This window comes from Vibrio sp. Vf1514 (genome assembly GCF_052076135.1).
GTDB classification, from domain to species: Bacteria; Pseudomonadota; Gammaproteobacteria; order Enterobacterales; family Vibrionaceae; genus Vibrio; species Vibrio furnissii.
On sequence record NZ_CP197267.1, the window covers coordinates 1,151,634 to 1,266,976 of the forward strand.

A 115,343-nucleotide genomic window follows, 5' to 3' on the forward strand; every position below is an offset into this window, starting at 1 on the left:
GTGCTGGTGGTAGAAAAAGCCGATGTGATTGGTGGCACAACCGCATGGTCAGGGGGCTGGATCTGGGCACCACGCAACCATTTAGCCGCAGAGCATGGTATTCGCTATTCCTACGCGCAAGTTGAAACCTATTTACGCAACGTGATTCAAGGTCAGTTCAACCAAGAGCGAGTGAGTGCCTTTTTGCATGGGGCGCCACAAATGGTGGCATTTTTTCATCATAAAACGGCGTTGAAATTTGAGCCAGGGTTACATATCCCTGATACCTATAGCTCGGAGGAGGGCGCGGGAACAGGGGGGCGATCCGTGATCGCATTACCTTACGATGGTCGTCGGCTCGGACGCTGGATTCGTCGCCTGCGTCAGCCACTGGCTGAGACCACGTTTCACGGTTTGACCATTCAAGCTGGTACCGATCTGAAGCATTTTATGAATGTGACCCGCCAATTGACTAGCTTCATCTATGTCAGTCGACGAGTGAGCAAACATTTACTGGATCTCGTGTGTTACCGCCGAGGCATGCAACTGCGTAATGGACTCTCTCTGGCAGCCCGTTTACTACGTTCTGCGCTGGATCTTGGGGTGACGTTTTGCACAGATTGTCGTGACATGACGTTGACTCAACACAATGGCCGAGTCACTGGGGTTGAGTTTGTGACCGCACAGGGGACGCGGATGGTTTGTACTTCGCGCAAAGGTGTGGTGCTGGCAACCGGCGGCTTTGCTCATGATCCACAACGCATCGCACAGTTGTTTCCAAACGCCATTGAACATCAATCGTTAGCTGTGCCTTCCGCCTCGGGAGATGGGTTGAACTTGGGTGAACAAGCAGGGGGAGTGGTAGAAGCCAATTATCCGTCTGCGGGGGCATGGTGCCCCGTGTCTCAGGTGCCAAAGACTGAGTCGTTAGGTGTGTTCCCCCACATTATTGATCGCGGTAAACCTGGGCTGATCGGTGTCTTGCAAGATGGTCGCCGATTTTGTAACGAAGGGATGGGGTATTACGACTACGTTAAGCAGATGATGGATAACACGCCAGAAGGGCAGGCGGTACAGTCTTGGTTGATTTGTGACCATCACTTTCAGCGTCGATATGGCTTGGGTATTGCACGTCCGGCGCCGTTGCCTGTCGGAAAATACGTGAAAAATGGTTATTTGATTCAAGCTGACAGTATTGCTGAATTGGCACACAAAGCAGGTATTGATGCGATAGGATTGGAACGCACCATTGCCGAATGGAATCAACACGCCAAGCAGGGGGTTGACCCTCATTTTCATCGCGGAGAAACGCCGTATACACGATTGCAAGGGGATGCGAATCATCATCCTAATCCCTGTATTGCGCCCATTGAGCAAGGGCCATTCTATGCGGTGCGAGTGATCGCAGGCAGTTTCGGAACTTTTGCCGGGTTAAAAAGTAATGGCGACGGCTGTGTGATTGATGCTCACGGGCACATCATCCCTGGGCTTTATGCTGCGGGTAGTGACTTGGCAAGTGTCATGGGTGGGCAGTATCCGGCGGGTGGAATCAACCTTGGTCCGGCATTGACTTTTGGTTATTTGGCCGCGCGTCACGCGGCGGGTATCAAGGCATGGGAAGTGGATTTAAGGGAGAAAATCTGATGTTTTCATTGGCACACCTCACGGTGATTCATCTTACACCGGATCAAATGATTGAAATGGCTGCCGATATTGGCTACGACGCTGTGGGGCTACGGCTCATTAAAGTGACCGATAACTCGCCTGGCTATCCATTGATGGAGGACAAGCGAATGATGAGAGCGACGCAAGCGGCGCTGGCCAATACGGGCATTGGCGTCCATGACATTGAGTTTGTTCGCATGACGCCCAACTTTGACATCAAGGATTTGGAACCTTTTCTTGAAGCTGGTGCGCAATTGGGTGCAAAGCAGATCATCACTGCACCTTACGATCCAAATCTCTCGAGATTGGCGGACTCACTAGCGCATTTGGGGGAGAAAGCATCGAGCTATGATTTAAATGTTGTGCTTGAGTTTTTCCCGTGGACCAACGTGCCTGATTTAGCCACAGCGTACGCCGTGACAAAAGACGCTGGCGATTCGGTCGGGATTTTGGTGGACACGCTGCATTTTGATCGTTCTAACAGTTCGTTGCAACAACTTACCACGATTCCGGTGCACAAGCTGCCGTTTATGCATTTGTGTGACGCGTTAAGGCTCGAACATTACGAACACGAGGCATTACTGCATACCGCGCGCGAAGATCGATTGCCACCGGGACAAGGACAGATTCCGTTACAAGCGATTCTTGATGCGATGCCAAAAGGCGTTCCGATGGGGTTGGAAGTGCCGATGCAGATGGATAATCCCTATTCGCTAGCGGAAATGCGGGCGTGTGCTTTGCAGTGCCTGAACGGCGCTCAAGCATTGGTGAATCCAACCGCGGCGCACGTGTGACATGATGGATTGCCGCTGATTGAGTTCGTGTGATGACATGTGCTTAGCCGAGCCATCTGCGTTGCATGTAGTTAAACAAACGAAAGCCACCGCATGGGTGGCTTTTTACGTTTAATGGTTTGCTTCGCGTTGTGCTTGTCCGAGCGTTTTGTGGACTCGGCATGGATGACCGAACGCCAGGCTATTGGGTGGGACATCTTTGGTAACAACGCTGCCGGCACCAATGACCGCGCCGTTGCCGATGGTGACGCCAGGCATGATGGTACAGTTGCCGCCAATCCACACATGATTGCCAATCGTAACGGGTTCTGCCCAACCGATGTGTTCATCTCGGGTCGTAAAATCGAGCGGATGATGCGCGGTGTAGACCTGCACATTGGGGCCGATAAACACGTGGTTGCCAATGGTGACTGGCGCGCAGTCGAGTAGGGTGAAGTTGAAGTTGATGAACACGTGGCTGCCCAACGTGGTGTTGATGCCGTAGTCGATGTTGATCTGTTTTTCGATATGGACATCTTCACCAATCGCCGCAAACATTTGGGTCAAAATCGCACGTTGTTGGTCGCGGTCTCGTCGAGGCAGCTGATTGTATTCAGCTGCCAAATCTCGCGTTGTATCTCGAATTTCGATCAGTTCTGGGTCGTTGATCCAGTAGCGCTCGCCAGCGCGCATATCGGTAAGGGCACTCATGTTGTTCATCCAATGGTTTGCTTGATGGTTGGAAATGTGTTGAATCGAAAAGCAGAGGGCGCGTAAAACGCGGCCTCTGCCCGGTCGGTTAGATGGCGTCGCCAAATTGTGGGAAGCCATCTTTCCACGTCAGCACTTTGATGCGGGTGTGACGGTTTGGATCCCACAGTGGATCGCCTTCAATTTCGGTATAATCACGAGCGTGGTAAACCAACAAGTCGTGACCGTTTTCATCTTGTGTAAAGCTGTTGTGACCTGGGCCGTACACCTTTTTCTCCCAGTTGGTCGCAAAGACGGGATGATCAGATTTATGCCAGCTTGCTGGGTTGAGCAAGTCGCTGTTCTCATCGGCCCAGAGTAAGCCCATGCAGTAGTTTTCATCGGTTGCACTGGCGGAATATGTCATCCAGAACTTGCCATGACGATGCAATATCGATGGCCCTTCATTGACCCAGAACCCGCGTTGTTCCCAATCGAATTCGGGAATGGTTAACCGTTGCGGTTGGGTTTTCAGTTGTGTTGGCGTTTCCAACTCGGCAATGTAAAGGTTGGAGTTGCCTCGAATGCCGTTCTCTTTTTGCGCCCAAACGTAGTAGTTTCGCCCTTGATGGCTAAACGACGTGGCATCCAGACAGAATGTGTCCATGCCGGTGTCGATTTGCCCTTCAAATACCCAATTGTCGGTGATGGGGTTGGCGTTGTGGTTGGAGATGGCATACATGCGGTGCTGAAACAATCCGTCAACGATCGCTCGAGACGGCGCTGCGGCAAAGTACACATACCAAGCGCCATCAATGAAATGTAGTTCCGGCGCCCAAATGAGGTCGCTGTATGGGCCTGTGTCGGGTTTGTACCAAGCGTTAATGAGTTCACTGGTCGTGCGCAGCTCAGCAATGGATTTGGCACGGCGAATTTCAATGCGGTCGTACTCGGGGACAGACGCCGTGAAGTAATAGTAGCCATCACTGTGCTTGGTGATATGTGGATCAGCACGCTGTTCAATAATTGGATTGATGAGTTCTTGCATCTTACTTAACCTTAATTTGCCTGGCCTTTAACAGGTATATGAGTCTTCACTTCGCTGAGGTTTTCTTCTTGTTCAAGAATGTTGGTTGCGGTGATGGAGTGGTAGTAACGGTCCGTCACTTTGTACTTGAACATGAAAGCGCCCATCAGGAAGTGGAACAAGCCCGGGATCACCGTCAACATCAGCGCGATACCGGTCAGTGTGAAATCAGATTGATCTTGGTTGGGGACGTATTCGAAGGTGGTGAGTAGCCAGCCCACAATGGCCCCCGCGATCCCCATCCCAAATTTTTGGCAGAAAGAGATGCCGCCAAAGGCAAGGCCAGAAACGCGTTGGCCAGTTTTGTAGGTGCCGTAATCGACGGCTTCGGCAATGGCTGACCAAAACACAGGGGCATGCAAGTCCACCACAAATGACACCAAGAAATAGAGGATGAAGGCCAACGCAAAGTCGCCACGACCGACAGTCAGATAAAGTAGTGCGCTCAGAAATAGCACCGCAATTTGGCTGTAGCGGAACAGTTTAACTTTACAGTAGAACTTGGTGATCCACGTGGATGCAACCATTGCCAGAATCGCAGCCACCACACCGGTCGCCAAGAAGGCTGAGATGGTGCCAGCGTCACCGCCAAGATAGTATTTGGCATAATAAGCGGCCACTGAACCACGAATCACGTAGCCGACTGTACCGGTGACACACACCGCACACAGGATCAACCATTGGTCATTTTTGACTAACAGTTTCACTTGCTGAACAAAATTAGTTTGCTCGACTTTGTGTTCGATGCGCTCTTTGGTGGTCGCAAAGCAGAACAGGAATAACAGCGTGCCCATGAGGCCCATCAGTCCCATGGAGTATTGGTAACCTAACTGAATGTTGTCTTGGCCCCAATACGCAGACAGTTGCGGCACAATGATGGTGACCAGAAACGCTGCGATCTTGGCGAAGAACAAGCGGTAGCCATTGGCAGACAAGCGTTCTTTCGGGTCATCGGTCAACACGCTGATGAGCGAGATGTACGGAATAGTCACCGCGGTAAACATGATGGTGACCAGAATGTAAGTCGCGTAGGCGTAGATCAGTTTGCTGTTGTAGTCGGCGTCTGGCGTGCTGAACGCCAAGTAAACTGACAAGCCAAATGGCACAGCCAAAAACAGCATGTAAGGGCGGTAGCGTCCCCAACGCGTTTTGATTTTATCAGTCAGCATACCCATCAATGGATCGGTCACCGCATCGATTAGACGCACGACAATGAACAACATCGCGAGATCTTGCGGTTTGATGCCAAAGATATCGGTGTAAAAGAAGGTAATAATTAACATCATAGAGGAAATTACGACGTTAACGGCCATATCACCGGCCCCGAACCCCACTTTCTCTAATACAGGCAGCTTATATTTATACATTGTATTCTCTTCCGTCGATGAACAACTGTGAATTACCTTAAAGTGATTCATCTTCGGTCGCTGTTAGAGTTCTCATGAAAAGAATTATCCAGCAGATTTGTACATGTCTTTAGCGAAACTGGTTATGTTTGGTTGTTATTCCAGCGCTTCATGGGTTTGAGGCTGTCGCTAAGCTGGTAGCGATATTATCCATGGTCTATAGAGAGATTTTGTGTTTTTCTGGGCGGGAGTATCAATCGTTCGTACAATGTCACATATTTAAATTTTAATGAAAATCTGACGAATTCAATTTGAAATATAGGTTCAATTTATGGTTTTTAATTTAGGGTGCTGAATTAAGAAATGATAGTGATAAAAAAACCGCCAGTGTTGGCGGTTTTTTTCATCTCATGATGCGCGTTGGCTATGACGACCTTGCGCTTTCCCTTTGCCTCCGGGACGAGTGCGATTTTGTCCTTGTCCTGAGGTGTTGGGGCGGCCATTGCCATTCGGTTTCCCGTTTTGGCCTGGCTTGTTTGGGTTGCTTGCGGGTTTTCCATGCGCTCCCGGCTTGGCTTGTCCGCCAGATTGACCATTGGATTTGCCTTGGCCAGAGCGTTGGCCATTGGATTTACCACCACGCAGCGCATCAAAGCCCGGCTGTGACATCGTATGCTTGGTTGCAAAACGGTTCGAACCATGGCGACCCGATTTACGGCGTTGGGCCGGCGTCAGTTTTTCACCATCTTCTGATGGCACCAAACAGCCCGGTTTGTCGCCGATCAGGTGCTTTTTACCCATGTTGATCAGCGCTTCGCGGATCAACGGCCAGTTGGCAGGATCGTGGTAACGCAGCAGTGCTTTGTGCAGGCGGCGCTGACGGTCGCCTTTAGGCACCGCGACGTCTTCACGTTTTTTGTACTTCACGCGTTTCAGCGGGTTCACTTCGGAGTGATACATCGCGGTCGCGTTACACATCGGTGATGGGTAGAAGTTCTGAACTTGGTCACACTCGTAGTTGTTCTTCTTGAGCCACAGCGCCAGATTGAGCATGTCTTCATCTTCTGTGCCCGGGTGCGCGGAGATGAAGTACGGGATCAGGTACTGCTTCTTGCCCGCTTCGGCGCTGTATTTCTCAAACAGCTCTTTGAAGCGGTCGTAGGTTCCCATGCCCGGTTTCATCATCAGATCCAGCGGCGATTTTTCGGTATGTTCCGGTGCAATCTTCAGGTAACCACCCACGTGGTGCGTGACCAGTTCTTTGATGTACTCCGGAGACTCAATGGCCAGATCGTAACGCACGCCTGAGGCGATCATGATCTTCTTAATACCGTCGACTTTACGTGCATCACGATACAGGTCGATGGTGTGCTTGTGATCGGTATTGAGCTTGTGACAGATGCCCGGGAACACGCACGACGGACGGCGACAGTTCGCTTCTGCTTTCGGATCTGAACAGCCAAGGCGGTACATGTTGGCCGTTGGGCCACCCAAATCTGAAATGGTGCCGGTAAAGCCCGGAACCTTGTCACGAATCTCTTTCAGTTCGTTGATGATCGACTCTTTCGAACGGTTTTGAATGATGCGGCCTTCGTGTTCGGTGATCGAACAGAAAGAGCAGCCACCAAAACAGCCACGCATGATGTTGACTGAGGTCTTGATCATGTCGTAAGCCGGGATCTTCGCTTTGCCATACATCGGGTGTGGTACACGGGCGTAAGGCAAGTCGAACACGAAATCCATCTCTTCTGTCGAGAGTGGAATTGGTGCTTGGTTTACCCACAATTCACGGTTGCCGTGGCTTTGAATCAGCGCGCGGCCAGAATACGGGTTGGTTTCTAGGTGCAACACACGGCTGGCGTGTGCATACAGAATCCGGTCGTTTTGTAGCTTCTCGTAAGAGGGCAGACGCACCGCAGTCGTCTTGGCATCGTGGCGAGAAGGACGAATGGTGATCGGTTTGGCTTCTGCTTCGTCTTTTTTACCGGTTTCGCACTGGGTTTCCACTTCGTACGGGTTGGTAGGGACGAACGGTTTGCTTGGCTTATCAATGCGTGATGAGTCGATGATAGTGAAGCTTTCTGGCGCCGCAGGCAGGTTAACAGCCGTGCCGCGCACGTTGGTCATCTCGCTGATGCTTTCCCCGTTGGCGAGGCGATGCGCCACTTCCACCAGTGCGCGCTCGGCGTTACCAAACAGCAGGATGTCGGCTTTGGCATCAAACAGCACGGAACGGCGAACTTTGTCTGACCAGTAATCGTAGTGCGCGACGCGACGCAGGCTGGCTTCAATGCCACCTAGCACAATCGGCACGTCTTTGTATGCTTCGCGGCAGCGTTGTGAATACACCAGCGTGGCACGGTCTGGACGTTTACCGCCTTCGTTGTTGGGCGTGTACGCATCGTCGTGGCGCAGCTTTTTATCAGACGTGTAACGGTTGATCATGGAGTCCATGTTGCCAGCGGTGACGCCAAAGAACAGATTCGGTTTCCCTAACGTCGTAAACGCCTCTTTGCTGTTCCATTCCGGCTGCGCGATGATGCCGACGCGGAATCCTTGCGACTCCAGCAAGCGGCCAATGATCGCCATACCGAAGCTCGGGTGATCGACATACGCATCGCCTGTGACGATGATGATGTCGCAGCTGTCCCAGCCCAGCGCCTGCATCTCTTGACGCGATGTTGGCAGGAATGGGGCAGTGCCAAAACACTCGGCCCAGTATTTCTTGTATTCGTTAATCTTTGGTGTATTCATAAGTTTAAAAAGGTGCTCACTTTACTGAAGGGGCTGAGTGGCGTTCGAACCATTATTATTTCGCCTAGGCTGACGCCCGGCTTCTGTTGTGCGGTCTTTCACTCAACACCCGATATGCTTGCGCGCTAGAGTCTTCCTGATCTTCATCACTCAGGTTCGCCTCACGCTTGTCGCTTCCCGCTGGCGTTATTTACGCGTATGACGAGCGTCCAACTTCCGTTTTCCGCTCCGTTTTGTTGGCTTCGATGCCGTTCCATCACCGTTGACCGTCGTTGTGTGACCTTTCTGCCTGCAGTAATACTAGGTGAAAAAAGCAGCCAAACAAAATAGCGGTGGAGTGTATCACGTTCTCGGCGGTGTCGCTCAATTTCTGTGATGGATCACCAAAAACTTTACGGCGTGGTTGAGCGGGCGTCCGCGTTGAATATCGCGTTGGGGGGAGAAGGCTCTCACCGGTTGGTGCACATAAAAAAGCCATCGCAAAGGCGATGGCTTTTAAGCAAGCGTTTTGGCTTAAAACCGAGTGGCGAATTAGCCAATCAGGCCTTGTTTGGCCAGGTACTCATCGTAAGTGCCGTGGAAGTCGTTCACACCATCTTTGGTGATTTCGATGATGCGTGTCGCAATCGATGAGACGAACTGACGGTCGTGAGATACAAACAGCAGCGTGCCTTTGTAGTTTTCCAGCGCCAAGTTCAAGGCTTCGATCGATTCCATATCCATGTGGTTGGTCGGTTCGTCCATCAGTAGGATGTTTGGTTTTTGCATGATCAGTTTACCAAACAGCATACGACCTTGCTCACCACCCGAAATCACTTTGACCGATTTCTTGATGTCATTTTGTGAGAACAGCATACGACCCAGAATACCGCGCACGGTTTGTTCGTCTTCGCCTTCGTTTTTCCACTGGCTCATCCAATCTAGCAGCGACATGTCTTCTGCGAAATCATGCGCGTGATCCTGAGCGTAGAAACCGATGTTGTTGTTTTCAGACCATTTGATCATACCCGCCATCGGCTCCATTACACCTGCCAGCGTGTTGAGTGTAGTGGATTTACCGATACCGTTCTCGCCGATGATCGCGATACGTTCACCCACTTCAACCATCAGGTTGACGTTGTTGATCAGGATGTTTTCGCCGTAACCCTGTTTCAAACCTTCCACTTCCAGCGCGTTACGGAACAGCTCTTTCTTCTGATCGAAACGGATGAATGGTGACTGACGGCTTGACGGTTTCACTTCTTCGAGTTGGATTTTATCCAGCTGTTTCTGACGAGAAGTGGCCTGTTTGGCTTTAGATGCGTTTGCAGAGAAGCGGCTAACGAAGGTTTGCAGCTCAGCAATTTGAGCTTTCTTCTTCGCGTTGTCGGCTTGCAGACGATCACGCGCTTGTTCAGCTGCGATCATGTATTCGTCGTAGTTACCGTGGAACAGACGCAGTTCACCGTAATCCAAATCTGCCATGTGGGTACACACGGTGTTCAGGAAGTGACGGTCGTGCGAGATAATGATCATGGTGCAGTTACGTGCCAGCAACGTTTGCTCCAGCCATGCGATGGTGTGCATGTCCAGGTTGTTGGTTGGTTCGTCGAGCAGCATGATTTCTGGTTCTGCGAACAGCACCTGCGCCAGCAATACACGTAGTTTCAGACCCGGTGCGATCTCGCTCATCAGGCCGAAATGTTGCGCTTCAGGAATGCCCAAGCCCAGCAACAGTTCACCCGCGCGCGCTTCGGCGGAGTAGCCGTCCATTTCTGCGAATTCAGTTTCCAAGTCGCCAACACGCATGCCGTCTTCGTCGGTCATTTCTGGCAGCGCGTAAATGCGGTCACGTTCTTCTTTGACCTTCCACAACTCTTTGTGACCCATGATCACTGTGTCCACCACCGTGAACTCTTCAAACGCGAACTGATCCTGACCCAGTTTAGCCATGCGCTCGTTTGGATCGGTTGAAACCGAGCCTGCTGATGGCTCCAGTTCGCCGCTAAGAATTTTCATAAATGTGGATTTACCACAACCGTTGGCACCAATCAGGCCGTAACGGTTGCCATTACCAAATTTAATCGAGATGTTTTCAAACAATGGCTTATCGCCAAATTGCATGGTGATGTTTGCAGTCGTTAACACAAGGCATTCCAAGTTGTTGGTCTGCCCGTTCCGACGTGAAGTGATCCTGCGGCTGCGGGGCAGTCGGCATGGCTTCAAGGTCGAGTGGGCATCGTCAATAAGTAAAAAGTTGGCCGAGGCCAACTTTCAAAGCCGCGCATGATAACAGTTTTTGTGATTAACATCACCCACGATCGTTCAACTTAACGTGAATCGGCCTGCAAACTCGATGATGATTACGTTCACGCATTGGGAATGGGCGGTGATTTTGCTATCCCTTTTGGCGAGGTAACACCGTGAGCACGCGCACCACAAATTGATGCAGTTCGTTCATGTAGTTTTCCAAAAACGCTTTGGTTCGCTCGGTGGTGACATTGTCATCGTCGTCGATCATGCCATCGTGATATTGCAGATAGGCTTCAACGGTATTCATCAACGGAGAATTGCAAAAACAGAGCACGCTGCGCAACTGGCTTTGAGCCACGGCGGTGCCAATCGCGCCGGGCGAAGTGCCGATAACGCCGGAAGGTTTGCTGGCAAATGAGTTTTGCCCCCACGGGCGGCTTGCCCAGTCGATGGCATTTTTCAAGCATCCGGGAATTGAGCGGTTGAACTCGGGGGTCACAAACAATAAGCCGTCGCAATCGGCAATTGCCTGTTTGAAGGCTTGGGCCACGTCCGGATAATTGGCATCGTAATCTTGGCTATATAACGGCAAATCTTTGATGGGAATTTCCACCAAGTCGAGCTCGGGGGGCGCCAACTTGGCGAGTGCATGCGCCAGTTTGCGATTGATGGAGGTCGACGACAAACTCCCGACGAAATAGCCGATTTTGTATTGGGTCATAGGAACTCCTGATAGCCACAGTCACTGCACACCGGTGCGAAGTGACTGATGCGATGTGACTGCGGCGATGAGACGATGGAACAACAAGTCTGCACTCCGCATCATGGCGCCGGGTTGCCTGTAAGGTTAACCGCGACAAATACGGAGTATCGGGAGTAAGTCTAGTGTAGGACGAGCACTCTCTCCATTTACGCAGGGCGCAAATGGGTAAGTCGCGATACGCGCTTCAATCAGTGAGAACGTTTCGCCATCGGATGCGTGTCGTTCATTTGCAGCAGGTCCCATAGATTCCCGTACAAATCTTCAAACACCGCCACGGTGCCGTAGTCGGCTTCCATCGGAGGACGAACGAACTGAATGCCATCTTCGACCATGCGATGGTAATCGCGCCAGAAGTCATCGGTATTGAGGAACAGAAAAACGCGCCCGCCAGTTTGGTTGCCGATCGAAGGCAGCTGCTCTGGTTTCGACGCTTTGGCCAGCAGCAACGTGGCGCCTTGTGAACCCGGAGGCGACACCACGACCCAACGTTTGTCTTGTTCCGGTTGATAGGTATCTTCCACCAATTCGAACTTGAGCTTATTGAGGTAGAAATCCAGTGCTTCGTCGTAATCACGAACCACTAAGCTGATGTGAATAATCGATTGTTTCATGCGATTCCCTTATGGGGTTAAGCGGTGGGATTTTCGGTGCCACACCTTAACTGAAATCGCCCCAAAACACACTGAAAAGTCACGCGTTTGCTGTATTCCTCACCGCGTATCGACAGGGATGTTCGCTTGATGTAGCTGGTGATGTTCGCGCGCACGTGAAACAAATTAGCGGGATTCTTGCGGCCACACGACATCCAACGCGGTGTGGGCAATGCGCCATTCTCCGTGGATGCGCACATAGTGATCGACGTAATGGCCCAACAGCAAGAACGGATGTTGCGAGGCGGCTCTGTCGGTGACGAAGTCCAATAAGTAGCAACTGCCGTGGGCGTGGTTCTCATCCACCAAGGTGATACTGTGGTTGGTCACGGCATGCACAAACGGAAAATGTTCACGGTGTTGGGTGTCAAAGGTGTGATAGGCCTCGCTCAAGCCGCGTTTGATGGCGTCCAAACCTTTCATTGAGCCCACCGTGACCGTCACTTCAGCATCGTCAGTAAACACCTCGCCCATTTTCTCTGCTTCTCCACCGTCTAGCAGTTGGCTATAGCGCAATCTTAGTTGACGAATTTCTTCGCGATCAAGTAAGTCATTGATGCGTTTTTCGGGGGTTGTCATCATGATTCTCCACAACATTATTGATCATAGGAGGTCATTGTATTGACTTAATGAAAAATGATAATACAGTTTATATTCCAATTATTTCATCCTGTGGTTCCATAATGAAGCTCAATGAAACGCAATTTTCGGGCGTGATCGAATATGTTGAAACGCTGCGGACCGGTTCCTTTACCGCAGCAGGGGAGCGCCTTGGCTTAACTGGTTCAGCAGTGGGCAAAAGCGTCACCCGACTGGAGAAAAAACTCGGAACCAAGTTACTGCATCGCACCACGCGCAGCCTGACGCCGACCCCCGAAGGACAGCGTTATTTTGATGGCTGGATTGCGATTCTCGATGAAATTGACAGCCTGGAACATGGCGTGGTGGCCGGGAGCGTTCACGTTTCGGGCAACTTAAACATTCATTTACCCGCTGCATTTGGTCGCCGACATGTGATGCCTTTGCTGTTGGAGCTTACTAAAGCGCACCCCAATTTGGATCTGTCGGTGGCATTTAGTGAAAAGCGCATCAATTTGGTGGATGAAGGGGTGGATCTGGTGGTGCGTATCGGCGCACTGGCAGATGATGCCGATTTGATAGCCCGCCGTTTGGGGCGCCAGCGATTGGTTGTGTGCGCAAGCCCCGATTACTTGAAAAAGAAAGGTACGCCCAAACTGGTGACGGAGTTGACAGAGCACGATTGTATTGTCGGCGGACAGCGCAGCAATCAACCGGCGTGGTTGTTCCGACGCGCCAATGGCGACAGTTTTACGCAAGTGGTACATGGACGGTATTGCTTCAGTGATGGGGATGCCATGTTGTCGGCGGTGCTCGATGGTATGGGCGTCTCGCAGTTGCCGACGTGGCTCATCAATGAACACCTTGCTTCGGGCGCATTGGTGACGATTCTTGACGATTATGCTGGGGCGGAAATGCCGATTCATGCCGTATGGCCCCGGTCGCGTTACTTGAAACCGAGACAACGGGTGGTGATTGATGCGCTGGTGGCGGCGGCCGAACAGCCAACATCGGTCTATCAGCTTTAGAAAGTCGCTTTAGAAAGCACCTTTAGGAAGTCCCTTCTGAAACGATGGAATGCGTGTGTAATCCCCGTCGGCACAACTGCTAAATCCCTGATGCAGAACAAGATCGTTGTGTGGGCAGCATGCTATATCAAAGGGTGTGCGGATAAGCGATGACCACGTTGGATGGCGCGTCACCGCACTTGGACATCGAATCAGGAGAATCAAGGATGAGTGAATATTGTGGTCAATGCCGTCAGTTTACCCGCACGGCCAATAATCCGCAGGATATGTGTGGTGCTTGGGAACAACCCACGCAAGCTAAGCGTGTTGCGTGTGGCTTCTTTATGCCTCGTAAACCGAAACGAGAGGGTCAAGCGTCCGAGCCATCCTCAGAATCAGGTCGATAAAACCACGCGTTCACGCCGGTTGGACGCGCTATTCAAGCCCATGCCGCCGCCACAAGGCGAGGGTTGCGGCCGCTAAAATCTTCTCTAGCTCACGTTTGCTGCGCGTTTTTTTGCGTCGGGGCGACGTGACGCTCACTCAGGTCTATTCTTGAAAGGTTGGCAGGCCATCTGCTGGTCAGGTGTGTCGCTGCCTCGATTGTCAGTCATGCCCATGTTTTCATGGGGTGTTGGAACCGCTCTCTCAGTTTGAATCAATGTTATTTCGTTCACGGGATTGAACTCAAGCGTTGATTCAATCGGGTCGCCTAGACAATCCATAACAGCCATCTCCTGCATTTGAGGATGAGCAAAAAATCAGCCTGCACAAAAGGAACGCACTATGTTCATCAATAACCTGACCCTGAAAACCCGGCTCATCGTCGCGGTGGCCATTCCGTGCCTCGCGTTGGTGTTCACCGGATTGACCAGCCTCAATACGATGTCGAGCATGCAGTTTCAATCGCAGAAATTGTACCTCAATACCGCAGCCCCGCTGCGCGCGATGGCCGAAGCGGCTTCACGCATTCCGCGTATGCGGGTAGGCATCGACATGATGCTGCTGCAAGAGACGCCGCTGCGTGATGAAAAAGGGGTGAAAACCCGCGTGCAGGAAGCGCGCAACGAAGACATTCCTGAAATGCGTCAAACCATGAAAATGGCGGTGGAAGCACAGCTCAATCCCGAAATGAAACAGCAGGCGCAGCGGTTGCTCGATCAGTTCGAAACCATGGTGAAAACCGATCTCAACCCCATGTTGGACGCGTTTGATCGCGGCGATATGGCCAGCGCACAACGCATTTATCGCGATCAATACGCCAAGACTTACGGTGTGATGCGTAAAGGGGCCAATGATATTTTGGATGCGCTGTTGGCTCAGGCGGAACGCCGCAACGACAATAGTGTGAGCAGCTTTAAAGCCGGGCAGAACAGCAGCATCCTGATCATCATCGGGTCGATTGTGATTTCGATTTTGACCTCTTGGTTCATCGTGGCCAACCTGCGTAACCGCGTCACGTTTCTGCGCGAAACCATCGGCGAGGCGGCGAAAAATCTGTCGCTCAATACGCGCATCAACATGGACGGTAAGGATGAGCTGACTGACATTGGTGTGAGCTTTAACCAGTTTATTGAGAAAGTACACGCCTCGATTGACCAAGTGGCGAAGAGCGCACGTGACTTGGCCACCATGTCGGATAACGTGGCGGATCAGGCGCATCATACGCAAAATAACTGCGTTGCGCAGCGAGATCGCACCGTGCAAGTCGCCACCGCCATTCATGAGTTGGGCGCGACGGTAAACGAAATTGCATCAAACGCTGCACAAGCGGCAGAAGTGGCGCGTGAAGCGACCCATCGCTCGGCAGATGGTCGTGACGTGGTGAACCAAGCGCAGCTGCGTATTACGGAGCTATCGAATGAGCTGCAACAAGCCACTGGCGTGGTCGAAGCGCTGGCGAGTCAAATCAATGCGATCAGTTCAACGCTTGATACCATTCGCAGTATTTCTGACCAAACCAATTTGCTGGCGCTGAATGCGGCGATTGAAGCGGCGCGTGCCGGTGAGCAAGGGCGTGGTTTTGCGGTGGTTGCTGACGAAGTGCGCACGCTGGCGAGCCGCTCGGCGGCATCGACGGAAGAGATTCAAGAAGTGATCGACAAATTGCAGGCGGAATCGAAACGGGCTGTGACCGTGATGGAAAAAGGCCGAGAAAAAAGCGTGCAGGTGGTCGAGTACGCCAACAAAGCCAATGATTCACTCGAGCAAATCAATGGGCATATTGATCAAATCAGTGATCAGAATATTCAGGTGGCAACCGCCACAGAAGAGCAGGCCAGTGTGGTGGAAGACATTAACCGCAACGTGGAAGACATCAACCAACTGACGATGCAAACCACGGACATTGCGGGTCAGCTCAATCAATCCAGCGCGAGCCTGCAAAAACTGTCGTCGCAGTTGGACAAACTGGTCGGGCAATTTCGCTTAGTCTAATGGCGTATGAACTCAGCAAAAAGGCGCATGATGCGCCTTTTTTAAATCTCAAAATCAGGGAAACGTTTTGCCGAAGCGAAGGAGTCAGGCTGGCAGTAATCTTCAATAAAATCATCCAAGGTGATGGGCGTGCTAAACAGATACCCTTGGAAAAAATCAACGCCGTGTACGGTCAGATATTGCAACTGCTCTGGGCGTTCAACCCCTTCGGCGACCGTCGGAATGTTTAAGCGACGCGCTAGATCGAGCACGTTGTTTACGATGTGATTCGACAGTTCATTCTCGCCAATTAAATCGACAAAGCTCTTATCAATCTTCAGGTAGTCGGCTTTAAACATTTGAAAGTAGATCAGGCTCGAATGGCCGGTGCCAAAATCATCAATGGAAATCAGCACGTTTTCGGCTTTCAAGGCTTGATAGATATCCATCAACTCCACCGCTTCAATCGCCTGTTCGCGTTCAGTCAGCTCCAAAATGAGCTGCATGTGGTGCGTGTCCACCACCTGACGAAAACGGTGACAGCATTGGACAATTTTACTGTCGGTGAGCTGCTCGGCACTGATGTTAAACGAGAGGTGAAAGCCATCCGGCAGCGCTTTGGTGTACGGTGCCAGTTGCAAGGCGGTTTGCTCCATCAATGACTCGGTCAGTTTGTGGGATAAACCGCCGCGTTCAAGAATGGATATAAATTCATACGGGCCAATGACACCGCGGGTGGGGTGATGCCAGCGCACTAAAATTTCGCCACCAACTAAGCTGCCGCCGCAATCAAAAATCGGCTGAATATACGGTTTAAATTGCTGGTGGGCCAAGCCGCGCGCGAGCTCACTCGCCAAGCGGTCTGGTTGACAGAGAAAGCGATAAAACTGATAGCAAGCAAACAGATAGAGCGTGAACGGAATCACCAAGTAATACACCACGCGCTGCAACAGTTCCCAAAAATACATGGTTTGATCGTACTGAATGCGCATGGCGTAATTGTATTTGGGCGAGGGGAAGAGTTCGCCTTTGATCAGGCGCGATTGCGAGTAGCCGGTGGTGAGTTCTTTGTCGGCCAGCAGCAGGGTCGGTTTAATAAACTCGGGGTTGATTTTGAGCTGATACAGAAAGTAGTTCATTGACAGCTCATACACCAAGGATTGGCTTCGATAGTACACTGACACGGGTTCAATCACGCCGGTATCAAGGCTGACGGAGGGGCCGTTCACGGTTACCGGCAGTCGATCCATAAAACCGCGTAGTGAATTGCAGTAACCAAGATGGAGCGGTTTGGTTGCTGTGAGGCCGCCGGGGATCTTTAAGATTTCTTCCATCAACAACGGTTTGAGCGATTGGCACGAATCGTTGAGGTTGGGCACCAAATGTTGCGTTGCACTATCGAGTTGGCTAAACAGATGATCCAATTGCTCCAACACATTGGTCGCTTCGTCTCGTGCCTGCACTGCAATTTGGCGCGCCACCAACTGATAAGCCAGCAGCACTGAACTGAGCGCCAAAACGATAAACAGCAGGCCCGTGTACCAACGCGCTTTGTGTAATCGGGACTGGCGATAATTGGTCGAAGACGTGTTGAACAAAATTTTTCATTCCTTAACAGCGTGGACGCGAAAAACAACCCAAGTACTCATACTGTAACTGATTCCGTGCGTTCTCCGTGCTACAGAGCGCGCTCATCACAAAAAGTGTGATCGAAGTAAAGTATGTCGAGGTCATCTTCATGACGAATCTTCTCTCGGTTCAATCGATAACGTCATCAAAACGAATTAAAAACTGCGTAGCATCATCGCGCGTTATGGTTGCGTTGTAAATCGTAATCAATCGCGATGGCGATGACGCGGATGGGTGAGCGCGAAGCGATGGATTTTAAGCCATTTATCTCGTATGTTGAGTGAGTGGAAATTGACCAGAACATAAGGAAATCAAATGGAAATGTTAGTGGGTACGGGGTCTACATGGTCGCTGCGCGCGTGGATGTGCAGCCGTTTGGCAAAGGTTGAGCTGGATGTGAGCGTGATCGATTTGTCGGGCTCGGATTACAAAAAGCAGCTCTCGGTGCAGTCACCGTCTGGATTGGTTCCGGCGTTGACTGTGGATGGTACTGTGATTCACGACTCCTTGGCGATTGCCGAATACTTCAATGAACTGGCTGATGGCGCGCTCTATCCGCGTGATGCACTGCAACGGGCGGTAGCACGCAGTTTGTGTGCTGAAATGCACTCGGGGTTTATGGCGTTGCGTCGCTTGTGCCCGTTTAGCCTCGAACCGGTTGAGCCCCTCACCGAGCCGACGCCGGAGCTGGAAGCTGACATTGCCCGCGCGACTGCGGTATTTGCTCAGGCGCAACTGCCGTTTATGTTTGAAGAGGCGGGCGTGGTGGATACGTTTTATGCGGTGTTGGCGTTTCGCCTGCAAAGTTACGGCGTGGCGCTAGAAGGGAAGGCGGGTGAGTACCAACAAAGTTTGCTCGAATGGCCGCTGACTAAAGATGCGGTGGTTGAAGCATTGCGTTGGGAAGATGCCAAATAGGTGGCCGCAAAGAATAATTCACGTTGTGCTAGGAGAAACTGATGTCTGATATGGATAACAACAAACAAGAAGTGACGGTAGTCGACATTAAAATGCCGTTTATGTCGATGGTGATTTTTATGGTCAAATTTGCCATTGCGTCGATCCCTGCGATGATCATTCTCGGCGTTCTTTTTACGATCTTGGGGGCGATTTTTGGTGGCATGTTCCATGGTATGGGACGCTATTAACGGAGATGAAAACGAAAAAAGCGGTGTTTAACACCGCTTTTTTATGACGTCTCGTTCTGCGTTTAGTGCGTTTCTGGCACTGGCGTCATCAGGATCTTTTGTTTCATGGATGATTCGCCAAAGATCTGGCGCGCGCGCTGTGTTAGGTCGTCTGCGCTGATGCTGCGCAGGGTCGCTTCCATATTCAATGCCGCTTCCAGACCAAAGTGATGAATCACGTAGCGATTGATGTACCAAGCCATGCTCGACGCGTTCTTCTTCATGTTGTTGAGGTCGGTCAACAACTGTTTCGCCACCACCTGCGTTTCTTCAGTGCTGATTGAGGTCGCCATGCTGCTAACCACCTCATCAAACGCCGCTTCCACTTTTTGAGCATCTTCCGGTTCAACCACCGCGCCCAACATCCAATCCACGCTGCGTTCACTGTCCATGTTCAATGCCAACGCAAACGGTGAGTAATCAAGGCTCTGATGTTCACGCACCACGGCCGTCAAACGGTGGTTGGCAATGCGCGTTAACAAATCATCCATAAACACGGTTTTGGCATCCGGTGTGCTGATGGGCGCCACGATGCGGATGTAGTACTGCGTGTTTGGCTTGGTGTTGACCGGCAGTTCAATGCGAGGTTGGATCGGCTGGCGATAGGCAACCTGAAAATCAGGGGTGTTGCCCTTGTCGAAGGCCAAATTGGCCACGTATTGGCGCAGCAAGGCTTGTAGCCCCAGCGGCGATGTGTTGGCCACAATCACGAGCGTGTTATTGCGCTGCTTTTGAAACAGTTCGTGATGCACCTGATAAATCTGATCGCGCGTGACTTGTTGGTAGTCAGCTTTATCAAACAACCAATGGACCGAATCTTCGAGGTAAGTGGCGTGGTTGATCGCCTGACCCAATTGACCGTCCGATGACGCTTGGCCTTCATCAATCGCTTGCAGAGTCTCAGATTGAATCGAAGCCAGTTGGTTGTCATCGACACGAATGTCACGCGTCATTTGATTCAGCAGTGCAAAGAGCGCTTCCATATTCTTCTGATTGGCCCGCATCATCACCCCGTGTGAGGTGAGATTAATGTAGGGCGCGAAGTAGATGTTTTTCTCTTTGAGGTAGTTGTTGAGTTGCACATTAGACAATTGGCCTAAACCGCTGCGGCTGGCGACATTCACAGCCAATTGGCCCGCCGGATAAAGCGCACGCGGCAGAGCCACGGCGCCGCCGATGCTGCCGTAGTGAAGGTAAACGTCGTCACCGGCATGCTCACTGCGCAAGTAATAAACCTCAACGCCGTTGGAGAGTGTCCATTGGGTTAATTCCGGTTGGTCATCAAAGCTTTGGCTCCGGAGGATGTCCCCTGGCGCAGCGGGTGGCAGAAATGGTGTTTCCACTTGGCTGATGCGCTGGCTGATACCCGGCTGCTTGAGTGTGTGACGTAAATGGTCGGTTGAACGCTGCAACGCGTTGAGATCTTCGCTCTCGGCGGCGACGAGCTCAATCATCGGATCCACTTGTAGAAATGCGTTGAGATGCTGATTGACGCGTGTGAGCGTGGCGGCGGAAAGTAGGGCTTTCAGTGCCTTTTTGTACTCCAAATCCGATGGCAAGACTTCGTCGTAGCTGATGGCATACACGCGGTCATCGGCCAAGGTGTTTGACGTTAGTTGCGAACGATACCAATCGAAGTTGTCCAGATCGTCACGGTAGCTTTGCAATACCATCTCCAGCTCTTGCGGGGTGGTGCCGTGATCACGCAGCGAGGCCAGCGTGTTGAGAAACAGCGATTGCGATGCCGCGCGCTGCTCGACCGGAAACGCAATGGTCAATTCGGTGTAGCGCAGATCGTCGGTGTTGTAGCTGAACGCCGCCAAGTCTTGCGTCGGCAGTGCAGCGTTGTAAAACGCGTTCTGCAAGCGGTGTTCCATCAAACGGGTGGCGATCTCATTCAAACGGTAGTTGAGCAATGCTTCATGATCCGCAATGCGGATTTCACCCTGCGGGTAAAACAGGGAGAGGCGCGGCGAATCACCCGGTGATGCGGTGTAAATCAAATCGCTGGTGTTTTGTTGTGATAACGCAGGGCGCGCTGGGCGCGGCGTGGTGCCTTTCTGCCAGTCAGAGAAATACTGACGCACCCATTGCTCGCCTTGTTCCAAAGTGATGTTACCGGTGATGATCACTTCCGTCAGTTGTGGCTGATACCACGTTTGGTAGAACTCACGAAGCCCGTCTGCGGTCGCCATTTGCACATTGCTGCGATTGCCGAGTGGATCGTAGGTGAGGTAATCGGTGCCTTCAGTGAAATGCTCATACAGCATGTCCGGCTCTGAACGACGAAAACGAAACTCGCCCAGAATCACCCCTTTCTCTTTTTCCACTTCTTGTGGATCAAACGTCAAGCCATCGGCGATGTCGCGCATCCACAGCAGCGCATCGTCCATGTGCTGGTTATCTGGCAAATCCAATTGATACACCGTTTGCGAGTAATTGGTGTAAGCGTTGAGGTCAGCGCCAAACTGGCCACCACTTTTCGCCACCATATCAATCACGGCGTTGTGTTCGTAATGCACGCTGCCGTTGAAGGCCATGTGTTCCACATAATGTGCGTAACCGGCTTGGCGCAGCGTTTCCTGAAACGATCCCGCGTGCACGTACAAGCGGATCGACACCGCTTCGTTTTGGTCGGGATACAAGTGATAGGTGAGCCCGTTGTCGAGGGTTTGGGAGACCCAAGCCTGACTCGGTTTGAAGGGTGTAGATGTGGGCTGAGCAGCACAACCTACTAATAATAGAGCAAAAATTCCTGCCAAATAACGGTATATCATAACAACCTCTGTTCTTGTTTTGGCGTCACTATATACGTATCCAGCGAATTTATTAAACATCAAAAATCAATTTGATTGAAAAATGCGTGTGACCCAAGAATATGCACGGTGTTTGTTATCATTTTGTGTTTTTAAATGATGAATTGTGAACATTCAACCGCGCGCGTCAACCGACTCTAGGCATGCGCGGGCGGAGTTTGCTATCATCGCGCCAGTTTAATCGCCATTGATTGTTGGATTTATGCTGTATTCATTACTTTCCGTGTTTGCGCCGATGTTGCTGGGCGCACAAATCATCCTGACCCTCGTTTTGGTGAAAGGGGAGATCTGTCCGGGCCAACGTGGCCGGATTCACAAAGTGCTGCCTGCGATCGCAGTGCTGTGGCTGGCCGTCGCTTCGGTGAAAATCGAAGCCTTTATGATTGTGGCCGCCGTGTTCTATTTCTATTCGCAGGTGCAAACCAAGAAGACGCGTGATGAAGGGCCGCTGTGGGTGCTTTATCTGGCCAACGGTTTGTCGATCGCGTATGTCGCTATTTTGATGGGAGAAGCGCCAAGCTGGCCGGCAGCGCTCTCGATTTTAGCGATGGTGGCGATGTTGGGCGCAATGTTTGCGCATCTGCTGCTGACGATTGCGCGCACGCGCCTGCAAGCGTTTCACCGTATTTTGCCGGTGGTGGGCATTTTGTCGGCCATGCTGACCACGTTGTGCGTGGTGCCGTATGCGTATCGCGTGGACGCTGAGGTGCTGGCGACCCTGACACAACCGCTGTTGATCAGCTTTGCGCTGATGGTGACCGGGATTATTGTGTGGAGCTGGCACATCATGATGTCGAAACCGGTGAGTAAAGTGCAATTGACCGTTGCGCAGCTCTTGATGCTGGTGGCGGCCACGGGGTTTCACGGCTTGTATCTGATGTAAGCCATTTGGTGATTTCCTACCTGATAAAACGGCGCTTGCGCCGTTTTTCTTTGCCTAGAGCAAAATCACGGTTCTACGGCCAATTTCGAACTAAGCTTAGAGAAAGCGTTTCGAAACAGGAGTACCAAGATGGATCTGAGTAACGTCGGTAAATTAGACAGTGTCATTTTGCTGGGGATTGTGAACGAGAAATTGCGTTTGGAATGCGACAGCTTTGATGAGCTGGTGACCACTTACGAAATGGACATGAACAATGTGGTCGATAAGCTAAGCGGGCTGGGCTTCCGATATGACCCGCTGACCAACCAGTTCAAAGCGGTTGAACGCTAAACGAAAGCCTTCACCCCAGTCATTTGATTAACCCATTCTATTCATTCAACGCTTAAGCCATCTTGATGCCATCGAGGTGGCTTTTGCATTGTTGGCGCGCTGTGGCGAAGAAGGCTTGCAAGTAACGTTTGTCTTTTTCGCTGTTGCGGGTTGCCGCAAACAGACGGCGCCATAATCCTTTCCCCAACGGTTTGCTGGTGATGAGTCCCTGACGGGAGAATTCACTGATGGCCCAGTTTGGCAGTGCGGCCACTCCGAGCCCCGCCGACACCATCTGCACCAACATCAAGGTATTGTCCGCTTGTTTCCATTTTGCGGGTTCAACGCCTGCGGGTTGCAGGAAGTGTTTGACCACATCGAGGCGCTGTTTCTGCACCGGATAACTCAACATGGTTTGATCCGCCAAATCCTGCGGCGCAATCACGGCTTTTTCGGCCAAGGGGTGATTGGTCGCGGTGATCAGGCGCATCTCAAAATCGAACAGCGGCTCATAGTGTACTTCAGAGCGCGGTAAAATGTCGGAGGTGATCACCAAATCCAGCTCACCTGCCAGCAAGGCCGGTAGGGGCTCAAAGCCGAACCCGGAAGAAAAATCCAGCGCCACACTTGGCCAGGAAATTTGATATTCCCGCAGTGCAGGCATCAGCCATTGAAAACAGGAGTGGCACTCAATGGCCATGTGCAAGCGGCCATTCACATCTTCTTTGAGGCTGGCCAGTTCGTTCTCTGCTTTGGCAAGCTTTGGCAAAATGTCATCCGCCAGTTTCAGCAAGATCTCACCTTCCGAGGTAAAACGCACCGGACGGGTTTTACGCAAAAACAGTTGCCCGCCAATTCGCGCTTCTAAATCTTTGATCTGATGGGAGAGTGCTGACTGAGTCAAGTGCAATGCGGTGGCGGTGGCGGTCAGCGAACCGGTGTCGCGCAGTGAAACTAACGTGCGTAAGTGTTTGAGCTCGATCATGAGTTCTCCTCATCTTTCCCTAGATCAACATGAATTTTTATTTAAACTACGCCGATTTTTTGGAGCTGTAAACATCTAGACGTCTATTTGTTGAAAATGCAATAGTGTCGATCCGGTGTTCTGTCGATCGTTTCGCGTCGAGTCGGCGAGCGGTGTTGGATTTGCGAGGGCGAAGAGACGAAGCCGTTTTTCGCGGCGTACATTCGCTGTAGGGCAATTCCGGTCGTGATGTCAGTCCGTTACTGAGAGATAATTTATTCATTAATAACAATTGGTTATTTTGATAGTATTGTTTTTATTGTTGTGAGGGAAGTTAGGGGACTGACCCAGACTGAGATATGATCCGCGGCTCTATTTTAATCATCTTTCTTAGTAGGTTTAGATTTACATGACTCAAGCTTTAATGAAATTCGCCGTCGATGATGGTTCCACAAACGTCAAAGTGAGCTGGTTGGATGGCGGTAAGATTAGGAGCCTAGTCTCGCCCAACTCCTTTCGCAAAGATTGGAAAAGTGCGGCCTTAAGAAAGGACAAACAAGTCTACAACTACACCATCGATGGCTTTAAGTACACCTACGATGCCACGTCGGATAAAGCGTTGGAAACCACGCACGTCGACTATCAATACGACGATTTGAACCTGCTGGCTGTCCATCACGCGCTGCTGCAAACCGGCATTGAACCTTGCCCGGTGGCGTTGGTGGTGACCTTGCCGATCACCGAATATTACCGATTTGAAGATTGCCAGAAGAACGAAAAGAACATCGCACGTAAGCGCCACAATTTGATGCGCCAAATCACCCTCAACAAAGGCCAGACCTTTGACATTGTGGACGTGGAGGTGATGCCGGAAAGCTTGCCTGCGGTGCTGTCGACGCTGGTGAACTCCAACTGCAATGAATTCACGCGCTCGCTGGTGATTGACCTTGGCGGTACCACCTTGGACATGGGCATCGTGGTGGGTGAATTTGACGAAGTCTCGGCGGTTTACGGCAACAATGAAATCGGTGTGTCGATGGTGACCAACACTGTGCGCAAAGCATTGGCGTTCGCCGATAGCGATTCGAGCTACTTGGTGGCGAATGAATTGATCCGCCGTCGCAATGACGATGAATTTGTGTCGGAAGTGATCAATGACGAAGCGCAAATCGACATGGTGCGCGAAAAAATGGAAGCCAAGATCCACGAGCTGGGCAAGCAAGTCGTGACTGAAGCGAAGAAATTCGCCAAAAACCCGAATCGCATCTACTTGGTGGGGGGCGGTGCGTCACTGATTTATCCGGCGGTGTGTGCGGCGTATCCGTCACTGGGTGAGCGTGTGATTCTGATTGAAAATGCTCAGTCAGCGCTGGCGCAGGAGATCTGCTTGTATCATGCGGACCAACCGGAAACCGAGATGAGCGATCTGCCGCTGGCCGAGGAGATGAGCGATGAGTAACCGCTTTAAGCGCGTCTCTTTTGCTCTCTATCTGGATCCCAAACAATCCAGCGCGGATAACTTCGCCTTCAACACCATGTTGGGTTGGTCGAAGAAGCGTCAGGAACTGGCTGCCGATGCCACGGCAGCCATGGAGTTGCATCAACTGGTGCACATTCACAAGCACATCTATTTGAGCGGGTTGTACCTGCACAGCCTGAAACCGGAATTGGCGATGAGCTTGGCATCGGCGTTGTCGACAGAGTCGATCAACACGCAGTCCCTGCTCGATATGCTCAAGTTGCATCAAATCGAACCGCAGTCGGCTGCGGGGCTGGATGAGGCGATGTGTCAAACGTTGGCGGATAAAGTGGCCGCGTCGGTGCAAGCGCAGCTCAGCGAGGCAGCCCCATCGGATGCGTCTGCGATGTCCGACGGCGTGGCCAGCGTGCTGGCTCAGGTACAGCGATTGGAAGAGACGCTGACCTCGCATACCACCCCGACAAGCTCGGCAGAAGGTGAGCAGGTGCAGGAACTCAAGCGCCTGATCGTCAAACAAAGTCAGCTCATTCATCAGTTGATCGGCAGCTTAAAACAAGGCGCCGTGGTGGGGCAGGAAAGCTCCAATGATGCCAGTGCTGAACCGGTAGAAGCTCGATTAGAGCGGGTGCAAAAGATTCGCCAAAAAGGCGTGTTCTAAAGAAAAAACCAGCGATATCGCTGGTTTTTTTTATCGGTTATTTTGGTCGGCTTTTATCGCTGTCGCGGGGATTTTCTTCGCAATGCTCTTCGCCGCAGTTTTCTACACAGTTTTCTTCGCACTTTCTACGCAGCTTTCTACGCAGCTTTCTATGTAGCTTTCTATGTCATGTCCCTGGCATTTTGCTGGGCCGATGCCATTCGACCCTTTCACGTCAAACGCTCAGTAACGCAAGTTGTCTGGGATCACGAAGGCCGGCAGTTTGGCTGGTTTGCCTTGTTGACCGGTTTTCCACGATTTGAGTTGTTGCACGTATTTTAGAATCTGCGCCACTGCGAGAAACAACTGGTTGGGAATCATCTGGTTCAATTGTGTGGTGTGATAAATCGAACGGGTGATTTCTGGCACCACCAACACCTCCACCTGATGTTGTTCGGCGAGTGTGCGAATGTAAAAGGCGACCTCGTTTTTGCCTTTGGCGACCACAAACGGCGCTTCCGCTTTAGTTAAATCGTACTTGAGTGCCACGGCAAAATGCGTCGGGTTCATCAAAACCACGTCGGCAGTTGGCACCGTTTGGCTGGCTGAGCGACGCGCATTTTGCATCTGAATCTGACGAATGCGGCTTTTGATTTCCGGGCGGCCTTCTTGCTCTTTGTGCTCTTGTTTGACTTCCTGTTTGGTCATCTTCATCTGTGTGCCAAACGTCATTTTTTGGTACGGAATGTCGATGACGCCAAACAGAATCGCAATCAAAATCAGCATGCCCAGCAATTCCAATACATACTGCAATGAGAAGTGGATGGTGGTTTGAAACGACGCGCGCACCAAGCTGCCGATCATGTGAAAGTTGGTGCTGATCATGTAATACAGCAACGCGAAAATCAGGCTGATCTTGGCTACGTTTTTAAGAAACTCAACCAGTGTCTGCTTCGAGAAGATGCGTTTGATCCCGCTGAGTGGGTTAATTTTGGAAAACTTCGGCGCCAGCAAGCTGAGGTTGAAATGAAAACCGCCCAGCAAGCAGGTGGCAATCGCCGATGCGATGAACTGAAAGATGATCAGGGGCGCAAACACTTTGATCATCAAATACAAGCTTTGCGTGATCAAATGCAGAATGTGGTCGTGATCGCGTTGCGATTCGGCCGTAAAGCGAAACGACACTTCAAACAGCTGCATGAGGTGACCAGACAAACTATCGGCATTGGCATAAAAGTAGCCGATACACACCATCAACATGATTGCGCTGGAGAACTCTTTGGAGCGCGCAATCTGCCCCTGTTTGCGGGCTTTATCCAGCTTCTGACTACTGGCCTGTTCGGTTTTATCGCCGCTACTCATGACATCCTCAACATGATGTTTAAGTGCTCGTGCAGTTCGGTGAGCAGATTGAAAAAGATGTCGCCGATGCCATAAATCGAAATCAGCAACGCGAACAGCCCCAAAAACATGGTCATCGGGAAGCCGAGCACAAACACGTTGAGCGACGGCGCAATGCGGCTCATAAACCCAAAGGTGACGTTACTGAGCAGCATGGTAATGATGGCCGGAATCGAAATGATCAGCGCGGATGAAAACATCCAGCTGAATAGGGAAATCAGGTGCTTGATGCTCTCAAACGGGTAGGGCTGATTCATGGGCCACAGGGTAAAACTGTCGACAAACACATCCAGCACAATCAAATGCCCATCCATCGACAAAAACAGCAGCATCGCGGTGAGCGAGAAAATTTGCCCGGTGATGGCGACACTGGAGCCGCTGTTGGGGTCGTTCATCATCGCCATCGATAAGCCCATTTGCATCGACAGCGCTTGCCCGGCGAGCGTAAAAATGGTGATGAACATCTGCACCGCAAGCCCAAAAATCAGTCCGAAGCTGAATTGGTACAGGCCAAACAGCACCGCTTGCAGGGAGAACGGATTAAAGCTTGGCACGTTCGTCACCATGCCCGCGCACAGCAGCGAAAAGCACAGGGCCAGCAGCACTTTGGTCATCAGCGGCACTTTGCTGTCGCCAAACACTGGCGCGACCAAAAAGAAACCGCTGAATCGAACGAAAGGCCACCACAAAATGCCCAACCATTCGGTCAGTTGCGTGAACGTGACATCCATCATTGGGACAGGCTAGGAACGCTGTGAAAAATGGTCTCAAACAACGTGGTCAGCTTCATCAACAGCCAATGGCCCGTCACGATGATCGACACCATGGTCACCAGCAAACGAGGCAGAAAACTGAGCGTTTGTTCGTTGATTTGCGTCACGGCTTGGAACACCGCGACGATGAGGCCAACCAGCAGGCTGGGCACGATCAACACCGACACCATGGCGATGATCACCCACAACGCATGAGCAACCAGCGTGACGGACATTTCGGGCGTCATCTTAGCCTCCCATCCAAAAACTTTGCGATAGGCTACTCACCAGCATGCCCCAGCCATCGACCACCACAAACACCAGCAGTTTAAACGGCAGTGACACGATCAGCGGTGACAGCATCATCATCCCCATCGACATCAGCACTGATGCCACCACCAGGTCGATCACCAGAAACGGCAGAAACACCATAAAGCCAATTTGAAAGGCGATTTTCAGCTCACTCAACACGTACGCCGGCAACAGGATCAAAAACGGAATGTCATCGTCATTTTCCGCCAGTGATTCACCCGCGATTTTGGTCACTTGCTCCAGCGTCTGAACCTGCGTTTGCGCCAGCATGTAGTGATGCAGCGGCTTGGCCCCGGTACTGATGGCCTCGCTCAAGGTGATCTTCTCTTGCATGTATGGCTGGTACGCGTCGGCGTAAATTTCAGTCCACACCGGGCGCATGATCAGCAGCGTGAAGACCAAGGCCAAGCCGACCAACACTTGGTTGGGGGGCGATTGTTGCAAGCCGAGTGCTTGGCGCAAAATCGATAACACAATGATAATACGCGTAAAACAGGTACACATGATGATGAATGCTGGCACAAAACTCAGCATCGTCATCATGATTAAAATTTGCAGCTTGGCAGAGTATTCACTGGTTCCCGACGCATCGTGAATTGTGAACAGGCTGATGTCTTGCGCAGATGCCCAAGACGGTAGCCCGACCAAGAGGATGGCGACTAGCCATCCTGCCCAGCGTTTATTCATGGTGTTCATTGTTGACCAGCGCCAGCACCTGCACACCGTATTTGCCGTCTTGGATGATGATGTTCCCGGTGCCAAACAACACACCGTTGATTTTGATATCGACCGGTTCACCTTCTTGCTTGTCGAGCATGATGACCGAAGCCGGTTCGATACTCATGATCTCTTTGAGTGGTAAGCGGCGGCGAGACACCTCCACCGTGACTTCGACCGGAATATCACGAATCAGCCCCATGTTGGACTTATTGCCCGTAGGCAGCGCCGTGTCTTGGGGGAGTGAAGACAGTTCATCGGCCATGGCTGGGCCGTCAAAATCCAGATCATCACTAAGCAGATCCAAGTCATCCATCGGTTCATCAAAAGCGTCTAAATCATCACGCATACTTCACTCCTAATTGAGCATTCTCGCCAACAATCAGTTGGCCTTTGAACAGAGTTTGGTTTTCGACATTCACGTCCAGCAGATCGTATTTCTGCAATTCAATGAAGTCGCCGACCGCAATCGCATTGACATCGTTGATGGAAAGTTCGCTTTTCATCAGGACGACGTTAATGTTAAACGGTATGTCATTCAGCTGGTGTTGAACGTCGTGAACATTGAAATCTTTTTGTTTCTTTAATCCATCCGAGAAATAATCCAGCAGCTCGTTACTAAAGCTGATGTATAGTTCTTCTTGACATTCGTTCGCAACCAAAGACAAATTAATGTCAATGGAAGTTTGCTGAGTTGTTTCGCTTTTTAATAGGTCGACTTTTATTTTTGGAAATAAGATCTCTAAAAGACTTATGACCTGTCGATGAAAGAAATTAACGTGCGAAAACGTGAGTTTTTCATAATTTAAAATATCGTCTGACACCCATGTAGGAATATTCAGATGTCGGCAAAAAATATTATCGATGCCTCGGCATGATAAGGAGGCACTGAGGGTGCCAAGTTCGCCGATTGAAAAGTGACAGGTGTACAGCGATGCGGGCAATTTTTCAGCTTCTGTAACTTCTAACTCTATGTTTTTAATGGATAATGATTTCTCAAAAAGCGTTTTAATCTGGATTTGTTGCGCTTGTATGAAATCGATTACGCGTTTCGTTAAAAGGCTCTTATGATTGCCTATCTCCACAATAGAAATTAGTTTCATATGATGTTCCAAAACACATAAATATAATAAGGCGGCGCATTATACATAAGAGAATTTTGGGTTCAATTTTTAATTAGTCAGAATATTGTAAGATAAATTTTTTACCCCGCAATACGCCTCATCTTTCGTCCCGATCGGATTATTCTTACATTTGGTTTAATCGATATTAATTATAATGCTGACCCATTTTCAGTCCGACACTTTTTAATTATTGGTTCTGAAATTCAATTGTTACGGTTTAGAACATGATTAATTTAGATGAGGCCTTGGGTGTGCATCCGATGATGCTGCAGTTCAGAACAGAGCGAACCTCTGTGCTGGCTTCGAACATCGCCAACGCCGATACCCCCAATTACAAAGCCAAAGACGTGAGCTTTAACGTCGTGATGACCGGTTTGATGAAAGAGACCAGCGCCATCGGTATTCAAACCGAATCGTTGTATCGCATTCCGGTGCAACGTTCACGAGACGGGAACACCGTGGAACTGCAATCGGAACAAGCCCGATTTGCGCAGAACAACATGGAATACCAGCAGAGCTTGCAGTTTCTGAAGTCAAAAATTTCGGGCTTGAAACGGGCTATCGAAGGGCAATAAATCAATGAAGAGGCGCTATGTCGTTTAACGGTATTTATGAAACGTCGGGGTCGGCCATGATGGCTCAGACGATTCGGCTCAACACGATCTCCAGTAACTTGGCCAACGCAGATTCTGTTGCGTCGAACCCGAATGATGTCTACAAGCCGCTCAAGCCGGTGTTTACGTCGGTGTTTAATTCGCTGTCGGCGCAGTCTGCATCCGGCTCGGTGCCCGTGCGCATCGCCGATGTGATCGAAGTGTCGGGCATGTCAGAAAGTCGCTATGAACCGGGTCACCCTTTGGCGAACAACGAAGGTTACGTGTACCACTCGGGCATCAACGTTGTGAATGAAATGGCCGACATGATGTCTTCCACACGCAGCTTTGAAGCCAACGTGGAAGTGCTCAATAACGTGAAATCAATGCAACAGTCATTGATGCGAATCTGGGAGCTCTAAATGGCAACGACTTCAGTCGTCGCGGGAGTGGATACGCGTGTGACGGTGCAGTCTGCATCGACCAAAACCACCACCAATGCAAACAGTACGAGCTCTTTATACAACGAATTCATCACCTTAATGGTGGCGCAGGTGCAAAACCAAGATCCGTTGAACCCCACTGATGGCACGCAATACGTCACGCAACTGGCGCAGTTTGCGCAGGTGCAAAGCACGGACAACATGGTGTCGATCCTCAACAACAACGCGATCATGATGGACAACTTGCAAGTGCTGACTACGGCAGGCTTGGTGGGGCAGAGCGTGTCTGTCAGAACCGATACGCTGCACGCCGATGGCGAGGGCATTTACAACGGCTCTATTGAGCTGACGTCATCCTCCAACACGGTGACGCTGGAGCTGGTAGATGAAGCGGGCAATGTCACGCGTATTCCGCTGGGCGCGCAGCCAGAAGGCACCGTGGATTTCTCGATTGATGCCGACAAGTTGGGCTTGAAAGGCAAATACGAGATGACCGTGGTGGTTGATGAGGGTCAGAACTACACGCCAGCGATCACGTTGGAAGGCACAGTACAGAAAGTCACGGTGCCTTCAACCGGCGGCGCGAGTGTGCTCACCATTCATGGTGTCGGTGACATTCCATTTTATGAAATTTCCTCTTTTGGCAAGAAAAGCGAAGAGACTAATCAAGAGAATGATGTATGAGTTTTAACATCGCCCTGAGTGGCTTAAATGCATCGAATCAGGAACTGAATACGATTTCGAACAACATTGCGAACGTATCCACGACTGGATTCAAAGAATCACGCACGGAATTTGGTTCGGTATACAACGGCCAGCAAGCTGGCGGTGTGCAGGTGATGGGCATCAGCCAGAACTTCGAAGCGACCGGCTCCATGTCGGCCACTGGACGCTCATTGGACATGGCGCTGACGGGTTCAGGCTTTTTTGTCGTGCAAGATAAAAACGGCCAACTGAGTTACACCCGTTCGGGCGTGTTTGGCCTCGATTCACAAGGCAACGTGATTTCCAATACCGGCGGCAGTCTGCAAGGCTACACCGTGGATGGCAACAACAACTTGTTGGCAGGCTCCATGGGGCCGCTCAAGGTGGACATGTCGTCTCTAGAAGCGAAAGCGACCAATAAAGTCGACTTCGCCGCCAACCTCGACGACCGTGTGGATGCGATTGATACCAAGGAGAATCCGTTTGACCCGAAGAATGTGGATTCGTACAACAACTCGTACACCACACCGGTCTACGATTCCAAAGGGAACGAACACACCTTGACGCAGTACTTCGTCAAAACGGGTGACAACACGTGGGAGATTCACTCCATCGTTGATGGCGATACCAGCACATTGACGACCACGCCAGCGACATTCGACTCCAAGGGCAACTTGACCTCAGCAACGGCGTACACCATCAGCGCGTCAGCAGCGGGTGCCGATACCCTGAACATCACCGTTGACATGACGAACCTGAGCCAATACGGCAGTGATTTTGTCGTCTCAAAGAACAATCCAAACGGTTATACCTCCGGCAGTTTCACCGACATTCGTGTGGAAGCCAACGGCATGGTGTACGCCACTTACAGCAACGGTCAGTCGCTGTTGCAAGGGCAACTGGTGCTGGCGAACTTCAACGCGCCACAAGAATTGATGCAAACCAGCAACACCGCTTGGACGCAGACTTACGGCTCTGGTCAGCCGGTGTATGGCATTCCCGGCTCTGGCCAGTTTGGTGAATTGGCCTCGGGCGTGCTGGAAGGTTCAAACGTCGACCTCACGTCTGAACTGGTGCATTTGATGAGCGCGCAGCGCAACTATCAAGCGAACACCAAAACCATTACCACAGCGGATCAATTGATGATGTCGCTGTTTAACGCGGTTTAATCATGAATCCGATTCTATTCACGGCCGCGAAAGGTGCGGAACGAGTCATGTTGGCTCAGGAAGTGCGCGCCAATAACCTTGCACATGCCAACACCGTCGGTTTCAAGTCGTTGATGGAACACTCCGATGCGATGGCGGTGGCTGGCTCGGGATTTCAATCCTCGGTCACCACGCGAACCAATTCGGCGTCCACCAACTTTACCCCCGGCGCAGAAGTGCGCACTGGGCGCGATCTGGATGTACAGATCCCCGGGCGCGGTTTCTTTTCCGTGGCAGGCCAAGCGGGCGAGCCAGAAGAACTCTACAGCCGCGCGGGCAACTTTCGTTTAAGCAGTGACGGTTTGTTGCTGCTGGGCGATCGCCAAGTGCTGGGCGAAGACGGTCCGATTGAAGTGCCGGAATTTCAGGCCATCAACATCGCCAGCGATGGTGCCATCAGCATCACGCCGCCAGGGGGCGGCGCAGAAATGCAAATTGGCCTACTCAAGCTCGTCAACCCGGAATATGCCGACATGACGCTGCACACCTCCGGCCTGTTTGTGCCAAAGCAGGGTGAGACGTTGGCGTTTGATCCCGAGGTAGCGGTGCGTTCTGGCTACCTAGAAGGCAGTAACGTATCAAGCCTTGATGAGCTGGTGAGCATGATGGCGCTGACCCGCCAATATGAGATGCAGGTGAAAGCCATGGCGTCGGCCAGTGAAATAGAAAAAATGGGCAATCAACTGCTGAGAGCCTAAATCAGTGAGATGTGACGTATGCATAACGCATTAATGATTTCCAAAACCGGCATGGCGGCGCAGGACGCCAAAATGACGGCAATTTCCAACAACTTGGCCAACGTGAATACCGTTGGCTTTAAGCGCGATCGCGTGGTGTTTGAAGACTTGTTCTATTCGGTCGAAAAACAAGCCGGTACGGGTACCAACGATTTAAATATACACCCGACGGGCGTGCAGCTTGGCAATGGTGTGCGAGTGGCGGGCACGGAAAAAGTGTTCACGCAGGGCAACATCAACAACACCAGCCAGCAGTTTGATTTGGCGATCGTCGGCGACGGTTTCTTCCAAATCGAAGGCCCGGAAGGGGAAGTGTTGTATACCCGCAACGGTCAGTTTCATCTGAACGCGGATGGTGCCATCGTCAACACGCAAGGTTACCTACTGCAACCAGAAATCAACGTGCCGGATAACGCCACGTTGGTGACGATTACCGAAGACGGCCAAGTGTCGGCGGTGGTTTCAGGCCAAGTCGAGCCAGAGCAATTGGGTGAAATCACGCTGGTGAAGTTCATGAACCCATCGGGTTTGACGGCGAAAGGTGCCAACCTGCTGGCGGAAACCGAAGCGTCGGGTGAAGCGATGGAACTGGTGGCTGGCACCGATGGCGCGGGCGTGATCAAACAAGGCGCGCTGGAAACCTCGAACGTACAAGTGGTGGAAGAGATGGTCGATATGATCTCCACACAGCGCGCGTATGAGATGAGTGCCAAAATGGTCAGCGCCGCCGACCAGATGCTGCAATACATCGCCAATAACACATGATGCGTAGCGTGAACGTGATGGCGAGCGCTTGGTGGCGAATTAACCAGCGGTACGTGGTACTGGCGCTGGTGAGCATGACGTTGGTGGGGTGCGCGGGGCGCACCTCTGACTTCGTGCCGCCCAGTCCGGATGATGCGGATTTCGCGCCGCCGGAGATCAACTACGACGTGGCGCGCGTGAGCAAAGGCAGCCTCTACACGGGCAACGCTGCCATGACGCTGTTTCAGGATCGCCGTGCCTATCGCGTTGGCGATATTTTGACCGTATTGCTGAATGAAAAAACCGAGTCAGACAAAAGCGCCACCACCAAATATGGCAAGAACTCCAACGCGTCACTCAATGTGCCAACCTTGGGCACGCATGTGTTCGACAACCTGTCCGCCAGTGCCAGCGGCAACCGCGATTTTGCTGGCAGCGCTGCCTCGAAACAGGGCAATAGCCTGAGTGGTTCGATCACCGTGACCGTGTATCAAGTGTTGCCCAACGGCGTGCTGCGAGTGCGCGGCGAAAAATGGCTCAAGCTCAATCAGGGCGATGAATTCATTCGTTTGACGGGCAACGTCAGGGCCAGTGACATCAGCGCCGATAACACGCTGTCGTCCCAACGCATTGCCGACGCGCGCATTACTTACGCGGGCCGTGGCAGCTTTGCCGACACCAACACGGCGGGCTGGTTAACCCAGTTCTTCAATTCACCATGGATGCCATTCTGATGCGAAACCAACGTTTTTTTGCCTGGGTTTTGGGCGTGTTGTGCGTGGCGGTGAGCCCGCTGAGCTGGGCGGTGCCGATTTCGCACATCACCGATGTGTATGGCGATCGCCACAACCAGTTGATTGGCTACGGCGTCGTGGTCGGGCTGGATGGCACCGGTGATAAATCGCAGGTGAAATTCACCCAGCAATCGATCGTCAACATGGTGCAGCAGTTTGGTGTTCAGCTACAAGAAAGCGGCAAGCCGAAACTGAAAAACGTCGCGGCCGTGAGTGTGACGGCGACAGTGGATGCACACAAAGGTCCGGGGCAAACGCTGGATGTGACGGTGGCGTCAATCGGCGATGCCAAAAGTTTACGCGGCGGCACGCTGCTGATCACCGAGCTGCGCGGCATTGATGGCAACGTTTATGCGGTGGCGCAAGGGCATTTGGTGGTGGGCGGATTTCGCATCGACGCCAATGACGGCTCCAGCGTGACACACAATACGCCGACCGTGGCGCGCATTCCCAACGGCGCAACTGTCGAAGTGCCGTTCACCCAAGGCGTCGACGAAGAGCCGATGGTGATGCTGCAACTGAAGCGACCGAACTACCAAACCGCGCTCAATATTTCCAAAGCCATTAACCGCACGTTTGGGCGTGGCGTGGCCAAAGTGATCAACAAAGGCACGGTAGAAATTGCTGCGCCGCTCGACAGTGAAGATCGCTCGATGTTTTTGTCGATGGTTGAAACGCTGGATGTGGATATTGGCGCCGAGCCGCCACGCATCGTGTTTAACTCCAGAACCGGCACCGTGGTGATGAGCCAAGGCGTGACGGTGGGGCAGGCGATTGTGTCGCAAGGCGGTTTAACCGTTCGCATTCAAGAGAACAAACTGGTGTCACAACCCAACAGCAGCGGTTCGATCAATGCGCCAGGCCAGACAACCGTGATTGCCGACTCCAACATCAACATTGAGGAAGTGAACAACGGCGCCATGGTGTGGCCGGAAGGCACGCAACTGCAGGATATCGTGGATGCAATCAACCACATTGGCGCCTCGCCGATGACCTTGATGCAGATTCTGCAGGCGCTGGACGAAGTGGGGGCCATCAATGCTAATTTGGTGGTGATCTGATGTTTGCTGATTTTCTACGTATCTTTGGTATCGAGTCGGCGGTGAAACCAGAATTAACTGACGCGCCGGTGCGATCCAACCCGATACAGTGGGTGGCGGAGCAATGTTATGTTCCGCTTCATTCTGATTCATTGGCCTTAACGCCGTCTACGGCGGCGTCGAACGTGAGTGCGGCACATCGGCCAGCGCCGAGTGACACTTTCGCGATCAGCACTTCCGCGAGCCACACTCCCGCAGCGAACACTGTCTCACTAGAAACCGGCGCCACAGCCGATATGGCGTGGCAGCAACTGGCAGCGTTTGACGATGTGGCGGCGGTGGCATCACGCCTTGAGGGGCAATCGGTGGCAGGCCAAAACAACGCGTTCTATCTCGATCCGCAGGCATTGGCGTCCATCAAGTATGACGCGGACCAAGATGCCGCGCTGCGCGAAGTGTCGCGTCAGTTTGAAGCGCTGTTTGTTCAAGAGCTGTTCAAACGCATGCGCTCGGCAACTGAAGCGCTGGGCGATGAAGAGAACCCCCTGTCCAACAATTCAAACTCGATGTTTCAGAGCATGTTAGATAACCAACTGGCGATGTCGGTCACGCAGCAACGCTCGTTTGGCCTTGCAGAGATGCTCTACCAACAACTCTCAGGCCAGCACATGAGGAATGTATAACCCATGAGTATGTACAATATTGCTTTATCCGGCGCCATGGCCAACCAGGTGGCCATGAATGTGACGGCGCAAAACACCGCCAACATCAACTCGGCAGGCTATAGCCGCAAAGTGGTGGATCAAAGTGCGGTGATTTACGGCAATGCCGGCCCCAACAGTGCGGGCAGCGGCGTGTCGGTGACCAGCATTCGCCGCGTGTCAGACCAAGCGGCGGTCGAGCGTCTGCGCTCAGCCAACACCGAGCTGCAACACCATCTGGCGTTCATGTCGGGCATGAAAAACATCGAAAGCGTGCTGGGGATGGAAGGCCTCAACGTCAGCTTAGGGCTGAACGACTTTTTTGCCGCGCTGGAAGAATCCACGCTAAGCCCCGAATCTTTGGTGTATCGCACCCAAGTGCTGGCGAACGCCAAGAGCTTGAGTGCCCGTTTCAACGGCACCATGAATCAACTGTCCAACCATCTGAATACCGCGATTCAGCAGCAATCGACCACACTGACGCAGGTGAACAGCCAACTGCAAAACGTGGCGACACTCAATGAGCAGATCCGTTTGGCGAGCGCCAAAGGGCACGACATTTCAGCCTATCAAGACGCCCTCGATACCGAGCTGAGCTTGGTGTCTCAATCGATGGGGATCAACGTGCTCTACAACCAAGATGGCACCGTTGAGCTGGCAACGCAGTCAGGCCAACCGCTGGTGGTGGGTTCGCATGTGGCGCAATTGTCCGTTGATACGTCTTCAGGCGACAAATACAGCACCGAGATCACCGTCCGTTTTAATGGCGAGTCGTTTGCGTTTAAAGATCCCAAAGGCGGCGAACTGGGCGCGATCGACACACTCAAAAATGAGCAGTATCTGCCGATCATGGCGCAGCTTAATGATATGGCGGCTGGGTTTGCCGATGCCGTGAATGCGCTGCTGATGACGGGTACTGATCTCAATGGCAACCCGGGTCAGCCGCTCTTTACCTACGACCCAGCGAATCCGGCGTCGACCTTGTCGGTGTCCAACATCACGGCGGCTGAGCTGGCGTTTTCATCCAATGGCAGCGTGGGCAATGCCGACATTGCGACCGAGCTGGCAAAGCTTGCCAATCAACCGATCGATATCAACGGTGAACAAGTGAACATCTACGACGTGTACGCGCAAATGCTCGGCACGGTCGGCGTGGTGTCGCAAAAAGCGCAAGGCGATTACAAAGCGGCGATGATCGGCTTGACCGAAGCGCAATCGGCGCGCGACAGCATCAGCGCGGTCAGCTCCAATGAAGAAGCGGCCAACCTGATGATGTACATGAACGCCTATTCGGCCAACATGAAAGTGATTGCGACCGCCAATCAAATGTTCGACACCGTTCTGAATTCGTTTTAATCAGGAATATTTTTATGCGAGTCACTGATACTCAGTTCAATTCAATGATGAGCCGCGCGATGATGGACAACAATGTCAGCATCAACAAAGTGGCCGAACAGATCGCAACCGGAAATAAAATCAATCATTTATCTGATGATCCGATTGCGTCATACAAGTTACAAGGGCTGGAGAAAACCATCGCCAGCGCGTTGCAATCCCAGAAAAACATCGCCAGTGTGCAGTCGGGGTATGCGCAGTACGAAACCTACATGACCAGTTTCAACGACGTGGCCATGGACGTATCGGATCTGCTGCTGCAAGCGCAAAACAGCACCCTCGACCCAGAGGCGATGGCAGGCATCGTCACCGAACTGGAAGCGTTGAAAAACGAAGCGTTGTCGCTGCTGAATAAGCAAAGTGATGGCGTGTATCTGTTCTCCGGCACCGATGTGAACACCCCAGCGATTGAAACCACGCCGCCTTATGCGTTTTTAGGAAACGATGAGCAGCGTTTTACCAAAGTCGATGCCGACACCACCATCGCCAACAACGTGACCGCGCAGGACATGCTTGCGGGCAGCAGTGAATTTTTCAATGCCATTGATGCCGCGATTGCGGAAATCAAAAATCCGACCGGTGATTACACCCAAACATTAGCGTCTGCGATTGATGTGGCTCAGTCCACGCAGCGCGATGTGATGAACTCGGTGGCCGTGCTGGGCGCCAACGACAGCACGCTGGATCGTATGCTGCAAAATAGCATTGACACCGAACACTACGCGACCACGCTGCACAGCAGCATTCAAGAGCTGGATTACGTGGAAGCCTCGGTGCGACTGGAACAAAGCATGCTGACGCTTAAAGCGGCGCAGTCCACGTTCATGACGGTCATGAACAGCCCAACGCTGTTTGATTTAATGTAACGCCGATGACCTCCCGTTCTCTTGTGATAGCAGCACTGTCGAGTGCTGCCTTTTGTGTTGGTGCAGCCGATTACGTGGTGCCGTTTGACGAGATTCAGTGGCACGGCAAAAAAGCCGATGATGGCTGCGAACTCACGGTGGAAGACCGTTATTCCGGCGTCAACGTGCGGTTTGAAAGCGCAGGCGGGAAGCCGCTCGCGCTGTCGCTGTCTGGGCGCAGCGTTGCGTCATTTAATCAGGGGCTGATTGTGCAAAGTGAGATGCCTCGATGGGGCAGTCACGACTACGAAGAAACCTTGGTGAATGAGTTTACGCGCACGCCCAAGCTCATCACCGTGGCGCAAGGCGCAGACTTTATCTACCGCGACATTGTCGCTGGCGCGTGGCTGACGGTGCGTGACGATTTTCACAGCGTCACTTTTCCCACCGTGAACATGCGTCCGGCGTTGGATGCATTTCAGACCTGTACCAGTGCATTGCCCCCGATCAGTTATCGCCAAGCGAAGACCACCATCTTCAATTTCCAATCGGGCGTTCTGGCGCTGACCCAAAACCAGCGCAGCCAATTGGAAGCCATCAGCGAATTGGTGTTGTTTGATCCGAAAATCAAAACCGTGCGCATCACCGGCCACAGCGACAGTCATGGCGATACGGTGGTGAACCTGAGCGTGTCCCGTCGCCGCGCGGACGATGTCGCCTATTGGATGATGATGGCGGGTGTGCCCACCGAGATGATGGAAATTCGCGGGCAGGGCGGGCGCTACCCGGTGGCCAACAATGCAACCGAAGAGGGGCGATTGGCCAACCGACGCGTTGAAATTGAATTGGTCAGACGTTAATGACCGCTTTACTCAGCAGGAGATAAACCATGGAATTCCCCGCAATCAGCCCGCTTGAGCACGCGATGCTTGAGCGTTTGAACAGCAGCCGCGTGATCAGCAACCCGACGTTTGAGTCGGTGAACGCGGTTTCCGGTAACCACGTAGGAAAAGACTCAGATCTGCGTGTCGGCAGCACATTCAAGCAAATCTTTGATACTGTTGACGCCCACCAAAAACTGGCAGAAGCCAAAATTACGGCAGTCGAGCTGGGCCAAAGCGATGATTTGATTGGTGCCACGGTAGCCGCGCAGAAAGCGCAGCTATCGTTTTCGGCGTTGATGCAAGTTCGGAACAAGATGGTTTCGAACTTCAATGACATCATAAAGATGCAAATTTAGAACAAGATATAGGCATTAATATATGGCGAATGAAAAAGAGGTGACGATCGTGACCTCTGCCACTTCTGGCAAGTTGCAAGCTGCATTGGAGAACGCGAAATCGTTCTGGAGCAGTTCTCAACGCAACGTTGTCATTATCACCATTTTCTCAATGATCTCAGCCGCGATCATTGTGATTATGCTTTGGGCATCGTCAGAAGATTATCGTCCGCTTTACAGTAACTCTTCCAACTATGACTCCAGCCAAGTGCTGCAACTGCTCGATCAATCTGGCCTGAAATATGAGCTAAATAAAGACAGCGGGCAGATCATGGTGCCAGCCAAAGATGTGGCCACCACGCGCATGATGCTGGCAGCGAAAGGCTTGAAACAGCAATTGCCAAGCGGCTTTGATGCTTTGGAAAGTAAAGGCGCGCTGGGCGAAAGTCAGTTCATGGAATCGGCGCGCTATCGCCATGCCTTAGAAGGCGAGCTGGCTCGCAGTATCGTCACCATGGAGTCCATTGCGTTGGCCCGGGTGCATTTGGCGATTCCGAAAACCTCGCTGTTCAAACGCAAAGACCAAGAACAAGCGCAAGCTTCGGTGATGGTCCAACTGATTGACGGCATGGATCTTAAATCGGCGCAGGTCACATCGATTGTGAACTTGGTGTCTGGTGCGATCATCGGTTTGAAACCGGAAAACGTCCGTGTGATTGACCAATACGGAAGATTGCTGTCCAAAGATGGGTCGATGGGCGACATCAGCCATTCGGGCGATCGCCAAAACGATTTTCGCCGCACACTGGAAACTCGTTTGGTGAGCCAAGCGTCGGACATGCTGACGCCGATTCTAGGCGCGGCGAACTTCCGTGTTCAAGTGGCTGCCAAAGTTGATTTCTCGAAACGTCAGGAAACGGAAGAGAGTTACGGCGCGCCAGTGATGCGCTCAGAAACCATCTTCAATGACGAAAATTCAGGTTCAATGGCACTCGGTATTCCGGGCGCGTTGAGTAATACGCCACCGGTGACCGATGGCGACACCAATACGACGCCGGAATCGCGCAATGTGCGCAATGAAGCCAAACGCGAATACGCCGTGGGCGGGCGCGTGGTGCACGTACAGCATCAACAAGGTGTGCTGGAGAAACTGACCATTTCCGTCATCGTCAATGAACACAGTGCCACGTCAGAAGGTTGGTCGGATGAGAGCCTTGCGCGCATCACCAACGTGATTCAAAACGCAGTCGGGTACGACGCGGTGCGCGGCGATCAGATCTACGTCTCCAGCTTCCCGTTTGTGGTGTCGGCGATGAAAGAAGTCGAACCGCTGGCTTGGTATAAAGATCCAAGCGTGTTCCAAGCGGCGAAATATGGATTTGGTGTCTTGATGTCGGTGCTGCTGATTGTGTTGGTGCTGCGTCCGTTGGCGCAGTTCCTGACCAAGCCAGACAATGACGAGAGCAGCGATGCGAAAGCGCTGAACGAGCTGTCGGCTGAGAGTGCGATGGGCACTGCGGGCGATGAAGCGCTGTTGGCAAGCCAAGCGGGTCAAGCGCCGTCGTTGCCAAACCACAGCCCGCAAGAGCTGGATACGTTGTCGTTGGATGCGGCTGGCATTAAAGCGCTGCACGATACCTTGCCGGAATCGGACAGCCCGCTGGAAATCCAAATTCAGCACCTCAAAACCATTGCTCAGAATGATCCACAACGAGTGACCGAAATTCTAAGAACTTGGATGAACGCATGAACAGTACTCCCAATCCACCGTTGAACGTCTACCAAAATGTTGAAGGGGTCGCCTTGCTGATCCTTACATTGGGGGAAGACATCAGTGCGGAAGTTCTGAAAGGATTCTCTCACGATGAGATCAAAAAGCTCGCCCATGCGATGAGCAAGATGAAAGACATCAAAGCGGATGACGCCTTGAAGTCAATCATCGGCTTTTTTGATGATTTTCGTAAACACTCCGGGATCATCGGCGGCACGCGCCAATACCTGACCAACGTGTTGGAAAAAACCCTAAACGGGAACTTGGCAAAAGACTTGGTTTCTGAGATTTACGGCGATGAAATTCGCTCTTACGCGGAGCAACTGGTGTGGATTCCGGCCGATATTTTGGCTGACGATTTGCGCAAAGAGCACATCATGATGCAAGCGCTGCTCATCGCCCATTTGCCGGTCGATTACACGGCGAAGGTGCTGGAGCAATACAGCATTGATGAATGCAACGAGTTGATTTATCAAATCACCAAAACGCAGGTGCTCACCGCGGCCATCGCTGAAACTCTGAAAGATTTGATTCAACGCTGCAAAGATCATTACAACAATGGCGCGCCACAAACCCTCAAAGGGACCAAAGTGGTGGCCGACATTATCAACCGCTTCCAAGGCGATAAAACGTCGATCTTTGCGTACCTGACCGAGCGCGATGAAAAAACCGCGACGGAAATTCAAGAAGCGATGTTTGATTTCTACACCCTGTTTACACAAAGCTCGGAGACCATCGATGTCATCAACAATGAGGTGACGACCGAGCAATGGGCGATGGCGATGAAAGGCTTGCCGGATGAGAACCGTCAGGTCATTTTCAGCACCATGCCAACCCGATTGGCGACGCAACTGCGCGAAAACATTGAGCGCTCAGGCGCGGTGCCAGTCAGCCAAGTGGAAGGTGCCAGAAAAGAGATTCTGGAGATTGTTCGTCGCTTGCAAAAAGAGGGCACGATTCAACTCAGTTTGTCCAATGAACTGCGTTTGACGTAAGGGGGCGCGCGTGAAATCGGGGGCTATCGACCGTTCTGCCGGGCGCTTGCGCGGGGCGCACGCCGCTCATGTTGCCAGTGCGCGCACAGAGCAAACACAAAAAACCGCGTCGGTGCAGTCAGTTCAACTGACGCAGCAACTTTCGCGTCAGGCGCTCAATCGCTTGAAAGAGCGTCCACGGCTTATCGCTGAACTGGCGGACTCGCATCGCGCGGTCAGCAGTTTGATGTTGGCGGCCGAGCTGCTCAAGCGCATCGCGAAAGCGTCGATCAGCATTCGCAATCTGGTGCGTGCTGGCGACTACACGCCGGAGCGGTTTAACCAAATTGATGTGCACAAACGTGACATCGCCTCGGCGGTGAACACGCAGTTGTTTGGCCGCTATATTCTCGATTCGTCGTTTGCGCCGTGCACCGAAACGGGCGCTGACATTGAGTTTCAGGTGCCGGGGTTGGATTTGGTGCGTGAACGCCTGACGAATGAGATCGTCACGCTGTACATCAACAACAAAATGATTCCACTTGCCTTTGATCGCGTGGCTAGTGATCACGCGCTATTTCAACAATTTGCGTTGACGTTTGGCTTTGCCCGCATGCGGCTGCGCTTGGACGACCACAATAAGCTGGTGGTCGCGATGCCCGATGCGCAGTGGCGGTTGTGGGATTTGCAGGCGTATATCTCCGGCCAAGGTGGCCGCTATCCGCAGGATGTGCCAATTACCGTCGCGGTACAGTCTGAACAGGCAACCGTCGAGCGCATCACCATGGTGGATGTGCATGCAGCCGATGCGCTAAGTGCGATAGAGAGCGTGGTTGAGCGGGTCAATGCCATGCATCAGCATTGCAAAGCGGTGTTGGATGCGCAGCGTTTTCGCTCCGAGAAAATGCTTGAATTTTGCCACTCGGCGGCCGAAGACTTAGGACAGACGATCAAAACGCTGTTTGCACAGGATCAACGCGCCGCGATGAACAGCATTCATCGCCACACGTACGCCCAAACCGAGAAAATGTCGTTTCGTTGATAAAAAAGTGAAATGAATTTAAAAAAGTCGTCGTAATGTAACTGTGTCGCAGTGACCGATACATCAGGATAACGTAATGAAAATTGATGCCAGCAACGCCTACTTCTCTGTTCAGCAAACTCAAGCCAAAGCGGTGAATGACAGCCCATCGACCCTGTCGAAACAGGCGTCAAGCCCAGAAGTGGCGGTGAGCACGCATGAACAAACGCTGATTGCAGAAGGCAGTGCAAAACTCAAGGCATTGGAGACAAACCGCACGGTTGATGTCGCCAGCATTCGTCAACAGATGCTCAATGGCGAGATCAACTTCGACATGAGGGCGTTGGCTAACGTGTTAGTGAACTCAAACTGATGGATAATAAACAACGGTTTAAACTGTACTACCAGAAAACGGTAGAAAGTGCGCGTTTGGCGCGACAGTTGTCAGAACAGCTGGATTTGATTCGCCAATACAGCCTGAAATTTGACCACGACAATGTGACCGCATGCAACCAACAAGTGGCGATCGTCAGTGACGCGATTGCGCAGTTGCATCAAGAACGCAAAGCGCTGGCGGTTCAGCTCGGGTGTACCCAACGCCGGTATGCCGCCGAGCTGGTGCATCGCGTGGGTGGCCCGACCGGCGAGAAACTCAAAGCCGCATCGGATGCATTGCACGATGCCATTGCGGCCTGCCAAGACAAGGCAGAGCGCCACACCCAACTGATGGTGCAGCAGCAACACATCGTCCAGCAGGCAACCGAATCACTTAGGATTCAGGTGCATGCGTAATCGCGCGTTCTGTGCGTTGGCGGTGGGCGTGTTGAGCCTGCAGCCGTTCACCACAAGTCGCGCGCAAACGATAAGTGCGGCCACGCAAATCGAATCCTACCTGACGACTGTCATCGAAACTGCTCTTTATGGGCAGTTTTCTGCGTTTGAAAACCCGAAAATCAACATTCGCCTCGCACCTGCCGCGCAACACCTTGCGCCGTGCTCGACTTCGCTCCATGCTGATAAAAAATCCCCCGACGTACTGGGCACGGAATCTTGGTGGGTATCGTGTCCGACACAGTGGAAAATCAAAGCCACCAGTGTGAGCAGCATTGATATTGAAGCGCTGACGGCCACTCGCCCGTTGAAAAAAGGCCATCGCCTGCAAGGGGAGGATGTGGCGCCAAGCCGGGTGACGCTCAGCAGCAAAAGCGCGGTTTATCGTGAGCGTGAGCAGGTCATCGGCAGCAAATTGCGGCGTCCCATTCGCGCATCTCATCTCATCACCAGTGCCCATTTAGAGCAAAATTATGTGGTGTTGCAGGGGCATAGTGTGACCTTGCGTTACCGCACCGCAGGCTTCACCTTGGAGACGGTCGCGACGGCAGAAAGCAACGGGCTGATTGGCGACACCATTTGGGTTCGCAGCCGCGATTCTGGCCGATTGTTGTCGGTGAAAGTGATGGGTGATGGGGAAGTGGAACAGTTTTAACCTCGCGCTTTCGGCATGGTGAACTCTAGGCGTCAGTTAAATCTGATTGTCGCGCCAAGCGGTTGCTGCACCTGACACCAAGGCATATCATCTCCTCCGCTATTGGTATTCGATGTTACTGATAAGTGTATCCCCTAACATTCACAGTGAATGTGCTTGTTTTTTTGCCTAAGAGGTTTTCTCTTAGGCTTTTTTTTGCGTTGAATTTGAGGTGGTGGCAGGGCGGGAGGATGAGCGGTGCGAATCGCATAAAGGCAGGCCTCACGGTGTGACGTGAGGCCTGAAAATCAGGAATCGATTTGACCCAGAGGGGTGATTTGGTAGTCGTTCGGGATCTCATTGAACGACAACACAATCAATCCTTTGGCGAAGGTGTGCGCCAATTTGCTTAGGATGGGCCTTGCCAGCGGCGTGACCAATAACACCGGTGTCATGCCTTGTGTTTGCATGGTCTGCATGATCGACGGCATTTTATTCTGGAACGTTTGCAGGATCTCAGCAGCGAGCGGAATGCCATCCAGCGGCGCATTCGGATCGCTTTGCTGCGTTAACGTGATCGCCGCTTTGATCTCTTGCTCCATTTTACTGCCGATGGTGAAGGCATGAATGGCGCGTGAGTTGGGTGCGACCAAACCGGCAATGGTGCGTTTCAACGCAACACGAATATTGGAAGCCAGCAAAATCGGGTCTTTGATCTTGTCGGCGCTTTCAATCAAGGTGTTGGCGATGGTGCGCACGTTGATGATGGGCACCTGTTCTGCCAAGAGCTTGCGAATCACCATCATCTGTAAGTTGGGGGTGATGGTGGTCGACAACGTCTCCGCCAGCTCCGGATGGTGATACGCCAGTCGTTCATTCAGCGCTTTCACATCATCATAGTTAAAAATGCCTTCCAAATGCTCGGCGCACACTTTGCTCACGTGTGTGGCAATGACGTCGTGAATGTCAATCACCTGAAAGCCCATGTTGATGGCTTTGCTTTTGTGATCTTTGTGAACCCATAAGGCGGGCAAGCGATAGGCCGGATCCACCCCGATGGTGCCATCAATATTGGCTGCGGTGACGCCGGGGCCAACCACCATCAACATGTCGGGATAGACATCGCCACGTTCGATTTCGTCGCCATCAATATAAATGGCGTATTCCGATGGTTTCAGCGCCAAGTCGTCTCGGACCACCACTTCGGGGATCAAAAAACCAATTTGCTCGCTGAGGGTTTTACGACAGCCGCGAATGCTTTTCAGCAAGGCGTTTTGCTCTTGTTTGGTGACCAAAGGCACCAACTTAAATCCAAGGCGCAGTGCGATGGTGTCCACGCTTGGGATCAGCGACCAATCTAAGGGCTGATCTTTGTAGGAGATTTGCTCCATCGGCGCTTCAATTGGGGCGGCTTCATCGCTTGGCGTGGTGTCGCGTTTGCTCTGGCGCCACGCCACAAACCCCACCACACAGCTAAAGCTGTAGAAGGCGAGGTGTGGCATGTTGGGCACGCTACCAATGATGAACATCACGGCAGACGTCATGTACAAAATTGACGGCGTGGCCAGAATTTGTCGATGCACGGTTTGGGCGATGTCGTTGTCGTTGTCGCTAATGCGCGTCACGATGATCGCGGCCGAGGTCGCCAGCAGCAGCGACGGAATTTGCGCAACCAGACCGTCACCAATGGTCAGCAGCGCGTAGGTTTGAAATGCGTCTCCAAACGGCAATTGGTGCTCAAACATCCCGATCATCACACCGCCCGCTAAGTTGATGAACAAAACCAGCAAGCCGGCGACCGCATCGCCGCGCACGAACTTACTCGCACCGTCCATCGCACCGTAGAATTCGGCCTCGTCGCCCACTTCTTTGCGGCGGGTACGTGCTTGTTCTTGCGTGATGTTGCCTGAGTTGAGATCGGCATCGATCGCCATCTGTTTCCCTGGCAATGCATCCAGCGTAAAGCGCGCCGACACTTCCGAGATCCGTTCGCCACCTTTGGTGATCACGACAAAGTTGATGATCATCAGAATGACAAACACCACGATACCGACCACATAGCTGCCGCCGATCACCACTTCACCAAACGACTGAATTACTTTACCGGCGGCGTCGCCCCCGTTGTGACCTTCCAGCAGAACGATACGTGTTGATGCAACGTTGAGGGTCAAACGCAGCAAGGTGGCAATCAGCAACAGCGACGGGAAAACGGAGAAGTCCAGCACGCGCTTGACCGTGCTACTGACCAGCAGCACCACAATGGCGAGCATGATGTTAAAGGTGAAAAAGGCATCCAGCAGAATTGCGGGCAATGGCAGGATCACCATTGCTAATACCATCAGGAGAACAACTGGAATGGCCAGTTTGGAATTGAATATCTTCAAACCCTTTATCATTGCGTGCGGTCTTCATTGTTACGTGATACCGGGTGATGCTTATGATTCATCAGCCGGATTAAGAGGGCGCTATTTTAGAGCCAACTTGAATAATCACGCATAGGAATAGTCTGATAGCGATGTGGAAAAACACTACATATTTTTAGTGTGGATGTCCGGGTTATTTTGCATTTAAATACAATGAGTTATAAATAATTTTAAAATTATTGAAATGGAAGTTTTTGTGTTGTCGTAAAGCAGGGTTGAAGACGCGAGCGTATCGCATCACTAATTTTGACTCACAATGTGAGTGGACAACAAGGAACTTGATTATGGCCATTTCTCTACACACGAACTACGCCAACCTGGTGACACAAAACAACCTGAACTCAGTGAACAAAGCGCTGACCACCTCGATGGAGCGTTTGTCGACCGGTCTGCGGATTAACTCTGCAGCGGATGATGCGGCGGGCCTGCAAATTGCTAACCGTCTGGAAGCGCAATCACGCGGCATGTCAGTCGGTATGCGTAACTCACAAGACGCCATCTCGATGATGCAAACTGCCGAAGGCTCCATGGACGAAATGACCAACATGGCGTACCGCATGAAAGATTTGGCGACGCAAGCGGCGAACGGCACCAATAGCGATGAAGATATCGCCGCGATGCAGTCAGAATTCAGCGCACTAGCTGGACAACTAGAAAAAATGCAAACCAGCACCAACTTTGGTGGCAAGCAACTTCTGGGTTCTACTGGGGCTTTTGGGGCGGGTGATGTTACGTTTCAAATTGGTTCTTCATCAGCCGATACCTTGACAGTGAATGTTGCAACTGAACTTGCTGATCTTGAAACTGCTGTAGGTGATTTCCAGGCTGCTGATGTGCTGAGTACAAATGCAGCAACAACCATGGATGCACTGGATTCCTTTATCGGTGACTTGGGTGCCGCGCGTTCTGCATTCGGTGCGCAAATCAACAACCTAGAGCACAACATCAACAACCTCGCTAACATGGTGGAAAACGTAGATGCTTCAAAAGGTCGCATCATGGACACCGACTTTGCCAAAGAGTCTGGCGTGATGTCGAAAAACCAAATGTTGATGCAAGCAGGCGCGCAAATGCTGAGTGCAACCAAGATGATGCCACAGCTGGCGATGTCGATGCTGGGTTAATCTCAACACCACTTTTTCAAGGCGAGCATGGGCTCGCCTTTTTGCTATCTAATGCTGGTGCGGATGGCGTGAGCGCGTGTGGTGTCGATGGGGCGTGTATCCACGCCAACCTCATTTTCAGAAAAAAACGAAAAAAAATTCAATGTCCGTGAAATAAATTCTTCAGTGTTGCCGTAAAGCATGGTTGAAACCCATAGCCTCGCACCATGGTGTCGACGATAACGACGGGGTGCGAATAACAAGGAACTCTAAAATGGCAATTTCTTTACACACTAACTACGCCAACCTGGTGACACAAAACAACCTGAACTCAGTGAACAAAGCGCTGACCACCTCGATGGAGCGTTTGTCGACCGGTCTGCGCATTAACTCTGCAGCGGATGATGCGGCGGGCCTGCAAATTGCTAACCGTCTGGAAGCGCAATCACGCGGCATGTCAGTCGGTATGCGCAATTCACAAGACGCCATCTCGATGATGCAAACTGCTGAAGGCTCCATGGATGAGATGACCAACATGGCGTACCGTATGAAAGATTTGGCCACGCAAGCGGCAAACGGTACCAACAGTGCTGAAGATATCGCCGCGATGCAGTCAGAATTCGACGCACTGGCTGGCCAACTGGGCAAAATGCAAACCAGCACCAACTTTGGTGGTCAACAATTATTAGGTACTGGTGGTGCATTCGGTGCTGCAGGTGTTACGTTTCAGATTGGTGCTAATTCAAGTGATACGTTGACGATTGATGTGTCTAAAGCTATCGGAAAACTAGAAGAAAGTGTAATACAGTTTGCTGGTGACCCTGATGCGGTTGACGGAAATGATGACCCTGCACCTATTGCTGGCATGAACATTGCGGACAACGCGACGGGAGCAATGGATGCATTGGATTCTTTTATCGGTGAGTTGGGTGCCGCGCGTTCTGCATTCGGTGCGCAAATCAACAACCTAGAGCATAACATCAACAACCTTGCCAACATGGTGGAAAACGTAGATGCTTCAAAAGGTCGCATCATGGACACCGACTTTGCCAAAGAGTCTGGCGTGATGTCGAAGAACCAAATGCTGATGCAAGCGGGCGCGCAAATGCTGAGTGCAACCAAGATGATGCCACAGCTGGCGATGTCGATGCTGGGTTAATCTCAACACCACTTTTTCAAGGCGAGCATGGGCTCGCCTTTTTTATGTGCTCAACTTCGTGCGCATCTTCCTCGGGCGTACACGTTTTTTCCGGTGTCATGACGGGCGGGGCATTGGCGTTTTGGGGCCGAATGCGTGTCAGACGATTCTGCTATCGCGTGATGATTGGCTACATCGTTTGAGTGGCATGAATGAGATGATTCTGATTTTATTTACAATAAAAACAGTGACTTATAAATATTTTCGAAATAAGTGAAATAAAATGTGCCAAGTTGCCGTAAAGCATGATTAGACACGCGAGAACATCGCACACTAATTTTTAGCTCACGATAATGAGCGGCTAACAAGGAACTTGATTATGGCCATTTCTCTACACACGAACTACGCCAACCTGGTGACACAAAACAACCTGAACTCGGTGAACAAAGCGCTGACCACCTCGATGGAGCGCTTGTCGACCGGCCTGCGGATTAACTCTGCAGCAGATGATGCGGCGGGCCTGCAAATTGCTAACCGTCTGGAAGCGCAATCGCGCGGCATGTCAGTCGGTATGCGTAACTCACAAGACGCCATCTCGATGATGCAAACTGCTGAAGGCTCTATGGACGAAATGACCAACATGGCGTACCGCATGAAAGATTTGGCCACGCAAGCGGCGAACGGCACCAACAGTGCTGAAGATATCGCTGCGATGCAGTCAGAATTCGAAGCGCTGGCTGGCCAACTGGGCAAAATGCAAACCAGCACCAACTTTGGTGGTCAACAGTTGCTGGGAGATAGCGGGTCTTTTTCCGATAAGGTCACATTCCAAATTGGTTCGAGTTCAACTGATGTTCTAGTGGTTGATGTATCCGAATCCCTTGAAACGTTGTCTGACTCTATTACTGACTTTGCTACGGCAAAACTGGATACTGATATTGGCGATATTATGGACGGTCTAGATTCCTTTATCGGTGACCTCGGTGCAGCGCGTTCTGCATTCGGTGCACAAATCAATAACCTAGAGCACAACATCAACAACCTTGCCAACATGGTGGAAAACGTGGATGCCTCAAAAGGTCGCATCATGGACACCGACTTTGCCAAAGAGTCTGGCGTGATGTCGAAAAACCAAATGCTGATGCAAGCAGGCGCGCAAATGCTGAGTGCAACCAAGATGATGCCACAGCTGGCGATGTCAATGTTGGGCTAATTCCTACAAACGCTTCAGTCGGGGCGGGCGTTTGCCCGCCCTTTTTTCATCATATTATGTATTAGTGAAACCGTCTGATCTGGCGGCGATTTATGGGGTAAGGAATATAAATGTACATTGATGCAGCCAGTATGGCGTCTCAAATGGCGATGTACGATGTCTCGCCGGCGGAAACGCGCTACAACAGCCGATTGAAGATTTTTCAAAACCAATCGTCGATGCTGAGCAAAATTACCTCGTCCATGAGCAGTTTGGATTCGGTGATCTACAAGTTCACCAAACCCGGCGCATCGTTTGTGCAAAACACGACCTCGTTGTCGTCGGAAGACCATGTCAACGTGACCACGTCGGGCAATGCCAGCAGCGTCAACATGGATCTCTACGTGGAACAGTTGGCGTCATCCCATCAGGTGGTGGTGAACACGTCGGCAATGAACGTCAATGACGAATTCTCACCGGCCACGGGCAGTATCGAAGTGCAGCATGGCGGCGAGACCATCACGATTCAACTCGCGGATGCAGAAAGTAACGGTGATGGCACGGTGTCGTATCAAGAGTTCATCAGCCATTTTAACCGCGTGATGGACGGCCGAGTGACGGCGACCATGGTGCGCTCGGGGAACGAAATGAAGATGCTGTTTACCTCGAATGAGACCGGTCAAGACAACCAATTTCAGATTTCCGCCTCCGATGACTCTGGGCTAAGCGACGCATTTTCCACGGCGAATGATAACCCGATCAAAACCGGCACCGACGCGATTGTGTGGCTGGGGGATTACGGCAGCGGCGTTCAACTGACGAACAGTTCTAATACGTTTGAAAACATCGTGAATGGTGTCGATGTGGAACTGAAAAAGGCGCACGAAATGGGCGGTATCGCCACCAACATCACCGTGGGGCCAGACGCTGATGCCACCATGACGTTGCTCAAAGAGTTTGTCACCGCTTACAACGACATGATGTCAGTGATTGCCGAGGCGACCAAGTCGAGCGGTGAGAGCAGTGAACGCGGCGTGTTTTCCACCGACTCGTCGTTCAAGAGCCTCGAACAGCAACTGAAAAGCCTCATGCGGGACAGCTACAACGGCGTCAGCTTGAGTGACGTGGGGCTCTCTTTAGACAAATCGGGCAAATTGGAGCTCGATGAAGACAAGTTTCGTGAAGCGTCCAAGAGTGTGGACATGGAACAAGTGTTCCGTGCCGAGGGCGGCCTATTCACTACCTTGCAAAAGTCCGTCAATGACTATACCGACTTTGCCGACGGTTCGTTGACACGCAAGAAAGAAACCATTGAGTTGCAACAAAAACGCATCAATGAGGCGTTGGACAAGCTCGAAGATAAATACCAGGTCATCTATTCACGCTACCTGGCGCAATACACTCGTTTGAACTCCATCATGGCCTCGATGGATTCAATCAACACGTTATTTTAATTCGTAGGAATATTTGATGTTACTGGGTAATCAACAACAGATGGCGTACAGCAATGTACAAGTCCAGGCAAATGCCTCTGTCTCGAACAGCTTTGAATTAATTTTCATGCTGCATGAACGCTTGGATCAAGAAATCGATGTGATGATTTTTGCGATTGAAAACCATGATCTGGAAAAAAAGTCGCTGGCGGCTCAAAAAGCGATCGATATTCTTACCGCTCTGGATTCATCACTGGATCTCAATAATTCCAATGAGCTGATTAACAATATTCATAATTTATATGAATACAGCATTCGCGAAATATTTAAGGCTTCTAAAGATCTGGATGTCAGTTATTTATTGGAATTAAAACAACCATTGGCTGACCTCAAAGAAGGCTGGCAAGGTTTGATGAATCAGCAATAAGCATTCACTCAGCAATAAGAACTTACTCATGAATGAACACGAACTGGCTCGGTTGATTGCGATTTATCAGAAAGCCGTGACAACCCACAATATTGATGCGATCGAAAGAATTGTTCAGTTGCTGCCGGAAAAAATTCATGCCATCGACCGCAGTCATCCGAACCATCAAAAACTGCTGATGCAACTGAAATCCGTCCATCGCTTGGCGATGGCCACCATCAAAAAAGATATCGCCGTTTTACATTCACAACTTCATGACGCTGAACACAATAAAGTGAGGGATCTCGCTTACAAGAAGACGCAGTTAAATCAGACCTTATGAACGCCAGCATAACACTTTCCAAATTCAACCCGACGGACGCCAAAACGAGTGTGTCGGCCACGATCGCGCCGGGCTTTCAGCCCGCAGCCAGTGAACTGAGCGCAGATCGCTTTCAGCCATTGATCGACACGGTGTCGACATCAGACATCGCGGATCAGGCTACCCCTGAAACGGTGACGGAGCGTTTAGCCAGCCCCACGATGCCTGACTCGGTGCGCCAAGACAGCGTTCAGAACCTTGCTCTGTCAACTTCTGAAGCGCTAGGCCCAGAATCGATTCGCGTGTTGTCGCCGCTGGAAACGCAGGCTGCGTCTGTGAGCCATACACGCGCATCAGCCATGCCGATGGTGATGGTGGTGGGCGCGGAGGTTCGAGCTGCGGAGTCATCTACTCCGACGGTGGAGATGAGTACGTTGCTCCAAACTGCTGCACCCACAGAGATCAAAGATGCTGCACGCGGCTGGGTGTTTAAGGCTGCGGTGGATAAGCACCTCACTGCCGAACAAATGGGCCAGAAACTGAGCGCCTTGGTGGCCGATAAAGTGGCGGTTCAATACAACGCCAAAGCTTCCGCCGCGACCATTCGTTTGGATCCCCCCGATCTGGGCAAGATTGATCTGTTGGTTCGCGTGGATGGGGGAAAAGTGCAGATTCAGGTACAAGCGTCCTCGCACATGACGCGTGAGTCGTTGCAACTGACGTCCGATCGACTGCGTGACGAACTGCTAAACCAAAACTTTATTGATGTGGATGTGCATATTTTTGATGAACACACGCAACACGATCCGCATCAAGAACTGAACTACAACAACGACTTGATCGTGGCATCTAACCTGGTATCGGAAGAGCAGGAGAAGGCAGACGTGACACAGACTTTGAGCGAGCTTGCGAGAATTTAACATGAAGAAAACTGCAATTACTGTTTTTGCGTCGGTGACCGCGACGTTAGCCATTTTGTTTGGCCTGCGTTACGCGGGGGTGGATGTGGTCGGGTTGTTGAGCGTTGAAAAACCGCACTCGATTGAACAGGTGATGCTGACTCAGGCACAGCGCATTTCGACCTTATCGGAAACCAACGTTCAGGTGCCCATGCAGGGGCTGATCATTCCGGTCAATACCGGCAGACGACAAAGCCTGCTGATGCTGGATTTCTACCTGTACACGGCAGAAGAAAACGAAAAAATGCTGCGCAAAGAAACGCCGAAAATCAAGAACCTGATCCTCAAAACCTTCAGTGTTAAACCGATCGAGTATTATCGCGACGAAGCGTTTGTGTGGAACATTCAAGAAGATTTGCGTGATCTGTTTAAAGACGAGCGTCAGTGGCGAGTGAACGAAGTGTTGATCACCAAAGCGGTGTATCAATAATGTTTCTCTCCAGACAAGCGTATCAAAAAACGCCCATCAGCAGCGCCACGCAACGCAACGTGTTGGAGCAGCAGGCGTTAGAATCGCACCTGTATTTGATTCAGCGTTCGCTCAATAAATATCGCGGTGTGGTCGATCCGGATACGTTGGACGACTTGCGACAAATCGCCTTGATGGCATTTATTTTGGAGCTGAGAAAGTTTGATCACGTCATCAACGATGACTTCTTAAAATCAGTTACGGTGCGGTTGAAGGGCGCCATTATTGATGAACTTCGCGCGCGTGATTATTTAAGCCGTGAGCAACGCAGCCTCTCGAATAAAATTAAAGACACAGAACGAAAATTCATGGCGAAATATGGTCGTTCACCAACACAAGCCGATATTTGTTCACAGTTAAATATCTCTTCTGAAGAGTATATGAATGCGATCATCGATCTCACCATGTCGGATGATGTGGAATTATTTGAGTTGGTGAATCACGCAGAGGATTCTCAGAAGGAATTTATTTCCCTTATGCTCGAAAAAGAGCTGAAACAATTAGCACCAAGTATACAAAAAGTCCTCTATTTTATTTATGTGATGGGTCTGAGCACGCAAGAAACAGCGCAGGTTCTCGAGATCAGCGAAATGAAAGTTCACAGAATAAAACACAAAGGAATTGAAATAATACGTTCACGTTTAGGTGGTCATTAATATGAAACAGATTGTTTCGTTTGTCGTCATACTGATTATTATTGCCGTGTCATTTGTTTTGCATGGCGGCCGATTGGGCGCGCTGATCAGCGTGGCTGAAATTGCGATCATTTTTGGGTGTGCCATTTGCGGCATGATCATCGCTAGCAAGACCGCCACGCTCAAGTTGATGTTACAACAGGTGAAGATCAGCCTGAGTAAGAGCACATACGATCGTCAGTATTATCAGGACTTGTTGTCTTTGATGTTTGAGCTGATCAATGTGGCGAAAATGCAAAACCTCAAGGCGCTTGATGCGCACGTTGAGAATCCGGAAAGCAGTAATATCTTTGCAAAGTATCCAGCCATCACGCGCGATGAAAACACGCTGAAGTTTATTGTCGACTCGTTCCGTCAAATCATCAGCTCCAAAATGTCGGCGCATGATGTCGAAGCCGCGCTGGAAGAAGAGATCGAGAAGCTGCTGGAAGAGTACAAAAAACCGTCTGAAAAAATGCACGCCATGGCAGAAGCGATGCCGGGCATCGGTATCTTGGCTGCGGTGATGGGCATCATTTTGACCATGCAATATCTCGATGCGGAAGTGAGCGTGATTGGTCAAAGTATCGCTGGCGCGCTGGTGGGGACGTTTACCGGTATTTTTGGCTGCTACTGTCTATTTGGCCCGTTGTCGCAAGCGATTCAGGAAGTCGCTGAAGAACAAATTGCGCCACTGCAATGCGTGCGCTGCATCATTTCCGCTTACTGCCAGAACCTTTCACCTCACATGTGCGTGAATGCGGGACGACGTCAAATCGAGCTGCATCACAAGCCAACCTTCACTGAGCTTGAGCAAGTGATCGACAGTTTGCGGAGCTAATCATGAGTCAGGATGGCGTTACCATTATCAAAAAGAAAAAGCGTGGCGGACACGGTGGTGGGCATGGTGGCGGCTGGAAAGTTGCCATGGCCGACCTGATGATTTCGATGTTCGCGCTGTTTTTGATCCTGTGGCTATTGACGATGATGGACGATGAAGAAGGGAGCCAACTGATTCAATATTTCCAAACGGGGGAAGTGCAGGCGCACACGTTATCAGTGGATGCGCTGGGCAACAGTATCAGCCCGATTAAATTGCCTCAAATCGCCACTGCTCACATCGATGCGGAATTTGATCGCATGCGTGATGCGTCGTTGATTGAGGGCGAAGTGGATACACACCAAGAGTTGGAACTGTTCAGTCGCCTGATTGAAGATCAGGTGAATGAATTGGACGGCGCGGGCAGTGTCAATGTACAGATCACACCGCAAGGCCTGAAAATCATCATCAGTGATTCCGATAAAGGACCGATGTTTAATCGCGGCGGTTCGTCGATGACGCCGTATTATCAAGACCTGCTGTTGAATCTGGCGCCCGTGTTTAGCCGGGTGGAAAATGCGATCATTGTGACCGGCCACACCGATGCGTCGCGCTTTCGTGGTACGAGTATGACCAACTGGGAGCTGTCGTCCAACCGAGCCAACTCGGCTCGATATTTCCTCAATAGTGGCGGCGTGCCGAGAGCACAGATTTTCCAAGTGTCGGGCATGGCAGAGTCGGCGCCTTTGTTGCCAGAGAACCCGAAAAGCGGTCAGAACCGTCGCATTGAGATTTTTCTGTTGACCTCCGACGCACAGCGTCAACTGAGCGCCGTGTACCGAGGATTGGCGACACCGAGTGAGATGAGCAACGACCAAGCATCGATGTCTAAAGTGCAAGACAGCAAAGAGCAGGCACGACGTGCGGCCGCGGCGAATCAGCCACCCAACGACGTGTCGCTACGGCGTCGCCATGAAGGGATGAATCCAACGTTATGATTAAACACAAACGCCGCTGGGTGGCTTGGTTAACGCTGATCAACTTCGTGCTGACCTTTGGCTACCTGTTGATGCCAGTCCCGGATGAAATCATCAACTTTATCCTGGGCATGCTGCTGCTCTGCTACAACTACTTTATCGTGCGCGTGGTGGTGAATTTCCCCAAAGGAACGCTCAGCACGCGTCAAGACAGCCATTTGGTTGCGCCCTTATGGGGCAGTATTTTGCTGGCGATGTTCTCGGTTGCCGCGCAATATTAATCGTGATGTTCAAGCCGCCTTCACAGGCGGCTTTTTTATTTCTACTCATCCAACTCGCCACCAGCATGAATATTTTTAATAAACAAGTTGAATATTTGGACGTTGAGTTCAACCCCGTCGAGCGAGATAGTTTAGCCATCCAGACATCTTGATAAATCACAAGACACGGATGTCTGCCCTAATCCATGATCAGAAGGACTTCAGCGATGGCGACTACCACACACATCCTCGGCTACCCACGTATCGGCGAAAAACGCGAACTGAAATTTGCGTTGGAAAAATACTGGCGCGGCGAAATCAATCAGGCAGAACTTCAGACCGTTGGTCGTGACATTCGTCAGCGCAACTGGACGTTGCAAAAAGAGGCGGGGCTGAGCTTTGCCACCGCTGGCGACTTTGCATGGTACGACCATGTGTTGACCACAACGCTGTTGTTGGGACATGTGCCCAAGCGCCATCGTCACGGGTTTCCTGATCTGGACACGCTGTTTCGTGTGGGGCGCGGTCAGTCGCAAACCCATTGTGGTTGTAGCGGCAGCGCTGCATCGGACATGACCAAGTGGTTCAATACCAACTATCACTACATCGTGCCGGAATTTAGCCGTGACGACAGCTTTGACGTCAGTTGGCCGCAACTGTTTGAAGAGATCAATGAAGCGACCAAGGCAGGTTTTGATGTCAAACCTGTGCTGCTTGGCCCCGTGAGCTACCTGTATTTAGGCAAAGAAGTTGAAGCGGGGTTTGATCGCCTCACATTGCTGCCTCGCGTTCTCACGGCGTATCAGGCGATTCTGGCGAAACTCGCCAAGCAGGGCGTGACTTGGGTGCAAATCGACGAGCCGATTCTGTCGCTCGAACTGGAACAGCCGTGGCAGGATGCGTTCAAGCTGGCGTACCAAGTGATTCAGGGCGATGTCAAACTGCTGCTGACCACCTATTTTGATTCAGTGCACGACACGCTAAACAAGATCATCGACTTGCCAGTGAATGGTTTGCATATTGATTTGTCGGCGGCGCCAGCGCAACTAGATGAAGTGCTTGCCAAACTGCCAAGCAACTGGGTGTTATCGGCGGGGGTGGTTAACGGCCGAAACGTTTGGCGTGCGGACTTAAGTACGCTGCTGCACACATTGGAACCGGTCAAAGCGGCGCTGGGTGAGCGTTTGTGGGTGGCAAGTTCGTGTTCGTTGCTACACAGTCCGGTTGATCTCGAATTGGAGCAAAACCTGTCGGAAGAGGTGCGTAGCTGGTTTGCATTTGCTAAACAAAAAGTGACAGAAGTGGCACTGCTTGGCCGCGCGTTGGATGGCGATCCGGCGGCGATTCTGGCGTGTGATACTTACAGCCAGCCGATTGCAGCGCGTAAAACCGCGACGCACGTGAATAAGCCACAAGTACAAACGAGGCTCAATCAGGTCACGGCGGCGTGGGCACAGCGCAGCGCGCCATACGCTGAGCGTGCGCACCATCAAGCGGAAGTGCTGGGTTTGCCTTTCTTACCGACCACGACCATCGGCTCTTTTCCGCAAACGGGTGAAATTCGCACCCAGCGCAGCGCTTATCGTCAGGGACATTTGTCGCAAGCGGAATACACCGCCGCGCTGAAAGGTCATATTGCCGATGCGGTGAAACGTCAGGAAGCGTTGGATCTGGATGTGCTGGTGCACGGAGAAGCAGAACGCAACGACATGGTGGAGTACTTTGCGGAGCATCTGGCAGGGTTTCAAACCACGCAGTTTGGTTGGGTGCAGAGTTACGGTTCACGCTGCGTGAAGCCTGCGATTGTGGTGGCCGATATTGAACGCGAGCAGCCCATCACGGTGGCGTGGTCAACTTATGCGCAGTCGCTGACGTCAAAACAGATGAAAGGCATGCTGACGGGGCCGGTGACGATTCTGTGCTGGACCTTCCCACGCGAAGATATCTCCCGCAAACAGATCGCGCAGCAATTGGCGTTGGCGCTGCGGGATGAAGTGGCGGATCTGCAAGATGCGGGCATCAACATCATTCAGATCGATGAACCGGCGATTCGTGAAGGGTTGCCACTGAAAAAACGCGACCACCAAACTTATCTCAATTGGGCTGTGGAAGCGTTTAAGATTTCGGCTGCCAGTGCGCGCCCGGAAACGCAAATTCACACCCACATGTGTTACAGCGAGTTCAACGAAATCATTGATTCAGTCGCTGCGTTGGATGCGGATGTGATTACCATTGAAACGTCGCGCTCAAACATGGAATTGTTGAAAGCCTTCGAAGCGTTTAATTACCCGAACGCGATTGGCCCGGGCGTGTATGACATTCACTCGCCCAACATTCCGGCGCAAGCATGGATTGAGGATTTGCTGCGTAAAGCGGCGGAGAAAATTCCGGCACAGCGCCTGTGGGTGAATCCCGATTGCGGCTTGAAAACGCGTAACTGGCCCGAAGTTGAAGCGGCACTGACCCACATGGTGCTGGCGGCCAAAGCGCTGCGCAACGAATGGCAGCCGAGCGCAGAATAACGATTAAAATTATCAATAAGGTCTCATTAAGAGGCCTTATTTTCTTTTACCGTCACACACGAGTGCTATTCTCAATAGGTTCATTCATCGCCAAGGTGGCGTCGGCGGGGGAGCCGGGATGGACGCTCCAATTGGGAGCATCGGTCGTCTAGCCCGTTCATCAGACTGAGGGATAAGTACCCATATGAAGAAAACACTCGGACTCAAACAACTGTTACTGATCTCGGTGATGGTGCTGGTGGGCGCATCGGTTGCCATTTCCAGCTATGTGTCGTACGTCAAAGAATCGGAAGTCATCAGCGCGATGATCACCAAATCTGGGGCGCTCTACACCGCCGATAAAGCGGAATTGGTGCAGACGTTTTTGCAGGAAAAAATTGAAGGGGTGAAAGGCATTGGTACGCTGTACCAAAACCAGTCTTTCCCGGGCAGTTCAGCGCAAGACTACGTCGCATTTGCCGAGCTGCTGGCGACCTCATTAGCGACCGGCAGCTCATTCATCGGCTTTGAATCCAACGGGGATGCCTTCTGGAACCAGACCAGTGATGCGTGGCCGAATCACAAGTTCAACGGCGACATTCGAACCATGAGTTACTATCAAGATGGTCGTAAAGCGGTGACACCGGCGGTGACCGATCCGTATTCTGATGGTGCTACCGCGGATATCTACTGGATCAGCATTGTGCAGAAAACCCATGACGGTATGTTGGGGGTGGACATGCGCTTGGGCTTTTTGAACAAGCTGGTGGAAAAGGCGACAGCGTTGACCGGATCGTCGGCGATGATTCTCAATCACGACGGTACCGTGCTAGCGGCCTCAAAAAACAGCGTGCTCAAACCGGGCGAAAATAGCAAAGAGCCCGCGTGGTTTAAAGCCACTGCGAATACCATCACCTCGACCCCGATGGCGACCTTAAACTACAGCGTGAATGGTGAAGACAAAATCCTGTTTTCTCACGAAATTCCGGTTGCAGATAAAACTTGGTACTTTGTCATCGACCAAAACAAAGCCATGGCGTTCGCCGCGCTTACTGCATCCAAAACCTCGGCAATCTTGATTGGTGTGATTGCGGTGGTGCTCAGTGTGCTGGTGGCCTTCTTTGTGATTCAAGTGCTGTATCGCCCCATCTTGTCGTTGAAACAGACCATCATCAGCTTGTCCAACGGCGACGGCGATTTAACCCAGCGGCTGGAAGTCAAATCGCAAGATGACTTGGGGCAGATTGCGCAGGGGGTGAATCAGTTCATCGGCCATTTGCAAACCATGTTGCTGGACATCAAACAAGCTTCTGACACGTTGCAAGCCAATGTTGCGGAGGTGGAGCAGTTGTCTCAACTGAACGCGGAGAAACTGCGTCATCATGTGGTGGAAACCGAGCAAATTGTGACGGCGCTGGAGGAGATGAATGCGACCGCGAGTTCAACGGCCTCAGATGCTTCGAACACGTCAAATCTGACTCAGCAAGCCAATCACACCAGTGTGGAATCACGCAATATCATGGCGCGCTCGCTGGCGACGGTGGATGCGCTGATTCAAGATGTGGATACGACGGTCTCGAACGTGCAGAGCATGAGCGACGAGACGCAAAACATTCATTCAGTGCTGACGGTCATCAGTGAAATTGCGGAGCAAACGAACTTATTGGCGCTGAATGCGGCGATTGAGGCGGCGCGTGCGGGTGAGCAGGGGCGGGGCTTTGCGGTGGTCGCTGATGAAGTGCGCAACCTCGCGAACCGAACCAAAGACAGTACACAAGAAATTGAAAACGCGATTGGCAAACTGCTACAAGGTAATCAGGTGGTGGTCGATTCCATGGGCAAAACCAAACAGCGCTGTCATGACACCGCCAGCAGCTCGAAAAATGTTTCGGAAAGCTTGGAAAACATGGTCAATTTCATCAACGAGATCAACGATCTCAGCACGCAGATTGCGACTGCTGCCGAAGAGCAGAGCAGTGTCACCCATGGGGTCAGTCAGAGCATGAACGAGTTGAATCTCATTGTGTCAGAATTGGACGACATTGGTTCACGAACGTCACAAGGTATGGGCGATATTACGCAAGTCAACCAGCGGATTGTGTCGAGTATTAGTCGTTTTAAATTGTGAGTAAACGGGAAAGACAAAACAGGAGGCAATGCCTCCTGTTTCCTTTTCTACCTTAACCGCTGCGTAACGAGGCAAGGCGGTTAAAGCCGATCAAGGTTATTTTTTGCAGTTCTCTTTGGTCACCAGCTGGTCCACCATCAGTTGGCCACGGCTGTTGCGCATTTTAATTCGGTAGCCGATGCCCACATCGAGGTTGGCGCGAATGTCCGAGTTATTGCAGAACGAATGAATGCTGCTTTGCAACACTTGGTCAATCGGTTTTGCGCCGGGATGATCGGTGTTGTAAACCATCATCATCTCAATCGTGCTGCCTTTGGCATTCACGCGCATAATGTTGAGTGGGCCATATTCCAGCGGAAGTTCGGTCCCCAGAATGCTGGCACGGTTGGCAGCCAATAGCTCCAGATTCTTCTCACGCTCGCCATTGGAACTACAGCCCGCGAGTACTGCAAGAGAAAGCAGTGCCAGACCCAAAGATGATTTTTTCATATCAGAATACTTTCTTGAACGGTTTAACAATCACGTTGGCATAGACGCCTGCGCCCACATAAGGGTCCGCATCTGCCCATGCTTGGGCACTTTCCAGAGTGTCGAATTCTGCAATCACGGTTGAACCGGTGAAGCCCGCTTCGCCTGGGTTCTCTGCATCAATTGCGGGCATGGGGCCGGCGGTCAACAGGCGGCCTTCATCATGCAGCGCTTGCAGGCGCTCAAGGTGCGCTGGGCGAACACTCATGCGTTTTTCAAGTGAGTTTTCAACATCCTGAGAAAAGATGACGTACCACATATTGATATCCTTATAAATTTCGTAACGGTAAGTGTAGGCTTTAATGTACTGAAACAGAGCGACTTTTAAAGCACAAAGCGCATATTTCTGTGATCAGTTTCCTTGCTTGATCGGTCTTGGACGACCGTCGGCATCAATGGCGACATAGTTGAAGGTGGCTTCACACACTTGGAAACGGTCTAAAATGCCGTCTTCTTTGATCGGTTTGACCCACACTTCGAGATTGATTGACATCGACGTGCGGCCAATTTTTGTACATTCTCCATAGCAGCACACCACGTCACCCACTTTCACCGGTTTTTTAAACGTGATGCTGGACACGGAAACCGTCACAATTCGGCCGCAAGAAATCTCTTTCGCCAGAATCCCACCGGCTAAGTCGAGCTGAGACATAATCCAGCCACCAAAGATATCGCCATTGGCGTTGGTATCTGCCGGCATCGCCAGCGTGCGCAGCAAGAGTTGGCCGCGCGGTGAGTTTACGTCCTGATTCATGTTTTGACATCCACAACAAACAAAACAGCGACCAAAGTGGTCGCTGCAAAAAAGAGGTGGAATTATAACAATAATTCTGTCACCAGTTCATCCTTGAGTGCTCGGATGAGGGCTTATTCGCCGGAATTTTTTTGTTCTTTCGGCAAATGTTTGTAAATGTAGATCCCGGTGAGCAGGGTATAAGTGAAGGTTGCGGCAAGCAGGCCGAACACCTTGAAGTTCACCCAAACATCGAGCGGTAGCTGGTAAGCAATGTAGATATTGAGCACAGCGCAGACCGAGAAAAACGCCACCCATGCCCAGTTCACTTTGGCCCATACGGCTTCTGGCAGCGTGATTTCTTTCCCCAGCATGCCTTTAATCGCAGATTTACCCATCAAGTGGCTGATGGCCAAGCCCAGCGCGAAAATGACGTACACAATGGTCACTTTCCATTTAATGAAGTTGTCGTCGTGAAGGAAAATGGTCATGCCACCAAACACCGCCACCAATGCAAATGTGATGAGCTGCATTTTTTCGACTTTCTTGAACATGAAGTACGTGACCGCCACTTGAACCGCCGTTGCGGCAATCAAGGCGCCAGTCGCAACGTAAATATCGTAGAACTTGAATAACGCGAAGAAAATAATCAGGGGAATGAAGTCGAGCAGTTGTTTCATTGTATGGATACGTCCAATTAATAGCTTGTTGACAGTCTAACGAAATACGGCGGTCAGCTAAACAGTAAATGATATTTTGAAACAAATTTATCCAGTGCAGTGTTGCATTCTGAGCGCTGTGATGGCGTTTCATGACCCGTGATGAGCCTTGTTCACGCGGGGCAGATATTGGCGATAAAAAAACCGCCCCTTTGGGCGGTTTGAGCATGAGATTCAGCGTTAAGCTTGCTGATTGTTGTATTCAGTCTCAGCCGCTTCTTCTTTGATCAGCGCATCGACAATCACAGCACACGCCGCATCGCCGGTGATGTTTAGCGCAGTACGAATCATGTCAAAGATACGGTCCAGAGCGAACAGCAGTGGCAGACCTTCAATTGGAATCCCTGCCGCCAGCAGCACGGCAACGACTAGGAATGATGGTCCAGGCACACCGGCTTGACCCACGGCGCCCAGCGTTGCAGTCACGATGATCGCGGCGTAAGCGCCCATGCTGAGGTCGATGTTGAACAGTTGCGCGAAGAAAATCGCCACCAAACCGTAGTAAATCGCGTTGCCCGACATGTTGATAGTCGCGCCCAGCGGCAGAACAAACGATGCAGTCGAGTTACGAACGCCCAGCTCGTGTTCAACGGTGTCCATGGTGACCGGCAGCGTAGCCATGGATGACGCGGTCGACAGCGCCACGGCTTGCGGCTTTTTCATCGCCATAATAAATTTCTTCGCCGAGGTCTTGGTGAAGATTTGGATCATCAGTGGGTAAGCCACGAAACCGAAAATCAGAATCGCTGCCACGTACACCAAAAACAGTTTGAAGACCACCATCAGGGCGCCGAAACCGAATGTGCCTACGGCTTCTGCCATCAGACCAAAAACACCGATTGGCGCAATGATCATCACTTTGTTGATCATCCACACCATGGAATCCACGATGGTGTTGACGCCGTTGATGACAGGATCACGTTTGTCTTTAGGTTGCTTCGAAATGGCAACGCCAAGGAATAGGCAGAACACCAGAATTTGCAGGATGTTTGCATCGTTCAGGGACTGGAAAACGTTAGTTGGGATCATACCAATGATGGTCGCCCAGAAAGTTGGTAGTTCACCTTTTGATGCGTATTCCGATGAGAACATGCCTTCGACACCAGAAACATCGATACCCATGCCTGGTTGGAACACAGCGCCCATCACCAAGGCCAGCGCTACGGCGAGCGCGGATGTAACGGCGAAGTAGCCCAGCGTGACGAAACCCACTTTACCGGCAGAGTGGCTATCACCGAGGCCTGCAGCACCGGAAATCAGTGCCACGGCAACCAGTGGAATCACGAGCATTTTAATTAAATTGATGAAGATGGCGCCAAGTGGGGCGAACATCGCTGCATCATGGCCCATGCTGGCACCAACGGCAGTACCAACAATCATGGCAATCACGACTTGTACGCCGATGTTGCTTAGTAAATTCTTTTCTTTTAACACTTCCATAACCTCTGTGCTAATTAAATGTAAACTTCCAGTGATACTTACTGAACATGAGTTGTTCGGCGGGTAATTATATTGCCCTGACTTTTTACACGTAACTTTCACAATTGGCAATATGTGCATCGAGTGAATTGTCAGTAGAAAAGCGAATTCATTGACGTAAGATGGTTTTTTGTCCAAAAGAAAACGTTTGCTATTGATTTTGGCAATGTGAAGCGCGGATTTTTCGTGGAAGATAAATGAATGACGAAAGAAATGAATTGTTGCGAAAATGTTCGGTTTCTAAATGAGTTAAGAAACCGAACACATAAATTGCATGATTATTTGTGGGTGGCTGCTTTCATGTTTTGCGTGAATTGAGCGAGTTTATTTAACATTTCGTCAAAGTTATCGAGGTTGGATTCGATGATTTTGACGACGGCAGAGCCAGAAATTGCTCCCGCTGCACCCGATGCGATGGCTTCCTTCACTTGCGCTGGTTCAGAGATCCCAAAACCCAGCAGTGATGGCGGCGCATTGTATTGCGTCAGCTTGTCGAGCTGCGCGTGAACGGGCATGTTGGCTTTCGTTTCAGTGCCGGTTACGCCCGCACGTGAGAGCAGGTAGGTGTAACCCCCACCCAGTTCGGCCACGGCTTTCATTGTTTCATCGCTGGCGGTTGGCGGGGCGATGAAGATGGGCTTAATGCCAAATTTACGCGCCGCAGCCACGAATTCTTCACTTTCGTTGGTTGGGACATCGGCAACCAGCACGGAATCGACACCCGCCTGTTGGCAGCGTTGGTAGAAGTTTTCGACGCCGCGTGAGTAAACCAAGTTGGCGTACATCAGCAAACCGATCGGCAAATCAGGATATTGCGCGCGAATCTGGCCGATCAACTCGAAGCAGACGTCAGGCGTCGTTTTTGAGTTCAGCGCACGCAGGTTCGCCCCTTGAATGGTTGGTCCGTCAGCCAATGGATCCGAGAACGGAATGCCAAGTTCCAGTGCATCGGCGCCAGCTTCCACCAACGTCTGCATGATGCGCAGAGACTGCTCAGGGTTTGGATCGCCCATGGTGACGAATGGCACGAAGGCACCTTGGTTGTTGTCAGCCAGACGCTGAAAAAGCGATTGATAGCGGTCCATTACAGCACTCCTTTTTCTTCTAAAATCTTATGCACGGTAAAGATATCTTTGTCACCGCGACCGGATAGGTTCACGACCAGCAACTGCTCTTTTTCAGGCTCGGCGTACGCCATTTTCACCGCGTGGGCCAGTGCGTGGGCCGATTCCAAAGCCGGAATGATCCCTTCGGTGCGTGCCAGTTTTTGGAACGCGTCCAACGCCTCGTCATCGGTAATGCTTTCGTATTCTGCGCGGCCAATGGCATGCAAGTGTGCGTGCTGTGGACCCACGGATGGGAAATCAAGGCCGGCAGAAATGGAGTAAGACTCTTCAATCTGGCCGTGCTCATCTTGCATCATCGGTGATTTCATGCCGAAGTAGATGCCGGTTTTGCCGTGTTTGAGTGGCGCGCCGTGCATATCGGTATCAATGCCTTTGCCTGCCGGTTCGACACCAATCAAACGCACTGACTCTTCTTCAATAAAGTCTGCAAACATGCCAATGGCGTTCGAGCCACCGCCAACACACGCCACGACCGCGTCAGGCAGGCGACCTTCGCGAGCCAGAATTTGGTTTTTGGTTTCTTCCCCAATGATGCGTTGGAATTCGCGCACAATGGTTGGGAAGGGGTGAGGGCCTGCTGCTGTACCGAGCAGGTAGTGCGCCGTTTCGTAGCTGCCAGACCAGTCACGCAGCGCTTCGTTACATGCATCTTTCAGCGTTGCGGAGCCGGAATGAACCGGAATCACTTCCGCGCCCATCAAGCGCATTCGGAAAACGTTCGGGCTTTGACGTTCCACGTCTTTAGCGCCCATGTACACGCGGCATTTCAGGCCGAGCAGCGCACACGCCAGTGCGGTGGCCACGCCGTGTTGACCGGCACCTGTTTCGGCGATGATTTCGCTTTTGCCCATGCGCAACGCCAGTAGCGCTTGACCGAGTACTTGGTTGGTTTTGTGCGCGCCGCCGTGCAGCAGATCTTCACGTTTCAAGTACAGCTTGGTTTTGGTGCCTTTGACGATGTTGCGCGTTAGCGTTAGCGCTGTTGGGCGACCGGCGTACTCTTGCAGTAGCGTCATGAATTCCGCACGAAATTGCGGATCGTCTTGCGCATCAATAAACGCTTGTTCAAGTTGATCCAGCGCCGGAACCAGAATTTGTGGTACGAATTGACCACCGTATTCGCCAAAGTAGGCGTTAAGTTTTGCCATGATGTCCTATCCTTCCATAACCGATGTACGTCCCCTTTGGCGTGAAAACAGCTCGCGTGAGCGACTCAAAGGGGGGGAGTACGAGTGATTAATAATTACGAATTTCGTTGAATGCTTGACGGAGTTTGGTGATGTCTTTTTTGCCCGGTTCGCTTTCCACCCCAGAGTTGAGATCCAAGCCAAGACAGCCTAATTTGGCCGCTTGCTGAACGTTGTCTGGGTTGAGACCGCCAGCCAGCATGATGCGCTCGGGCGATTCAATCAGCGACCAGTCGAACACCGTCCCTGTGCCGCCGCTTTGATTGCCGACTTTGGCATCCAATAAGTGACGGTCGATTTGGTTGAGTAGGGCCGGCATGCGATCGGTGACGCCGTAAGCTTTCCAGATTTCAACCGATTCAGGTAAACGCGCTTTGAGCGCATCAATGTCTGCTTGGCTTTCATTACCGTGCAGTTGCACCGCAAACAATCCCAGCTCTTCGACCGCGTGAGCGATGGTGTCGATGCTGTCGTTTTGAAACACGCCAACGTATTGCAGGGGCGCGCCGCTCATCGTGAGGCGAGCGGTTTCAAGATCTACGCAGCGTTTGGAGTGCTGCGCAAAAATTAACCCGCCAAACACCGCGCCGGATTGATAGGCTTTCACGGCATCGTCGGGATGCGTCAAGCCACACACTTTGTTTTCACCCAGCACGACTTTGCGAACCGCCAGCTCCACGTTGTCTTGGCTCATCAGAGAGCTACCAATCAGGAAGCCCTTGGCAAAGCGGGCGAGGTCGCGCACTTGCTGGTGGGTGTAAATGCCCGATTCGGAAATGATCGTGGTGCCTTGCGGCAGTTTAGGAGCCAGTTGCTTGGTGCGATTCAGATCGGTGGTGAGATCGCGCAAGTTGCGGTTGTTGATCCCAACCACGCGTGCTTTTAGTGCCACGGCGCGTTCGAGTTCTTCCTCGTTGCTGACTTCGGTCAGAATCCCCATGCCCAGCTCATGCGCCACATTGGCCAACTCGCGGTATGTGTCATCATCTAATACCGACAGCATCAGCAGAATCGCATCCGCGCCGTAATGACGGGCGAGGTAAACCTGATACGTATCGATCATGAAATCTTTGCACAAGATGGGTTGAGTCACTTGAGCACGCACGCGCGGCAGAAAATCGAAACTGCCTTGAAAGTATTTCTCATCGGTCAGCACTGAGATCGCGCTGGCGTACTGGTTGTAGACCGATGCGATGTAATCCAGATCAAACTGCTGACGAATCAGACCTTTCGATGGTGACGCCTTTTTGCACTCAAGGATGAAAGCGGTTTTGCCACTGTCTAGCGCGGCGTAAAAGTCGCGATCTGATGGGGTCAGCAGCGGTTTAAAGGTGTCGACCGGTTGCGCTAACTTGCGCGCTGCAACCCAAGTGATTTTATCGTTGACGATTTTTGCCAAGACTTCGGCCATCTGCGCATTCTTCACGGAGATGTGTTCAGACAGCTGGTCGTTTTGTTCAGACACGTTCATTTCAGACATCAGGGGCTTAACCTCGCTCTGCTAGTTGTTTTACCAGATCAAACGCTTTGCCTGAGTTCATGACATCAATGGCGCGTTGTGCGTTGGCTTTTAAATCTTCAAAGCCAAATAGGCGCAACAACAGGGCAACGTTAACCGCAACTGCGGCGACTTGAGCAGGCGTTCCCTTGCCAGTCAGAATATTTTCGATGATGGCGCGATTTTCCTGAGGCTCGCCACCTTTAATCGCTTCCAGCGGGTAGGTTTCCAAACCAAAGTCCTGCGGCGTTAAGGTGTATTCGGTAATTTCGCCATCTTTGATTTCGGCAACATGGGTCACACCATGAATTGCCACTTCGTCCAATCCTGAACCATGAACCACAGCGGCTCGTTTCAAACCCATTTGTACCATGGTTTCTGCGATAGGACGAACCAAATCTTGGCTGTACACGCCCATCAGTTCGATATTGGGACGCGCTGGGTTAATCAGTGGACCTAAAATGTTGAAAATCGTACGAGTTTTCAAACTTTGACGCACCGGCATCGCATGGCGAAAGCCGCCGTGATATTGCGGAGCGAATAGGAAGGCGACGCCCAAGTCGTCCAGTGCTTGACGGGATTGTTCAGCGCTCATGGTCATGTTGATGCCAAACGCATCTAATACATCAGACGATCCGGATTTGCTCGATACGCCGCGGTTACCGTGCTTGGCCACTTTGACGCCGCATGCCGCAGCAACAAACGCCGACGTGGTTGAAATGTTGATGGTGTTGGCACCGTCGCCGCCTGTGCCAACGATGTCGGCAAAGTCGTAATCTGGACGTGGGAATGGACTGGCGTTGGCGAGTAAGGCGCGCACGGCACCCACGATTTCGTCGGGGGTTTCGCCTTTGATTTTCAGTGCCGTCAGCGCTGCGGCCATCAGTGGCTGTTCACATTCGCCGCGAATGATGTAGTCAAACAAGGCCTGACTTTCGGCTTGGGTCAGTGCGTCTTGCGCGTAAAGTTTGGTGATGATGTGTTGCATGATGCTTTCTCCGTATCCCGAATGACCCGCTCTAATCGTTGTGTTTGCGAATCCGGTGTGTTCGTCTATTTAGTTGTGCTGTGTGCTGTGTGCTGTGTGCTGTGTGCTGTGTGCTGTTATCGCGCCAACGCCCAGTTAATCGCGTTCGCCAGTAGCGTCGCCCCGTAGGTGGTCATGATGGATTCGGGGTGGAACTGGAACCCGCACAGTTTGTCTTCGTCATGGACAATCGACATCACCAAACCATCGACTTCGGCAGTCACCTTCAGGCTGTCGGGCACTGAGGTCGCAACCAGTGAGTGATAGCGCGCAATCGCCAGCGGAGAAGGCAGGCCCTCATAAATGGGGTGGTTGTCGTGTTCCATCATCGACACTTTGCCGTGCACAATTTCACCGGCGCCAGCCACGGTGCCGCCGTAGGCTTCCACCATGGCTTGATGGCCAAGGCAAATGCCAATCATCGGTACTTTGCCTTTCAGGCGTTGCAGGATTTCTGGCATCGAACCTGCTTCAGACGGCACGCCCGGGCCGGGTGACAAAATGACGACTGGGTTGTCTAGTTGTGACACGGCGTGTTCAATCACATCGGCGGCGATGTGGTTACGGTATACCGTGACGCGGTGACCTAACGAGCGGAATTGGTCTACCAAGTTGTAGGTGAAGGAATCGAAGTTATCGATGAAAACAATATTTGCTGAGTGTGTCATGATGAAATTCCTTACGCCTGATGAGCAAATTGAATTGCGGAAATAACCGCTTGTGCTTTGCCGCGAGTTTCATCGGCTTCGGCTTGTGGGTCGGAGTCGTACACCACACCCGCACCGGCTTGAACTTGGGCGATGCCGTTTTCAACATACGCAGAGCGAATCACAATACAGGTGTCTAAATCGCCTTCGCCAGTCAAGTAACCAACGGCGCCACCGTAGCTACCACGACGCTCTTTTTCCACATCACGAATCAGTTGCATCGCGCGGATTTTGGGTGCGCCGGTCAGGGTGCCCATATTCATACAGGCTTGATAAGCGTGCAGTGCATCCAAATCGTCACGCAGTTGACCCACCACGCGGGACACCAAATGCATCACATGGCTATAGCGGTCTACTTTCAGCAAGTCCGCCACATGGCGGCTGCCGGCTTGGGCAATGCGCGCTACGTCGTTGCGCGCCAGATCCACCAGCATCATGTGCTCGGCGTTCTCTTTTTTATCGCAGCGCAGTTCCAGCTCTAGGCGGCTGTCGAGGTCGAAGTTGATTGAACCATCAGCATTTTTGCCACGGCGACGGGTACCCGCAATTGGGTAAATTTCAATTTGGTTGGTATCGGTGGCGTATTTCAGTGCGCTTTCTGGCGACGCGCCAAACAGCGTAAAGCGTTCGTCTTGCATGTAGAACATGTAAGGGCTTGGGTTGCTCTCTTTTAGGCGTTGGTAAGCTGCTAATGGGGAAGGGCATGGCAGCATGAAGCGGCGTGATGGTACCACTTGGAAAATATCGCCTTTCACCACGTACTGTTTTAAATCGCTGACGATGTCGCAGAAATCTGCATCGCTGATGTTGGTTTCGACGGTGACTTCAGCCAGTTTTGTCGCTTGCGGCTGAGACAAGGTTTGTGAAGCTTGCGCGCGGATCGCTTCCTGACGCTGACGCAGTGTTGCTTTAACCGTGCTGTCGGCGGTAAAGGCAGTGGCTTGAAGTAGGCAGCTTTCACTCTGGTGATCGACAATCATCAGGTTCTCAGAGACGTAAAACACGTAATCTGGACATTGGTTGATCGCGGTGGCATCACCCAGCGGTTCGAAGTTGGCCACCATGTCGTAAGCAAATAGGCCGCCGAGGAAAATCGCGTGTTTGTCGTGGCCCGACAAATCAAAGCTGTGTTGCACCAAACGCAACGCATCAAACGATGAGGCTTCACGTAGGCGAGAATCTTCATCCAACGTATCGCATGGTGTGGTGAACGTCAGCGTGAGCGCGTCGTCGCTGCGCGTTGCGGGAATATTGGCCACCACATTGTGTGCAAGGACTTCAATCAGCGCGCGGCCGTTGTCGCTCAGCGCCTGAAACGTCACTTGGTGACCGAAACAGACAATGCGCACCGCGGCGTCGATCAGCAGTAGGCTTTTCAGATTCTGTTTCGAATCGATTTCTGCCGATTCCAGCAGTAAGCAATCGGTCTTTCCTTCACACAGTGCGTGAAACAGCGCCGTTGGGTCTTGCGTGTATGGCAGTGTTGCGTTGAGCACTTCAAGCTGTGCTAGATTTTTGATTTCAATGGCCTTGTTCACAAGACCTCCTTATCTGTTTTAAACGGTTTACGTCGCGGCTCTTGCTCAGTATCGATGTTGAATGCGTAATTTGTATGATGAACCGAGCCGGTGAATTTCGTATAAAAATGGCTGAAAAAAAAGCCCGCTGGTGAGCGGGCTTTTTCAGGCGTATCCTTTCTTAAGAGTACACGTGAGCCCACCAAGAACTTGCCCAAGTGCGCCACCAGCTCAGCTCAGCAGATGCTGCGCTTAAATTTGCATTATGGTTTGGGTTAAATTCTTGTAACATAGGAAGCCTTATTCATGTGCTCTCGTATTTGTGTACTAGTAAACTAGTGCGAGGTGCGAAAGTCAAGCCTTAAAAACAGGCAAATTCAAAAAAATGCTAAAAATTGACCTACACAGTCACACAACTGCATCCGATGGCCGTCTGAACGTCGACCAACTCATTGACCGAGCAGTTGAATTTAATCTAGATGCACTGGCGATTACCGATCACGATACCGTGGATGCCTTGGCGCCGGCGCGTGCATACATTGCCGAGCGCGGCTATTCGCTCACGCTGATCAACGGCATTGAAATCTCTACCGTGTGGCAGAACAAAGACATCCATATTGTTGGCTTGAATATCGACCCGAATCATCCTGAGCTGAGTGCGCTTATTGACCAGCAAAAGCAACACCGCATGGTTCGCGCTGAGATGATTGCTGAGCGTTTGCAAAAGGCGACGCGTGAGGGCGTGCTTGAGGAAGTGAAAGCGATTGCTGGCGATGCGCCGATCACGCGTGCGCATTTTGCCAAATGGCTGGTGGACGCTGGGTATGTGAAGAATATGCAGCAGGTCTTTAAGAAGTACCTGACGCGCAATCATCCCGGCTATGTGCCACCGAACTGGTGCACCATGCAAGAAGCGATTGCCGCGATTCATGCTGCGGGCGGTCAGGCGGTATTGGCTCATCCCGGCCGATATGACTTGACGACTAAATGGCTAAAGCGCCTCATTGCAGCGTTTGTAGACGCGGGCGGTGACGCCATGGAAGTTGCACAGCCGCAGCAAGCGCCACAAGAAAAACGCAACTTGGCCGATTATGCGATACAATACAACCTATTAGCTTCTCAAGGCAGCGACTTTCATTACCCGTCTCCGTGGATGGAATTGGGGCGTAATCTTTGGCTGCCTTCTGGCGTAGAACCTGTTTGGAAAGACTGGGATCTGCAGAAACAAGCTGAATAATGTTTGGGATGGATTGACGGTTTTTAGATATTAATCCCCTAAAGGCTGTCTTTCTAAACCACCACGATAGGAATCGAGCGCAACTTTGAGTCGACGTAGTTTATCTCTCGAACGCCGTTTGTGATTGACTGCCAATGCCATCGACAGCACATCTACTAAAGCCAGCATTGCGTAACGGGAAGCTGATGGTTTGTAAATGAAATCAGTCTCTTGATGCTCGATAGGCAAAACGAGGTCAGCATGTTCAGTCAGTGGTGTGTTTTTGGGAGTAATGACGATAATTTTCACACCGTATTGCTTTGCCAACTGTGCTGTTTCGATGATGGCCGGGGTATAACCTGTCGCTGACATCATCACCAAAACATCATTGATATCCGCGGTTGCAGCAATCATTCGCGACAGTAATCCATCGTTGTAGGCAACAACTGGGTAGCCCAAGCGGAACAACCGATGCTGCATTTCTTGGGCAGCAATTGTTGAACCGCCTCCCATGCCGACACAAATGACTTGTCTCGCCTCATGCAGCCAACTCACGGCGCTCTCGATATCCTCTTCAACAATCAAACTTCGATTGATATCGAGGGTTTGTTTGATCGACTCATAAATTCCTTGGTAGCCACTTTGATCCGGTGGCTCAAGGATGAATCGTTGTCCTACCGTTAAGGTTTGCGCCAGTTTGATCTTCATTTCACGCACATTTTTGCAGCCAATTGCTTTCGCAAAACGTGTGATGGTGGCTTCACTCACTTCTGCGTTTTCTGCCAGTTCTGTAATGCTGGCATTGGCGGCGGCTTGAATGTCGTCCATGATCAACTTTGCGACTTTCTTTTCGGCATCGCGTAAAGCACTAAAACGTTCCGTGATTTGAGAAATAATATCGACTTCTAAGCTCAAGCTGTCTTCCTATGTTTTGCATGGAGGCGATGACTGCGCCTCCAAAGGTTTGGCATGAAGTATAACGAAAAGCTTTCCTAAGCTCATCATCAGAAACGAGTTTTGACCCAATGAGTGACTTGATATTCATCATCACAAACGGCCACTGCGCGCCACTTATCAAAGGTTAAGCACGGATGAGAGGTGGAGAAGGCAATCATATCACCGACTTGCAGATCACTATTTTCGTTGACTTCGATGAATGCGTGCTGATCCATCACTGCGGTCGTCACGGCTCTTTCAATCGTGATTGCTTCGCCATCGCGGTACGCGCGCTCAGGCGTTGGCAAGCCCGCATCAAAGGCAACGTCGCGCTTGCCAAAGCCAACCACCAGCTTGGTGGGTTCAGGGCGAGAAATAACATAGGCCCACAGTTCTAGTGCTGATTCCAAATCCCCTCCTAATTCACATGCTGCACCGCGGTTCCTTTCTGCTCGCTGCATCACTTTGTTTTGTGCATCTAGGTAGATGCCGGTGTCATGAATTGCGTAGCAGCCAGGGCGAATGATGGCATCAAACTCTTTCAGGTCGGCAAAGCATTCAGAAACGACGTCATACCAAGCAGAACCAGCTCCGGTAACTATAGGTTTTGCCTCAATTAACTGGTTCTTTTGTAACAGCGCCGCGAGTTCTAATGTGCTGTTGAGGAAGTTGCGAATGTCTTGTTCTGCATTGTCACCATGGATCACGCCTTCATAGACTTCAATCCCTTTTAAAGTGAGGTGAGTTTGTTGGTGGATGAGCGTTGCGAGCTCCACAATGTCCTTCTGACTTCGGCAGCCACAGCGGCCACCTTCGACGCCAAACTCAATGAATACATTGAGAGATAACTGACGTTCGGCGAACACGCGTTCTAGGGCGTTGATGTTGCGGCTTGAATCGACACAGCAATAGAAGTTGATGCCGTGTGCTTCAATTAAGTTGGCGATGATGTTCATGTTCGCTCGCCCCACTAATTGATTGGCCATGATGATATTTTCAGCCCCTGCGAGTACAGCAACTTCTGCCTGTGCTGGTGTGGCGACGGTGATTCCCCAAGCCCCATGTTTTAATTGCTGTTTGAAAAAATCGGGTGTCATGGTGGTTTTACCATGAGGAGACAGTTTCACATGATGCTGGTTAGCAAAACGTTGCATCCAATCAAGGTTGTTTTTTAATGCAGAAGCTTTGATCACTGCTGCGGGCAACGTGATCTCTTCATGGATCAAGCTGTATCGTCCGTTCGAATGACGTGCAACAGGTTGAGATTTTTCTCCGTAACCTGGCGTTGTGACGTACTCATTATGATAGTTTCTATCAAAATTTTGTCGATGATTGTTCATAGCCATCCTATTTGTAACATGCTTTAAGTGGTTGATATTAATTACTTGTTCTTAATTACCATAAGTAAAATGTTAGAAACTATCAAACATTGATGTTGTTTTTGTGTGTTTCTTCACTGTTTAAATACCAAGAATTATTAAGATGGAATCATGTTAAAGACGGGCAGAGAGAGTGAAGTATGTTGTTCGATACCATGATCAAAAGCGTAGAGGTATTTGACGGTACGGGGGCAGCGCCATTCATTGCTGATGTTGCGATTCGTCAAAATCGAATTGAGCAAGTCGGGCAGCTTGACGAGCTGTCTGCAAAGAAAGTTATCAATGGTCAGGGTCTTGCTTTGGCGCCGGGATTTATTGATGTGCACACGCACGATGACACGAATGTAATTCGTCATCCCGATTGCCTACCCAAGATTAGCCAAGGCGTGACGACGGTCATCGTAGGCAATTGCGGTATCAGTGCAAGCCCTGCGGTACTGACTGATACACCGCCAGACCCGATGAACCTATTGGGTAAGCTTGAAGATTTTAAATACCCCACGTTTGCCGCATACGCCAAAGCGGTCCAAGCGGCAAACCCGGCGGTCAATGTCGCGGCATTGGTTGGTCATACGACGTTACGCAATAACGTCATGGACGATTTGTTGCGTACGGCGACAGATAGCGAAATTGAACAAATGCGTCAGACGCTCGCGCAAGCTATGGCAGAGGGGGCATTGGGGTTGAGTTCCGGCCTTGCTTATGCGAGTGCCAAACAAGCGAACGCGAGTGAAGTGATGCGGTTGGCTGAAATTCTGGGTCATCATGGCGGCATCTATACCACACATATGCGCAGTGAATTCGAAGAAATTATCAGCGCCATGGAAGAAGCATTTGAAACGGGTCAGCACGCCAAAGTGCCCGTGGTGATATCCCATTTAAAATGTGCAGGTGCGGGCAACTGGGGACGCACGGTAGAAGTGCTGGATTTGATGGATAAGGTCTCTGAACATCAAGACGTATCTTGTGACTGTTACCCCTATTCTGCGAGTTCTTCAACGTTGGACTTAAATCAGGTGACTGAAGACATCGACATCTTCATTACCTGGTCTGAAAGTAAGCCAGAACATGCTGGCAAGATGCTGAAAAGCATTGCTCAAGAGATGCAACTCCCTCTGATGGAGGCAGCGAAAGCGTTGCAACCAGCCGGTGCCGTGTATCACTGTATGGATGAAAGCGATGTTAAACGTGTACTGAAATACAAGTTGACCATGGTGGGATCTGACGGTTTACCAAATGATCCACATCCACATCCGCGTTTGTGGGGCACATTTCCGAAAGTGTTAGGCCATTATTGCCGAGAAGAACAACTTTTCTCATTGGCAGAAGCAATTCACAAGATGACGGGGATGTCAGCAACGCGTTATCAATTAAAAGATCGGGGCGAAATAAAAGTAGGCGCATACGCTGATCTAGTTTTATTTAACCCAAATACAATTAAAGATACTGCGACATTTGAACATCCAATTTCTGTTGCGCAAGGTATTGAATATGTATTTGTAAATGGTGCGCCATCTTATTTTAAAGGTCGCGTCACAGAAAATAGAAATGGCGTATTTATATATAGAAATAATACCCATTAATAACTTATCAATTCGATTAAATATGCTATATAGCATTATCACTGGAGAATATTATGTCAATTAAACGTTATGGCGTAGAAGGCGGCGTAGGCACAGGCGGTCAACATTTACCATTTGCACGCGCAACAGAGGCCGGGGGCTTCCTATACGTATCGGGTCAAACGCCAATGACTGATGGTGAAGTGGTGGAAGGCGGCATCATTGAGCAATCTCGCTTAGCGATTCAAAACTGTGTGGATATCATGGAAGAAGCAGGTTACACACTTGCTGACGTGGTGCACGTGAAAGTGGTGTTAACGGATTCTCGTTATTTCCAATCGTTTAATAAAGTGTTCAGAGAGTTTTTCGGTGATCACCCACCTGCACGTATTTGCATGGTATGTGACCTTGTCGTCGATGTGAAAGTTGAAGTCGATGTGACTTGCTACCGAGAAGATCGTCGATAGACATCACTTTTTACTTCTTTAAATCAATGAGAGTGTCGAATAATAACTTTCCTGCCATTATCTATTTGGCACTCTCACTCCCTACATAAATATAATTCCATAATACAGCTGTGCCTTGTATATTGGGCGATTAACATAACAATAAAATTAGAGAATTTGGAACTGAATCTAATATTGCTGTTGGGATTATATTTCTAGAAATGGATTTTAATATAGAGGTGTTCAATGAACAGTACACTTTTTCTTACTGGATTTGGTGCGTATGTCTTATTTTTAATTTGGTTGGGATGGTTTGTTTCTCGCAACCAAAAATCAGGTGAAGACTTTTTACTCGGGGGGCGAGGTTTACCGCTATTTCTCGTTTTGGGTACCACGGTTGCAACCATGGTTGGTACGGGTTCAAGTATGGGGGCGGTTGGCTTTGGGTACTCCAACGGTTGGGCGGGTGCGCTTTATGGCATTGGTGGTGCCATCGGTATCTTGCTGTTGGCACTCTGGTTTGCGCCTGTTCGTAAACTTAACTTCATGACGATGAGTGAAGAGCTCGCCTATTATGTGGGTGCAAATCGTGCCGTTAAAAACGTTGTTGGCCTGCTTATTTTTATTGCATCGATCGGATGGCTGGGCGCACATATTCTTGGTGGTGGTATGTACCTCGCTTGGATTGCGGATATCGAGCTTAGTACTGCGAAAATGATCATCGCGGCAGCATTTACAATCTATGTGGTTATCGGTGGTTATACCGCAGTGGTGTGGACCGATACGATTCAAGCCATCATCCTTTTTGTTGGTTTTATTCTTATGGCGGTGCTTTCTGTACAGCACATCGGCGGGTTAGATAACCTTTACTCTGCGATGGAGCCTGAAGCGATTAGCTTCCTTGCGATTGATAAGCTTGGTTTGATTCCGGCAATTTCACTGGCAGTGGTGATCGGTGTTGGTGTTTTAGCAACGCCTTCATTCCGTCAACGTATTTACTCTGGCAAGGATGTATCAACCATCCGCCGCTCATTTGTCGGTTCCGGTGTTCTGTACCTGTTCTTCTCAATCATTCCGGCCGTGATCGGTATGGCTGCACATGCGATTGACCCTGAATTGAACAACGCAAACTTTGCTTTCCCGTACATCGCGGCAACGATACTGCCAGTAGGGATTGGCCTTATCGTGCTGATTGCAGGCCTCTCGGCGACAATGTCAAGTGCCAGCTCAGATGCGATTGCTGGTGTTTCTATTCTACTGCGTGACGTGTACGTCATGTTCACCGGACGTGTTCCCAATAAAGAATCCATGTTGAGCTATTCGCGCTGGGCTTTGGTTGTCGTGATCGGTTGTGCGTTGCTGTTTGCGCTGACATCCAACGACATTATCAGCTATATCACGAAAATGATTTCGACAGTGATGTCAGGTATGTTCGTGTGCGGCATGTTGGGTCGCTTTTGGAAGCGTTACAACTGGCAAGGTGCATTGGCAACATTGGCAGGTGCTTCTCTTGCTTCATTTGCGGTCATGATGAGCCCTGACTTGACGGCTTTTTGGGGTAATCCAGTGATTCCATCTTGCTTGTTTGCTCTTACGGCCGGTGTGGCAGTGAGTCTGATGACTCCGGCGAACCAAGTTTCTCCAGATACCGCGAAAATGATTTTAGATGACGAACGTGCGCTGATGGAAATGAAGCGGTCTGATGAAGATCTCCTCGACGGTGGCGTGGCCATAAAGAACCGTAAATTGGCCAATCAAAACGCTTAACAATGAGTTTCTTTTAAGAAAAGGAACCGCAATAAGCGTCTGACAAACTGGTGGCTCTTTTGAGCCACCATTCAAAGCGACCCAGAGTAGGTGAACGATGACTAATTCATCCCAAACTAAGATTGCTTTCTTTGGCGAATGCATGATTGAACTGAGCGGCGATCCAATCCATAAAGGTTTTGGTGGGGATACGCTCAATACCGCACTATATCTCTCTCGACTCACAGCCTCATATCCTGTGCAAGTCTTCTATGCGACGGGTCTTGGTGATGACGTACTTTCTCGAGAGCTCACCGAGCGTTGGCAACACGAAGGCATTGCGACTGATTTCATCGAGATTTTCCCAGCGAAGCTCCCTGGGTTGTACATGGTACAAACCGATCAAGCAGGTGAACGCAGCTTTCTTTATTGGCGCGATAAGGCCGCTGTGAAAAGCTATTTTTCAACATCTTCACTCAATAAGCTAGAAACCGCTATTTTGAACAAAGCATTGGATTATTTGTATCTAAGCGGGATCAGCATCGCGATTCTAGATGACGAGAGCAAAATCAGGCTGAGCACAGCGCTGAAGCAATTCTCAGACGCTGGGGGAACGGTGGTTTTCGACAATAACTTTCGTCCCCAACTTTGGTCTGCGGCTCACGCTCAGTATTGGTACAGCCAAATTCTACCATTCGTTGACATTGCGCTTATCACGGAAGATGACGACGTATTGGTGTGGGGAGAAGCGGAAAGTGTGGCGCAGCGTTGTCTTCGATTTGGCTGCCAAGAAATCGTAATTAAACGGGGCTGCGAACCATGCAAATTGATTTGGCAACAAGATGGTGAATACAAACTTGCTCATGTGGCAGCAGAGAGCGTCGCAAACGTGATCGACACGTGTGCTGCTGGGGATTCATTTGCCGCTGGTTACCTTGCAGGGCGATTAACCGGACAAAGCTGCGAAGCGTCCGCACAAAAGGGGCACGCGTTAGCGGCGACCGTCATTCAATATCCTGGCGCGATTATTCCAAACGAAGCCATGATTCATCTTATTCGATAATTTCCGAGAACCGATTATGTCTCAAGTCATGATTAAGCAACTTCAGCAATTTAAAATTATCCCAGTGATTCAAATTAACAAGGTTGAGCACGCAATTCCACTGGCGAAAGTGTTAGTCGAAAACGGTCTGCCAGTCGCGGAAGTCACGTTTCGAACAGCAGCAGCTGCCGATGCGATAAAAGCCATGCGTGATGCGTATCCGCAAATGTGTATCGGTGCTGGCACAGTGCTAACGCCAGAGCAAATTTCCCAAGCGAAAGATGCTGGCGCAGAGTTTATTGTCGCGCCGGGGTTGAACCCAAATACTATTCGTCTCTGCCAAGAAATCAACATGCCAATCGTTCCGGGTGTGAATAACCCAAGTCAGGTTGAACAAGCACTTGAGTTGGGTTTGAACTTCCTCAAATTCTTCCCAGCAGAAGCGAGTGGGGGAATCGCAATGGTGAAGTCTCTATTGGCGCCCTACGTCGATGTGAGCCTGATGCCGACGGGCGGCATTGGTAAAAGCAACATCAATGAGTATCTCGCCATCGACCGTGTGGTTTGTTGCGGCGGCACGTGGATGGTTGCACCGAGCTTAATTGAAAGCGAACAGTGGGACAAAATTGGCGAGCTAGTTCGTGAAGCGGTGGCGCTTGTCGCATAACGCAAGCAAAGTCTTTTGACTGAGTCACATGACGCTTTGAAACCGCATGACTCAGGTTGAATCACAACGATAGGATGGCGCGAATGAATAAAGGAACATTAGCACTACTCATTTCAGGCTTAATCACAATTCCAACGGCGACGATGGCGATGACTCCCAACACCGATCTGAACCTGATGCCCTACCCACACAATGTAGAGTTAGGGCAAGGTAAAATCACACTGGATAAATCTTTTAGCATTTATATCAAAGGCTATGATTCTCCACGCGTGCAGTTCAATGCAAAACGCACCATGTCCCGTTTGTATCGACAAACGGGATTGCCCATGCTGAACTGGCATGCCCAGTCGGAAAAAGACGCAACTTTAGTGATTGATATTCGTCATGCGCCGAAATCCGAAGTACAGGACATCAACAGCGATGAATCGTACCGACTTGATTCGCGTCATGGTCAGATCATCATTCGCTCTGAACGCCCTTACGGTGCGTTCCATGGTTTAGAAACCTTTTTGCAACTTGTGACGACGGATGCGGCTGGATACTTTGTACCCGCGGTGTTCATTCAAGACGAACCGCGTTTCCCTTGGCGTGGTGTCTCCTATGATACATCGCGTCACTTCATTGAACTCAATGTCATTCTTCGTCAGCTTGATGCGATGGCATCTGCAAAAATGAATGTTTTCCATTGGCATCTTTGGGACGATCAAGCGATTCGTATCCAGCTCGATAACTACCAAAAGTTATGGCAAGAGACGGCCGATGGTGATTACTACACCAAAGACGAAATCCGTGATGTGGTGGATTACGCGCGTAACCTTGGCATTAGAGTGATTCCTGAAATTTCTTTGCCGGGACATGCTTCAGCGGTAGCACATGCGTATCCTGAACTGATGTCAGGTATGGGAGACCAATCTTATCCGCATCAACGCGGTTGGGGTGTTTTCGAGCCTTTGATGGATCCAACCAATCCTGAACTTTACAAGCTGCTGGCGAGTGTGTTTGACGAAGTGGTTGAGTTATTTCCTGATGAGTATGTTCATATTGGGGGCGATGAGCCGAATTACCAACAATGGAAAGACAACCCGAAGATTCAGCAATTTATCCATGACAACCATCTGAATGGTGAACGGGGCCTGCAATCATACCTAAACACTCAAGTTGAACACATGCTCAAGAAGCGCGGCAAGAAGATGACGGGGTGGGATGAAATCTGGCACAACGATCTGCCGACTTCGATCGTGATTCAAAGCTGGCAAGGACATGACAGCATTGGTCGTGCGGCAAAAGAGGGTTATCAAGGTATTCTTTCAACGGGCTATTATTTAGATCAACCGCAACCGACCAGTTACCACTATCGAAATGACCCGATGCCGAAAGGGATTACAGTTGATGACAAGCGCCATCAAGGCGAGACATTTGCGACTTACAAATGGGTGAAACCTCGCAGCAAAGGTGGGCCTCGTACTGGCAATTTAACGATTATCGAAGCGACTGACGGCAGCTATCGCGCATTTACGGATTACAATGGTAAGTCTCGTGAAGAGGTATTTATCATCGAGTACGTACCGGATGTGAAGTTTAGAGGGCACTTTGATAACTTTATGTCTTACACCGAATTCAACTATGATTTTTCGGATGGCAAGTTGAAAGACAGTAGTTACCAGTTGATTGGCAATGTTCGTTGGCCTACGACTGGAGAACTGGTGGCGAGCAGTGATAGGGAAGGGAGTATGATTCCTGAGCCGAATGGCGGCTATCCGGCTGAGCTGACCGAAGAAGAACAGCAGTTAATCTTGGGTGGGGAAATCACCATTTGGGGGGAGAACCTCAATTCAATGACCATCGAGCACCGTTTATGGCCAAGAAGCTACGCGATTGCCGAGCGGCTTTGGTCTCGTCAAGATTTGACCGATGAGCGCAGTATGTACAAGCGTATGAAAGCGATGGATTCATGGTCTGAGATTTCGCTTGGGATGCGTCATCATGCGGATGCAAACATGATGCTCAAACGCCTTGCAAATGGCGCAGACGAAACGCCACTACAAATGCTAGCCAAGTACATCGAGCCAGCTCAATACTACGCTCGTCATTGGGAGAAGTGGATCGCGACACCAAACAAAGGCGATTTATACAACCAGTACGAACGATTAAATCGCTTTGCGGATGCATTACCAGTAGAAAGCTTAACAGTGTATGAGATGAACGATTTGGTCGCGACTTATGCTCAAGGTGATAAAACAGCGTTGGATGCGTTAGCGATGCATTATCAAAGCGTTAAGTTAGCGGCGCAGCAAGCCAAACCTATTTTTGCGGCCAATGTGGCGTCGGTAGAAACTGTGCGAGTTGCAGAAGCGGCAATCAACGTGGCTGAATTGGGGCTGATTTTGATTGATACAGCGAAACGCGGCGATGCACTGGCTGAATCTGACGTGGAAGCGTATCAAAGAATCCTCAATGAAAATGCCATTATTTTTGATGAAACCATCGTCGCTATTGTGACACCGACAAAGCAGCTACTCGATACCCTTCTCTAATCATGGAACACCGCCTGTCTGATGGTCGATCAGGGGCGGTGATTCAAGGGGCTTCGTCCTGATATCGTTAAGTTACTATGGGGCGAGCCGCGCAAAGTCCTTTTCGTCATCCTCATCCATCTTGATGGGTTCCACTCAGTGCCGACTATGTCCAGTCATCGCTATCCATTTTAAATCGCTTGAATGTATGTCAGTGCCAATGAAATAGGACAGAGTTTATTGTGCCGTGTTATTCTATATCTAAACTATTGATTGCAAAATATACAGGGTTGGACGACGTTAAAAGCCTGCCAACTCGAAAGTGAGGAATGACAATGAGCCAGTTTTTTTATGTGCATCCTGAAAACCCGCAGGCGCGCTTGATCACCCAAGCGGTGGCTATCATTCGTAACGGTGGTGTGGTGGTTTACCCGACCGATTCCGGCTACGCGCTGGGCTGCCAATTGGAAAACAAACACGCGTTGGAGCGTATTTGCCAAATTCGACGTTTAGACGACAAGCACAACTTCACGTTGATGTGCCGCGATTTGTCTGAACTCTCGCTGTACGCGCGTGTGGATAACACTGCGTTTCGTTTGTTGAAGAACAACACGCCGGGGCCATACACCTTTATTTTTAAAGGGACCAAAGAAGTGCCGCGCCGTTTGATGAATGCAAAGCGTAAAACCATCGGTATTCGTGTGCCGAACAATCAAATTGCACTGGATTTATTGGAAGCGATGGGCGAACCGTTGATGTCGACGTCATTGATCTTGCCGGGCAACGAAACCACAGAGTCGGATCCAGAAGAGATTCGTGATCGCCTAGAGCATGCGGTTGACGTGATTTTGAACGGGGGTTACTTGGGCGAGCAGCCAACGACCGTTGTGGATTTCAGTGACGATGAGATGCAAGTTGTTCGTTTTGGCGCCGGTGATCCAACCCCATTCCAATAACCCGGTTGCGGGGAAAGTTACGTGGGTGAAAGCCCCTGATAAAACGGGTGCTTTTTGCGAGAGAATTTGCGATACTACGCGACCGCGATTTTGAGGTCGCATCTTGTTATTCGACGTCTGAGAAGACGACACAATTAGGTAGATAAATGAGCGAAAAGTTACAAAAGGTTTTAGCACGTGCTGGTCATGGTTCTCGTCGTGAGCTAGAAGCTCTGATTCGAGCTGGGCGCGTAAGTGTTAATGGCAAGGTAGCTGTACTGGGCGAGCGCCTGGAAGATGAAAACGCCGTAGTGCGTATTGACGGACATGCTGTGTCTGCAAAAGCACAAGAAGAAGTCATTTGCCGCGTACTGGCGTACTACAAGCCAGAAGGTGAACTGTGTACTCGTCACGATCCTGAAGGTCGTCGTACAGTATTTGACCGTCTACCCAAGATTCGTGGTTCTCGCTGGATTTCGGTGGGTCGTCTGGATGCCAACACTTCAGGTCTGCTGCTGTTCACAACTGATGGTGAACTGGCGAACCGCCTGATGCACCCAAGCCGTCAAGTTGAACGTGAATACCTTGTGCGTGTATTCGGTGATGTAACCGAAGATAAAATCCGCAATCTGGTTCGCGGTGTGCAACTGGAAGATGGTCTGGCTCGCTTTGAAGACGTAGTCTACGCGGGCGGTGAAGGCATGAACCATACGTTCTACGTGGTGATCAACGAAGGTCGTAACCGTGAAGTTCGTCGTCTGTGGGAATCGCAAGAAACCACAGTAAGCCGTCTGAAACGTGTGCGTTACGGTGACATCTTCCTCGATAAAAAACTGCCTCGTGGCGGTTGGATGGAACTGGACCTGAAAGATGTGAACTACCTGCGTGAGTTGGTTGAACTGAAGCCAGAGAAAACCACCATGCTGGACGTGTCTAAAGACAACACATCACGTAAACGTGAGCGTTCACGCAGCCAGAAAATTCGTCGTGCAGTGCGCCGTCACGAAGAACGTGTCACGGCTCCGGCAGGCCGCAGTGGTAGCTCTCGTCGCAAAGACGCTGCATCTCGCCAAAAAGCGGGCAATAACAGCTCTCCGCGTAAAGGTCGTTAATCTTTCGCCGTCAGAACGTATAAAAATCCCGGGCTTGTCCCGGGGTTTTTTATGCCTAGAAAACAACATGAAATCGCAAATCCAAACAATGAACGGCAAAAGAGAGGCAGCAGGTGAGAGTGAGTCATCAAGTCTCATACTAAAAAGGCAGCGATCACATTGGTACGCTGTCTTTTCAAAAGCGTTTATGCCTCATTCCTAGCTAGAGTCTTTGATCAATCACATTCTCTTCACGATATTTCCCCTAGCTAAAGTTATCCGACTGCTCTTAGGTGTTAGCAATTACTTTTAATGGCATGCTTGTGTCTGCTAGATTTGTTAAGAGTGTCGCACTTCACAGTTGAATTCTGGGGAATCAATGATTCTGATATTTGTTCTAAAATGATTGGGCATTTAAATGCTCTATGTGTTGTGCCATTTCATCAATATTCTTTTGATATGTGAAAAATTACCTATTCGTGTATAGAGGGAAAATAAAAAATTCTCCACTTACCACGCTGATTTTTCTTGTTCTTGTTGCTAACTTATTTCTGTTCACAGAATGAAGGAGAAATGAACATGACAAAAGCAAAATCGACACCAATGACACCAGCTGCTGCATCCCGTATTCAATCTAGCCAAGCAAAGGCAAACGGAGGTCAAGTAGCTAAGGGGAGCTTTGGTGCTAGAGCTCAATCTGCTGCTGCTAAAAATAGCAAATAACTAGGTTAGAGGGGCTACGGCTCCTCATTCTTCATTATGGCAAGATACAGCAATGACAAAGATATACAGAAGCTAGTCAGCCTATTAATAAAAAAGAAGTGGCGATTTAAGCGACGCAAAAAGCATGGCTCTATCTACTCTCCAAATGGGCAAAGATTTACGGTTCCTTGTACTCCAAGTGATAAAAGAGCATTCATAAACTTTCATAGAGATATTCAACGTTCGTTATGACAAAAATAATTACACCCTATTACCCAATTCAACACTTACTGCGAGAGTTTTCTAAAGCACTCGGTACTAAATCGTTAGCTGCAAAAAAAATTGATGATGCATGTAAAAACAATGAGATAAGCAGCTATTTTTTAGAAGAACTCAAACAAGAGTTAATTCATCAACCTTTAACGATGTCGGTATCTCTTGAGTTCGCTGACTTAATAATGGATGAGTTTAATTATCTAGTTAAGTTTTATTTAAAATTGATGAAAAACATTGAACTGGAAGGGGTTGATGAAAAAAAGGCTCAAAGACATATAGCTAAGTGCTTTATGACTTTTTCAATATCTCATATATGTAAAAAAACAATCGAAGGTTTTGATGCGAGAGCTTTGGCTTGTAGCGATCTCACAATGATGTCCTATACATTAGATGGAATGAACACTATTGATGAATGGAAAACGTACTTAAACCAAGCAACAAAAGAACAAAAAGACCGAATCCGCTCCTGGGGGCAGGCAAAAGATTTCCCTAAATTTGAGACTATCACCCAGTTAAGTCCTAAAGATAATGATGCATTTAGCGGATGGAATGTTATCAAGGTAAATCTAATCATATCTCGATTGTGGGATTACACTTTTTATCGTTCCGAACTCTCGGCAGAAAGGCTAAATTATATGAAAATTATGCCGACGGAAGTGTGCTTGAGGTTTTTTATTGATGGCTTGAAAGCTCTTCAACTAGAAGGCAGAAACAAATATTCGATAACTAAAACTATTGCCGCTCCATTGTTGACTCAGCTTTTACGTTTAAGGGCTCCGAAGCAAGATGATGCAAAGCATGAAAGTAATCGCTTACTTATTGAAATGGACGAGATGTTATGTTCATTGAGCGCTGGAGACGACATACGCTATTTCTATCATTGGATGACTGCTCGATATCATTTACATTCTGGTGCATTAGAGAAAGCGGTAAATAATTACGAGATAGCCTTTGAAATGGCGATATATAGAGCCGGGGAAAATACAGAAATAATAATTAGAGAGGCTCTTGTTGTTGCGTGTCGATTATCTAAGCCACCAAGGTCTTTTATTAATCGATTAAGAAGAATGGCTGTTATTCTAGGGGTTGATTATATGCCGCCGGATGTAGGGCGTAATGATAAGAAAAAACCGTCGGATATAGAACACTGGGAGATTTCCGCATTTAGTCGATATTTTGATACATATGTCCCTAAGAGCTCATTTTTTAAAGATGCTGAATATCCTGTTGATCCTTATAGAAATATGGAGACCCTTATTAACAACTTTTCAGGTGAACAATATGCATTGGATTTGAAAAAACCAAATAAGTTTTTCGAATTAGCAACAATGAGAGGTATGAAGTTAAAAATGCCACAAATTGTATATTTCTCATTGCAAGATCAATACGAAGAAATAGAAGCATTAGTCAATGTTGGTGCTAATGTTAATGAACTTTCGTCAAGTAATGATTCCGCATTACTACTAGCGATCAATTCTTTAACGCTTGATTTAGATAATCTTTTCAAAGCCAATAGGATGGATGACAACATTTTTAACCTCTTAAGTTCGCTACCTCATCGCCAAAGTGTTATGAACAGTATTACGACTAAAAAGAAAATGTCGTTGTTAGGGCAAGCGGTTGCTACTGGACGGTTAGATATTGTAAAGAAAATTGTTGAAATGGGTGCTTCGATAGATTTAAGGCACGGCGTGGAAAATATGACGCCACTTTTTACAGCTATTTCTTACATTGAAAAATTCACAAATCCACAAAAAATATTAGCGAATATTGATGCGAGAAAATTTTCGGAAACAAACATCCAAGCTAGGCGTGCGTTTTCAAACTCAATTATGCCTCATGACAAAAATCATCTAATGCAAGTTATGAATAACCCCACTCAGATGGCACTAGAAGATATGGGGCAACAGCTGTATTTAACTAAGTTGAAAAAAGCATCATCAGCAGATAACTTTCGCGAAATTGCAAAGTATCTAATCGAACAAGGTGCAGACTTCAATGCTAAGCATGATTCAGCAATGCAAGGTTATACTCCGTTAATGTTAGCTATTGAATCAAATGAAGACACTATTGTTGAAGTTATGATGAATTCAAGACATCATAAAGTAAAATGGGATGATACTTGTGTGGATACGATTCGCCAGTGTCGAGTTAATTTGAAAGATATAGCTCAGAACTGGAAAGCTGATAAGGTTTCACCATACCTAGAGTAATTCGTTAGCTAATAAATAAGCCAAATCACCGACAAGGAATTGTCCAGTGACGAGTTAGATTTGTACCTTACAAACAGGGAAAAATTCATGGATGAATTTTTAGGTTTTCGGCGTCGGGAACGCCTAAAACCGTCCCGGCCAGCGACTACGAAGCAAAAGGCACTTTCTGGATACTCTTTGTGCCAGCAAAGAGTATCTGGTGCGCTGTAACCAAAGCCACGTGGTTCGTTAAATCCAAAGCGCAACAAACCAAAGCAAACCACACCAAACAAAACCAGCAACGTATTTCAGTAGATGGCCAGACAAACCATCTGAAACTTGATTCCTCTCCCACAGCAGACAAAGAAAAGCCCCGGGCCAATCGGCGACGGGGCTTTTTTGTTATTTAATGATCATCACATCACAGTGTTTGATTGAGCTGGAAGTAGCGACCTTGCTGTGCCAACAGGGCTTGGTGGCTACCGTGCTCCACGATTTCACCTTGCTCAATGAGGCAAACGGCATCCATCGTTTCCAATTCGACTAGGCGGTGGGTGATGAAGATGACCGTCTTGTTCTCGAAATGGGATTGAAACAGCGCCATGATTTGTTGCTCAGTCTGTTTATCCAAACCTTCAGTTGGTTCATCTAGTAGCAGGATTGGACCATCGTGTAGCAGGGCGCGGGCAATGCCAATACGACGTTTTTCGCCACCTGAAAGTTGGCGGCCACCGTCACCGAGCCATGTATCTAGCCCCGGCGCTTCGAGGAGCTTACCCAGACCGACACGTTCTAGCATCGCGCTCAGTTCGCTGTCATCAGCATGAGGTTTTGCCATGCTGAGGTTGTCACGCAGGCTGCCGTTGAGAATATCAACGCGCTGGCTCACCACACTGATTGCCGCACGCAGATCGCTCTCTTTCCACTCTTGTAGGCGCGTACCCGCAATGCGGATGTCGCCTTGTTGTGCATCCCAATAGCGGCACAGCAGTTGAATTAGCGTCGATTTACCTGAACCCGTTTGGCCAACAATCGCCACTTTGTGGCCTGCTGGAACGGTCAGGCTGACGTCTTTTAGGGCTGGTTGTTCGCCGCCGCTGTAGTTGAACGTCAGGTGTTCAAACGTGATATCAAACTGACCCGAATGACGTGTCTCTTCGCTAGGGAATTTCACGTCCGGCTCAGAAAGGATGATCTCATTCAGGCGACGTGCTGAAGTCAGCGTTTGACCCAGGTGTTGGAACGCGCCCGCGATTGGCATCAGCAGTTCAACACTGGCCATGGTGGCAAACACCACCAAGGCAATCATCGGATCTGGCGCTTGACCATTCACGCCATCGGCCGCCAGCCACAGCATGAGCACCAAAGTCCAGCCGTTTGCCAGCAGAAGCAGGGCAGAGGCAAGGCCGGTAAAGCTTGCGTTAACTTTTTGGTTTGCCAGCAGTTTTTCCTGCGCCGCGTAAATCGCGTCACGATAGCGAGACTCCGCGCCAAAAATGGTCAGTTCGCTGTAGCCTTGCAGCCAGTCGAGTGTGGCAACGCGCATCTCGGCTTTGTGCTGTGTCAGCTCAGCACCGTTGCGTTTCCCTAGCTTGTAGAACATCACCGGCCACACCAAGAGGAGTACCAGTAACACACCACCGAGCGTCAAACCCAACGCCATGTCAAACCAGCACAGCAGCGCCGTAAGCGCTGCAATGCCTAAGACGCCTACGGTCACTGGGCTAATGAGGCGCAGGTAAACGTGGTCCATCGCATCGATGTCTGCCACCAAGCGGTTGAGCAGATCAGCATCGCGCAAGTTCGACACGCGGCCCGGGATCATCGGTGCCAGCTTTTCAAAGAAGAAGATACGCAGGTCGGTCAGGAGTTTGAACGTTGCATTGTGGCTCACCACACGCTCGCCCCAACGACCAGCGGTACGACCCATCGCAAAGCCGCGCACAAATGCGCCCGGCAACATGTAGTTGAATGTTTCACGGGCGATGGTTAGCCCGGCCACCGCTGCGGCAGACAAGAACCAGCCAGACAGCGTTAACAAACCAATCGAGGCGCATAGCGTGACAAACGCCAGCAGCATACCCAGCGTTAGGCCGAACCAATGCTTTTTATACAGTTTCAGATAAGGCAGTAAATCACGCATCGAGGTTCCCCTTATTGGCTTCTTGAAGGGCTTGGTTAGACGCTAACATGGTGGCAAACAAGCCCTCTTGTTGGCTGAGCGTGGCAAAGTCGCCCGCTTGAACCAACTGACCCTCTTGCATCACCAAGATTTGATTCACTGACTTGAGTGGCAGCAGTTGGTGCGTCACCAGCAGCGCCGTCTTGTGCGTGATTTGTTGATTGAGGCCTTGCATCACCAGTTGTTCGCTGCGGGCATCCAAACTGGCGGTCGGTTCATCCAACAGCCAGAATTGGCCGTTTTGCAACATCGCGCGCGCCAGCGCAAGGCGCTGCGCCTGACCCACCGACAAACCGCCGGAGCGATCGCTGATTGGGTAATCCAGACCATGCTTGCTGACAAACTCAGCTGCAAAGGAGCTGTCTAGGACTGCTTGTACTTGCGCATCCGCGATATTGGATTTACCGAGAGTGACGTTGTCACGGATGGTGCCGTGTACCAACAACGGGTTTTGTCCCACCCAACTGATCTGTTTGCGCCAGTGCGCATGATCCAGTTCACTCAGTTCGATGCCGTTCATGCTCAGGCTACCGCGGTAAGGCATGAAACCCAGAATGGCATTGATCAAACTGGTTTTGCCTGCACCGCTTGGGCCGACCAGTGCGGTCGTCTGCTGGCTGTTCAACGTAAAGGTCAGTGGGCCGACAAGGCGTTTGCCTTCTGGGCTGAACACTTCCAGATCGCGCGCAACAATTTCGACGCCTTGCATCTCCGGCAGGGTTTGTGAACCCGACTGTACCTGACTGACATCGATATTCAAAAATTCAACGATGCTCTCTGCTGCGCCGACCGCTTGCTGCTTCGCATGGTAGAAGGTGCCCAGATCGCGCAATGGCTGATAGAACTCAGGCGCAAGCACCAGCACAAAAATACCAGCAAATAGCGTGACACTGGCACCATAACCGCCGAAATTCAGTTCGCCGATAAAGCTAAAGCCGAAGTACACCGCGGTAATCGCAATCGAGATTGAAGTGAAAAATTCCAACACAGCAGATGACAAGAACGCAATGCGCAGCACATCCATGGTGCGTTTACGAAACACTTCGGATGCACCTTTCATCTGCTCCGTTTCCGCACCGGTGCGGTCAAACAGACGAATGGTGGTCATCGATTGCAGGCGGTCGTAGAAGTGACCGGATAAGCGTTGCAGCGCTTTGAAGTTTTTGCGCCCAGCATCAGCGGCTTTAATGCCGACTAAGGCCATGAAAAGCGGAACCAGCGGTGCGGTGATGAGGAAAATCAAACCCGCAGCCCAGTTGACCGGGAACACGACAATAAGAATGACAAACGGGATCAGCACCGAAAGCGACATTTGCGGCAGATAACGCGCGAAGAAGTCGTGCATATTCTCGACCTGCTCCAGCGTCAATGTGGCCCATGCACCCGCCGGTTTGCCTTTGATGTAGGCTGGGCCTAGCGCGCGCAGTTTGTCGAAAATGAGCTGGCGAATGTAGATTCGAATTTGCTGACCGGCGCGAAAACCAGCCAGTTCACGGGCCCAAGAACAGCCTGCGCGAATGGCGATGGTGACCACCAATCCGATGAAATATGGGATCAGTTCGTGTTTGTCGACATGCTCAATAATGAGCTGATGCAGAATCGAGGCGAGAAGGGCGGCTTGGGCGAGTAGAAACACGCTTGATAACACACCGAGCCCTACAGCAAGCATCAGCCAACGCTTGGCGAGTTTGCTTTGCTGCTTGAGCCAAATATTCAAGCTACGTTGCTTTTTCTTATCCATGTTGAAGGCTTATTGAGAATTATTATGTTTTTGGAAAGGCGTTAGTATACAAAAGAAAACCCGGCGGATATACCGCCGGGTTTGTTGCTGTCTTGTCAAAAATGAAAAATAAACTTGTACGCGGCATGCTCGCGACGTTGCAAGTCTGTTGCTCACTGCATCATGTGGCAGTGACGACGGTTATTTGTCATTCAGCGCATCAAGGAAACGTTCTGCGTCTAGCGCGGCCATACAACCCGTTCCCGCCGAAGTGATGGCTTGACGGTAGTTATGGTCCATCACATCACCCGCTGCGAAGATGCCTTCAATGCTGGTTTGTGTCGCGTTACCTTCCAAACCGGATTTGACGATGATGTAGCCATCTTTCATGTCCAGTTGACCTTCGAAAATCGCGGTGTTTGGCTGGTGGCCGATGGCAATAAATACGCCCATCACGTCGAATTCTTCCGTCTCACCGGATTGGGTATCTTTCAGACGCACGCCCGTCACACCCATCTCGTCGCCCAGTACTTCGTCCAGAGTGCGATCGGTATGCAGGACGATGTTGCCGTTTTCAACTTTGTCCATTAGGCGGTTGATCAGAATCTTCTCGGCACGGAAGCTGTCACGACGGTGGATCAGGTGCACTTCAGCGGCAATGTTCGAGAGGTACAGCGCTTCTTCAACCGCGGTGTTACCGCCACCCACAACCGCAACTTTTTGATTGCGATAGAAGAAACCATCACAGGTTGCACACGCAGAGACGCCGCGACCTTTGAATGCTTCTTCCGAGTCTAGGCCCAAGTATTTCGCTGAGGCACCGGTTGTGATGATCAGGGCATCACAGGTGTATTCGCCGCTGTCGCCTTTCAGGCGGTAAGGGCGCTGAGAAAAATCAACTTGGTTGATGTGATCAAACACGATTTCAGTTTCGAAACGCTCGGCGTGCTCTTTCATACGCTCCATCAGCGCAGGACCAGTCAGCCCTTCTGCATCACCCGGCCAGTTTTCCACTTCTGTGGTTGTGGTCAGTTGACCACCTTGTTGCATCCCTGTCACTAGAACAGGATTTAAGTTCGCGCGTGCTGCGTACACGGCGGCAGTGTAGCCAGCCGGGCCGAACCGAGAATAAGAAGTTTGCAATGTTTAACGTCGCTCATGATTGCTCCACGTTCAATGTGCTCAGTAAATGGGATCGATTGTAGGGAATATAGTCGGGCAATTAAAGCCTAAACGCGCGCAGAAACTGTAATTATTCGTTATTAGTTAGAACTTAGCGTGTCAATAAATCCCTTTGAATATAAAGGAATTCATCTCCAATTCTTAGAATTGAACAAAGCGTCGCCGAAGTTTCGCGACAACGTGTTGGATTCCCACCACAAAAAGTTTGGGGTTGCGAAGGGTTTTCATTCAGGCGTATGTTATCGCTTTGCTTATCAATTTAGTTGGAAAGAATCATGGTGAATTGGCCTGCATTACTGAAACTCGATGGTGACGACGAACTGCTTTATCTCGCCTCCGAAATACAATTTCATCATGAGTGCGACGACATGATCTTGGGCGCTGCGGATCATGTGATTGATTGCCAAGGGCAGCGGTATCACATTCATCGTGCCGCCAATACGCTGACCTTGGTGGCGGATCATCAATGGTACAGCGCCGCCGAGGTGAGCCAACTGATTCAAGCGCATGAATTTGCCGCAGCGCAGGTGTGCGTGACGAAAATTTACTTCCCAACGGTCGAACAAGCGGTAAAAGCGATGGCGTTTTAGGCTTTCCCGCCGAAAAAGGACATCGCTTCAAACGGAGAGGAAACCCAATGACAGGCATGACCGAGTTACCAGTGTTGCTGCGCAGTATGCAGCCGGAACTGCACGATGAAGAGGTGGTGTTTTGCAGTGTCAGCGGCGACTTGCAAGATTATCTCGCGCTAACGCCGCTGGCGATGTTTCACGAGCGGGAAGGGCTGACGTTGGTGCTATCGAAAATTACAGCGCAAGCGCACGGCTTGGCGTTTGATGGCAGTTTTCAACAGATCACGCTGAATGTCCACTCAAGCCTAGAAGCGGTCGGCTTGACCGCTGCGGTGTCTGCCGCACTGGCGCAGCAGGGGATCAGCGCCAACGTGATTGCTGCTTATTACCATGACCACATTTTTGTGCCAACGCTGCGTGCCCATGATGCGCTCAACGTGTTGAAGGCTTTATCCAATGCGTCATGATCAGCATAACGCCGTTCGGCAGTCTCTCTTTTCCTTATCTCACCCGGCGATCTGCCGGGTTTTCTTTGCCTGCGATGACGCGGGGTTGGCGATTTCAAGACGCTGGCATTGCGCTAGATTGGCAGCATGATTCACTGCATTGTCTTTAGCCGAGATTAAGCCGTTTCTTTCCACGCTTAACGATAGGTGTTTAATATAATTAACTGATTTATATCGGTTATTTTATTTGCTAGTGAAACTGTTCAATTTTTGAATGCCTGTAATGTTAAATTTGGTCGTAACGACTAACAAATTACAAATTATTGGATATATATATTGTTTATTTATATTTGTTGGATTTATTTATGGTTAAAATTTGATCTGACAAAATAATTGCGTATTCTGTGTGTAAATTATTTGTTAATAAAACTGATAATTAATGTGTCTTCATTAAGGAGTCGATGATGTTACACGCACACCAAAATACCCTACATATCACTCAACTGAGTCTTCAGGCGATCAACCAGCTCGCGCCGTCGTTTGTCGACCTGCCACACACGGAACACGCCGATGGCCAGTACCGTTTACGCCGCTACTCGGTGGTTCAATTTCAGGACGGAATTGTGCTGGAAACAGGCAAAAACGAATTCATGCAAACCGATCACTTCAACCATTTTCAGGGTAATGTCGTGCGTCAGTTTGAACCCATTTTAAAGTCGACGCTGCAAAGCGATGGCATGCGTGAACTGTGCAAGCTCTTCGTGGAAACCAATCGCCTGCCAAACGGTCAGGAAATTGAAATTCATCAGATTCGTATCGCCACCGTATTCGATGAAACACAAGTAGCGCCGGAAGGGGTGCATCAGGATGGCTTTGATCACATCGCCATTGTGGGCATTGGCCGCCATAACATTGAAGGCGGTGAAATTCTGCTCTATCAAGATTGTCATGACGACCCGTTTTTCCGTAAAGCGCTGGGTAATGGGGAAGTGGCGATGTTGGCAGACAACCAGTTGTGGCATAACGCCCGTCCGATTCGCTCACTGAGCGGCAATGAACAAGGTTATATGGACTTGTTTGTCCTGACAGCAAAAGGCAACGCTCATGAGCTTCACTCCTGATCAAGCGCGCGCGCAGTTCTCCGCGCTCCATCAACGTGTTCACGATAAGCCGGTGGTGTTCCTCGATGGCCCGGGGGGATCGCAAGTGCCCCAATCGGTGCTGGAGAAAATGACCGCTTACTTGGGCCATTACAACGCCAACCTTGGCGGGCACTATTTCTCCAGCCAGATCACCACGGATGTGATGCAGCAGGCGCGTGAACATGCGCAGGCGCTGTTGAATGCTGAGTCTTCCGGCAATATTGTCTTTGGCGCGAACATGACCTCGCTGACGTTTTCGCTCAGCCGTGCAATCAGTCGTGATTGGCAGGTGGGCGATGAAGTGATCGTCACCGCGCTCGACCACTATTCCAATGTCTCGAGCTGGCAGCAAGCCGCCGAAGACAAAGGGGCGATGGTGCATCAGGCGCGTATTAATCCGGCCGATTGCACGCTGGATGAAGAGCATCTGATTTCACTCATCAATCCGAACACCAAGCTGGTGGCGCTCACTTACGCCTCCAACACCACGGGGTCGATCGTCAATGTGAAGCGCATCGTCGAAGCGGCGCATCAAGCGGGGGCGATGGTTTACGTGGATGCGGTGCATTACGCGCCACATCACCTGATTGATGTACAGGAACTCGGGTGTGATTTTCTCGCGTGTTCGGCGTACAAATTCTTTGGCCCGCATGTGGGAATAGCTTACGTTTCATCGCAATGGCTGCATGCGCTCAAGCCTTATAAAGTCGAACCGGCGACCAATATTGGTCCGGGCCGTTTTGAAACCGGCACACAGAGTTTCGAAGGGTTGGCTGGCGTCATTGCAGCCATTGACTATCTCGCGCAGTGGGGCGAGGCGGGGCTAAGCCTGCGGGAGCGGCTGGAACAGAGCTTTGCCCAGTTCAACGAGCATGAACAGACGCTGAGCAAACATTTCCTGACCAGACTCGCCGAGTTAAAAGGCGCCACGCTTTATGGCCGCGACGATTATCAGAGTGAAAATCGCACGCCGACATTTGCCATTCGGTTGGATGATTTCCATCCCGAATTGGTCGCCAGAGCACTGGGTGAGCAGAACATCTGCGTTTGGAATGGTCATTTCTACGCGTTGGGGTTGGTTCGCCAACTGGATTTGGCAGACAAAGGTGGCGTGGTGCGTATTGGGTGCATGCACTACAACACCACGGAGGAAATCGATGCGTTGTTTGACGCGTTACAGCGTTTGTAATATTGCTCGATTTACCAACAAAAAGCCCGCGTGATGCGGGCTTTCTCTATGCGTTGGCGAGTGTATGCTGAGGCGTTTGACGTTTAGTCGGTGCTCACTTCCACTTCGTATGACGTGAACTTGCGGATGTTGATCACACCGCTGTCGAGGATCAGGTACTGGCCTTTGATCCCTTGCAGCACACCCGTCACTTCCGGGTTTTTATCAAAGTTGTGCGAGGTGATTTTCTTCGGATGTACATCAACCGGGTAGGCAAGCTGCGTGGTTTGCTCGCTTACTTCGATGACCGCATCGTCACCAAATTGTTGTTTGATCTCGGCAATTTTGTCAGCCAACAACGGTTTCAGCTCAGCCGCGCGTTCTTCCAGTGACATCGGTTCGCCGTCGCCTTTGAGCAGCTCGCGCCAGTTGGTTTTGTCGGCGATGTGTTTGGCCAATTCCACTTCAACCAAGCCTGAGATCTGACGTGTCTTCACTTTGTAGATGGGCAAACCTTGAGTCGCGCCTTGGTCAATCCAACGGGTTGGAATTTGCGTGTGGCGGGTAATGCCCACTTTCAGGCTCGATGTGTTGGAGAGGTACACGTAGTGATCCACCATGCAGTGCGTTTGTGCCCAATCGGGTTCACGGCAGGTGCCCTGATCAAAGTGGCAGGTTTCCGGCTTCATGATGCACATGTCGCAGCTGGCGAGTTTCTTCATGCACACAAAACAGTGGCCCTGTGAATAGCTCTTCTTGGTTTTCTTGCCGCATGAGCAGCAATAGATATTGCCTGTATGTTTCAGCGTGATGGTGTGACCCATCAGTGGGTTGAGATCGATTTCGTCCTCACCGATTGGCAGTCGGTAAGCGACGGTTCCTTCCAAATTGGCGCGCATTTTATCCAGCACGCCTGTTGCGATGATCGACATGACATTACTCTATGGTTTTATTGTTTGGTGTGAGTTTAACAGAAAAGAAAAGCAGAAAGAGCGCCAAGCCGACCACATGGCGCTGTTTGTTGGTTATTCGTTCGTTGGTGTTGCAGCGGATTCACTGGGCGACAGCGCATCGGAGTCGCTCACGCTGGCATCGGCAATCTCGGTTGATGAAGCCTTGTCGAAGATAATGGGTTCTTTCGGGCCAAGGAATTTCGGCTGAGTATCAAAGATATAGAGATCGAAAAACGCTTTGGTGCGTGCAAACACTTCGCGCAGGCGGACTTGAAAACCGGAATGGTTGGTCGGCCCCGGAACCGCGAGACACGTGGCGTTGATGTCGTGATGATTGGCGATAAACAGCGCGCGCTCACAGTGGAAGCGTTGGGTGATGATCAGAAAATTATCGGTATCGAAAATCCGCTTGGCACGCACGATCGAATCGAGGGTGCGAAACCCTGCATAATCAAGGTAGATCTGTTCGTTGGGAACGCCCGCTTTGAGCAAATCACGCTTCATCGTCCATGGTTCATTGTAAGAACGATGGGCGTTGTCTCCGCTGAGCAGAAAGCCATTGACCTTGCCTTGTTCAAACAGATCAATCGCAGCGTTGATGCGGTGAACATAGTAGTCATTCAGCGTGCGGCCAAGGTACTTACTGGTGCCCAGCACCACGGCAACTTGAAACTTTGGCACATTGTAAATGTTGCTGATGATGTGATCTTGGGTTTGCCAGCTCACCCAACGATCAATGCCGTAAATGCCTGCGATGCAGGCAAGCAGCGTCAGTGACATTCGACGCAGCCAAAGCCCCAGCTTCAGACGTCGAAGCCGGGATTTCAGACGAGTGAACATCACTCTGAGATTTAGATTTGACGGTTTCTTTGCGCCCATAGGCCAATCACAATAAAGCTGATAAAAACAATACTAAACATCATGCCTTGCTCTAAATGGGAGAGTGTCCGAGTGAGGTAAGGGCTTGCTTTAATTATGATTAATCCGTAACCAAACGCATTGACCAAGATAAAGGCGATGGTGCGCAAAAGAAAATGTTGATCGCGCATTAAGCGACGCAGCAGCGCATTGATTTCTCCACCCAGCATCACCAGCAAACAGGCGATCAATGCAGTGGAAATTTCGCTGAGGTAAGGGGCGATGTAATGTCCCGCTGGGGCAAAAAAGCTCATCATATCCGTGATCTATCAGTAGAACGCCAACAAACGGCGTGAACGTGTCAGTGGCAAAAATAATAAGTGAAATCACCCTGAGCGATCAAGCTCTTAACCGAAGACGAGGCAGAATGTTTTAAGGCGGTTCAGCCTTGACGTACGCTCATTGGGGGATGGTGACTGCCCATTAGCGTTGAGGTTTCGGGCAGCGATGGCTTGTCTGCCCGCCATTGCACCCGCATATGTGCCTGTTTTCACGTGACAGGATGAGGTGTTCCCATGAGTGCGGCGAGGCCCATCACTCAGCGTCCATCACTCGGCATGGCAGTGAGTTTGGTGGTTATTTCACCACTCTTCTGGATGCGTCAGGCGTGTTTTTTCGCTAAAGGTCTGCGCTCGAATATCTTGCGGGTTGTAAATGGCGCAAGATTCCATCGACAAGCAGCCGCAGCCAATACAGCCGCCGAGATCGCTTTGCAGTGCTTTGAGCTGCGCAATGCGATGCTCCAGCATGGAGTTCCAGTTGGACGCCATCTGCTCCCATTCTTGTCGGCTTGGCGCTTGATGCTTGGGTAAATCCGCCAACGATTCGGCCACCTCGTCTAAGGTGAGCCCGACCATTTGCGCGGCTTTGATCACCGCAAGCCGACGTAGCACATTGCGATGGTAACGACGCTGATTACCAGCATTACGCCAACTATGAATCAATCCTTTCTGCTCGTAAAAGTGTAGGGTGGATACCTTCACTCCTGCGCGTTGGGCCACTTCACCAACGGTCATTTCCATCGTCCGGACTCCTGCTCAGCGACGCTTTTCTGATGAATGATAAAAAAGCGCTTTACCTAAAGTTAACTTGAGGTATTACCGTAACACCAAGTTGGCTTGATATGGAATACAAATATGGAATGGAATAATAAAACCCGCACGCGCGCCTATCTGACCGGGCGCTTCTTTGACGGCATCTCTTCTGGGTTGTTTATGATGGCTCTGCCGTGGGCCATGCTGTCGACACCCAATATGGGCGCGTTTGTGGCGATGGTGGCGCTGGCATGTACCGCCGCGTCTTTTGTGCTGACGCCGTTTTTCTCGACCTTGATCGACCGATTTTCGCGCAAACGCTTACTGATCTTGGTGCAATGGCTTCAGGCCAGTACCGCAGGGGTGGTGGCTTTGGTCTATTGGGCCGGGTATGAGTCGAATGGGCTGCTGGCGGTGGCGCAGTTGCTGTTCTGGACGTCCAGTAACTTGGCTTGGGCGACCAACAACGCCTTTACGCAGGAGAATTTTCATCAGCACGAATATGCGACGATATCCGGCAAGCAGGAAGTGATCATGCAGGGCACAACGCTGGGTTCTGGCGCACTCGGTGTGGTGTTGCTGGAAATGTGGGGCATGTTTGAATTCGCCAGCTTTGCGACCATCGCCTCGGCGATTGCGTGTGTCAGCTATCTGATGACGCCGTACCGACGCCAGTTGCGCCACGCAACGTTGGTTTCGTTTATTGACCAGATGAAAGAGAGTCGGGAGATATTGACATTAAGACCCCAGTTTTATGCATTTTTAATGCTCTCGGCGCTGAGCTATCCCATCCTGACGTTTTTGACCAAGCTGGTGCCGATTTGGTTTTCCGAAACGGGGGTGTCGGGTGATTGGTTTGCCGGTTACAACATCGCTTTTGGCATGGGGTCCTTGGTCACAGGGCTGCTCGTGAGCCGCCTGTTGGGGCTGAGTTCTCATCCCAATATGATGATCGGAGCCATGGGGCTTGCGGCCATCATGCTGGTAGGCATGAGTGTTGCGCCGACGCCACTCTGGTTACTGGTGTTTACTTTCTTCTTTGGCACATTTAACGCCTTGAATCGTATCGCTCGAACCAACTGGATGCATCATAGCATCCCTATCCACCAACGTGGGCGCGCAGATGGTGGGCTGCAAATGTTCGCAACTTTGGTGCAGAGTCTCAGCTATGTGTCGATTGCGTTGCTGAGCCACTATGGCCTGACTCAATGGGGATTCTTCTTCGCCGCGGCAGTCATGGTGTTGGCAGTCTTGACCATGATGCGTTTAAACAAAACCCCGGATCTGGCGGTCACCGCAGCGTAATATCTTGTTCGCTAAAGCGAAGGTGAATTTGTTCTGTCATTGAGCGAGAAAAGGTGGTTAAGATGGTTCCTTCGTTGTCTTGTGGTTAAGACGGCCTAATAGCACCACTTAGGAGATCACCTTGAAGTTCGAGTTGGATAAGTTCAACGGCATCATTATCGGCCGGGAAGATGTGCCGGCCGATGTTGATTCATTTCACACACAACTGGCAGACATTGTGGCGCTTGCCCACGCTGAAGCAAAGAACATCATTTGGCTGACGCTGCCGATTGGTTTATCACACTTGGTGCCGATTGCCACCGAACTCGGGTTTGTGTTTCACAATTGCCTTGAGGACGAAGTCACTCTGATTCACAAAGCGCCGTCGACCACGTTTGTTCCGTTTATCCCCACGCATACGTTGGGTGCTGGCGCGATCGTCAAAAACAATCTCGGACAACTGTTAGTGATCAAAGAGCATGGTATGAAAGGCTACAAATTGCCGGGCGGCCATATCGAGTTGGGAGAGAAGATCGAAACGGCCATCATTCGTGAGGTATTGGAAGAAACGGGCGTTGAAACTGAATTTGATTCCATTCTGGGGTTCACCACGCGTCATCCGTTTCAGTTCGGCAAAACCAACATGTACTTGGTGTGTAAGCTCACGGCATTGTCGGAAACGATCAACATTCACGATACCGACGAAATTGCCGAGGCGAAGTGGCTTGATGTGTCAGCGTTTTTAAGTGATGACAACAATGCCTACTTTAATCGCCAAATGGTAGACGCGTTGCATGACGCTGACGGTTTGAAAGCGTTTGAGCCCGAGAACAACACCGGACCGTACCGAAAACATGAAACTTTTTTCGCTAAGGTAAGCCGCGATTGATTCAGTTGGGGGATTGTTTTGCGATGACGGGTGTGCCGTGCGGTAAACAGTCATCGTGATTCGACATGAAAATGCGTTTTCAGCGCGTGGTTACCCTTGGCGGTGATGGTGACTTCGCGATAACCAACCACACGTTCAATCCAACGCTGCTGCTCAAAAAAGTGGAGCAGCGCCGCGCCTGCCTGTCCGCCTAGATGGAATTGACGTTCACTCCAGTCCAGATACGGACAACACGCTTTGCGCAGGGTTATTGAGTAAGATGCTGTCGAAGCTGCTGTTTTAGCGCGTTGTACAGTTGCTGTTGTACCTCATCCAGTTGATTCTGACTGCGATCTAGGCAAACAGTCAGGCTGCCTAAAGCGGGCAGGTCGGTTAATTTTGTCACACAATCTGGCTGGCCAAATGCCGAGCGCACAGTGACGCCCAAGCCAGCTTCCACCGCTTTCCACAGGCTACTCAAGCTGCGACCGATAAAGTTAATTTTCCACGGAATACCCGCAGCATCTAACGCTTCGGTGGCTTGCTGGCGAATCGCACAAGCGCCATCCAACATCACCAAAGGGAGAGGCTGCGTAGCTTGAATGGTGTCGCTTAAGTGCGCGTTGGCAGGGCCAAACCAGTGCAAGGGAAGTTCTGCCAAACGTTCACTATAGGGGGCGGCTTTCGGGCCTTCCCACCCCAAGGAAAAATCAATGTCGTCAGATTGAATTCCCTCAAGCAGTTCTTTATGGCGGCCGACCACAGATTGCAACTGCACTTGCGGGTGAGCGCGCGAAAAAGAGCCGAGCACTTGGGGCAGCAGTGCTTCACTAAAATCTTCCTGCATGCCGAAACTCACTTTGCCTTCCAGCGCATGGCCTTGTAGCCGTTGCAAGGCTTCATCATTAAGCTGCAACAGTCGTCGGGCATAAGACAGGACCATTTCACCTGCCTCGGTTGGTTGCAGATGGCGGCCAGATTTGGTCACCAACGCCGTATTGCATTGCTGCTCCAGCTTTTTCAATTGGGCACTGGCGGCCGAAGGGGAGCGATTCAGTCGCTCGGCGGCCAGCGCGAAACTGCCGAGCTCAATGCCCAATACAAAACATCGCAATGCATCCAAATCCAGCGTTCGCATCGTTCATCATCCTGAAAATCAAAATAGTTACTTTCAATAGTTTTGATTTTTTGTATCAAAAGATCAACTTATGCTGGCTCTAAAGACGACATGGAGAGGACATACAATGATCGCGATGCAATACAAAATGGTTTTACCCGCCGACTACCCAATGGAGCGTATTGAAAACCGAATCCGCGAGAAAGGACATCTGTTGGATGGTTATCCCGGTTTGCTGTTTAAGGCGTATCTCTATTCGCGCAAAGATGCCACGACGTACCACAACGACGTAAACAGTTACGCGCCGTTTTACGTTTGGCGCGATCACGGCTCAATGCGCGCGTTCTTAAACAGTGATGGATTTAAAGGCTTGTGTGAGCAATTTGGTCGCCCGGCAGTGCAGGTCTGGTTTGTTGATGAGGTTCCAACCGCTCCAGATGAAAACGTGCTGTTTGCCTGTATCGAACATACTTCGCCGCTCGGTGCTGATGTTCGCGGCGTCAACGTGACGACCTGGCAAACGCTGGGTGTCACGTGGCTCAGCCAGATTGATAACCGTAGCCCGATACAAGGTGATCTTTACGCCGTGGGGTATGTGGCGCGCGGCTGTTAAGGATCTGTACGGATTGCACGCACCATATCATCCGCACGGAACGCGGGCGTATTTTTCGTCGCGCATAAAAAAGCCCCTGTACAGGGGCTTAATCTATTCAATTGCTTAGAACGATGTACGTTTGTAGCGGCGGTATACCGGTTGCCAGAAGTGTTGATCAATGGCAACGTCCAGCGCTTCATCGGTAATTTCCAGCGCGACGCCTTGCTCAATCGCTTTTTTCGCAACGGCATACGCAATTTTCTTCGATACTGAGTGGATCGATTCCAATGGCGGCAGTAGTGGGCCGTGGCCGTTGATCGCCAGTGGGGAACACTCGGCCAAGGCACGGCTTGATTCCATCAGCATGTCGTCAGTCACGCGTTTTGCGCCAACGGCCAGAACGCCCAAGCCAATGCCTGGGAAGATGTAGCTGTTGTTGCACTGTGCGATTGGGTAGGTTTTGCCTTCGTTGATCACTGGATCGAACGGGCTGCCAGTTGCGACCAGCGCTTCACCGTTGGTCCAACGAATGATGTCGCTTGGCGTTGCTTCCACGCGGCTGGTTGGGTTCGACAGTGGGAATATAATCGGGCGAGGGCAGTGCTGGTGCATCTCTTTGATGACGTCTTCACTGAATAGGCCCGGCGCGCCAGAAACGCCGATCAACACGGTTGGTTTCGCTTGGCGAACGACATCGTGCAGCGAGTAACCGTTACCTTCAGTCGTCCATTTCTTGGTGTTGGTTTTCTTCTGCACCAGACGTTGTTGGAAGTCGAGCAGGTTCGGCATGCCTTCTTCCAGCAGACCCCAGCGATCCACCATGTACACTTGTGAACGGGCTTTCTCGTCTGAAATGCCTTCTGAAACCATTTGCGCGATGATCGCTTCTGCGATCCCACAACCTGCAGAACCTGCGCCCAGGAAGGTAATGCGCTGTTCAGACAGTTTGCTGCCTGCAGCTTTACACGCGGCCAGTAGCGAACCCACGGTCACTGCAGCAGTGCCTTGAATGTCATCGTTGAAGCAGCAGATGCGGTTTTTGTAGCGCTCAAGCAGTGGCATCGCGTTTTTCTGTGCGAAGTCTTCGAACTGTACCAGCGCTTCAGGCCAGCGGCGTTGAATGGCTTGAATCACTTCTTCGACGAATGCATCGTATTCTGCGCCAGTGATGCGCGGATGACGCCAGCCCATGTACATTGGGTCAGCCAGACGTTGTGGGTTGTTGGTACCGACATCGAGCACGATAGGCAGAGTGTACGCTGGGCTGATACCGCCACACGCGGTGTACAGAGACAACTTACCGATTGGAATGCCCATGCCGCCGATGCCTTGGTCACCCAGACCAAGAATACGTTCGCCATCTGTCACCACGATCACTTTCACGTTGTGGTTGGCGGCGTTGTTCAGCAGATCGTCAATGCGATCGCGGTTGGCGTAAGAGATGAACAGACCGCGACCACGGCGGTAGATGTTCGAGAAGTTTTCACATGCGGCACCAACCGTCGGTGTGTAGATGATTGGCATCATCTCAGAAATATGGTTTTGCACCAGACGGTAGAACAGCGTCTCGTTGGTGTCTTGCATATTGCGCAGGTAAATGTGCTTGTCCATATCGCTTTCGAAGCTGCGATATTGCTGGTAGGCACGAACTACTTGTTCCTGTATTGTTTCCGTGGCTTCAGGTAATAAACCTTCCAGGTTGAATGATGCACGCTCTTCAGCGGAGAATGCACTGCCTTTGTTAAGAAGAGGGGTACTGAGTAGAGCTGGACCAGCGTAAGGAATATAAAGCGGACGTTTGTCGTTATTCATTTTCGGCCTTTGTAGGGTGGAAGGGAAACCTAAAAATGATAACGGCTTATCAGCTAGGTTGTAAATAGAGAACCCTTAACCTTCAGGAGATTATTCTGCCTAAAGTCAGTAACATTTCCTAAACTTAGCTGTTTTTTGTCAAATCAATACCATTTTGATTTACTATTTATCGAATTTATCTTTAGAGTTTTCTTTTAAAAAATATGCAGTTACTTCCAATTCAGCCCCTCAAAGATACATTTTTAAAGGCTTTGCAACATGATCACGTGATTGTGGAAGCCGAAACCGGTTCCGGGAAGTCAACTTGCCTGCCGTGCTGGGCGGCAGAGCAAGGGCGAGTGCTGGTCATCGAACCGCGCCGAATTGCTTGCACGTCGCTGGCTGAATTTCTTGCGCAGCAGCGTCAAGAAGCGGTGGGGCAGCACATTGGGTACGCCATCAAATTGGAAAACCGTTCTTCGGAACAATCACAGGTGGTGTTTGTGACCCCTGGGGTGGCGCTGCGTTGGTTTGCCGAAGATGGACTCAAATCATTCGATGTCATCATGGTGGATGAATTTCACGAACGCCGCTGGGACACCGATTTGCTGGTGGCACTGCTCAAAGCGCGCCAGTGTCATCGCTTAGTCGTGACCTCTGCGACGCTGGAAGGTGAGCGTTTGGCGACCTATTTACAGGCCAAGCGTCTGCAAGCGAGCGGGCGTATGTACGACGTGAAGGTGGAATACCGCGCGTCAGATAGTCGCCAGTTGCCCGATGGACGTTCGCTTGCCGAGCGTGTTAAAGCCGAAGTGCAGCAGGCGATGCTCGCCACGCAGGACGATATATTGGTCTTTCTGCCGGGGCGAAAAGAGATTCAGCAATGTCAGCAACTGCTCAATGGGATCGACGCTTTGTTGGTGGTGCCGCTGCACGCTTCTGTCAGCGAAGGTGAGCGCACACTTGCACTCAACCCGCAGGCGCAACAAAAAGTGGTGCTGGCGACCAATGTCGCGGAAACCTCACTCACCATTCCCAACATCGCTTGGGTGATCGACAGCGGTTTAGAGCGTCGCAACGAACAGCGCAATGGCCGCACCGCCCTCATTCTCAAACATATTTCCAAAGCGAGCGCCAAGCAGCGCGCTGGCCGTGCTGGTCGCGTGATGAATGGCGTGGCGGTGCGTTTGTATGGTCAACATGCCGCGTTGGATGCCGTGACGCCGCCACAATTGCAGCGCGAAGATTTGGTCGAACCGATGTTAGCGGCGGGCAGTTGTGGTTCGCCATTGCACGCATTGACCTTCCTTGAAACGTTGCCCGAGAAAACGCTGGCGCAAGCCGCGGAGATGCTCCAAGGCATTGGCGCGCTGGATGAGCAGCTCAACCTGACAGAGCACGGTCGCCGCATTGCGCCGCTGCCGGTTGATGCGCTCTACGCCGATTTGGTGGCGCGCATCACGCCCAAGGCACTCAAAGAGGCGATGATCGATCTCACGGCGGCGCTCGCGGTGCCTGCGAGCCTCTATTCGCTCTCGTCGAATGCAGAGCGACTGGAACAATTGCAGCAGGAAGAGCCGCTGGGGTGCGACGCGCAATTGCTGATTCAGTTGGTGCGTGGGAAAACCTTTTCTGGCGTCACGGTCGATGACGAAGCGCTGCGGGAAGCGCGCGGGTTATCCGAGCAGATGCGCGATATTTATGAACTGCCGGAATTGGAAGTGGCTTCGCGTTATCAACATGCGGCTTTGGCCGAAGCGATTGCGCGTTTGCATCCTGAGCTGCTGTTTGTACGCCGTGAGCGACGCAGAGAAGCGCTTGGCAACGGGCGTATGGAAGTGCTGACTGGGCGCCATAGCCGCTTCCCAGAACGAGCAGAAGCCGCGTTGGTGCTGGATCAACACAGCTTGCCCGGTCGAGGCGTCAAACAAACCCTGACCCTCGCCACCGTGATGATGCCAGTGCCGCTGTCGCTGATTGAAACGCTGGCGCTGGGGGAATGGCAACAAGGCGAAACCGTGCAGCACGACGGCGCGCTCAGTACCGTGCTCACGCTGCATTATGCTGGCCGCGTGGTGGCAAGCAACACCGTACAAGCCAGCGGCGCGTTGGCGCTGAAACCGCTGGTGGACGCTGTGAAAACCAATGCCTGTTTACCGGGCTTTGCTGAGCAACGCCAGCGTGAAATTGCTTGGTGGAAGTTATACGTGGCGTTGGGGCTGGATGCCAAGACGCAGCAACACGATGACCTCACGTTCGACCGCTGGTTTGAGCAGCAGTTGCAGGCATTGGGCGTCGAATCGTTGGATGACTTGGTGATGTTCGAGGCCAGCGATTTGCCGTTCGATGGCATTCCGTACTGGGAACTTGACGACTTTGCCCAGGCGTATCCGTTTGAGCTGGCATTGGGCGATTTGCAACTGACGGTCGAGTACCACATCAAACGCAAGCTGGTGCAGGTGGTGTACAAAAGTGGGTTGCGAAAAACACTGCCGAAACGTTGGGAATTGCCGCGCTGGAGTGGTTACAAAATCCAGTTCAAAAAGGCGAGTCGAATCGTGGATATTCTGTAAATCGTGAATAAACGACGAATAGTTTTGTTTAAGGCGCGAAATATTAATTCGCCACACACAATATTTTTTGTCTTTGATCAATATTTGTTACCAGTTTGATTTTTATATACCCCATTGGTTGGAATGTGGGGCATAAAAGAATCTTTTTATATATCGTATTGCTATATAAGAATTCCTGCATAATATGGGTATCAAACGAGACCACTGATGTCGGAGGACACATGGAAAAAACCGAACGAATCTCTGTCGTGTTTGATTACACCAGCTTCTTAGGCACCTCTTGTACAAAAAAATGGACTTTTTCAGATGCGCTCGTTTCATTTGCCCCTGTTTTCGGAACGGTGTGGCATGACACAGTGAAAGATGGCAAAAGTCATGAAGAGAGGCTGTGGGACATGGCGCTGCAGCGACTGTCCAGCCGCAGAAGTGATGAGTCCAATCTGGTGACGCTGGTGAAACTGGCCAAGCTAGAAGGGATTGAAGAACTGAAATTGGTGATGCCGTATTCGTTGGATCCGGAGCAAATCGCCGCCATTCAAACGCGTGGTGACGCGCAAATCAAGGTGTGTGCACCGGAAGAATTTATTATCACGTTGTAATCGCATCAGGACGCTCAAGGCGTCCTTTTTTTTCGCAGATTTTCCCGTGGGTTGGCGTTATACTTTGAAAATCGTACCCATGAGTACAGTTTGAGAGTGACCTTGATGCGACCTTCCACGGTTCAAAAACAGACCAATTTACTGCAAGCCGCGACGGCGTTGCTGATCGAACAGGGGTATACCAACACCACGTTGGATCAGATCGTGTTGCAATGCGGCGGCTCAAAGCAGACGCTCTATCGTTATTTTGGCAACAAAGAGGGGATGTTTAAGGCCGCGCTGGCGTATCACCTCGAATCGCTGGAGGCATTGTTTGATTTCTCTGCAGCGTCGCAGACCTCGTTAAGGGCTGGCTTATTGGCTTTTGGTGAGCAGTACGTTCAACGCCTCTGTTCTAATCCACTGCTCGGGCTGTTTCGCATTGTGGTTGGCGATTTTCATCATCACCCAGACATTCCAGCATTCTTTCTCAGCCATGGCCCCGTCGCCAAGCATCAACAACTGGCCGATTATTTGCGTCAAACTTATCCTCAAGCGGAAGCGTTTTCCGATGCCGAGCAAGCGGCGCAGGATCTGTTATCACTGCTGCGTGAGCGTTATTTCTATCAAGCGTTGTTGGGATGCCCATTACCTGACACAGCGCACCTGCGCCAACATGTTCAGCGTGTGGTGGATCAGTTTCTTCAAGGTTATGGCCTCGCGCCGATCAGCCACGAATCAGGAGTGACTTCATGCTAAAACTAGAGGCATTGACGCTGTTTCAACATGTGGTGCAACTGGGGGGCATCACGCAAGCTGCCGATTTTCTCTCGCTGCCCAAATCCAGTGTCAGCCGTAAAATCAAAGAACTGGAAGAGCATTACAACGTCAAGTTGATCAATCGCAGTGCTCGCCATTTTACCCTGACTGAAGCGGGGGAAATCTTTCATGCTCACAGCCGTGATGTGTTGACGCACGTCGACGTGTTGGAGCAAGAAATGGCGGCGTACGGGCAGGAAATGAGTGGGAAAATTCGCCTGTTGTGCGTCTCACCGATGATCAAATGTTTGGGGGAATTGCTGCGAGAATTTTGCAAAGCATACCCTCATATTCAGTTGGAACTGCACGCTCAGGAAGTGGTGGAGCGCACCATTCCTAAACGGCGCTTTGATTTGCTGGTGCAATTGGGGCAGCCGGTGATCAGTAATTTGGTGGCGCAGCAAATTGGCGCGATGTACGCCGACTACTACGCCAGCCCGACCTATTTGGCTGAATTCGGCACGCCAAAACTGCCGGAAGATCTGCTGCAACATCGTTTGATCTTCCGTGAAATGTCGCAAGACGAGCATAAGTTCTGGTGGTTTGAATCGCCGACGCGCAAGCTCGACCTTGGGCGAGCCAACATGACGATTGTTGATTCGCCGGAGATGACATTCACGCTCGCCACCCAAGGTTTTGGTATTGCGCTGTTACCGGACATTCAATTGGCGCAAGCGATTAAAGAAAAGCAGTTGGTGCCGCTGTTTAACCAGCAACACCGCCGACGTGTGCCCATCAATTTGGTCTATCACGATCGTCAACACATTCCGCGTCGCGTGCGGTTATTGATTGATTACCTCAGTCAGCACTTTGCGCGTGAGGCAGAAAAGCACTTGCTGTTCTGATCCTTCGACCAGCGCAAAAGCGAGCGGAGCCAGAGCGGATTAGTTGTGTGACGCGTTGGCATTCGCCCGTTTTTTGACCATCTTCTTCCCAACCAAAATGATTGGTGCCATGAACGCGATGGCGATGACAAACCAGAGAAAGGTATTGCCCAGCGCCGAGACAATCACTTGTTGGCTGACGGTTTGTTGCATCAATGTGGCGTTGAGGGTTCCTGATGGCAAATGGCCTTGAGCCAGCAGTAACTGCTGTGTCGATTGCGTGTAGAATGCCGCTGGATCCGCACCGAGCTCGCGTGTCAAATCGGTCATCGATTCAGTGCGCGTGACTTGCAACAAACGGGTAAACAGCGCCGAACCGAGCACGCCGCCCAGCGTGCGACACACATAAAATATGCTGATGCCTTCTGGGCGCTGATCGTGACGAAAATGAGCCAACATGGCGATGGTGACCGACACATTGAGTAAGCCAACCCCCAAGCCGCGCAGGCAAATTGGCAGCAAGACGTCATCCGGCCCCACATACGCGGGTAAGCGACTGAACATCACCACTGAAATGACCAGCATCACGACCCCGATGGGGGTAATGATGTCACTGGGAAAGCGATCTTGATTGCTGGCCGCTACGCTGATGATCATTCCCACCACCATGGCAAGCAATGCTGGTAGTTGAACGAACCCTGCTGTTTCATGGCTATAGTTGAGCACACTGGTGAGAAACAGCGTCATCAGCGCGCCGCTGGCGGTCACGCCGAATCCCGCGAGAAAGCCGTTGTACATAAAGACATTATTGTGCAGATTGGTCAGCAACGTGCGGCTGCTGGTCGGGCCGTTTTTCTGGCTGGCTTGCATCCATCCCATCGCGAGCAGCGCAATCACCACCACCCCCAGCATGGCATAGTCAAACCGTGGATCATCAAACCAGTTGTAGTAGCTACCACGCATCATCAAATAGACCAATCCGACCAAGGCGATGGCGCTCAGGACGTAAGCCAGAACATGTGACTTTTGCGTGCGCGCAAAGGGCTGGCACAGCGTCAAGTGATAGCTGATTGCGGCGGCCAACAGCCACGAACCGGCCAGTGGATAAGTGAGCCATTGCCATTCCACGTGGGTGACGAGCCATGTCAAAAACCACGGGTAGCCGCCCATCGGCAGCAGCGTGGAACAGATGAGCACCAGCGCAGCAAACAACGTCATCGCTCGATAGCTGCATTGATCCAAAATCAGCAGGTTGATACTCAACGTGATGAGGCTGGCACACACGCCGACGACCACCCACGTTGCGCCATGCACCTCCGGGGATTGGTGCGCGCAAGCAAACACCACCTGGCACAATGCGGCCATGATTAAGCTAACGCGCAAGGTGCGCATGACGCTGATAGAGCGCACAATAAAAGGGGCCGCTAACAGCGCAATTAACTGCGCGGCCGAAAAGGCAATATTGAGGTAACTCAGTTCATCACTCGACACGCCGTTGCTGGCTGCCATTTCAGCGGCCAACGCTTTAAACAGTGCTGATGTGATGCCAACCGGTAACATCGCCGCGAGAATCAGCGCGGCTAACCAAGCTTTACGTTGCATTGCGGCTCTCCTTTAAGGCTGGAGCGCGATACTGACCACGGCGGATAAACCCGGATAGACGCGGCCTTTGAGCGAATCGGGCAGGGTCAGGGTGATTTTTACCGGCACGCGCTGGACCACTTTGACAAAGTTACCGGTGGCGTTTTGCGGCGGAATCATGCTGAATTGCGCGCCAGTCGCGGGCGTGATTGAATCAATCAACCCAGCAATCACGGTATCTGGATACATATCCAATCGCACATCCACCGTTTGGCCAGCGATCAAATGGCTGAGCTGGGTTTCTTTGAAATTAGCATTCAGCCACACGGTTTCGGGGATGAGCGTGATCGTGCCCATGCCGGGCTGGACAAATTTCCCTTCTTGCACCTGACGATTGGCGATAAAGCCATCCACCGGTGCTTTGACCAAGGTGCGTTGTAACGCAATGGTATTCAGCGCCAATTTGGACTGCGCTTGTTTGAGCTGGGCATTCAGTTGTTCGCGTTCAGCCGCCAGCGTATTGAGCTGCTGATGGGCGGCATCAAGGGCCAAACGAGTATTTTTCAGCGTCGCTTGTGCGTTGATCGCTTGGGTGTTCTGGTTATCAAAGGCGGTCTGGCTTACCGATGCTGAGCGTAAAAGTTTCTGAAAGCGCTGGCGTTCGGAATGTTGAAATTGTGCATTGGCGCTCGCGCCTTCGATTGCTGTTTTCGCCTGTTCAATGCTGACTTTTTGCAACTGCATTCGTGAGTCATTGTTGGCGAGCGCAGACTGAGCAACCGCAATGGCCGCCTGAGAGATGTTGACGTTCGCTTGATAGTCCTGATTATCAATTTGGAACAGCGGATCGCCCGCTTTGACCCACTGATTGTCGCGCACAAACAGGTGGGTGACACGGCCGCTGACTTCGGGGGAGACCAGTGTCACGTCGGCTTTGACATACGCGTTGTCGGTGGTGACCCATTGTTGTTGCTGCCAGTATTTCCAGCCGCCAAGCGCTAAGGTGCCCAGCGCTGCCAATGCAATGATTGATTTCTTCATCGTGTCACTCGTTTAAAAAGGGAGAAAAGATGGAGAAACTGTACTGGCGAGTACGCTTTGTGGCGAGAAAAATAACTGGAACGCTACTGCCCAAAAAATGGAACGCACGCTTGATTGGGTATATTCAGGGTGTGAAAACAAAAAAGCGAAGCCGAAGCCTCGCTTTTGGGTGACCGATGGAATCAGATAAACAGGAAGAACAGAGTGGTTGCGACAATACCAATCAGCGCATATGGGAACTGCGTGATGGCGTGTTGCATCGATGTACAGCCACTGCCTTGTGCCGACAGCACGGTTGAATCACTAAAGAAACACGAGTGGCTGCCTGCTGCTGATGCAGAGAGCAATGCACCGATGGTCAGGGCCACTGGCACGCCCATTTGCTCGCCCAATGGGAACACGATGGGCATTGCAACCGCAAACAGACCCCAAGACGATGCGGTGGCAAACACCAGGCCAGTCATCACCAAGAAGATGATCGCTGGGAATAGCGAAGGCGACATCCAAGGCGTCACGGTTTCAATCACGTAAGAAGTCAGGCCCAGTTGATCGTTGACGTTTTTCAGCATGAAGCCGCCGATCACCGTGGCCAGCGGCAGCATCATGATCTTGATGCCGTCGTAAATCGCTTCGAACATGGAGTTCACTGGCATCAGGCGTTGCACGCCGTACAGGAAGATGGTGAAAATAATCGCTACAAATACCCCAGCCAGCAGATCGATGTCGAAGTACCAGCTTGCGCCAACCAACACGACCATCGGCAGCGCGAAGTTCATCACGCCCATGGTTGAGTTTGGATGCGCCGTGACATCTTCACCAATCGAAATATCCACGCCACCGTCCGGCTGAACCTGACCCGCTTGCGCGCGCTGCTCGGCAATTTTCATTTGACCAAGGTCTGGAATTTTGTTCATCGCCACCAAGAACACCACCAGCAGCGTTACCCAGCCGTAGGCCATGTAAGGAATCGCTTCGATGTACGCTTGAACGCCTTTTCCGGTCTCTGCCACATTGTTGGCTTCGAGCAATGAACCGAAGAAAATCGCCCAAGTCGAGATGGGGATCAAGATACACACCGGCGCGGCGGTTGAATCAACCAAATAGGCTAACTTTTCGCGG

Annotated in this window: 110 protein-coding genes, 1 pseudogene and 1 other annotated feature (2 of these 112 cut by a window edge); of the genes and pseudogenes, 67 read left to right on the forward strand and 44 right to left on the reverse strand. The window is 50.9% G+C overall.

Features of this window, described 5'->3' with window-relative positions; genetic code table 11:
• Together ACS18Q_RS05330 and ACS18Q_RS05335 are read left to right on the forward strand one after the other, a co-directional pair.
• Nucleotides 1-1,623, forward strand: partial view of an FAD-dependent oxidoreductase gene (locus ACS18Q_RS05330; protein ID WP_441257494.1) — the 3' portion only. Its footprint begins 93 nt before the window's first position; only the last 1,623 of its 1,716 coding nucleotides appear in the window; the start codon falls outside the window, past its left edge; its stop codon occupies nucleotides 1,621-1,623.
• Entirely contained in the window at nucleotides 1,623-2,438 is an 816-nt protein-coding gene (locus ACS18Q_RS05335) for a sugar phosphate isomerase/epimerase family protein (RefSeq protein WP_441257495.1), read from the forward strand. The genes ACS18Q_RS05330 and ACS18Q_RS05335 overlap by 1 nt, the downstream gene beginning before the upstream one ends.
• 111 nt (nucleotides 2,439-2,549) lie before the next feature.
• Here ACS18Q_RS05335 and ACS18Q_RS05340 read toward each other — a convergent pair whose 3' ends face one another.
• The 8 genes from ACS18Q_RS05340 to ACS18Q_RS05375 form a co-directional block, all read right to left on the reverse strand.
• Nucleotides 2,550-3,110, reverse strand: coding sequence for a sugar O-acetyltransferase (locus tag ACS18Q_RS05340; RefSeq protein ID WP_014205333.1), 561 nt, complete (start codon nucleotides 3,108-3,110; stop codon nucleotides 2,550-2,552).
• Nucleotides 3,111-3,216: 106 nt separating this feature from the next.
• Entirely contained in the window at nucleotides 3,217-4,155 is a 939-nt protein-coding gene (locus ACS18Q_RS05345; RefSeq protein ID WP_158140919.1) for a glycoside hydrolase family 43 protein, read from the reverse strand.
• A gap of 11 nt (nucleotides 4,156-4,166) precedes the next feature.
• Nucleotides 4,167-5,561, reverse strand: a complete 1,395-nt coding sequence (locus tag ACS18Q_RS05350) for an MFS transporter (protein ID WP_286280370.1) — start codon at nucleotides 5,559-5,561, stop codon at nucleotides 4,167-4,169.
• Nucleotides 5,562-5,948: 387 nt separating this feature from the next.
• The gene (locus tag ACS18Q_RS05355; RefSeq protein WP_158140918.1) at nucleotides 5,949-8,294 is read right to left on the reverse strand and encodes a YgiQ family radical SAM protein; all 2,346 of its coding nucleotides are present in this window, start codon (nucleotides 8,292-8,294) and stop codon (nucleotides 5,949-5,951) included.
• 531 nt (nucleotides 8,295-8,825) lie between these two features.
• Nucleotides 8,826-10,421 carry an ABC-F family ATPase gene (locus ACS18Q_RS05360; protein WP_004726351.1) on the reverse strand — a complete coding sequence of 532 codons (1,596 nt, stop codon included), beginning with the start codon at nucleotides 10,419-10,421 and terminating at the stop codon, nucleotides 8,826-8,828.
• 250 nt (nucleotides 10,422-10,671) lie between these two features.
• Nucleotides 10,672-11,247 (reverse strand): NADPH-dependent FMN reductase, encoded by a 576-nt coding sequence (locus ACS18Q_RS05365; protein WP_004726350.1) that lies wholly within the window; start codon nucleotides 11,245-11,247, stop codon nucleotides 10,672-10,674.
• Nucleotides 11,248-11,477: 230 nt separating this feature from the next.
• A complete protein-coding gene (locus ACS18Q_RS05370; RefSeq protein ID WP_004726349.1) occupies nucleotides 11,478-11,900 on the reverse strand; it encodes a VOC family protein in 423 nt (140 codons plus the stop codon).
• A gap of 165 nt (nucleotides 11,901-12,065) precedes the next feature.
• On the reverse strand, nucleotides 12,066-12,521 hold the full coding sequence (locus ACS18Q_RS05375; protein WP_014205329.1) for a nuclear transport factor 2 family protein: 456 nt from the start codon (nucleotides 12,519-12,521) through the stop codon (nucleotides 12,066-12,068).
• A 101-nt stretch (nucleotides 12,522-12,622) separates the two neighbouring features.
• Between ACS18Q_RS05375 and ACS18Q_RS05380 the strand changes: the two genes are divergently transcribed.
• The 3 genes from ACS18Q_RS05380 to ACS18Q_RS05390 all read left to right on the forward strand — a co-directional run bounded on the left by ACS18Q_RS05380 (nucleotide 12,623) and on the right by ACS18Q_RS05390 (nucleotide 15,961).
• Nucleotides 12,623-13,546, forward strand: coding sequence for a LysR family transcriptional regulator (locus ACS18Q_RS05380; RefSeq protein WP_172562088.1), 924 nt, complete (start codon nucleotides 12,623-12,625; stop codon nucleotides 13,544-13,546).
• A gap of 206 nt (nucleotides 13,547-13,752) precedes the next feature.
• Nucleotides 13,753-13,932, forward strand: a complete 180-nt coding sequence (locus ACS18Q_RS05385) for a hypothetical protein (RefSeq protein ID WP_441257496.1) — start codon at nucleotides 13,753-13,755, stop codon at nucleotides 13,930-13,932.
• A gap of 379 nt (nucleotides 13,933-14,311) precedes the next feature.
• Entirely contained in the window at nucleotides 14,312-15,961 is a 1,650-nt protein-coding gene (locus ACS18Q_RS05390; protein WP_395211897.1) for a methyl-accepting chemotaxis protein, read from the forward strand.
• A 41-nt stretch (nucleotides 15,962-16,002) separates the two neighbouring features.
• On the opposite strand, the gene ACS18Q_RS05395 is transcribed toward ACS18Q_RS05390, so the two are convergent.
• The gene (locus ACS18Q_RS05395; protein ID WP_417869438.1) at nucleotides 16,003-17,538 is read right to left on the reverse strand and encodes an EAL domain-containing protein; all 1,536 of its coding nucleotides are present in this window, start codon (nucleotides 17,536-17,538) and stop codon (nucleotides 16,003-16,005) included.
• Nucleotides 17,539-17,884: 346 nt separating this feature from the next.
• Here ACS18Q_RS05395 and ACS18Q_RS05400 point away from each other — a divergent pair, with 346 nt between their 5' ends.
• Together ACS18Q_RS05400 and ACS18Q_RS05405 are read left to right on the forward strand one after the other, a co-directional pair.
• Nucleotides 17,885-18,487, forward strand: coding sequence for a glutathione S-transferase (locus ACS18Q_RS05400; RefSeq protein WP_158107223.1), 603 nt, complete (start codon nucleotides 17,885-17,887; stop codon nucleotides 18,485-18,487).
• A 41-nt stretch (nucleotides 18,488-18,528) separates the two neighbouring features.
• Nucleotides 18,529-18,717 (forward strand): hypothetical protein, encoded by a 189-nt coding sequence (locus ACS18Q_RS05405; protein ID WP_004726343.1) that lies wholly within the window; start codon nucleotides 18,529-18,531, stop codon nucleotides 18,715-18,717.
• A gap of 62 nt (nucleotides 18,718-18,779) precedes the next feature.
• Here ACS18Q_RS05405 and ACS18Q_RS05410 read toward each other — a convergent pair whose 3' ends face one another.
• Nucleotides 18,780-21,533 carry a M16 family metallopeptidase gene (locus ACS18Q_RS05410; protein ID WP_441257497.1) on the reverse strand — a complete coding sequence of 918 codons (2,754 nt, stop codon included), beginning with the start codon at nucleotides 21,531-21,533 and terminating at the stop codon, nucleotides 18,780-18,782.
• Nucleotides 21,534-21,774: 241 nt separating this feature from the next.
• On the opposite strand from ACS18Q_RS05410, the gene ACS18Q_RS05415 reads away from it, so the two are divergent.
• Nucleotides 21,775-22,455 (forward strand): hypothetical protein, encoded by a 681-nt coding sequence (locus ACS18Q_RS05415; protein ID WP_441257498.1) that lies wholly within the window; start codon nucleotides 21,775-21,777, stop codon nucleotides 22,453-22,455.
• 129 nt (nucleotides 22,456-22,584) lie between these two features.
• A complete protein-coding gene (locus ACS18Q_RS05420) occupies nucleotides 22,585-22,785 on the forward strand; it encodes a DUF4250 domain-containing protein (protein ID WP_004726340.1) in 201 nt (66 codons plus the stop codon).
• A gap of 52 nt (nucleotides 22,786-22,837) precedes the next feature.
• Here ACS18Q_RS05420 and metR read toward each other — a convergent pair whose 3' ends face one another.
• Nucleotides 22,838-23,749 (reverse strand): HTH-type transcriptional regulator MetR, encoded by a 912-nt coding sequence (metR, locus tag ACS18Q_RS05425; RefSeq protein WP_004726339.1) that lies wholly within the window; start codon nucleotides 23,747-23,749, stop codon nucleotides 22,838-22,840.
• 388 nt (nucleotides 23,750-24,137) lie between these two features.
• On the opposite strand from metR, the gene parM reads away from it, so the two are divergent.
• Both parM and ACS18Q_RS05435 read left to right on the forward strand, forming a co-directional pair.
• The gene (gene parM / locus ACS18Q_RS05430) at nucleotides 24,138-25,187 is read left to right on the forward strand and encodes a plasmid segregation protein ParM domain-containing protein (protein ID WP_014205321.1); all 1,050 of its coding nucleotides are present in this window, start codon (nucleotides 24,138-24,140) and stop codon (nucleotides 25,185-25,187) included.
• Nucleotides 25,180-25,866, forward strand: a complete 687-nt coding sequence (locus tag ACS18Q_RS05435) for a hypothetical protein (protein ID WP_441257499.1) — start codon at nucleotides 25,180-25,182, stop codon at nucleotides 25,864-25,866. The genes parM and ACS18Q_RS05435 overlap by 8 nt, the downstream gene beginning before the upstream one ends.
• 222 nt (nucleotides 25,867-26,088) lie before the next feature.
• Here the strand turns inward: ACS18Q_RS05435 and flhB are convergent, their stop codons facing one another.
• The 6 genes from flhB to ACS18Q_RS05465 are packed head-to-tail and all read right to left on the reverse strand — an operon-like array spanning nucleotide 26,089 to nucleotide 30,130.
• The gene (flhB, locus tag ACS18Q_RS05440; RefSeq protein WP_275724216.1) at nucleotides 26,089-27,207 is read right to left on the reverse strand and encodes a flagellar biosynthesis protein FlhB; all 1,119 of its coding nucleotides are present in this window, start codon (nucleotides 27,205-27,207) and stop codon (nucleotides 26,089-26,091) included.
• Nucleotides 27,204-27,980 carry a flagellar biosynthetic protein FliR gene (fliR, locus tag ACS18Q_RS05445; RefSeq protein WP_004726335.1) on the reverse strand — a complete coding sequence of 259 codons (777 nt, stop codon included), beginning with the start codon at nucleotides 27,978-27,980 and terminating at the stop codon, nucleotides 27,204-27,206. Before fliR ends, flhB begins: the two co-directional genes overlap by 4 nt.
• Nucleotides 27,977-28,246, reverse strand: coding sequence for a flagellar biosynthetic protein FliQ (locus ACS18Q_RS05450; RefSeq protein WP_004726334.1), 270 nt, complete (start codon nucleotides 28,244-28,246; stop codon nucleotides 27,977-27,979). Before ACS18Q_RS05450 ends, fliR begins: the two co-directional genes overlap by 4 nt.
• Before the next feature lies 1 nt (nucleotide 28,247).
• A complete protein-coding gene (fliP, locus tag ACS18Q_RS05455) occupies nucleotides 28,248-28,997 on the reverse strand; it encodes a flagellar type III secretion system pore protein FliP (RefSeq protein WP_004726333.1) in 750 nt (249 codons plus the stop codon).
• Nucleotides 28,990-29,376, reverse strand: a complete 387-nt coding sequence (locus ACS18Q_RS05460) for a FliM/FliN family flagellar motor switch protein (RefSeq protein ID WP_394624423.1) — start codon at nucleotides 29,374-29,376, stop codon at nucleotides 28,990-28,992. Before ACS18Q_RS05460 ends, fliP begins: the two co-directional genes overlap by 8 nt.
• A complete protein-coding gene (locus ACS18Q_RS05465; protein WP_441257500.1) occupies nucleotides 29,369-30,130 on the reverse strand; it encodes a FliM/FliN family flagellar motor C-terminal domain-containing protein in 762 nt (253 codons plus the stop codon). Before ACS18Q_RS05465 ends, ACS18Q_RS05460 begins: the two co-directional genes overlap by 8 nt.
• Before the next feature lie 245 nt (nucleotides 30,131-30,375).
• On the opposite strand from ACS18Q_RS05465, the gene ACS18Q_RS05470 reads away from it, so the two are divergent.
• The 19 genes from ACS18Q_RS05470 to flgA all read left to right on the forward strand — a co-directional run bounded on the left by ACS18Q_RS05470 (nucleotide 30,376) and on the right by flgA (nucleotide 45,827).
• On the forward strand, nucleotides 30,376-30,726 hold the full coding sequence (locus tag ACS18Q_RS05470; RefSeq protein ID WP_038151279.1) for a flagellar basal body protein: 351 nt from the start codon (nucleotides 30,376-30,378) through the stop codon (nucleotides 30,724-30,726).
• 17 nt (nucleotides 30,727-30,743) lie between these two features.
• Nucleotides 30,744-31,166 (forward strand): flagellar basal body rod protein FlgC, encoded by a 423-nt coding sequence (gene flgC / locus ACS18Q_RS05475; protein WP_004726329.1) that lies wholly within the window; start codon nucleotides 30,744-30,746, stop codon nucleotides 31,164-31,166.
• The gene (locus tag ACS18Q_RS05480; RefSeq protein WP_441257501.1) at nucleotides 31,167-31,871 is read left to right on the forward strand and encodes a flagellar hook capping FlgD N-terminal domain-containing protein; all 705 of its coding nucleotides are present in this window, start codon (nucleotides 31,167-31,169) and stop codon (nucleotides 31,869-31,871) included.
• Nucleotides 31,868-33,061, forward strand: coding sequence for a flagellar hook protein FlgE (gene flgE, locus ACS18Q_RS05485; RefSeq protein WP_004726326.1), 1,194 nt, complete (start codon nucleotides 31,868-31,870; stop codon nucleotides 33,059-33,061). Before ACS18Q_RS05480 ends, flgE begins: the two co-directional genes overlap by 4 nt.
• A gap of 2 nt (nucleotides 33,062-33,063) precedes the next feature.
• Entirely contained in the window at nucleotides 33,064-33,798 is a 735-nt protein-coding gene (locus tag ACS18Q_RS05490) for a flagellar basal body rod protein FlgF (RefSeq protein WP_014205313.1), read from the forward strand.
• Between the two features lie 18 nt (nucleotides 33,799-33,816).
• Entirely contained in the window at nucleotides 33,817-34,602 is a 786-nt protein-coding gene (gene flgG, locus ACS18Q_RS05495) for a flagellar basal-body rod protein FlgG (protein WP_004726324.1), read from the forward strand.
• Between the two features lie 74 nt (nucleotides 34,603-34,676).
• Nucleotides 34,677-35,315, forward strand: coding sequence for a flagellar basal body L-ring protein FlgH (gene flgH, locus ACS18Q_RS05500; protein WP_041942698.1), 639 nt, complete (start codon nucleotides 34,677-34,679; stop codon nucleotides 35,313-35,315).
• Nucleotides 35,315-36,436, forward strand: coding sequence for a flagellar basal body P-ring protein FlgI (locus tag ACS18Q_RS05505; protein WP_055466392.1), 1,122 nt, complete (start codon nucleotides 35,315-35,317; stop codon nucleotides 36,434-36,436). The genes flgH and ACS18Q_RS05505 overlap by 1 nt, the downstream gene beginning before the upstream one ends.
• Nucleotides 36,436-37,098, forward strand: coding sequence for a rod-binding protein (locus ACS18Q_RS05510; RefSeq protein ID WP_441257502.1), 663 nt, complete (start codon nucleotides 36,436-36,438; stop codon nucleotides 37,096-37,098). Before ACS18Q_RS05505 ends, ACS18Q_RS05510 begins: the two co-directional genes overlap by 1 nt.
• A gap of 3 nt (nucleotides 37,099-37,101) precedes the next feature.
• Nucleotides 37,102-38,472 carry a flagellar hook-associated protein FlgK gene (gene flgK / locus ACS18Q_RS05515; RefSeq protein WP_004726319.1) on the forward strand — a complete coding sequence of 457 codons (1,371 nt, stop codon included), beginning with the start codon at nucleotides 37,102-37,104 and terminating at the stop codon, nucleotides 38,470-38,472.
• A 14-nt stretch (nucleotides 38,473-38,486) separates the two neighbouring features.
• Complete coding sequence (locus ACS18Q_RS05520; RefSeq protein WP_004726318.1) at nucleotides 38,487-39,377, forward strand: flagellin N-terminal helical domain-containing protein; 891 nt, start codon at nucleotides 38,487-38,489, stop codon at nucleotides 39,375-39,377.
• A gap of 5 nt (nucleotides 39,378-39,382) precedes the next feature.
• Nucleotides 39,383-40,216 (forward strand): OmpA family protein, encoded by an 834-nt coding sequence (locus ACS18Q_RS05525; protein ID WP_231623419.1) that lies wholly within the window; start codon nucleotides 39,383-39,385, stop codon nucleotides 40,214-40,216.
• A 29-nt stretch (nucleotides 40,217-40,245) separates the two neighbouring features.
• Nucleotides 40,246-40,596 carry a flagellar hook-basal body complex protein FliE gene (locus ACS18Q_RS05530; RefSeq protein WP_014205308.1) on the forward strand — a complete coding sequence of 117 codons (351 nt, stop codon included), beginning with the start codon at nucleotides 40,246-40,248 and terminating at the stop codon, nucleotides 40,594-40,596.
• A 22-nt stretch (nucleotides 40,597-40,618) separates the two neighbouring features.
• Nucleotides 40,619-42,325 carry a flagellar basal-body MS-ring/collar protein FliF gene (gene fliF / locus ACS18Q_RS05535; protein WP_154181014.1) on the forward strand — a complete coding sequence of 569 codons (1,707 nt, stop codon included), beginning with the start codon at nucleotides 40,619-40,621 and terminating at the stop codon, nucleotides 42,323-42,325.
• Nucleotides 42,322-43,341, forward strand: coding sequence for a FliG C-terminal domain-containing protein (locus tag ACS18Q_RS05540; protein ID WP_004726314.1), 1,020 nt, complete (start codon nucleotides 42,322-42,324; stop codon nucleotides 43,339-43,341). Before fliF ends, ACS18Q_RS05540 begins: the two co-directional genes overlap by 4 nt.
• Nucleotides 43,342-43,351: 10 nt before the next feature.
• Nucleotides 43,352-44,362, forward strand: coding sequence for a hypothetical protein (locus ACS18Q_RS05545; RefSeq protein WP_441257503.1), 1,011 nt, complete (start codon nucleotides 43,352-43,354; stop codon nucleotides 44,360-44,362).
• A 76-nt stretch (nucleotides 44,363-44,438) separates the two neighbouring features.
• A complete protein-coding gene (locus ACS18Q_RS05550) occupies nucleotides 44,439-44,714 on the forward strand; it encodes a flagellar biosynthesis protein FlgM (RefSeq protein WP_441257504.1) in 276 nt (91 codons plus the stop codon).
• Nucleotides 44,714-45,133, forward strand: coding sequence for a flagellar export chaperone FlgN (gene flgN / locus ACS18Q_RS05555; protein ID WP_014205305.1), 420 nt, complete (start codon nucleotides 44,714-44,716; stop codon nucleotides 45,131-45,133). The genes ACS18Q_RS05550 and flgN overlap by 1 nt, the downstream gene beginning before the upstream one ends.
• On the forward strand, nucleotides 45,126-45,827 hold the full coding sequence (gene flgA, locus ACS18Q_RS05560; RefSeq protein WP_441257505.1) for a flagellar basal body P-ring formation chaperone FlgA: 702 nt from the start codon (nucleotides 45,126-45,128) through the stop codon (nucleotides 45,825-45,827). Before flgN ends, flgA begins: the two co-directional genes overlap by 8 nt.
• Before the next feature lie 287 nt (nucleotides 45,828-46,114).
• Here flgA and ACS18Q_RS05565 read toward each other — a convergent pair whose 3' ends face one another.
• Nucleotides 46,115-48,202, reverse strand: coding sequence for a flagellar biosynthesis protein FlhA (locus tag ACS18Q_RS05565; protein ID WP_038151275.1), 2,088 nt, complete (start codon nucleotides 48,200-48,202; stop codon nucleotides 46,115-46,117).
• 311 nt (nucleotides 48,203-48,513) lie between these two features.
• On the opposite strand from ACS18Q_RS05565, the gene lafA (ACS18Q_RS05570) reads away from it, so the two are divergent.
• The 14 genes from lafA (ACS18Q_RS05570) (at nucleotide 48,514) to ACS18Q_RS05635 (ending at nucleotide 62,611) form a co-directional block, all read left to right on the forward strand.
• Nucleotides 48,514-49,353, forward strand: a complete 840-nt coding sequence (gene lafA, locus ACS18Q_RS05570) for a lateral flagellin LafA (RefSeq protein ID WP_441257506.1) — start codon at nucleotides 48,514-48,516, stop codon at nucleotides 49,351-49,353.
• A gap of 253 nt (nucleotides 49,354-49,606) precedes the next feature.
• On the forward strand, nucleotides 49,607-50,491 hold the full coding sequence (lafA, locus tag ACS18Q_RS05575; RefSeq protein WP_392440700.1) for a lateral flagellin LafA: 885 nt from the start codon (nucleotides 49,607-49,609) through the stop codon (nucleotides 50,489-50,491).
• A gap of 358 nt (nucleotides 50,492-50,849) precedes the next feature.
• Nucleotides 50,850-51,683, forward strand: coding sequence for a lateral flagellin LafA (gene lafA / locus ACS18Q_RS05580; protein ID WP_392440701.1), 834 nt, complete (start codon nucleotides 50,850-50,852; stop codon nucleotides 51,681-51,683).
• Nucleotides 51,684-51,793: 110 nt separating this feature from the next.
• Nucleotides 51,794-53,116, forward strand: coding sequence for a flagellar filament capping protein FliD (gene fliD, locus ACS18Q_RS05585; RefSeq protein ID WP_206981490.1), 1,323 nt, complete (start codon nucleotides 51,794-51,796; stop codon nucleotides 53,114-53,116).
• 16 nt (nucleotides 53,117-53,132) lie between these two features.
• The gene (gene fliS / locus ACS18Q_RS05590; protein WP_004726304.1) at nucleotides 53,133-53,522 is read left to right on the forward strand and encodes a flagellar export chaperone FliS; all 390 of its coding nucleotides are present in this window, start codon (nucleotides 53,133-53,135) and stop codon (nucleotides 53,520-53,522) included.
• A gap of 28 nt (nucleotides 53,523-53,550) precedes the next feature.
• Entirely contained in the window at nucleotides 53,551-53,844 is a 294-nt protein-coding gene (locus tag ACS18Q_RS05595) for a hypothetical protein (RefSeq protein WP_004726303.1), read from the forward strand.
• Nucleotides 53,841-54,743, forward strand: coding sequence for a flagellar hook-length control protein FliK (locus tag ACS18Q_RS05600; RefSeq protein WP_014205297.1), 903 nt, complete (start codon nucleotides 53,841-53,843; stop codon nucleotides 54,741-54,743). The genes ACS18Q_RS05595 and ACS18Q_RS05600 overlap by 4 nt, the downstream gene beginning before the upstream one ends.
• A 1-nt stretch (nucleotide 54,744) precedes the next feature.
• The gene (locus ACS18Q_RS05605; protein WP_004726300.1) at nucleotides 54,745-55,212 is read left to right on the forward strand and encodes a flagellar basal body-associated FliL family protein; all 468 of its coding nucleotides are present in this window, start codon (nucleotides 54,745-54,747) and stop codon (nucleotides 55,210-55,212) included.
• Nucleotides 55,167-55,907: a sigma-70 family RNA polymerase sigma factor gene (locus ACS18Q_RS05610; protein ID WP_232281696.1), complete on the forward strand. Its 741-nt coding sequence runs from the start codon at nucleotides 55,167-55,169 to the stop codon at nucleotides 55,905-55,907. The genes ACS18Q_RS05605 and ACS18Q_RS05610 overlap by 46 nt, the downstream gene beginning before the upstream one ends.
• A 1-nt stretch (nucleotide 55,908) precedes the next feature.
• Nucleotides 55,909-56,766, forward strand: coding sequence for a flagellar motor stator protein MotA (gene motA / locus ACS18Q_RS05615; protein ID WP_014205296.1), 858 nt, complete (start codon nucleotides 55,909-55,911; stop codon nucleotides 56,764-56,766).
• Between the two features lie 2 nt (nucleotides 56,767-56,768).
• The gene (locus ACS18Q_RS05620) at nucleotides 56,769-57,743 is read left to right on the forward strand and encodes a flagellar motor protein MotB (RefSeq protein ID WP_158140900.1); all 975 of its coding nucleotides are present in this window, start codon (nucleotides 56,769-56,771) and stop codon (nucleotides 57,741-57,743) included.
• Entirely contained in the window at nucleotides 57,740-58,003 is a 264-nt protein-coding gene (locus ACS18Q_RS05625; protein WP_004726296.1) for a hypothetical protein, read from the forward strand. The genes ACS18Q_RS05620 and ACS18Q_RS05625 overlap by 4 nt, the downstream gene beginning before the upstream one ends.
• A gap of 206 nt (nucleotides 58,004-58,209) precedes the next feature.
• Nucleotides 58,210-60,504, forward strand: coding sequence for a 5-methyltetrahydropteroyltriglutamate--homocysteine S-methyltransferase (metE, locus tag ACS18Q_RS05630; protein WP_441257507.1), 2,295 nt, complete (start codon nucleotides 58,210-58,212; stop codon nucleotides 60,502-60,504).
• 184 nt (nucleotides 60,505-60,688) lie between these two features.
• Entirely contained in the window at nucleotides 60,689-62,611 is a 1,923-nt protein-coding gene (locus tag ACS18Q_RS05635) for a methyl-accepting chemotaxis protein (RefSeq protein ID WP_238810438.1), read from the forward strand.
• A 96-nt stretch (nucleotides 62,612-62,707) separates the two neighbouring features.
• Here ACS18Q_RS05635 and ACS18Q_RS05640 read toward each other — a convergent pair whose 3' ends face one another.
• The 12 genes from ACS18Q_RS05640 to ACS18Q_RS05695 form a co-directional block, all read right to left on the reverse strand.
• On the reverse strand, nucleotides 62,708-63,100 hold the full coding sequence (locus ACS18Q_RS05640; protein ID WP_004726293.1) for a GspS/AspS pilotin family protein: 393 nt from the start codon (nucleotides 63,098-63,100) through the stop codon (nucleotides 62,708-62,710).
• A gap of 1 nt (nucleotide 63,101) precedes the next feature.
• Nucleotides 63,102-63,398, reverse strand: a complete 297-nt coding sequence (locus tag ACS18Q_RS05645) for a YciI family protein (RefSeq protein ID WP_441257508.1) — start codon at nucleotides 63,396-63,398, stop codon at nucleotides 63,102-63,104.
• 93 nt (nucleotides 63,399-63,491) lie between these two features.
• Nucleotides 63,492-63,893, reverse strand: coding sequence for an acyl-CoA thioester hydrolase YciA (gene yciA, locus ACS18Q_RS05650; protein WP_004726291.1), 402 nt, complete (start codon nucleotides 63,891-63,893; stop codon nucleotides 63,492-63,494).
• 113 nt (nucleotides 63,894-64,006) lie between these two features.
• Entirely contained in the window at nucleotides 64,007-64,552 is a 546-nt protein-coding gene (locus tag ACS18Q_RS05655; protein ID WP_004726290.1) for a septation protein A, read from the reverse strand.
• Between the two features lie 219 nt (nucleotides 64,553-64,771).
• Nucleotides 64,772-66,031: a dicarboxylate/amino acid:cation symporter gene (locus ACS18Q_RS05660; RefSeq protein WP_004726289.1), complete on the reverse strand. Its 1,260-nt coding sequence runs from the start codon at nucleotides 66,029-66,031 to the stop codon at nucleotides 64,772-64,774.
• A 317-nt stretch (nucleotides 66,032-66,348) separates the two neighbouring features.
• Nucleotides 66,349-67,155: a tryptophan synthase subunit alpha gene (gene trpA / locus ACS18Q_RS05665; RefSeq protein WP_004726288.1), complete on the reverse strand. Its 807-nt coding sequence runs from the start codon at nucleotides 67,153-67,155 to the stop codon at nucleotides 66,349-66,351.
• Entirely contained in the window at nucleotides 67,155-68,345 is a 1,191-nt protein-coding gene (gene trpB, locus ACS18Q_RS05670) for a tryptophan synthase subunit beta (protein WP_004726287.1), read from the reverse strand. The genes trpA and trpB overlap by 1 nt, the downstream gene beginning before the upstream one ends.
• A gap of 88 nt (nucleotides 68,346-68,433) precedes the next feature.
• On the reverse strand, nucleotides 68,434-69,864 hold the full coding sequence (trpCF, locus tag ACS18Q_RS05675) for a bifunctional indole-3-glycerol-phosphate synthase TrpC/phosphoribosylanthranilate isomerase TrpF (protein WP_158165133.1): 1,431 nt from the start codon (nucleotides 69,862-69,864) through the stop codon (nucleotides 68,434-68,436).
• 7 nt (nucleotides 69,865-69,871) lie between these two features.
• Nucleotides 69,872-70,870, reverse strand: coding sequence for an anthranilate phosphoribosyltransferase (gene trpD / locus ACS18Q_RS05680; RefSeq protein WP_004726285.1), 999 nt, complete (start codon nucleotides 70,868-70,870; stop codon nucleotides 69,872-69,874).
• Nucleotides 70,871-70,986: 116 nt separating this feature from the next.
• Nucleotides 70,987-71,577 carry an aminodeoxychorismate/anthranilate synthase component II gene (locus ACS18Q_RS05685; protein ID WP_004726284.1) on the reverse strand — a complete coding sequence of 197 codons (591 nt, stop codon included), beginning with the start codon at nucleotides 71,575-71,577 and terminating at the stop codon, nucleotides 70,987-70,989.
• An 11-nt stretch (nucleotides 71,578-71,588) separates the two neighbouring features.
• Nucleotides 71,589-73,154, reverse strand: coding sequence for an anthranilate synthase component 1 (locus ACS18Q_RS05690; protein ID WP_441257509.1), 1,566 nt, complete (start codon nucleotides 73,152-73,154; stop codon nucleotides 71,589-71,591).
• 114 nt (nucleotides 73,155-73,268) lie between these two features.
• Nucleotides 73,269-73,368: a sequence feature (Trp leader region), on the reverse strand.
• Nucleotides 73,315-73,425 (reverse strand): Trp operon leader peptide, encoded by a 111-nt coding sequence (locus ACS18Q_RS05695; RefSeq protein ID WP_081454201.1) that lies wholly within the window; start codon nucleotides 73,423-73,425, stop codon nucleotides 73,315-73,317. Its footprint overlaps the feature before it by 54 nt.
• A 93-nt stretch (nucleotides 73,426-73,518) precedes the next feature.
• On the opposite strand from ACS18Q_RS05695, the gene rnm reads away from it, so the two are divergent.
• Nucleotides 73,519-74,370, forward strand: a complete 852-nt coding sequence (gene rnm, locus ACS18Q_RS05700; protein WP_395211917.1) for an RNase RNM — start codon at nucleotides 73,519-73,521, stop codon at nucleotides 74,368-74,370.
• A 30-nt stretch (nucleotides 74,371-74,400) separates the two neighbouring features.
• Here the strand turns inward: rnm and ACS18Q_RS05705 are convergent, their stop codons facing one another.
• Nucleotides 74,401-75,264: a MurR/RpiR family transcriptional regulator gene (locus tag ACS18Q_RS05705; RefSeq protein ID WP_004726281.1), complete on the reverse strand. Its 864-nt coding sequence runs from the start codon at nucleotides 75,262-75,264 to the stop codon at nucleotides 74,401-74,403.
• Nucleotides 75,265-75,353: 89 nt separating this feature from the next.
• Nucleotides 75,354-76,625, reverse strand: coding sequence for an amino acid deaminase (locus ACS18Q_RS05710; RefSeq protein ID WP_441257510.1), 1,272 nt, complete (start codon nucleotides 76,623-76,625; stop codon nucleotides 75,354-75,356).
• 179 nt (nucleotides 76,626-76,804) lie between these two features.
• Here ACS18Q_RS05710 and ACS18Q_RS05715 point away from each other — a divergent pair, with 179 nt between their 5' ends.
• The 10 genes from ACS18Q_RS05715 (at nucleotide 76,805) to ACS18Q_RS05760 (ending at nucleotide 89,857) form a co-directional block, all read left to right on the forward strand.
• Nucleotides 76,805-78,247 (forward strand): N-acyl-D-amino-acid deacylase family protein, encoded by a 1,443-nt coding sequence (locus ACS18Q_RS05715; protein ID WP_004726279.1) that lies wholly within the window; start codon nucleotides 76,805-76,807, stop codon nucleotides 78,245-78,247.
• A gap of 53 nt (nucleotides 78,248-78,300) precedes the next feature.
• Nucleotides 78,301-78,693 (forward strand): RidA family protein, encoded by a 393-nt coding sequence (locus tag ACS18Q_RS05720; RefSeq protein ID WP_004726278.1) that lies wholly within the window; start codon nucleotides 78,301-78,303, stop codon nucleotides 78,691-78,693.
• Nucleotides 78,694-78,918: 225 nt separating this feature from the next.
• Nucleotides 78,919-80,439 (forward strand): sodium:solute symporter family protein, encoded by a 1,521-nt coding sequence (locus ACS18Q_RS05725; protein WP_014205284.1) that lies wholly within the window; start codon nucleotides 78,919-78,921, stop codon nucleotides 80,437-80,439.
• Nucleotides 80,440-80,536: 97 nt separating this feature from the next.
• Nucleotides 80,537-81,481, forward strand: a complete 945-nt coding sequence (locus ACS18Q_RS05730; RefSeq protein WP_208549677.1) for a sugar kinase — start codon at nucleotides 80,537-80,539, stop codon at nucleotides 81,479-81,481.
• Between the two features lie 16 nt (nucleotides 81,482-81,497).
• Complete coding sequence (locus ACS18Q_RS05735) at nucleotides 81,498-82,127, forward strand: bifunctional 4-hydroxy-2-oxoglutarate aldolase/2-dehydro-3-deoxy-phosphogluconate aldolase (RefSeq protein WP_172562108.1); 630 nt, start codon at nucleotides 81,498-81,500, stop codon at nucleotides 82,125-82,127.
• An 83-nt stretch (nucleotides 82,128-82,210) separates the two neighbouring features.
• On the forward strand, nucleotides 82,211-84,661 hold the full coding sequence (locus ACS18Q_RS05740) for a family 20 glycosylhydrolase (RefSeq protein ID WP_441257511.1): 2,451 nt from the start codon (nucleotides 82,211-82,213) through the stop codon (nucleotides 84,659-84,661).
• A 314-nt stretch (nucleotides 84,662-84,975) separates the two neighbouring features.
• Nucleotides 84,976-85,596 (forward strand): L-threonylcarbamoyladenylate synthase, encoded by a 621-nt coding sequence (locus tag ACS18Q_RS05745; RefSeq protein ID WP_004726273.1) that lies wholly within the window; start codon nucleotides 84,976-84,978, stop codon nucleotides 85,594-85,596.
• A gap of 146 nt (nucleotides 85,597-85,742) precedes the next feature.
• Entirely contained in the window at nucleotides 85,743-86,687 is a 945-nt protein-coding gene (gene rluB, locus ACS18Q_RS05750) for a 23S rRNA pseudouridine(2605) synthase RluB (RefSeq protein ID WP_004726272.1), read from the forward strand.
• A gap of 558 nt (nucleotides 86,688-87,245) precedes the next feature.
• Nucleotides 87,246-87,389, forward strand: a complete 144-nt coding sequence (locus tag ACS18Q_RS05755; protein ID WP_441257512.1) for a hypothetical protein — start codon at nucleotides 87,246-87,248, stop codon at nucleotides 87,387-87,389.
• Between the two features lie 227 nt (nucleotides 87,390-87,616).
• On the forward strand, nucleotides 87,617-89,857 hold the full coding sequence (locus ACS18Q_RS05760; protein ID WP_441257513.1) for an ankyrin repeat domain-containing protein: 2,241 nt from the start codon (nucleotides 87,617-87,619) through the stop codon (nucleotides 89,855-89,857).
• Between the two features lie 400 nt (nucleotides 89,858-90,257).
• Here ACS18Q_RS05760 and cydC read toward each other — a convergent pair whose 3' ends face one another.
• From cydC to trxB, 3 genes and pseudogenes are all read right to left on the reverse strand, one after another.
• Nucleotides 90,258-91,979, reverse strand: a complete 1,722-nt coding sequence (gene cydC / locus ACS18Q_RS05765; protein WP_154181035.1) for a heme ABC transporter ATP-binding protein/permease CydC — start codon at nucleotides 91,977-91,979, stop codon at nucleotides 90,258-90,260.
• A complete protein-coding gene (cydD, locus tag ACS18Q_RS05770; RefSeq protein ID WP_004726269.1) occupies nucleotides 91,972-93,759 on the reverse strand; it encodes a heme ABC transporter permease/ATP-binding protein CydD in 1,788 nt (595 codons plus the stop codon). Before cydD ends, cydC begins: the two co-directional genes overlap by 8 nt.
• A gap of 180 nt (nucleotides 93,760-93,939) precedes the next feature.
• Nucleotides 93,940-94,898: pseudogene (gene trxB, locus ACS18Q_RS05775) on the reverse strand (thioredoxin-disulfide reductase).
• A gap of 297 nt (nucleotides 94,899-95,195) precedes the next feature.
• On the opposite strand from trxB, the gene ACS18Q_RS05780 reads away from it, so the two are divergent.
• From ACS18Q_RS05780 to ACS18Q_RS05795, 4 genes are all read left to right on the forward strand, one after another.
• The gene (locus ACS18Q_RS05780; protein ID WP_004726267.1) at nucleotides 95,196-95,510 is read left to right on the forward strand and encodes a DUF4144 family protein; all 315 of its coding nucleotides are present in this window, start codon (nucleotides 95,196-95,198) and stop codon (nucleotides 95,508-95,510) included.
• 47 nt (nucleotides 95,511-95,557) lie between these two features.
• The gene (locus tag ACS18Q_RS05785) at nucleotides 95,558-95,959 is read left to right on the forward strand and encodes an ACT domain-containing protein (RefSeq protein WP_158140885.1); all 402 of its coding nucleotides are present in this window, start codon (nucleotides 95,558-95,560) and stop codon (nucleotides 95,957-95,959) included.
• A gap of 443 nt (nucleotides 95,960-96,402) precedes the next feature.
• Nucleotides 96,403-97,059 (forward strand): 2OG-Fe dioxygenase family protein, encoded by a 657-nt coding sequence (locus tag ACS18Q_RS05790; RefSeq protein ID WP_004726265.1) that lies wholly within the window; start codon nucleotides 96,403-96,405, stop codon nucleotides 97,057-97,059.
• Nucleotides 97,043-98,269 (forward strand): cysteine desulfurase-like protein, encoded by a 1,227-nt coding sequence (locus ACS18Q_RS05795; protein ID WP_232658643.1) that lies wholly within the window; start codon nucleotides 97,043-97,045, stop codon nucleotides 98,267-98,269. Before ACS18Q_RS05790 ends, ACS18Q_RS05795 begins: the two co-directional genes overlap by 17 nt.
• An 83-nt stretch (nucleotides 98,270-98,352) precedes the next feature.
• Here ACS18Q_RS05795 and ACS18Q_RS05800 read toward each other — a convergent pair whose 3' ends face one another.
• From ACS18Q_RS05800 to soxR, 4 genes are all read right to left on the reverse strand, one after another.
• The gene (locus ACS18Q_RS05800) at nucleotides 98,353-99,180 is read right to left on the reverse strand and encodes a DUF2797 domain-containing protein (RefSeq protein WP_441257514.1); all 828 of its coding nucleotides are present in this window, start codon (nucleotides 99,178-99,180) and stop codon (nucleotides 98,353-98,355) included.
• Nucleotides 99,181-99,273: 93 nt separating this feature from the next.
• On the reverse strand, nucleotides 99,274-100,080 hold the full coding sequence (locus ACS18Q_RS05805) for a SanA/YdcF family protein (protein WP_441257515.1): 807 nt from the start codon (nucleotides 100,078-100,080) through the stop codon (nucleotides 99,274-99,276).
• Entirely contained in the window at nucleotides 100,053-100,376 is a 324-nt protein-coding gene (locus ACS18Q_RS05810) for a DUF3392 domain-containing protein (RefSeq protein WP_038151260.1), read from the reverse strand. The genes ACS18Q_RS05805 and ACS18Q_RS05810 overlap by 28 nt, the downstream gene beginning before the upstream one ends.
• Before the next feature lie 324 nt (nucleotides 100,377-100,700).
• Nucleotides 100,701-101,141: a redox-sensitive transcriptional activator SoxR gene (gene soxR / locus ACS18Q_RS05815; protein ID WP_441257516.1), complete on the reverse strand. Its 441-nt coding sequence runs from the start codon at nucleotides 101,139-101,141 to the stop codon at nucleotides 100,701-100,703.
• 114 nt (nucleotides 101,142-101,255) lie between these two features.
• Between soxR and ACS18Q_RS05820 the strand changes: the two genes are divergently transcribed.
• The 3 genes from ACS18Q_RS05820 (at nucleotide 101,256) to ACS18Q_RS05830 (ending at nucleotide 103,520) form a co-directional block, all read left to right on the forward strand.
• Nucleotides 101,256-102,458: an MFS transporter gene (locus ACS18Q_RS05820; protein ID WP_441257517.1), complete on the forward strand. Its 1,203-nt coding sequence runs from the start codon at nucleotides 101,256-101,258 to the stop codon at nucleotides 102,456-102,458.
• A gap of 121 nt (nucleotides 102,459-102,579) precedes the next feature.
• Nucleotides 102,580-103,326 carry an NUDIX domain-containing protein gene (locus ACS18Q_RS05825; RefSeq protein ID WP_441257518.1) on the forward strand — a complete coding sequence of 249 codons (747 nt, stop codon included), beginning with the start codon at nucleotides 102,580-102,582 and terminating at the stop codon, nucleotides 103,324-103,326.
• Between the two features lie 65 nt (nucleotides 103,327-103,391).
• On the forward strand, nucleotides 103,392-103,520 hold the full coding sequence (locus ACS18Q_RS05830) for a hypothetical protein (RefSeq protein WP_441257519.1): 129 nt from the start codon (nucleotides 103,392-103,394) through the stop codon (nucleotides 103,518-103,520).
• A gap of 53 nt (nucleotides 103,521-103,573) precedes the next feature.
• Here ACS18Q_RS05830 and ACS18Q_RS05835 read toward each other — a convergent pair whose 3' ends face one another.
• The gene (locus tag ACS18Q_RS05835) at nucleotides 103,574-104,443 is read right to left on the reverse strand and encodes a LysR substrate-binding domain-containing protein (RefSeq protein ID WP_441257520.1); all 870 of its coding nucleotides are present in this window, start codon (nucleotides 104,441-104,443) and stop codon (nucleotides 103,574-103,576) included.
• 106 nt (nucleotides 104,444-104,549) lie between these two features.
• Here ACS18Q_RS05835 and ACS18Q_RS05840 point away from each other — a divergent pair, with 106 nt between their 5' ends.
• A complete protein-coding gene (locus ACS18Q_RS05840) occupies nucleotides 104,550-105,035 on the forward strand; it encodes a DUF4865 family protein (RefSeq protein WP_441257521.1) in 486 nt (161 codons plus the stop codon).
• Between the two features lie 105 nt (nucleotides 105,036-105,140).
• Here ACS18Q_RS05840 and ACS18Q_RS05845 read toward each other — a convergent pair whose 3' ends face one another.
• Complete coding sequence (locus ACS18Q_RS05845; protein WP_004726253.1) at nucleotides 105,141-106,829, reverse strand: NAD-dependent malic enzyme; 1,689 nt, start codon at nucleotides 106,827-106,829, stop codon at nucleotides 105,141-105,143.
• Between the two features lie 203 nt (nucleotides 106,830-107,032).
• On the opposite strand from ACS18Q_RS05845, the gene ACS18Q_RS05850 reads away from it, so the two are divergent.
• The 4 genes from ACS18Q_RS05850 (at nucleotide 107,033) to ACS18Q_RS05865 (ending at nucleotide 111,623) form a co-directional block, all read left to right on the forward strand.
• Entirely contained in the window at nucleotides 107,033-109,381 is a 2,349-nt protein-coding gene (locus ACS18Q_RS05850) for a helicase-related protein (RefSeq protein WP_441257522.1), read from the forward strand.
• 221 nt (nucleotides 109,382-109,602) lie between these two features.
• Nucleotides 109,603-109,980, forward strand: a complete 378-nt coding sequence (locus tag ACS18Q_RS05855) for a hypothetical protein (RefSeq protein WP_014205261.1) — start codon at nucleotides 109,603-109,605, stop codon at nucleotides 109,978-109,980.
• Between the two features lie 105 nt (nucleotides 109,981-110,085).
• Complete coding sequence (locus ACS18Q_RS05860; RefSeq protein WP_441257523.1) at nucleotides 110,086-110,718, forward strand: TetR/AcrR family transcriptional regulator; 633 nt, start codon at nucleotides 110,086-110,088, stop codon at nucleotides 110,716-110,718.
• Nucleotides 110,712-111,623, forward strand: a complete 912-nt coding sequence (locus tag ACS18Q_RS05865) for a LysR family transcriptional regulator (protein WP_286212154.1) — start codon at nucleotides 110,712-110,714, stop codon at nucleotides 111,621-111,623. The genes ACS18Q_RS05860 and ACS18Q_RS05865 overlap by 7 nt, the downstream gene beginning before the upstream one ends.
• Before the next feature lie 39 nt (nucleotides 111,624-111,662).
• Here ACS18Q_RS05865 and ACS18Q_RS05870 read toward each other — a convergent pair whose 3' ends face one another.
• The 3 genes from ACS18Q_RS05870 to ACS18Q_RS05880 form a co-directional block, all read right to left on the reverse strand.
• Complete coding sequence (locus tag ACS18Q_RS05870; RefSeq protein ID WP_441257524.1) at nucleotides 111,663-113,204, reverse strand: MFS transporter; 1,542 nt, start codon at nucleotides 113,202-113,204, stop codon at nucleotides 111,663-111,665.
• Between the two features lie 12 nt (nucleotides 113,205-113,216).
• Nucleotides 113,217-114,224, reverse strand: coding sequence for an HlyD family secretion protein (locus tag ACS18Q_RS05875; protein WP_441257525.1), 1,008 nt, complete (start codon nucleotides 114,222-114,224; stop codon nucleotides 113,217-113,219).
• A 182-nt stretch (nucleotides 114,225-114,406) separates the two neighbouring features.
• Nucleotides 114,407-115,343, reverse strand: partial view of a Na+/H+ antiporter NhaC family protein gene (locus ACS18Q_RS05880; protein ID WP_014205256.1) — the 3' portion only. Its footprint extends 536 nt past the window's final position; the window shows 937 of its 1,473 coding nt (coding positions 537-1,473); the start codon falls outside the window, past its right edge; the stop codon is at nucleotides 114,407-114,409.

Coding starts and splice junctions, on each gene's coding strand:
- ACS18Q_RS05335 (WP_441257495.1), top strand. CDS start 1,623: ATGTTTTCATTGGCACACCTCACGGTGATTCATCTTACACCGGATCAA.
- ACS18Q_RS05340 (WP_014205333.1), bottom strand. CDS start 3,110: ATGCGCGCTGGCGAGCGCTACTGGATCAACGACCCAGAACTGATCGAA.
- ACS18Q_RS05345 (WP_158140919.1), bottom strand. CDS start 4,155: ATGCAAGAACTCATCAATCCAATTATTGAACAGCGTGCTGATCCACAT.
- ACS18Q_RS05350 (WP_286280370.1), bottom strand. CDS start 5,561: ATGTATAAATATAAGCTGCCTGTATTAGAGAAAGTGGGGTTCGGGGCC.
- ACS18Q_RS05355 (WP_158140918.1), bottom strand. CDS start 8,294: ATGAATACACCAAAGATTAACGAATACAAGAAATACTGGGCCGAGTGT.
- ACS18Q_RS05365 (WP_004726350.1), bottom strand. CDS start 11,247: ATGACCCAATACAAAATCGGCTATTTCGTCGGGAGTTTGTCGTCGACC.
- ACS18Q_RS05370 (WP_004726349.1), bottom strand. CDS start 11,900: ATGAAACAATCGATTATTCACATCAGCTTAGTGGTTCGTGATTACGAC.
- ACS18Q_RS05375 (WP_014205329.1), bottom strand. CDS start 12,521: ATGATGACAACCCCCGAAAAACGCATCAATGACTTACTTGATCGCGAA.
- ACS18Q_RS05380 (WP_172562088.1), top strand. CDS start 12,623: ATGAAGCTCAATGAAACGCAATTTTCGGGCGTGATCGAATATGTTGAA.
- ACS18Q_RS05385 (WP_441257496.1), top strand. CDS start 13,753: ATGAGTGAATATTGTGGTCAATGCCGTCAGTTTACCCGCACGGCCAAT.
- ACS18Q_RS05390 (WP_395211897.1), top strand. CDS start 14,312: ATGTTCATCAATAACCTGACCCTGAAAACCCGGCTCATCGTCGCGGTG.
- ACS18Q_RS05400 (WP_158107223.1), top strand. CDS start 17,885: ATGGAAATGTTAGTGGGTACGGGGTCTACATGGTCGCTGCGCGCGTGG.
- ACS18Q_RS05405 (WP_004726343.1), top strand. CDS start 18,529: ATGTCTGATATGGATAACAACAAACAAGAAGTGACGGTAGTCGACATT.
- ACS18Q_RS05410 (WP_441257497.1), bottom strand. CDS start 21,533: ATGATATACCGTTATTTGGCAGGAATTTTTGCTCTATTATTAGTAGGT.
- ACS18Q_RS05415 (WP_441257498.1), top strand. CDS start 21,775: ATGCTGTATTCATTACTTTCCGTGTTTGCGCCGATGTTGCTGGGCGCA.
- ACS18Q_RS05420 (WP_004726340.1), top strand. CDS start 22,585: ATGGATCTGAGTAACGTCGGTAAATTAGACAGTGTCATTTTGCTGGGG.
- metR (WP_004726339.1), bottom strand. CDS start 23,749: ATGATCGAGCTCAAACACTTACGCACGTTAGTTTCACTGCGCGACACC.
- parM (WP_014205321.1), top strand. CDS start 24,138: ATGACTCAAGCTTTAATGAAATTCGCCGTCGATGATGGTTCCACAAAC.
- ACS18Q_RS05435 (WP_441257499.1), top strand. CDS start 25,180: ATGAGTAACCGCTTTAAGCGCGTCTCTTTTGCTCTCTATCTGGATCCC.
- flhB (WP_275724216.1), bottom strand. CDS start 27,207: ATGAGTAGCGGCGATAAAACCGAACAGGCCAGTAGTCAGAAGCTGGAT.
- fliR (WP_004726335.1), bottom strand. CDS start 27,980: ATGATGGATGTCACGTTCACGCAACTGACCGAATGGTTGGGCATTTTG.
- ACS18Q_RS05450 (WP_004726334.1), bottom strand. CDS start 28,246: ATGACGCCCGAAATGTCCGTCACGCTGGTTGCTCATGCGTTGTGGGTG.
- fliP (WP_004726333.1), bottom strand. CDS start 28,997: ATGAATAAACGCTGGGCAGGATGGCTAGTCGCCATCCTCTTGGTCGGG.
- ACS18Q_RS05460 (WP_394624423.1), bottom strand. CDS start 29,376: ATGCGTGATGATTTAGACGCTTTTGATGAACCGATGGATGACTTGGAT.
- ACS18Q_RS05465 (WP_441257500.1), bottom strand. CDS start 30,130: ATGAAACTAATTTCTATTGTGGAGATAGGCAATCATAAGAGCCTTTTA.
- ACS18Q_RS05470 (WP_038151279.1), top strand. CDS start 30,376: ATGATTAATTTAGATGAGGCCTTGGGTGTGCATCCGATGATGCTGCAG.
- flgC (WP_004726329.1), top strand. CDS start 30,744: ATGTCGTTTAACGGTATTTATGAAACGTCGGGGTCGGCCATGATGGCT.
- ACS18Q_RS05480 (WP_441257501.1), top strand. CDS start 31,167: ATGGCAACGACTTCAGTCGTCGCGGGAGTGGATACGCGTGTGACGGTG.
- flgE (WP_004726326.1), top strand. CDS start 31,868: ATGAGTTTTAACATCGCCCTGAGTGGCTTAAATGCATCGAATCAGGAA.
- ACS18Q_RS05490 (WP_014205313.1), top strand. CDS start 33,064: ATGAATCCGATTCTATTCACGGCCGCGAAAGGTGCGGAACGAGTCATG.
- flgG (WP_004726324.1), top strand. CDS start 33,817: ATGCATAACGCATTAATGATTTCCAAAACCGGCATGGCGGCGCAGGAC.
- flgH (WP_041942698.1), top strand. CDS start 34,677: ATGACGTTGGTGGGGTGCGCGGGGCGCACCTCTGACTTCGTGCCGCCC.
- ACS18Q_RS05505 (WP_055466392.1), top strand. CDS start 35,315: ATGCGAAACCAACGTTTTTTTGCCTGGGTTTTGGGCGTGTTGTGCGTG.
- ACS18Q_RS05510 (WP_441257502.1), top strand. CDS start 36,436: ATGTTTGCTGATTTTCTACGTATCTTTGGTATCGAGTCGGCGGTGAAA.
- flgK (WP_004726319.1), top strand. CDS start 37,102: ATGAGTATGTACAATATTGCTTTATCCGGCGCCATGGCCAACCAGGTG.
- ACS18Q_RS05520 (WP_004726318.1), top strand. CDS start 38,487: ATGCGAGTCACTGATACTCAGTTCAATTCAATGATGAGCCGCGCGATG.
- ACS18Q_RS05525 (WP_231623419.1), top strand. CDS start 39,383: ATGACCTCCCGTTCTCTTGTGATAGCAGCACTGTCGAGTGCTGCCTTT.
- ACS18Q_RS05530 (WP_014205308.1), top strand. CDS start 40,246: ATGGAATTCCCCGCAATCAGCCCGCTTGAGCACGCGATGCTTGAGCGT.
- fliF (WP_154181014.1), top strand. CDS start 40,619: ATGGCGAATGAAAAAGAGGTGACGATCGTGACCTCTGCCACTTCTGGC.
- ACS18Q_RS05540 (WP_004726314.1), top strand. CDS start 42,322: ATGAACAGTACTCCCAATCCACCGTTGAACGTCTACCAAAATGTTGAA.
- ACS18Q_RS05550 (WP_441257504.1), top strand. CDS start 44,439: ATGAAAATTGATGCCAGCAACGCCTACTTCTCTGTTCAGCAAACTCAA.
- flgN (WP_014205305.1), top strand. CDS start 44,714: ATGGATAATAAACAACGGTTTAAACTGTACTACCAGAAAACGGTAGAA.
- flgA (WP_441257505.1), top strand. CDS start 45,126: ATGCGTAATCGCGCGTTCTGTGCGTTGGCGGTGGGCGTGTTGAGCCTG.
- ACS18Q_RS05565 (WP_038151275.1), bottom strand. CDS start 48,202: ATGATAAAGGGTTTGAAGATATTCAATTCCAAACTGGCCATTCCAGTT.
- lafA (WP_441257506.1), top strand. CDS start 48,514: ATGGCCATTTCTCTACACACGAACTACGCCAACCTGGTGACACAAAAC.
- lafA (WP_392440700.1), top strand. CDS start 49,607: ATGGCAATTTCTTTACACACTAACTACGCCAACCTGGTGACACAAAAC.
- lafA (WP_392440701.1), top strand. CDS start 50,850: ATGGCCATTTCTCTACACACGAACTACGCCAACCTGGTGACACAAAAC.
- fliD (WP_206981490.1), top strand. CDS start 51,794: ATGTACATTGATGCAGCCAGTATGGCGTCTCAAATGGCGATGTACGAT.
- fliS (WP_004726304.1), top strand. CDS start 53,133: ATGTTACTGGGTAATCAACAACAGATGGCGTACAGCAATGTACAAGTC.
- ACS18Q_RS05595 (WP_004726303.1), top strand. CDS start 53,551: ATGAATGAACACGAACTGGCTCGGTTGATTGCGATTTATCAGAAAGCC.
- ACS18Q_RS05600 (WP_014205297.1), top strand. CDS start 53,841: ATGAACGCCAGCATAACACTTTCCAAATTCAACCCGACGGACGCCAAA.
- ACS18Q_RS05605 (WP_004726300.1), top strand. CDS start 54,745: ATGAAGAAAACTGCAATTACTGTTTTTGCGTCGGTGACCGCGACGTTA.
- motA (WP_014205296.1), top strand. CDS start 55,909: ATGAAACAGATTGTTTCGTTTGTCGTCATACTGATTATTATTGCCGTG.
- ACS18Q_RS05620 (WP_158140900.1), top strand. CDS start 56,769: ATGAGTCAGGATGGCGTTACCATTATCAAAAAGAAAAAGCGTGGCGGA.
- ACS18Q_RS05625 (WP_004726296.1), top strand. CDS start 57,740: ATGATTAAACACAAACGCCGCTGGGTGGCTTGGTTAACGCTGATCAAC.
- metE (WP_441257507.1), top strand. CDS start 58,210: ATGGCGACTACCACACACATCCTCGGCTACCCACGTATCGGCGAAAAA.
- ACS18Q_RS05635 (WP_238810438.1), top strand. CDS start 60,689: ATGAAGAAAACACTCGGACTCAAACAACTGTTACTGATCTCGGTGATG.
- ACS18Q_RS05640 (WP_004726293.1), bottom strand. CDS start 63,100: ATGAAAAAATCATCTTTGGGTCTGGCACTGCTTTCTCTTGCAGTACTC.
- ACS18Q_RS05645 (WP_441257508.1), bottom strand. CDS start 63,398: ATGTGGTACGTCATCTTTTCTCAGGATGTTGAAAACTCACTTGAAAAA.
- yciA (WP_004726291.1), bottom strand. CDS start 63,893: ATGAATCAGGACGTAAACTCACCGCGCGGCCAACTCTTGCTGCGCACG.
- ACS18Q_RS05655 (WP_004726290.1), bottom strand. CDS start 64,552: ATGAAACAACTGCTCGACTTCATTCCCCTGATTATTTTCTTCGCGTTA.
- ACS18Q_RS05660 (WP_004726289.1), bottom strand. CDS start 66,031: ATGGAAGTGTTAAAAGAAAAGAATTTACTAAGCAACATCGGCGTACAA.
- trpA (WP_004726288.1), bottom strand. CDS start 67,155: ATGGACCGCTATCAATCGCTTTTTCAGCGTCTGGCTGACAACAACCAA.
- trpB (WP_004726287.1), bottom strand. CDS start 68,345: ATGGCAAAACTTAACGCCTACTTTGGCGAATACGGTGGTCAATTCGTA.
- trpCF (WP_158165133.1), bottom strand. CDS start 69,864: ATGTCTGAAATGAACGTGTCTGAACAAAACGACCAGCTGTCTGAACAC.
- trpD (WP_004726285.1), bottom strand. CDS start 70,870: ATGCAACACATCATCACCAAACTTTACGCGCAAGACGCACTGACCCAA.
- ACS18Q_RS05685 (WP_004726284.1), bottom strand. CDS start 71,577: ATGACACACTCAGCAAATATTGTTTTCATCGATAACTTCGATTCCTTC.
- ACS18Q_RS05695 (WP_081454201.1), bottom strand. CDS start 73,425: ATGTTACAAGAATTTAACCCAAACCATAATGCAAATTTAAGCGCAGCA.
- rnm (WP_395211917.1), top strand. CDS start 73,519: ATGCTAAAAATTGACCTACACAGTCACACAACTGCATCCGATGGCCGT.
- ACS18Q_RS05710 (WP_441257510.1), bottom strand. CDS start 76,625: ATGAACAATCATCGACAAAATTTTGATAGAAACTATCATAATGAGTAC.
- ACS18Q_RS05715 (WP_004726279.1), top strand. CDS start 76,805: ATGTTGTTCGATACCATGATCAAAAGCGTAGAGGTATTTGACGGTACG.
- ACS18Q_RS05720 (WP_004726278.1), top strand. CDS start 78,301: ATGTCAATTAAACGTTATGGCGTAGAAGGCGGCGTAGGCACAGGCGGT.
- ACS18Q_RS05725 (WP_014205284.1), top strand. CDS start 78,919: ATGAACAGTACACTTTTTCTTACTGGATTTGGTGCGTATGTCTTATTT.
- ACS18Q_RS05730 (WP_208549677.1), top strand. CDS start 80,537: ATGACTAATTCATCCCAAACTAAGATTGCTTTCTTTGGCGAATGCATG.
- ACS18Q_RS05735 (WP_172562108.1), top strand. CDS start 81,498: ATGTCTCAAGTCATGATTAAGCAACTTCAGCAATTTAAAATTATCCCA.
- ACS18Q_RS05740 (WP_441257511.1), top strand. CDS start 82,211: ATGAATAAAGGAACATTAGCACTACTCATTTCAGGCTTAATCACAATT.
- ACS18Q_RS05745 (WP_004726273.1), top strand. CDS start 84,976: ATGAGCCAGTTTTTTTATGTGCATCCTGAAAACCCGCAGGCGCGCTTG.
- rluB (WP_004726272.1), top strand. CDS start 85,743: ATGAGCGAAAAGTTACAAAAGGTTTTAGCACGTGCTGGTCATGGTTCT.
- ACS18Q_RS05755 (WP_441257512.1), top strand. CDS start 87,246: ATGACAAAAGCAAAATCGACACCAATGACACCAGCTGCTGCATCCCGT.
- ACS18Q_RS05760 (WP_441257513.1), top strand. CDS start 87,617: ATGACAAAAATAATTACACCCTATTACCCAATTCAACACTTACTGCGA.
- cydC (WP_154181035.1), bottom strand. CDS start 91,979: ATGCGTGATTTACTGCCTTATCTGAAACTGTATAAAAAGCATTGGTTC.
- cydD (WP_004726269.1), bottom strand. CDS start 93,759: ATGGATAAGAAAAAGCAACGTAGCTTGAATATTTGGCTCAAGCAGCAA.
- ACS18Q_RS05780 (WP_004726267.1), top strand. CDS start 95,196: ATGGTGAATTGGCCTGCATTACTGAAACTCGATGGTGACGACGAACTG.
- ACS18Q_RS05785 (WP_158140885.1), top strand. CDS start 95,558: ATGACAGGCATGACCGAGTTACCAGTGTTGCTGCGCAGTATGCAGCCG.
- ACS18Q_RS05790 (WP_004726265.1), top strand. CDS start 96,403: ATGTTACACGCACACCAAAATACCCTACATATCACTCAACTGAGTCTT.
- ACS18Q_RS05795 (WP_232658643.1), top strand. CDS start 97,043: ATGAGCTTCACTCCTGATCAAGCGCGCGCGCAGTTCTCCGCGCTCCAT.
- ACS18Q_RS05800 (WP_441257514.1), bottom strand. CDS start 99,180: ATGTCGATCATCGCAACAGGCGTGCTGGATAAAATGCGCGCCAATTTG.
- ACS18Q_RS05805 (WP_441257515.1), bottom strand. CDS start 100,080: ATGGGCGCAAAGAAACCGTCAAATCTAAATCTCAGAGTGATGTTCACT.
- ACS18Q_RS05810 (WP_038151260.1), bottom strand. CDS start 100,376: ATGATGAGCTTTTTTGCCCCAGCGGGACATTACATCGCCCCTTACCTC.
- soxR (WP_441257516.1), bottom strand. CDS start 101,141: ATGGAAATGACCGTTGGTGAAGTGGCCCAACGCGCAGGAGTGAAGGTA.
- ACS18Q_RS05820 (WP_441257517.1), top strand. CDS start 101,256: ATGGAATGGAATAATAAAACCCGCACGCGCGCCTATCTGACCGGGCGC.
- ACS18Q_RS05830 (WP_441257519.1), top strand. CDS start 103,392: ATGAAAATGCGTTTTCAGCGCGTGGTTACCCTTGGCGGTGATGGTGAC.
- ACS18Q_RS05835 (WP_441257520.1), bottom strand. CDS start 104,443: ATGCGAACGCTGGATTTGGATGCATTGCGATGTTTTGTATTGGGCATT.
- ACS18Q_RS05840 (WP_441257521.1), top strand. CDS start 104,550: ATGATCGCGATGCAATACAAAATGGTTTTACCCGCCGACTACCCAATG.
- ACS18Q_RS05845 (WP_004726253.1), bottom strand. CDS start 106,829: ATGAATAACGACAAACGTCCGCTTTATATTCCTTACGCTGGTCCAGCT.
- ACS18Q_RS05850 (WP_441257522.1), top strand. CDS start 107,033: ATGCAGTTACTTCCAATTCAGCCCCTCAAAGATACATTTTTAAAGGCT.
- ACS18Q_RS05855 (WP_014205261.1), top strand. CDS start 109,603: ATGGAAAAAACCGAACGAATCTCTGTCGTGTTTGATTACACCAGCTTC.
- ACS18Q_RS05860 (WP_441257523.1), top strand. CDS start 110,086: ATGCGACCTTCCACGGTTCAAAAACAGACCAATTTACTGCAAGCCGCG.
- ACS18Q_RS05865 (WP_286212154.1), top strand. CDS start 110,712: ATGCTAAAACTAGAGGCATTGACGCTGTTTCAACATGTGGTGCAACTG.
- ACS18Q_RS05870 (WP_441257524.1), bottom strand. CDS start 113,204: ATGCAACGTAAAGCTTGGTTAGCCGCGCTGATTCTCGCGGCGATGTTA.
- ACS18Q_RS05875 (WP_441257525.1), bottom strand. CDS start 114,224: ATGAAGAAATCAATCATTGCATTGGCAGCGCTGGGCACCTTAGCGCTT.